This window comes from Alteromonas sp. W364, assembly GCF_031846205.1.
In the GTDB taxonomy this organism is placed as follows: Bacteria; Pseudomonadota; Gammaproteobacteria; order Enterobacterales; family Alteromonadaceae; genus Glaciecola; species Glaciecola blandensis.
In genome coordinates, this window is the sequence record NZ_JAVRID010000006.1 from 57672 (window position 1) to 173014 (window position 115343).

The window sequence follows — 115343 nt, forward strand, 5'->3', positions numbered from 1 at the left end:
AATCACCTTCTCCATGTATTCAAGCTGCAATATGCACAAAACCTTCATCAGATTCACTCACCTCATACAATACACTTCAAATACCACAAGCTAGGCCCAGTATTCATAAGCCATTATGGTCTGCACTACACGCATCGTAAGCGCTAGTGAAGAAAGGAGACTTCCCTTAGCGCGAAAGCGAACTGTGTTAGCCGATACAAAAAGCATCGTTAGTAGGGATTATGATTGCCGCTAAACAGATGCGATTAAATCGTCTTGCCGCGCATATTTCATCGCTTGACGAAGTGCCTAGTCCCAACGATGATTGATTAGCGCTGCTGTCGCTTACACGATTGATTTACTCACTCGGAACAGACGTTAAAAGGCTTGGATTAGCGGATTCAGTTAGTGGAAAGAATGACGATTGTTTTCAGTCAAAAAAAAGGTTTAGACTATTTGCCTAAACCTTTTTTGTCATATTGTTTGAATCAAGCGCGCTTAACAGCTCCAGCAATACTCATCGCTGTCGATGCTACCGTTATTGTTCTCATCCCAAGCTTTTCTGCCATCACTAAAGTAATATATAGCACCCGTACCGTCTGCAACACCACCTGAGGTAGGTGTCGCTTTCAACCGATACGTGAGTCCATTCGCTGACATTGTTTCAATAATCAAGTCGTACTTTTTGCTCGTGGCCGGTTCAGAGCTTGGACTGTGCTGGGCAAAAATAGTTGGTTTACCCGTATTCGCTCCGCCAGCAGCAGCCCCTTTATATGTGTAGCTCGATGCATTGTGCCGCTCCATCGCTGTTGCAAATGACATCAAATCAGCTTGAGCAGTACTTCGAGCCGAGCTCGCGATAATGCCTTGATAACTAGGATAAGCAATGGCGCTAATGATACCGATGATTGCGACTACAATCATCAGCTCAATTAGGGTAAAGCCTTTACTATTTTGACCTATTTGTTTCATTTACTGACGCTCCACTTCGGTTTTCCAAGTATTTTTCTGGACGCGCTCAAACTTACCATAGATGTTTCGTGCTAAACATTCAAAGTCAGAGCCACAAGATTTAATTTCGCCATCTTCATCAGTTTCAATAACGGCAGAAACACACTCTGCACCTAAACAAACCACCGGCTTAACAATATTCTCGATTAGAATCTTTGTATCGGGCGCGATGCCTGTTTGCTTTAACTGAGCATATCGATCTGACGCATCTTGTTCGTCATTATCATTCAAATCCTCTACTGCGTTACCGTCAACTAAGTTGACTAAGTAAGCACGACTATTTCCAGTTGGTGGTGCACACGCACTGGTGCTAGCACTGGCTGGCAAATAAGTAGTAAAGAAAACTTGATAGTCTAAGATCAATGGCGAAGCTAACACTTTTTCGCCACCACTCGTCAAGCGCACAAACCAGCCGCTTTTCGACGCAAAAATGGTGTTTTGCAATGCACGCTCTTCATCATCTTTACTAGTTAGCAGGTGATCAGTCGCATCATATAAACTGCTATTGCTGATAGCTGTCGTTGGGAAGGTGAATTTGTCAAACTCATCTCTAACGAATACTCCATTATCTTTGATCATGTAAAAATTATCTTGAATTTGTGTATTCAGAGGACCGGCTCTGAAGCCTGAACCAATGGCAACAGCATAATAATGCTCATCAACCGTTGAGATTTCTGACACATCAGGTGCGTAATAGAATCGTCTATTATTCTCAGCATCATCAGCACCGAGTTGAGCAAGCAATTGCCCAGACACTAAATCACTTCTCGCTTCACCATTATAAATGTCCAAACGGAAGATTTGACCACCCATATCTGCGACATACATGTGGTCAGCAAACCCATCGTTGTCACGATCGATAACTGATATACGGGCTGGGATACTGTACTTCATATCTGTTAACACTAGGTCGGCATTTTCTTTACCCGCTGACCATAGTAGATCGCCGTTTTCAGCATCGATGATATACACAGAGTTACCAACCACGTCGTCGCTGCGTTCAGCCTTTGAGTCTTGGTCTGGATCGTAACCCCCACCAATAATGACCACATTCTTGACGACATCGCCGATCCTAACTTTAGTAATCGTTGGACGTGACCATGATTGCCCCATATTAGCGAAGTCACCTTCACCACCATTTATTGTAAATACAATCTTCGGATCGTCTTTCGCGGTCACATCAACAACGTAGTAGTTATTTCCACCTCTACGCATGCCGATATAGATGTACTTTTTACCCTCTACTTCACGGTAAACCATGTCACCATCAAGACCATAGATATGATTAAAGCTACTGGCATTTCGATAAAATTCATTTAGGTTTTTGAGCAATTCTCGAGGAATAATCGAGAAATTCTCTTCACCCGTTTCAGCATTGAATGAGTGTAAGAAACCGTGGTTAGTTGCAACAAATACAGCACTTTCAGTTGCACTGTAGTTCACGATGACTGGCTGCGAATGGATAGGATCACCCATCTCCATTCTTACATCGATTACAGAACCATCGCCGTCATCATCTCTAACGTCAACACCCCGCGCCCACTTAAGCACAGTTTCTCTGGTGCCGATTGGATCAACGTCCGGATTAAGGTTCAAGTCGCTGTTGTCTATTTCCAAGTTGGTTTCAATCAACTGGTTCTTAGGAATCATGACTGAACCTGTATCATCAAAGAAATAGACTTTACGCACCAAATCCAAACGACTTGCAGCACCACCTGAACGCACATCGTTGCCGTCAGGACTGGCAGACCAGAATGAATGAGAGTTCTCGCTGAAGAAACCGGAACCACTGTCTACCGCATCGGTACCGTTCTTATCTAATACAGTATCACCACTGATTTTGTACTTCTTCAAATTACCAGGCCATTTTGAACCCTCAGATGGCTTAAACAAAGCGAAATAGAGCTCGTCCCTATGGGTTAAGCGATTCAATTGGTTTACGGCCACACCTGGCGAAACAAAGGTGGCATTCACATCTTTCACGTTTCTGAGAATCGTTTTAAACGCTTGCACCAAATCTTCGCTGTTGTCAGCTTGGTAGAAACCTCCGCCGCCTTGCAATGCAAGTTGATTAAGGAAAGTATTTGCGTTGTTGTTTGCAGCAAATCCGATCGTATGCGTAACAACTCTGGCATCGATAACGGACTCACTGGCGTCACTTAAGTTCTTCACAAGGTCCACGCCGCACTTCTCTCCACCGTTTCCTGAACAAGAGGTTCCGAGAAGTGACTGGATTTCGCTAACACTGTGATTGTTATTCGCTTCACCATCAGATAATAACACGACATGGTTGTTAACCTGACACTGTAAATCGACGACAGGTGAAATGTATTGTGCACCCTCTGGAATATATTCCTGAATACAGTTCCAACTATTTAAATTATCTTCCGTACAACCTGATGGTCGCACAGCATCATCACCAATGTATGATGCTCTATGACTGACTCTCGTGCTACGTCTAACATTATTGTTAACACCACTTTCACCACGCTTACGGCCCCAATAGACTTCATTGCCTCCGAAGTATTGGGCGGATTCATACAGCGTATCTACAATCGGTGTGTAACCATTGGCGTTCAATTCATCAACTTTACTCACCAAGTGTTGTCTTACAGTGGAAGACGTTCCTGGCGTCGCATTACCCTCAAACTCAACAACCAATCGAGCAGCGCCAGATGGTTTCCCGCTAACAGTATACCCTCCGCGTTTTGAATAAGAGAAATCGGATAGGATAAACATCATCTTATTACCCGTTCTCCATCCGCTGCGATTAACCGTCGTTTGCACGATGTTTTTTATCGAAGGGCTTTGGTAATCTCTATCTTCAACCCAAGTTGGAATATTTTCCCAGTTGACAGCAGCTGTCTTGCTTTTATTACGCTGCATGTAGCGATAATATGGACTGAAGTCGTTTGGATGATCTTCATTTACGCCTTGGATCGTCATTCTAGCGCCGCTAGAAGTGTAGGTATTGTAAGAAGTAAACTCGAGATATGCGTTGAGGATATTTGCGTTTTTGGGGACATTGACGCCAGAAAAACGCAGCCCAATATAAGCATTAGAGCTTCTATGGAAAGTCAGCTCGCTACCCGTTGATTGATAACCATTCCACTGCTCTTCGGCATTCTCACCATTGGTAGATAATTGATAGATTTGACGTTCACGCATACAGCCCGTTGCCGTGCTTTCATCATAGTTAACGACAAGTTGAGGTGTTCGACCAATACCTTCTTCAAAGCCACTGACTTTACGGTTACTGGAGCTAACCGAACTTGAACCTTCAATGATGATGTTAAGGTCGTTCCCCCCACACCAATCACCGCGATTCACTACTTCCTGAATAACCGCAGATAAATCGGGTGAGTTTATCCCTTCGTCTGATAGTGGAAAATCATTATCGGTGTCCCAAGTGACTTCAGCACCGGTGGTGCTTCTATTAGTAATATCTTTATCTTGGTTTTTGAACGCTTGCGCATCTCCCGTCGCCTCAGCTTTGAAAACCATGCTTGCTTGAGATGTATTGAGTCCTTTGGAAGTAAAACGAATATATGCATTCGTAATAACCGCACCACGAGGGATCATGAGCTCTTGATAACGCAAACCTGTATGCACTGTTTGGGTGCCTTTGGTAAGCTCTAGCTGATTCGTTGTCAGCTTAACATCTTCATCGACTTCATATGCGTCATCGCTACCATCAACAACAGGAATAATCAGTTCTGGCGCTACTGGACTATCGATGTCTCTTACCGGAAATAATATTGGTCCACCATAATCAGAAAAACGCATCAAACCGGCATTGATATTGGTTGCTGAACGCAAGGTTTCTTTCAATGCGTTTTGAACACGAAGCATTCGGGTTTGAGAAGTACCATCTTTACTGCCCATCGAGCCGGAGGTGTCCATAATGAATAATACATTAGGATTGTAGGTGCTGGATGTTCCTCCTGTACCTAGATATATTTCAAGATCGTCGCCAAGCGCGCTCATGCTTACCATAATCGTAAGGAAAAAAGCGCTCGCTGAACTGGTCCATCTTTTAAGTGACATGATTCTTACCTCACTGTGATGCTGGCGCAAAAACGGCTGCGCTCATCGTGTTAGCAACTGCATAATTGCTACCAGAGATTTGGCCGCAACCTCTGACTAAGAAAACGTGACAGCTAATATTACTGCCACCGATGACGTTACTAGAGCCCCTGCAGGCCTCTTCTCTAATGAAAGCACTTTTAGACCAACTGGTGGTCGTAGGGTGTGTTCGAAAATTACCTTGGTCGACGTGCATTTTGCCTCGCGTTAGACCGTCATTCGTTATGAAACGGTCTATACGATCATTATCAAAACAACTGAGTTCATCATTGGCTAAATCCAAGGCATTTATTTGTCGCGCTTCAGATAAAGGATCTGACTTAAGAGGATCAGCTAACAAAGACTCATCTTCTGATTCATAAACCACGCCTGCTAACGCGGCTTCTGCCGCGTCGAAAGCAAAGGATTTCCTTTCCATTGATGCCGCCATTTTAGTTTGCATCATACCGCTAGATACCGAGGCGACGCCGAGAATTGTCAATGACATTAGCACTAATAGTGCAAATACCATTACGAGACCGCGCTGCTGATTCATGCTCCACTCCTTACAAAATTTTTCATATTTCTTAGCGTTATTGTGGTTTCAAAAGCTTTATATAAGCCATTATCACTGACTGTAAAACTGTCTTCGTTTAATAATTTAAATGAGGCCTTTTGATCAACCGTTATTTCACTATCACCTTTAACAACGACAGCTAACCTAAGAGCGACAATAGATTGACCGTCATTAATTGAGTTTTGGATCCCATCAGCAGTAATAAATCGAATTGGAATTGCAGACCCTTGAGTACTTTCTAAATCAGTAATACCGTAGGTGACTTGAAAACTAACAACATCGTCGAGCAAGGTAACCGAATTATGAGCATTATGCCCCTCGGCTGCTTTTAAGCCTCTTAAGTAACGTCCATCAAAACCTGTACATTTCAATTTATTGTCGTCGACAAAGTACTCGTTTACTACGTAAAACTCTTCTTGGTCTGGATATCCTAAGGTGTAACCACGACAATCCTGAAAGCCTTGCAAACTGACAACCAGTTTGTCACTCGCACCATCAATGCCTTGCACTGAACCAAGCTGGTTACGAACCGCAAACTTGCCTGGCAGGATGATAGGGTTATTGCGGACGAAAACATTCTCGTTAACAATATCAACATCGTTATTGAGCTGTGGGCTCAATTGGTCATAAAGCCCTACCATGAGCATTTCGCTGCGCAAACGATTGATGATGTATCGACCACTTTCTTGGGTAGATGCAATACCTCTGTTTAGCTTCTCTGTGACTTGGTTACTAACCATCACCTGAACTACTGCGCCAGCAATTATTAAGCCGAGCGCCATGGATATCATGATTTCAACGAGAGTAAACCCTCGTTGCTGTTTAGAGCGTTTAATCACAGTGCAACCTCCACTACGACACAATCGTTATCGTCACCTGTAGAAGCGTTGCAAGCCGCATTTTTTACTTTATTGTTGTTCTGCCAATTTTTTGCAGGCCATGAAATAATCACTTCGTGAATAGACCCTGCAGTGCATAAGTCTGTATCTCCAAGGTCTTTGTCTTGTGAACACTGCAAACTGATTCTTGCGTTTGGATTTGTCATGACGGTTGCGCAAGACATTTGGTGAGCATCAAATTCAGCTAACTGGGACGCCGTGCAATCGCCTGTTTGACAGTTAGGTACCGACACCGGATGTGTTTTGCAATAGCAATCATAGGGTAAACCACCACCTACACACGACAAATTTTCAAAATTATAAATATCTTCATCAAAATAGGTGTTGTCTACCACAAAACCATCAGTGATATCTGATGGGATGGCGTTTGCGCTTAAGCGCTCCCCAAACTGTTGAGCGATGAAAACGGCTTGGGTACGATTTAAGGCATCGGCGTTAGAGAACGAGCCGATAAACTGCAAAGACGCCACACCTAGCAGACCTACGGACAGAATGAAAAGAGTGACGAGCACTTCAATCATGCCGATCCCGCGCTGTTGGCGTATCGCTTGAGCTGTGTTTCTGCCTTGTCTATTACTTGCCTTCATACTCATTCACATACTATTTTTCCATGGCATCACTTTAACGCAGCATTGGTATGAATTGGTTATTTTGTATGAGTCTAAGGTATTAAAAAGAAATAACTACTGAACTTAAGGATTGTTTACACGTGTATTAAAGCAAAGCCCTTATTGATAAAGGGCTTCAACGGGGTAGATTTTAGCTTCGTTGCTTAAAGTTGAACGACACGTAGCTCTTTTGGCACGGCGAATTCAATACTTTCTTCACGACCGGGTCTCTCGGTCGATTGAACAGCGCCCCAGGACATGAGTCTATCAACCACACCTTGCACTAAGACCTCTGGTGCTGAAGCGCCAGCGGTTACGCCAATCTCACTCACCGAATCCAACCATTCCTTTTGAATACAGTTGGCATCAGCAATCAAATATGCCTTCGCCCCCATTTTCTCCGCTAATTCTCGAAGACGGTTAGAGTTAGAGCTATTTTGAGCACCTACAACTAATAGCACGTCGCATTCTGAGGCAAGCTCTCTTACTGAGTCTTGACGGTTCTGAGTCGCATAGCAAATATCATCTTTGCGAGGACCATCGATTCGTGGGAATTTTTCCCGCAAAGCTGTGATTACGTCGGCAGTGTCGTCAACAGATAAGGTTGTTTGACTGCAATAATATAGATCATTTGGATTTTTGACCTCTAACTCAGCCACATCTTCGATAGATTCAACTAAATAGATGCCGCCTTCGGCACTGCTATATTGTCCCATCGTACCTTCAACTTCGGGATGGCCTTGATGACCAATCAATATGCACTCAGCGTCTCGCTTGCTTGCACGCATCACTTCCATATGGACTTTCGTTACCAATGGACATGTCGCATCAAACACCTTCAAACCTCTGGCATCAGCTTCGGTTCTGACCGCTTGTGAAACACCATGGGCAGAAAAAATCACAATGGTGTCATCAGGCACTTCCGCTAACTCATCCACAAATAACGCACCGCGCTCTTTTAAGCCGTCAACCACGAATTTGTTGTGCACAACTTCGTGACGCACGTAAATAGGAGGGCCAAACATTTCAAGCGCACGCTCGACAATAGTGATCGCGCGGTCAACACCGGCACAAAAGCCTCTTGGATTCGCTAAGTGGATATGCATATTAGTCAGCTCCAGCGTTCTTCACATCAATAATTTCAACATCGAATGTCACGTCTTGCCCTGCTAATGGGTGATTGAAATCGACCGTCACAGAATGGCCTGCAACGCTTCTGATCACGCCAGGTAGTTCGCTACCATCGGGTTGAGCAAATGCAATTATCATCCCTTCTTCTACAGGTGTATCTGCAGTGAACTTAGTTCTGTCTACATGATAAATGTTATCCGGATTTGGCATACCAAACGCATCATCAGCAGCAAGTTTAAAAGCCTTCTTATCGCCGATAGTCAGGCCTCTTAAGCAGTCCTCGAAGTTTTTTGTCAAGCTTCCGTCACCCATGACCATTTTGGCTGGTTTATTATTAACACGGGTACTATCAGCTGCTGAGCCGTCTTCTAGTTTTAGGTCAAAATGCAAAATAACTTCGCTATTGTCACCAATAATAAGTGCGCTATTTGTCAAGTTCGTTAGCCTCTTTGTTCTTAAACATATCTATGATCAGGAGCACCGCTCCGATGAAAATAGCTGAGTCAGCTATGTTGAATGCGGGCCAATGATAGGTCCCATAATACAAGTCAAGAAAGTCAATAACGTAGCCATGCACCATTCGGTCATATACATTTCCCAAAGCGCCGCCCAAAATGAATGAGAAAGCTACCGGCAGCAGCTTTTGCTGCTTTGTTGTTGCTTTCAACCACCATAGGATCAAAGCACTTACACCTAAGGCAATAGCGCTTAAAAAGTAACGTTGCCATCCACCAGCATCATATAGGATACTAAATGCAGCACCGTAGTTGTGGACATAAGTGAAATTGAAAAATGGCATTATCTCAATTGATTGATATAAGCTCATGCTATCTACAACGGCATACTTGCTCCACTGATCAAAAATAAAAATAATCAGTGATATCCATATAAAGCGCAAGCCCGTTTCTGTTAACAACTTAGGCATAATGGCGCACTTCCCCTTGTCCATCTACGTTATCAATACATCTGTTACACAGTTCAGGGTGTTTAGGATCGGAACCGACGTCTTCTTTGAAGTGCCAACATCTCGAACATTTTTCACCATCTGCTTTAAGCACGTCAACAAACACTTCGTTATCGCTCAAGGAAACAGCCGTGTCAGTTTTTTCAGATAATCCTTTTACTTCAGCCTCTGAAGTGATTAATACAAATCGTAACTCATCTTTTAGCTTTGCTAATGCCTCTGCTTTTTCTTCAGTGACATACAAAATCACTTTTGCTTCAAGAGAGCCGCCAATCACTTTTTCATTCCGCGCTTTTTCTAAAGCACTGTTCACTTCTGCTTTTATCGTCATTAATGATTGCCAAAACGTATTGTCGAAACCACTATTTTGTTGCTCGGTTTTTGGCATACCCTCATACCAAGTTCCGGTGAATACAAACTCTTCACGTTTACCCGGCAAGGCTTCCCAAACTTCTTGAGCGGTAAAGCTCATGACCGGCGCCATCCAACGAACCAAGGCTTCCACAATATGATAAAGCGCAGTTTGGCAAGAACGACGAGCCAAACCGTCGGTTTTAGCGGTGTATTGTCTATCCTTTATGATATCAAGGTAGAAACTACCCATCTCAATAGAGCAGAACTGCATTAAGGTTTGGCAAACAACCAAAGTATCGTATTGCTCATAACTACTCAAAATCTGTTTTTGAACTTCTGCAGCTTTGGAAACAGCCCATTGGTCTAAGGCAACCATATCTTCAAATGGCACCATGTCCGTTTCCGGATTGAAACCATTGAGATTTGCTAACAAGAAGCGACAAGTATTTCGAATGCGTCGATATGCATCTGCTGAGCGTTTTAAAATCTCATCAGACACCGTCATTTCACCTCGGTAGTCTGTTGAACCAGCCCATAGACGCAAAATATCTGCACCCAGCTTATTCGTGACCTCTTGAGGAGCAATCACGTTACCGACAGACTTCGACATCTTTTTACCTTGTGCATCTACGGTAAAACCATGAGTAAGCACTTCTTTATATGGCGCATGGCCATGAATTGCAGTAGATGTCATTAACGATGACATAAACCAGCCGCGATGTTGGTCAGAACCTTCTAAATACAAATCGGCTGATGCAGGTATATCGTCTCTTTTATCAACGACAAAGTAATGAGTCACACCCGAATCAAACCACACATCAAGAGTATCAGTGACTTTTACGTAATTGTCTGCATCATCACCAATAAGATCTTTTGCATCGATATCCCACCAAGCTTGAATACCTTTGGTTTCGACTTCTTGTGCTACTTTTTCGATAATGTCTGCAGTGTTTGGATGCAATTCACCAGTCTCTTCGTGAATGAATAAGGCAATTGGTACACCCCAAGTGCGTTGGCGAGAAATACACCAGTCGGGTCGCCCTTCAACCATACTCTCAATGCGGCTTTCACCCCAAGCTGGAATCCATTTCGTTTGATGAATTTGCTCGATTGACTGTTTACGCAGGCCGTTTTTATCCATACTGACAAACCATTGTGGTGTTGCGCGGAAAATAATAGGCGATTTGTGGCGCCAGCAATGCGGATAGCTGTGCTCATATTTCACATTCAGCGCCAACGCATTTTGCTCTTCTAAGGCAGCGATAATATTGTCGTTTGCTTTGAACACGTGCTGGCCAGCGAACAACGGTGTGTTATCTAAATAAACACCGTTGCTGCCAACGGGGTTATACACTTCAATGCCATACTGTTTACCAACATTGAAGTCATCTACACCATGAGCGGGTGCAGTGTGGACACAACCCGTACCGGACTCAGTCGTTACGTGCTCACCCAAAATTAACGGCACTGTTATTGGGTTGAGAGGATGACTAACTGTTAGGTTTTCTAGCGCAGCGCCAGTAAACGAGGCAAGAACGCGATAGTCTTCAATACCGTAGCGCTTCATTGACGCATCAACTAGGTCGGCGGCTAAAACATACTGCTCGCTACCGCTTTCAAGTTGTACCTCAACGAGTTCATAACTTAGTTCGGGATGAAGGCTAATTGCGCGGTTTGCAGGAATAGTCCAAGGCGTGGTTGTCCAAATAACAACAGATGTTTTTTTACTATCCAACACACTCTGTTCTACGCTCATTGCTTTTGCATAAGCAGCACTGTCGACTAAGCTAAACTTCACATCAATCGCTGGAGACACTTTATCTTTGTATTCTACTTCAGCTTCAGCGAGCGCTGAGCCACAGTCTGTGCACCAATGAACTGGCTTAAAACCTTTCTCCAAATGGCCTGATCCAACGATGTCGCCTAACGCACGGATGATGTTTGCTTCAGAACTGAAATCCATCGTTTTATACGGGTTTTGCCAATCACCTAGCACGCCAAGACGAATAAAGTCTTTGCGCTGACCATCAATTTGACGCTCAGCGTAAGCTCTGCACTTTTCTCTAAATTCGGCGACTGACACTTTCTTACCGGGTTTACCGACTTTTTTCTCTACCATTAATTCAATCGGTAGCCCATGGCAATCCCAACCAGGCACATAAGGAGAATCGAAGTCGGAAAGCGTCTTAGATTTGATGATAATATCTTTTAGAATTTTATTAACTGCATGGCCAATGTGGATATCACCATTCGCATATGGAGGACCATCATGCAGGATAAAAGGTGTTTTACCAGCTTTTGCTTTTCTGATTTGCTGATAAAGCTTTTTCTCAGTCCAGCTTTTCAGCATTTGAGGCTCTTTATTGGCCAAATTACCACGCATTGGAAAGGCCGTTTCAGGCAAATTTAGCGTTGGTTTATAATCAGTCATATCTGGTTTTCCACTTCTATTTTATTGTTGTACGACAGAATGAGCTTCTGTTTTGTCTGTTTCACTGAGCAAGCTTACAAACTCTTTGGCTGCTTCAGCATCTTTTGCTATTTGTTGTTTTAGAGCATCGAAATTATCAAAACGTTTTTCGCTTCGAATTTTCTTCAATACCGCTACCTCTATCAAAGTGCCATACAAATCTTCATGAAAATCGAAGATGTGCACCTCCAACTGAGATCGAGTGCCATTTACTGTGGGTCTGTTCCCAATGTTCGCAACGCCGTAATACGTCGAGCCTTGTATGAGGACCTTAACGGCGAATACACCTGCGACTGGTGATTTACAGCGTTTAAGTAGGACGTTAGCAGTAGGAAACCCTATCGTACGTCCTTTCTTATCGCCGTGATTTACTTTCCCTGCTATTGCAAAGTCGCGACCCAGCATCTGTTTTGCAAGTCCAAACTGATTACTCGCCAGTGCTTGACGAATTTCTGTGGAGCTTATACGACACTCAGCTAGTTTGAAGCTTGCCGTGCTAACAACCTCAAAATCGTGTTGCCGGCCTGCCGTTTCTAAAAAAGCGAAGTCGCCGATCCGTTGTCTACCAAATCGAAAATCATCACCTACAACCAAAAACTGAATACCAAGCTGCTTCACTAGTAAATCAAAAACAAATTCGTCTGCGCTCATACTAGCAAACTCAGTGTTAAATCTGACGCAAATTAAACGGTCAATCCCCAACGCCTTAAACATTTGATATTTATCGCGGAAACGCGAGAGTCGAGCAGGTGCATTATCTTTTGCGAAAACTTCTTCGGGCTGAGGTTCAAATATCATTACACTTGCAGGAAGGCCTAGTGCTCTTGCTTTTTCGACAAGGTTCACCAAAACCGCTTGATGGCCTTTATGCACGCCATCAAATTTTCCAATTGTAAGTACACAACCTCGATGATGATCGCGCACATTGTGCAAACCTCGAATTAACTCCAAACCGCCTCGCCTGAGCATACAATTTTAAAGCGCTCGATTATAGCCGACCCGCACCTGAATACCAATGCTTATAGGCGATCTAAGCTAAGTTTATTTTATTTTATTTTTTCAACGATTAACTGTGCTGGTCGAATACCAAACAGTAAAAGGGCAAGGACATACACTGCTATGCCACTGCCTATCAGTAAACCTAAATCACGTACTCTTGGCCCTAAGCCATTGCTTTGCCATTCAAAGTTTTGTTTAAGCACAAAAAGAACTGCTCCCATGAGTAGTGATGTGATAAGCACCTTACCCACAAAAAGTGCTGAAGAAGCAGAGACTCTGTAAACCCCTGTTTTATGTAAGTTGATGTAAAGTAGCAAGGCGTTGAGTGTCCCTGACAAGGCTGTTGCCATCGCCAGGCCGATATATCCGAAAGGAATCGCTAAAATCAGGTTAAACACCATATTGCAGACCATGGTGATAATCCCGTATTTTACTGGGGTTTTAGTGTCTTGTCGTGAGTAAAAGGCCGGTGCGAATATTTTCACCAACATGAAACTCAATAGTCCGCTGCCGTACGCCATCAAGCTATATGAAGCCATTGTGGCGTCATTCAGAGTAAACTCGCCTCGTTGAAATATTACCAGTAACAGAGGTTCAGCAATTAATACCAATGCCGTTGCAGCGGGGATCCCAAGTAAACAGATAATTTTAAAAGCCCAATCTAGGTTATTTTTGAATGCGGCAGGATCATTGCCAACGTGGTTGCGACTAAGCGTCGGTAAGATAACCGTTGCGATTGCGATCCCAAATAAGCCTAATGGGAATTCAAGGAGCCTGTCGCTGTAATAAAGCCAACTTATTGAGCCCACTTGGTCCAAAAAAGTAGCGATTAAGGTATCTAAGAGCAAGTTTATTTGGCTTACTGAGACACCGAATAGCGCGGGGATCATTAAGGTTCGGACCTTTACTACTTTGGGATCTTTCCAACCCCATCTTGGTCTTTTCAATAAACCGGCCCGATATAGAAATGGTAATTGGAAGCCAAGCTGAACAATGCCACCGATGAAGACTCCCCATGCTAGCGCAAACGCCGGCTCATCCAGCATAGGACCAAGAAAAATGGCACAGATAATAATACTAATATTCAATAAGACAGGCGTAAACGCAGCCACAGCGAATTGATTGAGCGTATTTAGCACCGCACCTACCAAACCCGCTAACGAAATAAAAAAGATATACGGAAAAGTAATTTTAAGCATCGCCGATGCCAAAACAAAGTTATCGGCTTTATCACCGTCATTGAGATAATCTAAAAACCAACCCCCACCAAAAATCGCGGCTAATACGGGTGAAAAAATAACGCCCACGATAGCGGTAATAAAAACAATGGCACCGAGCGTGCCAGAAACTCTTGCTACAAAGTCTTGCATCGCCTTTTCATCGTTCTCTGCCTTCACCTCGGTGAGCACTGGAACGAAAGCCTGTGCAAATGCGCCTTCGGCAAATAAGCGTCTCAAAAAATTAGGAATTTTGTTCGCGAAGAAAAAAACGTCAGCTGCCGCACCAGCACCAAGAAAATTAGCGACAACAACATCTCTGACTAAGCCGAGTATCCTCGACAAAAATGTCATAGCACTTACCACTATCCCTGATTTCAACATCTTAGAGCACTAACCTATTTGTTATTAAGAGTACGATTACTCTCAATGATTGAGCCTTGCCGAGTATTACGCTTGTTTTTCGAGCAATCGAATTGATAGTTTTACAAAATCAGATGAACTAATAATCCCAACCAACTTATTGTCTGCATCAATACAAGGTAAGCAACCATGTTTATTGTTCAGAAAAAAAGTAGCTACTTCTTGCACATCTTGCTCTGGGTAGACTGAGACAAATTCTGTATCTGCAATATCTATTGCCAACGTCTTCATCTCTTGTTCGTTTAGGGCATCGATACCATATTGCGTCAAAATACTGATTACCCGCGCAATCATTGCTTTCTGCGTTACCACTCCCATCAGCTCTTGGGTTTCATTATTCACGATTGGTAAGTGTCGAATCCCTTTTGCCTTGGACAGATCATGCGCGTTTTTCATCGTGTTTAATTGATTCAGCGTAACGACTTTGGTCGTCATAATATCCGCAACTGTAAGCATCACATTTAGCCTCGAGAAGTAATTGAACAAGCTGGAGAATGACTACATCTTCGCATTTTTTATTCTATGCTATCAATAATTCATTTATTTTATCATTTCGCATGCATTTTAATTGACAGTAAGCTTGAAAAACTGGATAATCCGCACCCTCAATTTTGACATGAATTTATTTAGGAGTTACACCTTGGCTAACATTAAGTCTGCTAAGAAACGTGCAATTCAAGCTGAGAAGCGTCGCCAGCATAATGCAAGCCGTCGCTCCATGACTCGTACGTGCATAAAGAAAGTTCTCGCTGCTATTGAAGCTGGCGATAAAGAAGCTGCTCAAGCAGCATTTACTGCAGCAGTGCCAGTGCTTGACCGCATGGCGACTAAAGGCCTTATTCATAAGAATAAAGCTGCTCGCCACAAGAGCCGTCTTAACGCACAAGTTAACGCTCTTTAATCTACCCCACTGCTGCTACTCGCAGTAAGAAGATAGATAGTAAAACATTATGAAAAACGCCTTATGGGCGTTTTTTTTTGCCTTGTATTCCAAAGTCATGGTTCACAAACACAGGCCACAAGCGCAGCACTTGTCACACTTGTTTCAAATAAACGTCACCCAAACGTCATAGAGCCAAACTACTCTCCCTATCATCTATACTCAATTCTTTTGCGATTTATGTTTTCTGTTGAGCACCTTATTGAAGAACACTATCCCGGTTTGCGTAAGCACACAGCTGTTTACAAACCTCTGAGCTCATTCCTACGATACCTTTTACATGAGAACGATGCCCAAGCTTTTGCCCGTCAATACGGTCATTTACAAGGGATCGATTTCGTAGAGCAAATACTCGATTATTTCACATTCCGTTTTTCGGTAAGCGATATAGAAAAAGAGAGGATCCCAAGTGAAGGTAAGCTTGTGATTGTTGCCAACCATCCCATTGGCTCACTTGACGCCCTAGCCTTAATAAAGCTGATTAGTGACGTTCGCAAAGACCTAAAAGTGGTGGCGAATGAGATGCTAATGGCATTGAACCCTCTACATTCTATTCTACTGCCTGTCAATAATATGCAAGGGAACACGGCTAAACAAAACCTAAGACTGATCAATAAGCACCTAGATTCTGATGGTGCGGTCTTGATATTTCCTGCAGGCGAAGTCTCTCGTTTAAGACCACAGGGAGTTCGCGATAGCAAATGGAAAAAAGGGTTTCTTCGCATGGCGAAACAAACACGCTCTCCAATCTTGCCAGTGTTTATTAACGCTAAGAACTCGCCGTTATTTTACGGCGTATCCATGTTATTCAAACCCGCCGCAACGAGTTTGTTAGTAAGGGAGATGTTTAAGAAAAAACATCAGCACATCAAACTACATGTCGGTGAGCTCATCCCAGTTGAAGCATACTTGCATAGCAATATCCAGGCTAAGGAACAAGTAAACCTGTTCAGAAAGCATGTATATCGCTTAGGTACTCAAAAACCAAGTCTGTTCAAGACACAATCGGCACTGGCACTACCTGAAGACAGACGCCACCTTAGAAAAGCGATTCTTAATGATTGTGAAAGCTTAGGGGAAACGCCAGATAATAAAAAGATTCTGCTTTACCGTCATACTGGTTCGAATCCTATTATGCGTGAAATTGGTCGACTGCGTGAAATTGCTTTTCGTGCTGTTGGAGAAGGCTCTAATAGTCGCCGAGACATTGATGCCTTTGATTATCACTACTTGCATCTCATTCTCTGGGACGACAATGACTTAGAAATAGCTGGCGCATATCGCCTTGGTGATGCAAGTGTATTAACACAAGAGAAACATCCTACTGGTCTCTATTCTGCAAGTTTGTTTGATTACCAAGCACCGATGCAATCTATCTTCAAAGAGGGATTAGAGCTAGGCAGAAGCTTTGTTCAACCAAAATATTGGGGAAAACGCAGCCTCGACTATTTATGGTTGGGTATAGGCGCTTTTATGACAAAGTATCCTAAATATAGATATTGTTTCGGACCTGTGAGTATATCAAATGCACTACCAGCTAGCGCATTAGCGCTGCTGGTTCAGTTCTATAGTAAATATTTTCCATCCAACGAGAACTTTGCGAACGCTAAATTACCCTTCATACCGAGTACTGACTCCCTATACGACTTCCATGGCAATGACTACATGGAGGAATTTAAAGTACTCAAAAGTGTTCTGGCTAATATGAATACGACGATACCTACGCTACTAAAGCAATATGCAGATATATGCGAAGATAAGGGGGTCTGTTTTGCCGCTTTTAACGTTGACCCCGACTTTAACTATTGCGTAGATGGTTTGATTATTATGGACTCCACTCGCCTTACTAAAAGTAAACGTAAACGCTATATGCCGTCGAAATTTGAAGGCGACATGCAGATTCAAGAATAAACGAACGGAATCTTTGCTCCATATACAACTCTTTTTCGTATAATATTCTAAGTAATAAAAAGTAGCCAAAACAGATTAATTTGAACGTCATCAAAGATGTTCAATAATGTTATGATAGATGCGCTTTAGGCTCTTATTAATCTTGGCTTAGTGTACATAAAGGAGTGAGTAAGCTTGTTTAAGTTTTTATTTTTAATTCCAATAGTGCTTTGTATTATCTGGATAGCTTACTTGCGGTCTAGGGGCTTTAGCCTTGGGCAAGGTAAGCAAGGTTTTATTTATATTATCGTTGTATCAGCAACAATACTGGCAGCATTCGCAACACTCATGTTTTTGTTGTGACTTTAACTCCATACGAGCAAAGTTCGACTCTAGTCACGCCTTAATGAGCCTATCTCAGCTCTTTGCGGCAAATAAAAAAATACCGCTTCAAATGAGCGGTATTTTTATATTCAGGGGCTATAGCCTAGTCATGCGACCTATTAACGCTGGATTTTTTCAATCTCTGCTTCGCTCAATAGAGCAGCAACGAAGTTATCGAATGACTGGCGACTAAAGTTATTGGCTAACCCATCAGAAGTTGCGGTCAACTCTTCAGCTTCCACGTCGTTAACAGGAGTCACAGACTCAAGTTCAACAATGCCGATATCGCCGTTATTTAGTGTCACAACAGAGATATTCTGCTGATCAACTGGTGCTAATGAGAATATCGCCTTTGACACTTCTTGAGGAACGTCGGCACCGAAACGAGCAATGTTTTCATTTACCTGCACATCGATAGACTTCTCGCTCAATTTCTCACTAATATCTTCACCTGCTAACAAAGAAACTTTTATTTCTTCAGCCCATGCTAACGCTGCTTCTTGGCTTTTCTCAGCACTCAAACGGCTCACTATTGTTGCTTTGACTTCTTCTAAGCTCAATGTGCGCTGGGGCTTGTGCTCTTTAACTCTAACGACCATGATTTTCTCGTCGTTTAGCGTCAGTAGTTCGCTATTCAAACCATCTTCAATCAATTCAGTACTGAATGCTACGTTTGCTACCTGTGGATAATCAACGGAAGCCGGGTAAGCATTTGAAGCAAAGAACGCTGTTTCAATAATAGGTCTATTTGCTACGTTTGAAACTCGCTCTAAGCTATCTGGAGATTCGAAAGCAGCACTTGCAATAGCTTCTTGCAAACCAAAATAAGTCTCGGTCGCTTTGTCTTTTAGCATAAATTCAGTGATTTCAGCTTCAACGTCCTCAAATGGCGTTGTAACCTGAGGTTTTAAGTCGGTTAATTTGATTATGTGATAACCGAACTCAGTCTTCACTAATGGGCTAATATCTCCGGTGTTTTCGATTGCAAATACGGCATCTTCAAAAGAAGCACTCCAATCCCCACGAACGATATAGTCCAAGTCACCACCAACTTCAGCACTCACAATATCAGCTGACTCTTGTTCTGCAATCGCAGCAAAGTCTGCATCATCAGCTTTCACGCTAGCCAATACTTCTTCTGCTTTCGCTTTTGCATCTGCTTCATCATCACCAAACTCAATCAGGATGTGTGACACTCTGCGTTCTTCATCTGTTTGATATGCACGGATATTTTCTTGGTAGTTGCTTAGTACTTCTTCAGGGGTGACTGATTCATTAGCAATTAGGTCGTCTACAGAAACACTCACATAGGCCAACTTCACTTGCTCTTGAGTATCGAAATCACTTAAATTTGCTTGGTAATATGTATCGATTTCTTCATCACTAATTTCGACGTCTGTCGCAAAATCAGCAGCCTTCACCACGATAGTTTTCGCAGAGCGCGTTTGTTGCTGAAGTTTCAAAATATTGGCAACTTCTTGCTCAAGGCTAAAGCTAGAAGAATTAAGAGTAGAACTTAGCTGCTCTGTTGTCATCTGCTTACGCATGTAGTCTCTAAAAGAAGCTGGTGTGAAGCCTTGGCGTTGAATCGTTGCTTTAAATGTTTCGTTGTCAAATTGGCCGGCAATTTTAAAAGCATCAATTGCAAAAATAGCGTTTTTGATCTGCTCATCACTCACTCTCAGGCCCATCTCTTCAGCTTTTTGCTCAACTAGCTTTTCAGAGATCAGCTGGTCAAGGACTTGTCCTTTGAAGTCAGCAAGGTAAGCTTCGTTAGCAAAAGCTGCAGCTACCTGCTCGCCAAATTGCTGCTCCATTCGAGCACGCTGGTTTTGATAGGCAACTTCGACATCTTGTACGGTGATTTCTTCGCCATTTACTGTTGCCGCTGCTTCGCTTGTTGAGCCACCGAGGTAACTACCTACACCGGTAACAGCAAAACTGATAATAATTAAGCCGACAATCGTCATGGCTAAAGGGCCTTGTGACCCTTCTCTGATTCTTTCTAGCATGAGTTAAAACAACCTTGTAAAACTAATGTGTAATACTGCTGAACGCGCTTTAATCTGTCGCGATGTTGACGTTCTGCGCGAGGCGGACATTATACCTTTAGATAAGGTGTTACGCGACTATTACAAGCTTTTTTACTTAATAAAAATAAAAAAGGCGATGGACTAGCCATCGCCTTTTTCTATGTAAAACTAATTTTTCTTAGTTAACAGCGTCTTTTAGTGCTTTACCAGCCTTAAATGAAGGTACTTTAGCAGCAGCAATCTGGATAGTCTCACCAGTTTGTGGGTTACGGCCGCTACGTGCAGCGCGCTCACGAACTGAGAATGTACCGAAACCGACAAGTGCTACTTGGTCGCCATCTTTAAGTGCAGAAGTAACTGCGTCAGTGAAAGCATCTAATGCACGACCTGCAGCAGCTTTAGAAATATCTGCGCTAGCAGCAATGTTATCGATTAGTTGAGACTTGTTCACAATATGATCCCCTTTGTTTTTTATTATATTGCTTAAATGCAAAATTATATTGTCTAAAAGTTATAACAATCTTGAAGTAGAACTTCAAGCAATGATTAACAATTTTTTAACTTCCTAGTAAATCGCTTGCTATCCCTTTCGTGACAAGGCCTTAAGCGAGTACAGATGTAAAGGTAGCATAACTGCAGAGCATGTGAAGCCCTAAAATTTAAAAAAAGTAAAAAAATCGCAATTTTTTTGCCATTTCTGGCGAAAATTCGGCCAGTTGCCAACTTTCAGCAACCGCCAAATATAAATTAGGATAAAACTTCTACGCTATCAATCGGCTCCTGAAGCGCTAAACTTAGCACTTCATCGATCCATTGCACTGGATGAATATCTAAATCACCAATGACGTTTGCTGGAATTTCCTCCAAGTCACGCTCGTTATCTTTTGGAATAACAACCGTTTTTATGCCACCGCGATGTGCAGCCAATAGTTTCTCTTTTAAACCACCGATTGCAAGCACTTCGCCACGAAGCGTAATCTCACCCGTCATGGCTACATCGCACTTAACCGGATTCCCCGTGAGCGATGATACAAGCGCAGTACACATACCAATACCCGCACTAGGACCATCTTTCGGAGTAGCCCCTTCAGGAACATGCACATGGATATCACGTTTTTCATGGAAGTCGCTATTAATTCGCAGCTTTTCAGCTCTCGAACGTACAACAGTCATGGCTGTTTTAATTGATTCTTGCATCACATCGCCTAAGCTACCGGTAAAGGTCGTTTTACCCTTACCAACGACAGATGTTGTTTCAATTGTTAGCAAATCGCCACCCACTTGAGTCCATGCTAAACCAGTCACCTGGCCAACCTGATTGCTCTTGTCTGCTTTACCATAGTCAAAACGTTGCACACCCAGGTAGTCTTTCAAGTTTTCTTGATTAACAACAACCTGCTTAGTCCCTTTGTTAAGAAGGATATGCTTCACCGCTTTTCGACAAATTTTAGAAATTTCTCGCTCTAAGCTACGCACACCGGCTTCACGGGTATAATAGCGGATAATTCCGATAATGGCTGACTCTTCAATTAACAACTCTTTTTCTTTCAGACCATTTCTTGAAATTTGCTTACCAATCAAATGACGAGTCGCAATATTCAGCTTCTCATCTTCGGTATAACCGGCAAGACGAATCACTTCCATTCTGTCTAATAGAGGACCGGGAATATTCATACTGTTTGAGGTCGCAACAAACATCACATCAGATAAGTCGTAGTCAACCTCCAAGTAGTGGTCACTAAAACTAGCATTCTGCTCTGGATCTAAGACTTCGAGTAATGCAGAAGATGGGTCACCGCGCATGTCAGACGACATCTTATCGATTTCATCTAGTAAGAATAGCGGGTTTTTAACACCTACTTTTGACATCTTCTGGATGAGCTTGCCTGGTAACGAACCGATATAAGTCCGTCGATGCCCACGAATTTCAGCTTCATCTCTAACGCCACCCAAAGCCATACGCACATACTTTCGGCCAGTTGCTTTGGCAATTGATTGACCTAAAGACGTTTTACCCACGCCAGGAGGACCAACTAAACAAAGAATAGGACCTTTTAATTTTTTAACTCGTTGTTGTACGGCAAGGTATTCAACAATGCGCTCTTTGACTTTCTCAAGACCATAATGGTCGTTGTCTAACACTGCTTCTGCTTTACCTAAGTCTTTTTTGACCGCACTGCGCTTGTGCCAAGGTACTGAAGATAACCAATCGATATAACTTCGGACAACGGTAGCCTCAGCAGACATCGGAGACATCATTTTCAATTTCTGCAATTCTGCATCCGCTTTCTTCTTCGCGTCTGCGGGCATTTTTGCTTCTTCTATCTTCTTAGCAAGCGCCTCGAATTCATCAGGTGCTTCATCTAACTCACCTAACTCTTTCTGAATCGCCTTCATTTGTTCGTTCAGGTAATACTCGCGTTGGCTTTTTTCCATCTGTTTTTTTACGCGGGTTCTAATTTTCTTCTCGACCTGAAGTAAATCAATCTCACCTTCCATCAGTGCCATAAGGTACTCAAGGCGCTCGACAATAGAATTCATTTCCAATACTTTTTGCTTTTCGACAAGCTTCAAAGGCATATGAGCAGCCATAGTGTCAGCAAGGCGAGCTGCGTCCTCAATGCCATTGAGAGAAGTTAATACTTCTGGTGGAATTTTCTTATTGAGCTTTACATAACCTTCAAATTGAGAGACCGAGGAGCGAATCAATACTTCTTGTTCGGCTTCATCAATGACTTCGGGTTCAAGCGCATTAATTTCACCGGTAAAGAACGGGGCCGTTTCGGTATATTTCTCAATATTACCTCGAATATTTCCTTCCACGAGGACTTTTACAGTGCCATCAGGCAATTTTAACAATTGAAGGATGGTAGCAATGGTGCCGACGGAGTAAATCTCTTCGGTTGTTGGTTCGTCAATGCTCGCATCTTTTTGAGCGACCAAAAATATTTGTTTATCGTTTTCCATTGCCGCTTCTAAACATTGGATAGACTTCTCTCTACCTACGAATAAAGGGATCACCATGTGTGGATAAACGACCACATCTCGTAAGGCCAATATAGGCATTACTCTGAGATTTGTTAGCTCAGTTGTCATATTTCTCTCTTGTGTTTACTCATGCTTGTTTATATGGGGCTTTACCAGCAAAGTTCAAACCAAAAAAACAAAAACATCAAAAAAAATCAAAAATGAATAAAAAAAGGCCGACTTGTGATTACAGAGTCGACCTTTTTATTATCTTCAAAGTATGCAACTTAACTATTCAGATGCTACTTTTTTGTCTTGTCCACTTTCATACATCAATAATGGCTTAGATTCGCCACGAATAACAGCTTCATCGATCACTACTTTGCTAACTTCCGGCATCGATGGTAAGTCATACATAGTATCTAGTAACACGGCTTCGACAATAGAACGGAGTCCACGAGCCCCCGTTTTACGCTGCATCGCTTTAGATGCGATAGCGTGTAAGGCATCATCTCTGAACTCCAGCTCTGCATTTTCAAGAGCAAACAATGCACCATATTGTTTGGTGATCGCATTCTTTGGCTCTTTCAAGATCTGAATTAAAGCGTCTTCATTTAACTCTTCTAAGCTTGTAACAACCGGTAATCGGCCAATAAACTCTGGAATCAAACCGTATTTAACTAAATCTTCGGGTTCGACTTCCTTAAATAGTTGGCTCACGGCCTTCTTCTCAGCTGTAGACTTAACTTCAGCGCCAAAACCAATACCCGCACCTTTCGCTGCACGTTGCTCAATAACCTTATCTAAACCGGCGAATGCTCCACCACAAATAAATAGGATTTTTGAAGTATCAACCTGCAAAAACTCTTGCTGCGGATGTTTTCTGCCGCCTTGAGGTGGTACTGACGCAATTGTTCCTTCGATAAGTTTCAATAACGCTTGCTGAACACCTTCACCTGACACGTCACGAGTAATGGATGGATTGTCTGACTTGCGAGAAATTTTATCAATTTCATCGATGTAGACAATTCCGCGCTGCGCTTTTTCAGGATCATAATCACACTTTTGCAGCAGCTTTTGAATAATATTCTCAACGTCTTCACCAACATACCCAGCTTCAGTTAGGGTTGTAGCATCTGCCATGGTGAATGGAACGTCCAATAGACGCGCAAGGGTTTCAGCAAGCAAAGTCTTACCGCTACCAGTTGGGCCTATTAATAAGATATTACTTTTACCCAATTCTACGCCTTCATGCGTATCATTATTGCGTAAACGCTTATAGTGATTATAAACCGCTACAGCTAACACCTTTTTTGCATGCTCTTGACCGATTACATAATCGTCAAGATGTTTGTGAATTTCACTTGGAGTCGGCAAGGCATCCGCTTTTTGCTTTGGAGAAATCTCTTTGATTTCTTCGCGGATAATATCGTTGCATAACTCAACGCATTCATCACAGATGAATACGCTTGGGCCCGCAATCAGTTTGCGAACTTCGTGCTGGCTTTTACCACAGAACGAGCAATAGAGTAATTTACTATCACTGTCTTTTTCATGGTCATCACTCATAAACTTTGCCTTTTCTTCATACCCTACTTGGGCTTTCAGTATAAGTAGCGCCATACAACTCCGCGCTACTCATCACAACTATATTCTATATGGCGCTTAATCCGAGCTTTTCAACACTTCGTTACGGTTTGCCATAATGGCGTCTACTAGCCCGTAATCAACTGACTCTTGAGCACTTAAGAAGTTATCACGATCAGTATCTTTAGCAACCTTTTCGTAAGGCTGCCCGGTGTTTTCTGACATTAAACGATTCATTTTCTCTTTAATAGACAGGATTTCACGTGCATGAATTTCAAAATCAGATGCCTGACCTTGGAAACCACCCAAAGGCTGATGAATCATTACGCGAGAGTTGGGCAAACAATAACGCTTACCTTTTGCTCCAGCAGTCAGCAGGAATGCTCCCATACTCGCAGCCTGTCCAATACACACGGTGCTCACGTCGGGTTTGATAAAATTCATTGTGTCGTATATTGCCATTCCAGCAGTGACTGAACCGCCCGGCGAGTTAATATACAAGAAGATATCTTTTTCAGGATTCTCGGCTTCCAAAAATAACATTTGCGCGACGATCAAATTCGCCATGTGGTCTTCAACCTGCCCGACCATAAAAATAACGTTCTCTTTCAAAAGACGAGAATAGATGTCATAGGAACGTTCGCCACGGGCTGTTTGCTCAACAACCATTGGCACTAAGGCGCTTTGCGGATCAGTTATTATATTTGTCATAGTTCTCTTAAATAAAAATCTTCATAAAAAAAATGCCCGGATAATCCGAGCATTTAATCAGTTCATTGCCTGTTAAGTCAATTGTTGAAGAACAATTTAGGCGTTTTTGTTCATGATTTCGTCAAAAGCTTTCTTCACTTCTTTCACTTTTGCTTTTTCAAGAATCGCTTCAATCGCTTGCTCTTCTAATGCAAGGTTCTGCATTTGCTGCTTTAACTCGGCATTCGTCTGGTAATACTCGATTACTTCTTGCGGGTCTTCATAAGCAGAAGCCGCTGATTCGATAAGTGCTGTTACCTTCGCTTCGTCTGCTTCTAATTTATTGTCTTTGATAACTTCACCCAGCAACAAACCAATGCTTACACGGCGTTTAGCATTGTCTTGGAACAAATCAGCCGGCAACTCAGGAACTTGACCGCCTTGGCCTTGCTGCTCGAAGCGCTGTTTCGCTTGTTCACGCAACGCGTCGATCTCTTGATCAACTAATGCTTGAGGTAAATCTAGTTCGTTATTCTCTAATAAACCAGCAATTACGTTTTCTTTTACGGCTGCTTTCAAAGTTTGGTCTAGTTCGCGCTGCATGTTTTTCTTAACTTCAGCTTTAAGTGCGTCAACACCGCCCTCTTCTACACCGAACAACTTAGCGAACTCGTCATCAACTTTTGGTAAGTCAAGACCTTCCACTTTAGTCACGGTAATCGCAAATGATGCATCTTTACCTTTCAGTGCTTCAGCGTGATAATCTTCAGGGAAAGTTACGTCAGAAACAACTTCGTCACCCTTCTTAACACCTACCAATGGCTTTTCAAAGCCTGGGATCATTCTGCCTTTACCCAATTCTAAAGGGAAATCTTCAGCTTTTCCGCCGTCAAACTCTTCGCCGTCAATAGTACCAACAAAGTTCATTGTTACTTTGTCGTCTTTCTTAGCTTTACGCTTAACTTCTTTCCAAGATGCGTGTTGCTTTTGCAGCGTTTCCATCATGGTATCTAAATCTTTATCAGTGATTTCTACAACTGGCTTTTCGACCTTAATTTTGTCTAAGCCATTCACCTTCACTTCTGGATAAACTTCAAACGTTGCTACGAATTCTAAATCTTCACCATCAACATCTTTCGTCAAATCGAAAGTCGGCATACCTGCCGGAGTGATTTTCTCTTTCATGATCGCTTCGTAGAATTGACGCTGCATAACATCGCCAGCAACTTCTTGACGAACCGCTTGACCAAAACGTTTTTTGATAACGCTTACTGGTACTTTACCTGGACGAAAACCGTTAATACGTTGTGTTTTTGCTAATTGTTGTAAACGTGCTTTAACAGCGGTATCTACAGAATCTGCAGAAACGGTAATAGTAAGACGGCGTTCTAAACCTTGAGTCGTCTCGACTGACACTTGCATTGTTCTACCTCAACTTGCGCTTCGATGCGCTTTACATGATTCAACACTCTTTTGGGTTTAACCAAAGTGTTGCCGAATGTAGGCTTAAAACAAAACCTACATGAGTTTAAAAAAGGACGCGGAATTATACAGAGAGCGGCTCATAGAGTCGAGCGATTAAACCCAATTAATGAAAATTAATTGAATTAAGCACAATAAACGACCAAAAAGCAGCTCAAGTACGGGGTTAAAAGCCCCAAGGCACTAACAGCCTGCAGGCTTTTTGTTAGTGCCTTAGGGCTTTTGGGCTTTTGAGGTCCCTTCATGAAATATAATAAAGTGAATAAATGTTTGGACTTTGAAAGTATCACTCGACATGGATGTCGAGTGTTAAGCGCCCCATGGATGGGCTTGCAGCGTCTTTCAAAGTGTAAACGTTTATTCGCTTATATTTATGAAGGGACCTTAAAAGCGCTAAGCTCTAGACAGATGTCGAGTGTCAAGCGTCCCATGGATGGGCTTGAAGCGTCTTTCAAAGTGTAAACGTTTATTCGCTTATATTTCATAAAGGGGCCTAAAAAGCTCTACACGCGACAAAGCTGTAGCGTTGAGACGGACTATCAGAATTATTTATGAGTGTGGTGTAAATATGAAAATCGTAAAAGTGGTCGGTGAGATAGGATTCGAACCTACGACCCCCTGGACCCAAACCAGGTGCGCTACCAAGCTGCGCCACTCACCGACATTATTACTTTTTTGTGCGTTAAAGCACTTAGATGGTGCGGAAGGAGAGACTTGAACTCTCACGCCGTGAAGCACTGGAACCTAAATCCAGCGTGTCTACCAATTCCACCACTCCCGCAAAACTGTTGCCCTAAGGCTTGCCGTTGGCTCGAGAGTCGCGTTGACCTGACACTCTCAAACTGGGCAGAAAAAGTGGGGTGGACGATGGGGTTCGAACCCACGACCGCCGGAATCACAATCCGGAGCTCTACCAACTGAGCTACGCCCACCACTGTTTCTTAAACTTACAATTGCCACATCTGCTTAGACTCGCATGGCGCGTCCGGCAGGATTCGAACCTGCGACCACCCGCTTAGAAGGCGGGTGCTCTATCCAGCTGAGCTACGGACGCTCATCGAATCATGAAGCAAATGGTCGGTGAGATAGGATTCGAACCTACGACCCCCTGGACCCAAACCAGGTGCGCTACCAAGCTGCGCCACTCACCGAACAAAGTAACAGTAGAACACTACCGCTACGGGGGGCGCATATTACCGACTTGCCCTGTTATCGTCAAACACTTTTTGCGAGTAAATTGAGATTTTTTTCACTTGTTTAAAAAGCAGTCAGCTTTTGAACATTAAGCTGACATGACAGTATATTTTCAGCGCTGTTTTTAATACAATCGACGTCCTCCAGTTAAGCCACGACAGATATGAACATGACCGCGCATTTAATAGACGGCAAGAAAATTGCCAAACATGTAAGAGACAACGTACACGCTTACGTTGACACCCTCAAAGAAGCAAATAAAAGGATGCCTGGTTTAGCGGTTGTGTTAGTCGGCAATAACGAGGCGTCTAAGGTTTACGTAAGCAACAAAACCAAAGCGTGCGAAGAAGTTGGTTTCGTTTCAAGATCATACGACTTACCTGCTGACACAGACGAAAGTTCACTGCTATCCTTGGTCGATGAATTAAATGCAGACAACGAAATAGATGGCATTTTGGTTCAATTGCCTTTACCTGCAGGTTTGAATGCAGAAAAAGTGCTTGAAAGAATTCATCCGCACAAAGATGTTGACGGATTTCATCCTTATAACATCGGCCGACTAGCGCAACGTATGCCTGCGCTAAGACCGTGCACGCCGAAGGGCATCATGACAATGATTGAGGCTACCAAGCGTCCTGTGAAAGGTTTAGATGCCGTTATTGTTGGGGCGTCGAACATTGTTGGACGTCCAATGGGCCTAGAGTTGCTATTGGCTGGTTGCACAGTGACAACCTGCCATAAGTTTACTAAATCTTTAAAAGAACATGTAAAGCGCGCTGACTTACTGGTCGTTGCAGTAGGAAAACCGAATTTTATTCCAGGCGATTGGGTAAAAGAAGGTGCCATAGTCATTGATGTTGGCATCAATCGCTTGGATAACGGGAAGCTTACTGGCGATGTCGACTTTGATGTGGCAAGAGAACGAGCCGATTGGATAACACCCGTACCTGGCGGTGTTGGCCCAATGACAGTAGCTAGCTTGATCGAAAACACGCTGGAAGCTTATGTGAAATATCACTCTGCCGCCGCTAAAGCAGCAAAAGGGATATCTGAATAAGATGCAAACTAATGATGATGCGCGCGTAATTCAAAATACCTTGCATTGGGTCGACAAAGTGATTATCGGCGAAAACCTTTGTCCATTTGCTAAAAAAGAGAGAGAGCAGAAATCTATTCGGACACTGTGTTGTCGAGAAGAAGAAACTGCGTACACTTTGCAAACCTTACTGGATGAGCTTGTGTTTTTAGATAATAACTCACAGGTAGAAACGACACTTTTCATTTTACCCGACACATATCATGACTTTTTTGACTATCTTGATTTGGTCGATACGGCGAATAAACTTCTGCAAAGAGAGGATTATGAAGGTATCTATCAACTAGCTACATTTCATCCATCGTATTTGTTTGCAGATGCTCCGGCCGAAGATACAAGTCATTACACAAATCGTTCACCCTACCCTATGCTGCATATTATTAGAGAAGAGAGCTTAGAGAAAGCGCTCGAACGTTACCCTAACCCAGAACAAATCCCAGAAAGAAACATCAGTCACGCTCAAAAACTAGGTGCCCAATTTTTTAAACAAATATTGGCTTATGACAGCAGCAAACACTGATTCCAAGCAAGCGCTCCACTCGGGTTTATTATGACAAACTTAGTCGTTCGACCTATTGGGTCAATCACCACACCTTTTAGTCAAAAATTTGGTATCCCTCGGCAATCACAAGCATTGAGTAAAGCCAAAGGCTATATACAATTCGAAGCACATATCAATCCACAAAATGCGTGTCGAGGTTTAGACCAGTTTTCACACCTTTGGCTCAGCTTTTTGTTTCACGAAAACATTGAAGCGGGTTTCAGTGATACTGTGCGGCCCCCTCGTTTAGGAGGCAATGAAAAAATAGGTGTTTTTGCGAGCCGCAGTACCTTCAGACCTAACCCCATTGGTTTGTCTCTGGTAAGAAACAGAGGATTGAACAATAAGAAACAATTGGTTGTGGAAGGCGTGGACTTACTCAATCAAACTCCGATTATCGATATTAAACCTTATATAACATATGCAGATAATCCTACGCATTTGACAAACCATAACACTGAGTGTGTCTCCTCTGGCTATGCTGAAACCACGCCTGAGCTCGCGCAAGTCGTTGTAAACGAAAGCCTCAAAAAGCAATTGTCTGAGATAGAATGCGACAAACCTGGCTTTTTAGATCTACTTATCAACGTGTTAGAACAGGATCCACGGCCAGCCTACAGGAAGCGTAAGACGGATAATAAAACATATACTATCCGCCTATATAATTACGATATTACGTGGCAAGCACTCAATGGCGCTATACACGTTACTGAGATTTGGAGTAGGTGAAATTACCCTACGACTGCTCTGAAAAGGTTCTTTTCATCCAATTGGTCAACATTGAGCGCTGTTCAATATATGGTTGTTCAGCTCTATTAGAGGCTTTCATTGAATCTATCTTTAAGTTCTTCTTACCTTGAACAACATTGTTACCGTCAGCATCGACAACAGCATATTCGAATTGTAAGCGATGAAGTCGCGATAACTTGCCTCCCGGAATATCTAAGTTTCGGCCGTTCGTACTGAAATTTTGTGAAATACCATCGTTTACAAGAGGCAAAGTTGTCGTTTTATGCTTTGGAGTTCGGTCAATATCATCAGGTATCTCAATATTGACTATATTAATTTCTATACTGTGCCCGTGGGGCAGGTATTCCGCTAATTCGTCCTTGTAACTAGACAAGTACTTAACGACGTCTTGACTTCCTTTCACGGAAGCAGCGTCACTTAATTTGATGTTTACTGCAGTGTCTGATGCAGCAACGTTAAAACAAGTCGCTAAAGCAAATCCTACTGCTACCAACTTTGTTTTGATAAATTTCATAAATAATTCCTTTTTGAATAAAATAACCTCAAGCATTCACACATCCACTGGGCCAATAACCCTAGCTCGTGTAGCAAACGCGACGAATTTACTGTTTGAAATTTAGACTAAACCTAGTTCATTGTCAAACCACTAGCTCAGCTGTAAGGAAGGAAAAGCCACATAAACTTTCAACGCTCATGCTATCAGGAAGTCACTTAGCCAAGAGAGCAAATAAACAGATAAGTTATCCAAAACCGCTTAATAAAGCCGGCACGCTTGTTTAATATTCCATTATTCGCATTTTCTGCTTTTTACCAAGCCATGGGGCTGATAAACTCCTCGACATTCATGAGCTTCGGGCTCAGGCATCATAATATCAAGGTAAAATTAGAAAATGCGTACTTCCCAATACTTACTCGCCACCCAAAAGGAAACCCCTGCTGAAGCTGAAGTGATTAGTCACCAGTTAATGTTACGAGCAGGAATGGTCAGAAAGCTGGCATCAGGTTTGTATAATTGGTTACCGACGGGGCTACGTGTAGTAAATAAAGTGGCTGCAATCGTGCGAGATGAAATGAATAAAGCCGGTGCAATTGAAGTCTCTATGCCAGTTGTTCAGCCTGCAGATTTGTGGGTTGAGTCGGGTAGATGGGAAGATTATGGCCCAGAACTATTAAGAGTTAAAGATCGTCATCAACGCGACTTTGTCCTCGGTCCGACGCATGAAGAAGTCATTACTAACTTAGTTAAAAATGAAGTCAGTAGCTACAAGCAACTGCCTCTTAACTTGTATCAAATACAAACCAAATTCAGAGATGAGGTTCGCCCTCGCTTCGGTATTATGCGCAGTCGCGAGTTTATTATGAAGGACGCTTATTCGTTCCATATAGACGCGCAAAGCTTGGATGATACATATCAAATTATGCATCAAGCTTACTGCAATATTTTTGAGCGTATTGGGCTTGCATATCGCCCAGTCATCGCTGATTCAGGCTCTATTGGTGGAGCGGTTTCTCACGAATTCCATGTGCTTGCCGACTCAGGTGAAGATGATATTGCGCATAGCGATAATTCTGACTACGCTGCAAACGTCGAACTTGCTGAGGCGCTAGCTGTTGGTGAGGAACAGACTCCATCAGAAACTTTAGAAGTCATTGATACGCCAAATTTAAAAACCATCAATGCCCTAGTTGAAGCACGCGGTTTAGACATTAAGAAATCTGTAAAAACACTCATCGTAAAAGCAGATGAGCATAGCGAGCACGAATTTATTGCTTTGATTTTACGTGGCGACCATTCACTTAATGAAATTAAGGCAGAAAAACTAGCCTTAGTTGCAAGCCCCTTACAAATGGCTGATGAAACAGCGGTCAAAGCAACGTTAGGTTGTGGCTTTGGCTCCTTAGGCCCAGTAAAACTTGATATGCCAATTATTGTCGACCGTAGCGCAGAACGAGTCGTCGATTTTGTGTGTGGCGCAAACACAGATGAACAACACTACACCGGCGCCAATTGGCAACGTGATGTAGGGGAGTACGAAGTGACAGACCTACGAAATGTGGTCGCTGGCGATCCATCACCCGATGGCAAAGGCTCGCTATCAATCAGCAAAGGCATTGAAGTTGGGCACATTTTTCAACTTGGTGACAAGTACTCCAAAGCAATGAACTGTGGCGTTCTTACCGAATCAGGCAAGCATGATGTCTTGCAAATGGGTTGTTACGGTATTGGCGTTACTCGTATTGTTGCGGCCGCAATTGAACAGAATAATGATAAGTTTGGGATTATTTGGCCTGAGAGTATTGCCCCTTTCTCTGTCGTTATTATCCCGATGAATATGCATAAATCTCATCGAATCATGGAAGCTGCCGAAAACCTATATAAGCAGCTACAAGACGCTGGAATAGAAGTCTTGTTCGATGATCGCAAGGAACGCCCAGGTGTGATGTTTAATGACATGGAATTGATTGGCATACCTAACAGCATTGTAATTGGTGAGCGTAATCTAGATAATCAGCAAGTAGAATTTAAAAATAGAAAATCTGGTGAAAAAACGCTTCTAACTATTAGTGAGGTGTTGAACCACATTCAAACCCTAGGCTAGATCAAATATGAAACTAACTTTTTGTGGAGTGCGCGGCTCCACGCCTGCACCAGGTGCTGAGTTTGTACGTTATGGTGGAAACACCGCATGCGTCCATGTTGAGCTCAGCGATGGTACAGACCTCGTACTAGACGCGGGCACAGGTATTCGTGATCTCGGCAAAAGGTTAGCAGCTAAATCAACGCCTGTTCATATCCTATTGAGTCATAACCATTGGGACCATATACAAGGCTTTCCTTTTTTTATTCCTATTTATCAACCCAATAGAGATATTTTAATTACTCCTGGTCTTACCGATTTGAACCAACCAGAAGCCGTGTTGGACCAAATGACGGGCTCATACTTTCCTGTTCATCGGAATGATTTAGGTGCCAATATCAGAGTAGAACCAAGGCCGGTCTTAGAAGACGATGAATGGTACATTTCTAATGCACTTATCGGTCGCATGAAAATGAATCACCCTGGCGGTGGTAGTTGCTACACCATCAAAGAAAATGGCCACAAAATCGCCTATATCACCGACAACGAGCTTTATCCTCCATATCAAAAACAAACCGACTTTTTGGATTTTGTTACATTCGCAAAAGGCGCTGACATTCTTATACATGACGCGCAGTACCTCGTTTCAGATATGCCAGCTAAATCCGGCTGGGGCCACAGTGTCGCAGAAGAAGCAGTGAAACTAGCTATGGCTTGCGGTGTAAAACAACTTGCTTTGTATAGCCACGATCCAGAACGAACCGACGATGATATTGATGAAATTATTGCTCATTGCAACGAAGTCATTGATACGGGTGGCATGGATTTGATTTGTTTTGGTGCCAGAGAGAATCAAACCATCGAGTTTTAAGCAATACTAGGGTAAAATTACGAATCCATTCCACTTATCAGTATTGATTGAAAGGATTCGTTTTGAAACACATCACATGTTCGTTCATGCTTTTCACCTGCATTTTGTTTAGCCCACTTTCCTTGGCTCACACTATTCATAATGAAGCGCTACAAGACAAGCTAGCTACTAGTGAAACGCCGCCTCCGCCGAGTAAACCTGAAGAGATAATGAATACGGTGAAGAAAGCTGTAGCCGATGCACGTGACGGAAAACAGACGACTGAGTCAATCCTAGACAAGCGTGTCGATAGAATGAAAGAGTCCAATAATAACCCGTTTTCAATCTCTCAATACCGTCAAAACTACCTATTGCCATTCAGTTATGCAAAAGCGCCCAACCCTATTAGTGTTGATGGGCTTACTGAGGAAAATGTAGACAAGTTCGAAGCGAAATATCAAATCAGTGTTAATTTGCCATTGTATTTGCAAGATGATGATGTAAGCGGTGTTTTTTTTGGTATGACCTTGATTTCATTTTGGCAAGTTTATAACGATGATGTGTCAAAGCCATTCAGGGAAACCAATTATGAACCCGAAGTATACTATCAATGGCAAACTGACTGGGACATTCTCGGCTACCGTTTTAATCAATTCAACGTAGGTATTAACCACCAATCCAATGGTCAAAGTGGTTTGAAATCAAGAAGCTGGAACCGTCTCTATGCGACGGCTATTTTTAGCGATGTTGATTCATTTTATTATTTGAAAACGTGGTACCGGTTACCGGAGGACGAAAAAGAGTTTGAACTGGATCCAAACGGTGATGACAATCCAGATATTACCGACTTTATTGGTCGAATGGAGCTGGGTTATGGCTTCCAGCTGGGTAATGTCAATGTATTATCTAAACTAACAAATAACCTTTCTTTCTCAAAAAACAGGGGGAGTGTTGAACTGAACTTCACCTACCCTATCAATGACCGCTACGATTGGCTGCTACAATATTTCAATGGTTATGGCGATTCATTAATAGATTATAATCGTCATCAACAGCGTATTAGTCTAGGTATCCAATTAAAACTATTATGAGCTACGAGCACACTATTAACTTGATTGAAGCTGAAACACAAAAAAATTATCTCGATAGGTTCGTGAGCATTGGTTTAGTGAATCCTAAGTCTGCGACTAACGTTGCGAGTATTTTGCGCGCCTGCAGTTGCTATGGGGCGAGTGCTGTTTTTTATACTGGGCAACGTTTTGGTTATGCTAAAGAGTTCAATGCAGATACAAAAAAGATGCGGCATATTATTCCCACTGTGGGGGTCGATGACTTATTAAAAATGAAACCCGAGGGTTCAAAGGTGGTAGTCATCGAACTGGTTGAAGGTGCAACTCCATTGCCCGAGTTCAAACACCCTGATAACGCTTTCTATATTTTTGGTCCAGAGGATGCATCCGTTCCTCCAGATATCGTCGAACTTGCTGATCATGTGGTTTATATTCCAACAAAGAATAGTATGAACCTGGCCGCTACAGCAAACGTGGTATTATATGACCGTTTAGCGAAAAGTGATTATGATCGCAGCGATGAGTTTATTAAGCTAAGCCGCGACAATAATAATAATTTATAAGTTGTTTGAAAGCCTATATTAGAATTCCTAGCTCTTGCGGCGAGCCGTTATTGCTGAAGCACCGCGTCATTCTAAAACACCCCGTCATGCTGAAACACCCCGTCATGCTCAAACACACCGTCATTCCTGCGAAGGCAGGAATCTAGGTCCCCGCCTACGCGGGGATGACGGCATAGCGCGGGGATGACGGCATAGCGCGGGGATGACGGCATAGCGCGGGGATGACGAGAATCGCCTATCAACAGTATTTAGAAGAAGCCCAGTGGATTGATGTCGTAGCTCACCAACATATTTTTGGTTTGTTGGTAATGTTCCAACGCCATCTTATGAGTTTCTCGCCCTACGCCTGATTTCTTATATCCACCAAAGGCAGCATGTGCTGGGTACATATGATAGCAATTTGTCCACACTCTTCCTGCCTGAATGCCTCTTCCCATTCGATAAGCAACGTTCATGTCGCGAGACCAAACGCCTGCTCCCAAGCCAAATTCAGTATCGTTGGCAATAGCGAGTGCTTCAGCCTCGTCTTTAAATGTACATACAGACACTACAGGCCCAAAGATTTCCTCTTGGAATACACGCATTGAATTGTCGCCTTTGAATAGCGTTGGCTTGATATAATAACCATCGGACAAATCGTCACTCAATTCTTCAATATCACCACCCATGAGCACTTCAGCACCTTCTTTTCTGCCTATTTCAAGGTAATCAACAATTTTATCAAACTGTTGTTTCGAAGCTTGTGCACCAACCATTGTCTCGTCGTCCAGTGGATTTCCACGCTTGATCGATTTACAGCGTTCTATCACCAAAGCGATAAACTCATCGTAGATACTTTCTTGAATAAGCAGTCGAGACGGACAAGTACAGACTTCACCTTGATTAAAGTAAGCTAAAACAGCACCTTCTATGCATTTACTTAAGTAATCATCTTCATGATTCATGATATCGGCAAAGTATACATTCGGAGATTTACCTCCCAACTCTACAGTCGATGGAATGATGTTCTCTGCAGCACATTTTAAAATATGCCCTCCAACAGGAGTCGAACCAGTAAACGCTATTTTGGCAATACGCTTACTGGTTGCGAGCGCTTCTCCAGCTTCCTTCCCGTAGCCGTTAACAATATTAAGAACTCCAGGTGGTAACAAATCGCCAACCAATTCCATAAGCACCAAAATTGATGCGGGAGTTTGTTCAGCCGGTTTCAATACGACACAATTTCCTGCTGCCAGAGCGGGGCCCAGCTTCCAAGCTGCCATTAATAACGGGAAGTTCCAAGGAATAATTTGTCCGACAACACCGAGTGGTTCATGGAAGTGATAAGCAACTGTATGTTCATCAATTTCTCCCATAGTCCCCTCTTGAGCACGCAAACAGCCCGCAAAATAGCGATAGTGATCAATACATAATGGGATATCTGCGTTTAAAGTCTCTCTTACCGCCTTACCATTATCCCAAGTCTCAGCGACAGCTAACTTTTCAAGGTTTTGTTCCATGACGTCCGCTATTTTTAACAATATATTTGAACGTTCCGCTACAGATGTTTTACCCCATGCCTCCCTTGCTGCATGAGCTGCATCAAGAGCTAGTTCTATATCCTCTGCGCTTGATCTTGGAATTTTACAGTATGGCTTACCATTCACTGGGCTTACGTTATCAAAGTACTCGCCTTTGACAGGTTTTACCCAATTCCCACCAATGTAATTTTCATATTGGCTTTTAAAATCGACGAGAGCACCCTGAGTACCTGGATTTGCATAAATCATATCAATCTTTTCCTATTGCTTGCTTAAGCGTTAAATGTAAAATTCATTCCAAAGATGTAAAGTAAGTGTTAATCCGAAAGTCTACTTGACTATGAGTGCTGATTATTTATCTTAGAGTACGCATTATGAAAATGTGCAAAACTGGCGTTATGACTTGGCTATCTTGAGGTGTTTTGCCGATAGACTACTCCTGACGCGATTAGCAAGTGAATCAAGGAAGTGCCTATGATAAACGAGAGTTTGTTGAACATTAGAAGTAAGCCACAAACAATGGTTGAGAATAAAATTAGCTTTGCATCTTCTAGCGCAGAGCTCAGTATTTACGATACTTTTGAATGTGCCAATCGAGTCAAACTGAAATCTGATCAACTGCTATATTGCGGCATGATATCGGGAAAGAAAATTATGCACCTTGAAAAGGATAATTATCATCGTGAGTTTTTACCCCACGAGTCTTTCATTCTAGCGCCAGATCAACTTGTAGAAATAGACTTCCCTGAGGCTCAACATCACTCACCCACAACATGCCTTGCGATTGAAATACCCGTCGAAAAAATTCAAAAGGTCTGTGATCACTTAAACTCTATATCGCCCTTGCCTAAGGAATTCGATGAATGGCACTATAACAGCCATATGGTTCATACTGCCCACAATCAAGAAACACAGGCGTTATTGAGCCGTATCGTGCATATTTTTACAGAGAATCATCCAGACAAGTCATTCTTGAGTGACCTAGCTGTCTCAGAGTTAACAGCACGTTTATTACGACATCAAACACGCGAAATCATTGTTAATTTTAGCCGTCAAAATCCAGAACAAAATGGCATTAATAAAGCGTTAGCGCACATGGAAGCAAACCTACACAAACCCTTATGTATTGATACTTTATGCAAATTAGCTTGCATGAGTCGAACTAAGTTCTTCCAAAAGTTTAAACAAATACTGGGATGCAGCCCATCTAACCTGCAGCAACAGCTACGAATAAAGAAAGCGCAAGCTTTGTTGCAACAGGGTTACTCGGTTACCTATGTAACCTTTGACTTGGGTTTTTCAAACGTGAGCCACTTTAGCCGTTGCTTCAAGCAAATGACCGGAATTGCGCCAAGCCATTATATGCGTGCGAAGGCGGTAGTAAACTGATTAAGGGATAGCGGATCCCCGCCTTCGCGGGGATGACAGATTGCGTGAGGATGACGAGCATCTAGGTCCCCGCCTTCGCGGGGATGACAGATTGTGCGGGGATGACAGATTGCGTGAGGATGACAGAGTGCGTTAGGATGACAGAGTGAGCGTCTACCCTTGGGTCATTCCTGCGTAGGCAGGAACCTAGCAGCGCAGTGGTTCTTTCGCGCGTGTAATGCTCATGATCCTACCGTCCATCGCGTACATGATATTAACAGATTCACCGCTCACCAATTCTAAGTCTATACGTTCAATCTCAGCTAACATGGAGAGAAGCTCATCACTCACTTTAACCAGTTCGTTTTCACAGGTTGCTAATTCCCAACCTTGCTCTGAAACCATCAACGTTGCTGACTTTTGATGGTGTACCGCTATCCGTCCTTGCCCCACCAAATATTCTCTATAGGCAATATCATATTTCACTCTTAAGACATCGCTAGCAAGTGGGTTTTCGCTTGATAGCATATGCTCATTAACCGTTTTGTATTGTGCACTTACATAGGCCTCAGGGCGCTTCTGCAAAAATGAATTAGACTGTCCTATCCAAACCACAATGACGAGAATGCCAAGCGCCGCGACACTGCTCAAACCCTTTGACCAACGCACCCATGTACCAAAGCCTTGTGCCAAACTGTTGTGCTGTCCTTCTGCTTTCGCTGCCGCTTGTAACAAATCTCGGCGAGTCTGATGTGGTGGAGCGACACCACGTTTGTGCGCTTGATACAGTGCTGACAGCTGCTCTTCAACTTCAGATTCTTCAGTGTTTGGTTTTTTTTTCATGATTCGTGTTTGCCTTTGGCGAGCATTTAAATCGTCATCTTGTTTATTATTCTTTCGGTTTATATCAGCCATCCTGAACCTCCAAGCTCTTTCGTAAGCTTGACTTCGCATAACGTAGGCGACTTTTTACAGTTTCAGTCTCTGAATAGGTAATTTGAGCAATATCACTCAGCGAAAAACCTTCTTGTTGTAAACAGAAAGCCTCCTTTTGAAGAAACGGTAAATTACCTAATGCTTGCTTGAATCGCTCTTCAAAAGCCGATTCTTGCTGCTCTTTAACTATAGATTGTTCAGGTGCTTTATCATCGATAGGAAGGTGTTGCTCTTGAAGTTCATCGAAACGCTGCAACTTTCGAAACTCATCTATTAAGGTTCTGCGCCCTAGCGTAAATAACCAACTTTTGAAGTTACCAGATGCTTGGTATAGATGACTTTTATCAATGACTTTTAGCCAAGTAAGCTGGGCAATGTCATTCGCTAAATCAGCGTCACTTAGGGTCAATAAAAAGTGGTATAGATCACGTGAACAATTGTCATACAACTGAGCTAGTATCTGCTTCTCTTTCTTTGCTGCGTAGCGGCTCATAAGTGACTCATTACTAGTGTCACCTATTGCCGCATAGCCAAATAGAGATTTGAGATTAAGGGAAATACTCATTGAGTGCCTTGTTAGCTGGTAAATCACATTATTCTGATAACTTAAATTCAAGCATAACACTCAAACCATGTTGTTCAATAGCTTTACCGTTGACTACTTTCGCCTGGTATTTCCAACGCTGCAAAGCTCTTCTTGCTGCTCTATCAAAAATCCGCTTTGGTTCTGAATTTGTAACTTCCACATTTGTCACCGCTCCACTAGTATCAATGCTAAAGCTCATTTCAACCCAGCCTTCAATACCTTCTCTAGAAGCAACTGGAGGATAGTCAGGTGGAAAACGAACTAGCGGTCTAGCTTCTCCCTGCATCGTGAAATTATTCAAATTAGTTTTGTACTCATCTGATGGAATATCCACTGTGATAGGATCACCAAAACCTGTATGTGGTTTAGCATCTGTAGGTATTGGATCGCGTTTTAACTCTGGTTGTTGTATTACTTTAGGCGGTTTGGGTAGCTTTTTTTCATTCTTAATTTCCGGCTCTTCTTTTTCGAAAACAATCGATTCCAAAGCAACTATTGGGCTTAGTATGGGGGGCTTAGCATCACTTTGGGTAAGGTTATGCATCAGCACAAAGAGGGCAAATGTTACAAGGCCACCAATTAAGATCGCAACGAATATTCTGAAGGCGCCACCGACCGCAGAAGTGCCGTCATTGATTGTAAAAGAAGCAAGTGTATTGGGTGTGAGTGTGTGTGGGTTCATGGCAATTCTCCTGTTTTTGATGCCTTTCAACACACTAACGCAGGAGAATTACCAAAGGGGTTAAATAAAATAAATTTTTATTTATTTTTTAAATCGTCAAGCCAAATAAGGCTTATTCCCACTCAATCGTAGCTGGTGGCTTACCAGAAATATCGTAGACCACACGGGAGATCCCATCGACTTCATTGATAATGCGATTTGATACGCGACCTAAGAAATCGTAAGGAAGGTGAGCCCAATGTGCCGTCATAAAGTCGATAGTTTCGACTGCTCGCAATGAAACCACCCAATCATATTTACGCATGTCACCCATAACGCCTACAGACTTAACAGGAAGGAATACTGTAAATGCCTGACTGACCTTTTGATACAAGTCTGCGGCAACCAGTTCTTCGATAAATATAGCATCTGCTCTGCGTAATAAGTCGCAGTATTCTTTCTTAATTTCACCCAAGACACGAACACCCAGACCTGGACCAGGGAAAGGATGGCGGAACAGCATGTCGTAGGGTAAACCAAGCTCTAAGCCAATCTTACGGACTTCATCTTTGAAGAGTTCTCGCAATGGCTCCACTAGACCCATATTCATATCATCAGGTAAACCGCCTACGTTGTGGTGCGATTTAATCACGTGAGCTTTACCTGTTGCGGAGCCTGCAGACTCGATAACATCAGGATAAATAGTGCCTTGACCCAGCCACTTTGCGTTAACTAGTTTATGCGATTCTTCGTCAAACACTTTAACAAATTCGCCGCCGATCACTTTGCGTTTTGCCTCAGGTTCATCTACCCCTTCCAAAGCAGCTAAGAAACGATCTTCAGCGTCAACTTTGATGATGTTGAGGCCGAATTTATCCCCAAACATATCCATTACCTGTGCGCCTTCATTCAATCGAAGTAAGCCGTTGTCAACAAATACGCAAGTCAGGTTTTTACCAATAGCACGATGTAATAACATAGCCGTCACTGATGAATCGACTCCACCAGACAGACCTAAGATAACCTCATCATTACCCACTTTTTCTTTGATCCGCTCAATAGCATCTTCGATGATCGAGGCTGGTGTCCATAGTGCTTCTAATTTACAAATATCAAAAGCAAAGCGACGTAAGAGTTCCAATCCCTGCTTAGTATGCGTAACTTCTGGGTGAAATTGCACCCCATAGAACTGTTTGTCCAAGTTAGCCATAGCCGCATGCGGACAATTTGGGGTTTGTGCGATTGTCGAGAAACCTTCCGGTACTTGACTAACCTTATCACCGTGACTCATCCAAACGTCAAGCATCGCATTGCCGTTGTGAGCCGTTTCATCCAACAACCCATCGAAGATCGTCGATGAACTCAAGACTTCTACTTGCGCATAGCCAAACTCTCTGAGATCAGAGCCCAGAACAGCGCCTCCCATTTGATGTGCCATGGTTTGCATGCCGTAACATATTCCTAATACTGGTACGCCAGCATTAAAAACAAACTGTGGAGCCCGCGGCGAGCCCATTTCAGTTACCGACTCCGGACCACCAGATAAGATAATACCATCAGGTTCAAAATTACGAATTTGATCTTCGGTGACATCCCATGCCCAAAGTTCACAGTAAACGCCGATTTCACGAACACGACGAGCAATGAGTTGGGTATATTGAGACCCAAAATCTAAGATCAGGATTTTTTGACTATGAATATTTGCGGACATTTTATTACCTAAATAAAAAAGCTGAGACACAGGTTTTGGTCCCAGCCTAATAGAAATACGAAGTTGCTTAACCTAGACGGTAGTTTGGTGCTTCTTTTGTGATGCTTACATCATGGACATGAGATTCACCCATTCCAGCAGCGGTCACTTTTACAAATTGAGGTTTAGTTCTAAGCTCTTCAATTGTCGCACAGCCAGTGAGACCCATTGCAGAACGCAATCCACCAAGTTGCTGATGAATAATCGTTGAGATTGGGCCTTTATAGGCAACACGACCTTCAATTCCCTCAGGAACGAGCTTTTCAGCATTGTTACTCTCTTGGAAATAACGATCAGAGCTACCATGACTTTGATTCATCGCGCCAATCGATCCCATACCACGATATGACTTGTAATAACGACCCTGATAAAGTTCTACTTCACCCGGTGCTTCTTCTGTACCTGCTAACATGCTACCGACCATCACTGAGCTAGCACCAGCCGCTAAGGCTTTTGCAATATCACCCGAGAAACGAATACCACCATCTGCAATAACAGGAATATCGCGATCCTTTAAGGCTTCTACTGCGTCAGACACTGCGGTAATTTGTGGCACTCCGCAACCAGTCACAATACGTGTCGTACAAATAGACCCAGGGCCAATACCGACTTTGACAGCATCGACTCCAGCGTCAGCAAGTGCCAGCGCACCTTCTGCTGTTGCTACATTACCAGCAATAATTTGGATATTTGGATAATCGTTACGCACTTTTTGAACTCGTTCAATCACCCCTGCAGAATGTCCGTGCGAAGTGTCTATTAGTAGCACATCAACACCTGCATTGACTAAAAGCTCTATCCGCTCATCTGTGCCTGGACCAACACTGACAGCGGCGCCCACACGTAAGCGGCCTTTTGCATCTTTGCACGCATTTGGCTTGCTTTTCGCTTTTTGGAAATCTTTAACCGTAATAAGGCCAGTCAACTTGAAAGCATCATCAACAACCAAGATTTTCTCTATACGGTGTTCATGCATCAAGTCCATAACAATGTCAGGGTTCGTATCTTCCTTGACTGTGACCAGCTTTTCTTTTGGCGTCATCACCTTGCTGATAGGCTGATCTAAGCGGTTCTCAAAACGCAAATCGCGCCCCGTCACCAGGCCGATAAGATTATTTTCTTTATCTACTACTGGGAAACCAGAGTAACCTAATCGTTTACTTAGCGCTTTCGTGCTACCAATCGTTTCATTCTGGCTTACAGTGACAGGATCAGATACCACACCACTTTCGTACTTTTTAACTTGTAGCACGTGTTCAGCTTGGCTTTCAGGTGTCATGTTTTTATGGATAAAACCGATTCCCCCTTCTTGCGCTAGCGCTATAGCTAAGCGCGCTTCAGTTACCGTGTCCATGGCAGCAGAAATCAAGGGCATATTCAGCGTAACACCGCGAGTTAATCGCGTTTTTAAGTCAGCTGTGTGCGGGAGTACGGTCGAGTGACCGGGTACGAGTAAAACGTCATCGAAAGTTAACGCTTCTTTAGCAATTCGTAACATGCAAATAACACCTTAGGGCAATGGTTAATTGCGGTGCAATTGTAGTGTTTTTTTAGATTTAGGTAAACTACAATTCGCAAACAATTTCACAAAAAATGAGTTTTATGTTTTCTAACGCGCCAAAACAGCCCAGTATTATTTCTGTTACCAAACTTAACCGCCTTGCTCGGCAGGTTCTAGAGTCAGAAATTGGACAAGTTTGGGTCAGCGGAGAACTCTCCAATTATGTTGCAGCAGCGTCTGGTCACTGGTACTTCACATTAAAAGACAGCAAGGCTCAAATAAAAACTGCAATGTTCAAGGGAGCGAATCGGAGCGTTAAGTTTACCCCCAAAGTGGGTGATAAAGTTTTAGTGCGAGGCAGCCTAAGTTTGTATGAGGCACGCGGCGATTATCAGCTTATTGCGGAACATATGGAACCAGAGGGCTTGGGTCAGTTAAAACAAGCGTTTGAGGCTTTAAAAGCTAAGCTATCCGCGGAAGGTCTGTTCGCGATGGAAAGCAAAAGACCGATTCCTGAGAATATACAACGCTTAGGTATTGTAACCTCGGCCACTGGTGCTGCCGTGCACGATATATTGCATGTGCTTCAACGCAGAAACCCAAGTATTGAAGTCATCATCTACCCTAGCCTTGTTCAAGGTGAAACTGCGGCCCTGAGTATCGCCAAACAAATACATGTGGCGAATCAACGTGATGAAGTTGATATACTCATTGTTGGACGTGGTGGCGGTTCATTAGAGGATTTATGGGCGTTCAATGAAGAGGCTGTCGCTTACGCTATTCACGCTTCACAGATCCCTGTCGTATCCGCTGTCGGCCATGAAATAGATATCACTATCTCAGACTATGTCGCTGATATGCGAGCACCTACGCCCTCAGCTGCTGCTGAGTTGGTAAGCACAGATAAAAGCCATGTGCTGAAGCAGATTGCTCAGTATGAATATAGTTTGCACTCTGCAATCGCCAGTTATCTTCGAAATGCTTCCTACACCACAAAGCTATTGGAATCTCGTTTATCCAATGTACACCCAGCCGTGCAAATTAAACAGGCAAGTCAACATAGTGATAAGCTCAGCATGCGTTTGGCTCAGTTGCTAGAACAATCACTAGCTACCGCAAATAGCAGAGCTGAACGTCTAGCCTTACGTTTGCAACATGCATCCCCCGAAAAAGCCATTCAAAATCAGCAAGGCAAGCTACAACAGCTGTCGCGCGACCTAATGTCGATGCAGGGTCACGCCCTGAAAAACAAGCGTCAACAATTGCAACGCATCGCAGATATTCTCAATTCTGTCAGTCCACTTTCTACACTTTCACGTGGTTACAGCATTTCGTTCAAAAATGAAGAAGTGGTGCGCTCTGTCGATGACTTGCAAAAAGACGACATAATTGAAACACGATTAGCAGATGGAAAAGTGATATCTAGGGTCGCGTTGCTAGAAAAGCGTTAGCCCAAACAAAAGCTGCGCGACATTTGCGACACAAAGACCGCTTTACGACCATGATTTTTAAGGCTTTTTTTATTAAATTTAATCTGCTAACCTAGGGGAAATAAGAGGTTCAAGATATAGGCCCACAAGCACTAACTACGCAAATTTTGTAGTATCGTGCTGGATAACAAGGATGCTACAGAAATAATGAGACATGCTCTTTTCAAGCTGAAAAAGTTAAAGCAGTGTAGCTTCTGCTTGCTCGCCTCACTATCCTTGTTCTTAATTGGAAATACAGAAGCACACGCTACCCCACCTCCTACTCAACCACTATTCAACATCTATTTGGCCGAAGCCAGTGATGAGAAAATCACCCAGTGTAGAAGTGGAGAATATCATTGTGACCTCGCCCCATTGGCAAACGAAGACTTAGACCAAGTGTTGTTGCAACTTCAGTCGAGTTCTGACGATTCAATAAAAGCGCTTTTGGCAAACTTAAGCGGTACCGATTACGACTTGCTGATATCTTCCACTCTAGTCAAAACCTCTAGTGAAAGAGCCTATCTAGCATTGGAATTTATGACGACCTGGAGAGGCGTTCCTATCGACTTCATTAAAATAGATACTCAACAAACAGAACCAAGCAAACAATTAAAGAGCTCTCTTTTAATTGGTATTAAAGAATGGCTTGTTCGTGTATCGCAAACCGACGCCTTTGAATCATATACCCTATACAAAGCCTTGGGCGCGAGTGACTACATAAATGAATTGAGTTTGCCTCGAAACATAGGCGACTTTGCACTAAGCAAGCAACACTTAAACGCAGACCCATTTGAAGGTATGTTGAGCCGCTATATTCATAAAGACTTTGATTTAGCCGTCTTAGATATCTATGTGTATCCCTTGCTGGAAATGCAAATTGAAGAACAACTCCGTATGAGCCTGTCTAAGGAACAAGCTGATATTAAATCAATCAGCATCGCATTAGGCGAAGACGCATTGGAAATGAGTGAAATAATACGGGTTGACGCATTGAGCAAGCAGTTTGGCGTAGACGTTTTCGCTTTTGAAGCGAAACTAGAAACAGCATTCGAACCGCTATTTGTTAGCCAGTATGCCTATGTTAAAGAGGACAAAATTGTGAGATTCAGTGCTAACGTCCCCATGTACGTCACTGATTCACTTATCCCTCAAGCAATAGGAGAAATAAGTGTACCTATGGTCTCGACATTCATGCAGCAGTTAAGAGAGCCACTAACAGCTCAACTTAACTGATGCTTTCGATACTAGCGTTTTTTGTGGAAAGACATTAAGCGCTTACGCTTCCGTTCCTGCGCTAAAGTTAGCTTATTCTTTTTACCTTCAAACGGGTTAGCACCCTCTTTAAACTCGATTCGTATGGGCGTACCCATCGTCTTAAGAGCTTTGCGGTAATAATTCATTAGGTAACGTTTATACGACTCTGGTAAGTCTTGAACTTGGTTACCGTGAATAACAATAACAGGCGGATTGTAGCCACCAGCGTGCGCGTATTTCATTTTCACACGACGACCGCGGATTAGCGGAGGCTGATGGTCGTCTTGCGCCATCTCCATTATTTGGGTCAACATAGACGTGTTAATACGTTGAGTCGCTGAAGAGTACGCCTCTTGAACAGATTCAAACAGATGACCAACACCAGTGCCATGCAAGGCAGAAATAAAATGTAGTCGAGCGAAATCGACAAAGCCCAAGCGGCGATCAAGTTCACGCTTTATTTCATCTTTAACGTGACTTTCAAGTCCATCCCACTTATTTACTGCTAATACCAGTGAACGTCCAGAATTAAGAACAAAACCAAGTAAAGACAGGTCTTGATCAGAAATACCTTCACGGGCATCAATAACTAATAAAACAACGTTAGACTCTTCAATTGCTTGTAAGGTTTTAACAATCGAAAATTTTTCGACCACTTCTGATACTTTCTTACGCTTTCGTACGCCAGCAGTATCAATCAGAATATACTCGCGCTCGTCTCGTTGCATTGGAATAAAAATACTATCTCGGGTGGTGCCTGGTTGATCATAAACCACGACTCTTTCTTCACCCAAAATTCGGTTTGTTAAGGTAGACTTACCGACATTCGGCTTACCGACAATCGCTAGTTTAATCGGGGAATTCTGTAAACGCGCAAGCTTTTCGTCAGCGTCTTCTTCTTCATCGTGTACCTCTTCCACAATTGCCATGTCAGGAAAAGACTTGGCTAATGGTGATAGAACGTGCGTCATCAATTGAGAGACACCACGCCCGTGGGCAGCAGCAATTTGAAGGACTTCAGCGAAACCTAGTTTGTAAAAGTCTGCACTTTCACTGTCACCATCGATACCGTCGACTTTATTCGCTACCAAGTACATTGCTTTGTTCTGTTTACGCAGATGCTCAGCGATGCCAATATCTGCAGGTGTTAAGCCCGCCCTTGCATCCACTAAGAATAAAACGACGTCAGCTTCATCAATTGCTAGTAAAGATTGCTCAGCCATAGCAGCGTCGATACCTTCCTCATCGCCAGTGATACCGCCAGTATCGACAACAATGAAATTGCGCTCTTCGAATTTCGCTGGACCGTATTTACGGTCACGAGTTAAACCAGGAAAGTCAGCAACCAAAGCATCTCTGGTATTCGTCAATCGGTTAAATAATGTAGATTTACCAACATTGGGTCGCCCTACTAAGGCCACAACAGGTAACATTTTTTGCCCCTAAATAAAAAACGCCAACGGCAATCCATTGGCGTATTAAAAACTAAGTACTAAGAAAGTAAACAGCGAGCCCTTAAGGCTGAGTAACCGCCGCTATTTTACCATCCCTAGTTTGCACATATAGTACACCGTCATCACTGACTGGCCCAGTAAAAATGCCTTCGTCTTCATCGTCTTCGCCAACCTCTAATCGAGCAACTAATTTGCCTTCATCTTGACTAAACCAATGCACAAAACCATATTCATCACCAACCACAATATAATCACCGTGCGGCGTGGCAGCTGTTATATTACGTGATTTTAACGCTACATTGGCCCATAGCTCAACGCCGCTGCGACGGTCAATAGCATAAACATGGCTATCTTTGTCGACGACAAATAGACGGTTACCATCCAATGTCACATTGCGATAAGAACTATACTCACGCGTCCAAACAACTTGACCCGTGCGCAATTCAACCGCACTTAACGCACCGTTATAGGAGATAACATAAACATTACCAGCAAACACCAATGGCTTAACGTCAATATCCACAATTCGCTCTAACTCAGTCGCACCTGATGGACTGGCGATTTGCGTCTCCCAAGCCACTAAGCCTGTTTCTATAATGCTAACCTGAAGTTTTCCTGCTGGCGTACCAATGAGTGCACCGCCACTGTCAGCTGCCGGTGCAGATACGCCTCGAAGACTCAAAGGTGGTACGTCGGTTTCGGTTATCCACTTTTCGTCACCCGTTTTAGGATCCAAGGCAATCAAATGGCCTGACGTAGTATTTACCAGCACGATACCAGCATCAACAGCAGGTGCAGCAATGACTTCACCTTGCACGCCCACTTTCCAGTTTAATTCACCCGTAGATTCATCTAATGAATAAACGTAACCGTCTTCGGTTCCAAAGTAGACACTCTGATACGCCACTACTAGACCACCAGAGATTTTAGCTGACACTGCGCGATTCGAATACCACAACAAGGCTTTCTTTAAACTGTAGTTGTCGTAGTTCGCAAAATCTTGTTCCCACACTGGCTTGCCCGTTTCAGGGTCTAGTGCGACAACATCACCATCTCGGCTGGCAACGAACACCTTTCCATACCCCACAGCAGGTGTTAGGCGAGAGAAATAGTCATACACACCGTCTCCTACCTGAGCATCCCATTTTATTGTGGGTTGAAACTGGGCTTCGATGGGTTTTAAACGTCTTATTTCGAGCTCATCGTCGTCTGCAAACCAATCAGAAATTGTTGCACAACCAGACAATGACAGCGCTAGAGCTGCAATAATTAACTTATTCTTCACTAGTACCACCAGCCACTTGTGTTGCTGCGAAATTTAGATTGCTAAGTTTCATTTCAACTAATCTATTTTGAGGCTGTTCACTTAGCACCGCATCATAAGCCGCCTTTGCATTGTCAAAATCTTTCAAGGCGACGTATATATCCCCTTTTATTTCTTGTACTTGGTCTGAATACGAATCACTTGCCACTGAATCAAGCGTGGCTAGAGCGGCTTGACTATCGCCCAATTGATGCTCAACACGAGCTAAACGCATTTTAGCAAGATCTGCTACCGCAGGGCTTGGCGCGTTACTAACTGCCATCGTCAAATGCACTTTTGCAGATTCAAAATTCTCAGCGCTTACCGCTTTTTGTGCCGCCATTAAGCTTGCAAGCACGGAATAGCCAGAGTCGCTATTTTCTTTCGCGAATGCTTCTACGGCATTGAGGCCATTTTCGCTATCAATTGATTCCAAGGTTTCTTGAAACGCGATTGATTGCGCTTCTTTGTCAGCAATGACTTTATTACCGTACCACTGCCAAGCACCTAGGCCACCTAAACCAAGTACAATACCAACGCCAATCGCGACGCCGTTTTCTTTCCAGAAATTCTTAATCGCTTCTACTTGTTGTTCTTCGGTTTCGTAACGTTCCATTTCAATCCTCTGCGCTTACTGCTTTTATCTTTTTATATTAATTAACTAGTGTAATCCAATACTCATCAAATCATGCTTGTTAGCGAGGCTAACGCCGAGATATCGAGACTAGATTGTGCTTTATCTTGTGTTAAAAACTTAAGTGTCATGGTGTTGTTTGCCAGCTCTTCGTCACCGACGATGATGGCAAGTGATGCACCAGACCCAAGGGCTTTTTTCATTTGTTTCTTAAAGTTACCGCCGCCACAGTGTTGTTGTACTTTCAATGTTGGCGCAGCATTTCTTATCTGTTCAGACAAACTGCTGGCTTTCGCTTCAGCCTGTTCGCCTATGGTCATTAAATAAACGTCAACCGGATTAATGGCCACATTTTGATTTTCTAAACTCTCTACCAACAGAACCAGCCTTTCTAATCCCATTGCAAAGCCTACGGCTGGACTCGCCTTGCCGCCTAATTGCTCAACCAAGCCATCGTAACGTCCGCCTGCACAAATAGTTCCTTGTGCGCCGAGCAGGTCTGTTACCCATTCGAAAACTGTGCGGTTGTAATAATCAAGGCCACGCACCAAACGTGTATTAACTGTGTATTGGATACCTAAATCGTCCAATCGTTCACATAAAAGTGAAAAATGCTGTTTTGACTCTTCGTCGAGATGATCAATCAACTTTGGCGCATCTTTTACAATTTCTTGAACCGCAGGGTTCTTGCTATCCAGAACACGCAAAGGGTTGCTTATCAATCGACGCTGACTGTCTTCGTCTAGACTGTCGTGATGTTGTTGCAAAAAGGCCACAAGAACCTCTTTGTAAGCGGCTCTTGCCTCAGCAGAACCCAAAGAGTTGATTTGTAACTCGACTTTGTCAGAAATACCGAACGCTTTCCACAAGCGAGCGCCAATTAATATCATTTCAACATCTATGTCTGGACCAACAAAACCATATGCTTCGGCACCAAATTGGTGAAATTGGCGATACCGTCCTTTTTGTGGACGCTCATGACGAAACATAGGCCCCATATACCAAAGGCGTTGCTGCTGATTGTATAACAAGCCATGTTCATTGCCGGCTCGGACGCAACACGCAGTCCCTTCTGGTCGCAGTGTTAAACTGTCCCCATTGCGGTCTTCAAAGGTATACATTTCTTTTTCAACAATATCGGTGACTTCACCAATAGAACGTTTAAATAAATCCGTACTTTCAACAATAGGCGTGCGGATTTCTTGATATCCGTAATTAGCCACTACTTGGCGTATATTAGCCTCGACAAATTGCCAAACTCCAGTTTGTGAAGGTAAGCAGTCATTCATACCTCTGATTGCTTGAATATTCTTTGCCACGCTCGTCTCTATTTTGTTGAAATCAGCGCGACATTATAAGGATTTTGTTGGGCGGGGTAAAACATACATAAGGGGTTTTTGCGTGTTTTCACCTTTTTTTTCGTGCAAACACGCATTGATTGAATATATTCGGACTATTTAGCGAGGTTTGTTACCTGAATTCGATTATTCTCATCCAACTGCGCCGCTTTTGCACGAATACGTTTTTCCAACTGATCGACTAAATCATCATTAGATAATCGCTCTCTTTGGCGTTTACCATCAAGATAAAAACCACTCATATTGCGAGCGCCAGTTAAACCTAGATCAGACACTTCGGCCTCACCGGGTCCATTCACCACACAACCGATAATCGATACGTCCATTGGAGTAAGAATATCTTCTACCCGTTCCTCGAGGGCATTCACTGTCGATATCACATCAAACTCTTGGCGCGAACAACTAGGACAAGCAATAAAATTGATGCCGCGCGAACGAATGCGTAAAGACTTGAGGATATCGAAACCAACTTTGATTTCTTCAACTGGATCAGCTGCCAAGGAAATACGGATGGTATCACCAATACCATCGGCTAAGAGCATGCCTAAACCTACTGCGCTTTTAACCGCTCCTGCACGGAAGCCACCAGCTTCGGTGATACCGAGATGGAGTGGTTGCTGAATCTGTTTGGCCAATAAGCGATAAGCGCCTACAGCAAGAAAGACATCAGATGCCTTAACACTCACTTTAAATTGGTCGAAATTGAGCTTATCCAGAATATCAACATGTCGCATAGCTGATTCAACAAGTGCTTCTGCTGTAGGTTCTTTATACTTTTCCTGAATTTCTTTCTCTAAAGACCCGCCATTTACGCCAATACGAATTGGAATATTCTTATCTTTTGCGCAGTCTACAACAGACTTCACTCTTTCCATGTTGCCGATATTGCCGGGGTTAATGCGCAAGCAGTCCACTCCATACTCTGCAACCTTTAGCGCAATACGGTAATCAAAATGAATGTCGGCCACTAATGGCACATTTACTTGTTCTCGTATTTTTTTGAAGGCTTCAGCTGCGTCCATCGTAGGTACGGATACACGCACAATTTCACCACCAACGGCCTGAATTCGCTTTATTTGCGCAACTGTTGCAGCAACGTCGGTTGTTTCGGTATTGGTCATAGACTGAACGGCGATAGGAGCGCCACCGCCAATAGGCACATTGCCTACATTGATTCGAGTAGATTTACGACGAACAATTGGAGAATCAGAAAACATTATTCACCTGTTACAGATAATTCAAACTTAACTGGGACACCACGTCTATATTCACTTAGATCGACGTCTTTACCAGCAAAATTAATTTTTACGGTTTCTGGCGGGCACATATTCACTGAAATAGGTGGTACGCCGCTGACTGGCATCACTCTGCCTTTTACTTTTACGCCTACAGCCATGACTTCGTCATTTGCATCAGTCACCTGTAACCAACAGTCTTCTGAGAAAGTAAAAACAAGGTCTACAGTGCCATCAGAGTTCACTTCGTAATCGCCATAATCGCTTGAGTCAAATACGGCGATATCACCACTATCTAGTACCGGATCATCATTACTGAAATCATCAGCCACTTTTTCAATTTGATCTTGCGCAGTTTCAACACCCTCGGTCACAAGGGCTGCTGCATCGTCTACTATTGGTTCTGCTATATCTTCAGCTTCAGAAATGAAATCTGACGTTGTTGGACTTGTGTCGGTACTTTGCTGCACAACTTCTTGCTCGGTGACTTCTAACTCATCTGGTAAATCGGCAGGAGGAAGCGCTGGCTCTTGCTCACGACTGAGGACATCCACTAATTCCCCCTCTTGCGCGCTAGCGTCTTCAGAGCTTGCAGACGTGAACCAAGAAAAGCGTTCTAAAAATGGTTTATCCGAGGTTTCAGATTGTTGGAACCACCAAATAACCAAAGATGCTAAAACAAGAAAGATAATCAGGTAGGTGACCATCATCCACCTATCGTCGTTAGCTTGCCTAGCGACACGTTGAGAAAAACTCTGCAGTTTAGCTGGTTGTTTTTCCCCTTGGTGAAGTATATCAAAGGCTTCTAGCAAGGGTTCTGATGGCATACCTAGTAATTTGGCATAAATACGCACGTAGCCTTTCGTAAAGGTGATTGATACGCCGGGTTTGTGAGTATCACTCTCGATATCTTGAATATTGTTTAGACGTAAATGAAGTCTATCGGCAACTTGCTGTTGTGATAGCCCCATGGCTTCTCTGCCTTGGCGCAGTTGCTGACCTGGTGTAGCTTTTGTCGACTCTGTCGCCGCTTCTTGTGTATTGCTATTTTCATCAGTCATTCGATTTTGGGTCCTTTACCCGCAGCTTCGTCCCTATTTGGATAGAAGATGCATCGTCTAGTTTGTTCCATTGCATAAGATACTTCATTTTAACGTTATATCTAAGTGAGATTTGATACAAGTTTTCCTTAGGTTTGACTATATGATAAACAGGTTTGTCTGCATCATCGCTATCACCCCTCTCTACAATTTGCGTACTTTCGCTTGCTGTCTCGTTTTGACTTTCAGCGACATCGGTAATCACCTGCTTTGGTTCACTTTTTTCAAGCTCAGCAAGAGGCTCACTTGGCACCACTTGCGCAGGCTCTTCAACTGCTTGCTCTGCATTATCAAATGCGGCTTCTAATTCGGCTTCACGTTTTGCTACTTCCTCAGCACTTAAGCTTGGCTTAGTCATGGCAGGAACAGTTGCGGCAGGAGTACTTGAAGTGCTTTCCACATTATTTTTAAGATCTTCCTTAGGGCTTTGCGTTGCTTGTGTAGCTACTTGCGCTGCCACTTCTTCTGACTCGGCAGTCTCTTCTGTCGTAATCGGCACCTCAACAACCGCGGTTGGTGCTAATATCATCGCTTTCTTTTTCGGTGGCTCTGGGTTCGACTTTTCTTCTACTTGCACTACTTCAGCGGCGCCATCCTCAGCTTGAGTCACTGCTGCACTTGGCTTATCTTCAACTTGCACTTGATTAGGTACAGGATCTGCCGTTCCTGCTGGGCCTGTTGGCTCAACGCTAACGCGTCTCTTTGACTTTACAGTAGCAACCGGCTGGAATTTACCCATTTGCTTCTTAAATAGTGCTGTATTGGGATGGTCAGGATACATACTCTTCATAATCTCACCGTAAGACAGTGCAGATTTTGTGTCACCTAGGCCTTGCGCAATCTCATAGGCTAACCATAAGGACTGAGGAGAGACTTGTGAAACACGTTCATATTTCCATAAGGTTTTCTTTGCATCACCAAAATTCCCTTCTTGAGCCTGTAATTGGGCTAGCAAATAAAGACTCTTTGAGCGTGTAGGTTGATGGTTTAAGGCAGACTGAAAATAAGTCAGAGCCTCATCAGACCGACCTTGATCTTGGGCGCATATTGCCAGATTCTCATAGGTTTCTGCCGTTGATACATAACTCTTATTATTTACCGCGCGAAGGAAGTAAGACTTGGCTCTTTCGTATTTCCCTTGCTCACATAAAAAAGCACCATAACTGTTAATAATATCAGCGTTCTCCGGGCCATATTTCAGTGCGCGATCGTAATATTCATTGGCCAAACCCAGTTCATCAACTTGCTGGTAGTAAAAAGCCATCGCAAAGTTAGCATTTGCCGATCTGGGAGAGAATTCCAGAGCCTTATCTAGGTTAGCTTTCGCTTGCGCAAAATTCCCGTTATTTAAATAAGTGAGTCCAAGACTGACGCGTGTCTTTGCCGCTTCGTCGTTATTAATTGCTTCGGCGCCCGCAAAGGCAGGGTCACGAGGTTCAGATACACAGCCCGCTAAGGTCGCGCATACAACAAACATTGCGATCAATTTTTTCAACATGTTAATCTCTTTGTTTTCTTATTCAGTCATTTTTACCGAAATTGGCAATCCATTCATCTGTTTTTTCAACAATCTTTTAGTCCGGTCTACAACATCACCCACCAACTGGCCACAAGCTGCATCGATATCATCTCCACGTGTTTTTCTGACTACAACAGTAAAACCATATTCCATGAGGACTTTAGCAAACCTATCCATTCTTGAATTACTTGAGCAAGTATAAGGTGATCCAGGGTAAGGATTAAACGGGATCAAATTAATCTTGCTTGGTGTATCTTTTAACACTTTGGCCAACTCGTGCGCTTGATCAGTACTATCATTAATATGACTCAACATCACATATTCTACTGTGACTTTGCCTTGGTTCGCTTTTGATTTCGCTAAGTAGCGACGAACACCCGCTAAAAACTCCTCAATTGGGTATTTTTTATTTACTGGCACTATTTCGTCACGCAAAGTGTTATCTGGTGCGTGCAAGGATATTGCTAGCGCTACGTCGATTTGGTCACCCAGCATATCTAAAGCAGGAACTACGCCAGAAGTACTTAAGGTCACACGACGTTTTGACAAGCCAAACCCAAAATCGTCCAACATAATACGCATAGCTGGAATAACATTTTTAAGATTGAGCAGCGGCTCTCCCATTCCCATCATAACGACATTCGTAATAGGGCGTTGAGAGGTGTCTTTGGACAAACCAATAAAGGTAGCAACTCGCCACACTTGGCCAATAATTTCCGCTACCGACAGGTTGCGATTAAACCCTTGTTGTGCAGTCGAACAAAAAGTACATTCGAGAGCACAGCCGACTTGTGAAGACACGCACAGTGTGGCGCGATCAGTTTCTGGGATCCAAACTGTTTCGACCTCTTGCCCACCGTCCAGTAGTAGAGCAAACTTGATTGTTCCGTCAGAGGCTTGTTGATGCTGAGAAATGACAGGCGCTTCAATATGGCAACGACTTTTTAATTTTGCGCGAAGGTCTTTATTAAGGTTCGTCATTTTATCGAAGTCAGATTCACCCGCTTGGTAAATCCACTTCATTAACTGATCGGCCCTGAATGGCTTTTCATTGATAGAAGCAAAAAAGTCACGCAATCCCTGACGATCAAAGTTCAATAAATTGACTTTTTTGTCTGTTGCTTCAATAACTTCATTTTGGGTGCTTGCGGACATTTTATTACCTTGAATTTAATTGCATCACTGTCGAGCTGTATGGCAAAACAAATCACTATGTTTCTACTATGAGCCCTTAATTACCATGATATACGTATTCGACAAAATTTCAGAGTTTAATCGACTATAATTAGCGATAAACTAAAAAAGGGAGCCGAAGCTCCCTTAGTATAACACTTCGTTTGCTTAGCGTGTGCGTGGGCAAATTTCTTCGTCAGAGAAGAAGTAAGCAATTTCGCGGGCTGCAGACTCTGGCGCATCAGAACCGTGACAAGCATTTTCGTCAATTGATTCTGCGTAATCAGCACGCAAAGTACCAGCAGCGGCTTCAGCTGGATTAGTTGCACCCATGATTTCTCTATTTTTTACAACTGCGTTGTCGCCTTCTAAAACTTGAACCATTACTGGACCAGAAGTCATGAAGCTTACTAAAGCGCCGAAGAAAGGACGTTCGCTATGTTCTGCATAGAAGCCTTCGGCTTGCTCTTTGCTCATATGAACCATTTTTGAAGCAACGATGCGCAAGCCCGCTGATTCGAAACGGTTGTAGATAGCGCCGATAACATTTTTTGCTACTGCGTCAGGTTTAATGATTGAAAAAGTGCGTTCTAAAGCCATGGTTAATTCTTCCAGTTTGCTATATTTTAAAAATTCGCGCGATTATAAAGAAGATAGACGTAAAAACCTACCCCTTCATTTAAATTTCATTTACTTGTTGTAAGCGATAGTGAGCACACTTGGTGACCAAAGCTTGGAAAAAGACAGCGAGAACAGTGTGATAAGACCATACAGTAGATACTGAAACTGAACTAAAATACTTAGCTCGAGTATAAAGTTTTTTAGGGACATTGGGCACTCACAGTGAAATTATTGTTTTTAATCATAATGGCCGGTGCGCTTGCGTTTGATAGCAATGCGAAGAACACTCGCGCAGAAAACACGTTGCAAGGGGAAACTTCGAGTATGGAAACATCTAAGACCACAAAAAGGGTGAGTCAGATATTGTTTCAGAGCGAAAACGACATTGCAGCGTGGCGCAGAGTCAATGACTCGGTGATGGGCGGTGTTTCGCGCTCAAGTATGACAAATGAAGGCCAATATGGGGTATTTTCTGGCACTCTTTCTTTGGATAACAATGGTGGCTTCGCCTCGGTGAGAAGATTATGGACGCCGACTGAAAAGATGCCTAACACTGAACTTGGAACGAAAGGCAAACTCACTTTAAAAGTGAAGGGTGATGGTCAGTACTATCAACTTCGTTTTAGAACCAACCGATACTTGGATGGCGTTTCATATGCTAGTGGCTTCCAAACTAAAGCTAATGAGGTAACCGAGCATAGCTTTGATTTAAACGATTTTGTGCCTGTATGGCGTGGGCGTCAGTTAAGAAATGTAGAAGCGCTAGCATGGGAGGATATTGTTCAAATTGGCATCATGATCACTCAAAAACAGGAAGGTCCTTTTAAGCTTAAGGTGGAGTCAATTGCTTTGGCTTCGATATGAGTGAAAAATTTGCGAATAGAACTTGTCTACCCGCAACATACCAGTTTAATGGTCTTCGCTTGCGTGATTAATAGTGTATTTCGGAATTTCAACCACTAGGTCTTCGTCTCGAATGATTGCTTGGCAACCTAAGCGAGAATCTGGCTCTAAGCCCCATGCTTTGTCGAGCAGATCATCTTCCAGTTCATCCGTTTCACCTAAAGAGTCAAATCCTTCACGAATGATTACGTGACAGGTTGTGCAGGCACATACTTTTTCGCAGGCATGCTCGATGCCAATACCATTCTTCAGTGCAACATCAAGAACAGATGTCCCTTTGTCACCCTCAAGTACTGCACCATCTGGGCATAATTCGGCATGAGGTAAAAATATAACTTGTGGCATGTTTTCTTATCCTAATCTAAATATCATCAACTGAGTGACCAGACAGCGCTTTTTGAATCGACTTGTCCATTCTTCTTGCAGCAAAATCTTGGCTAAGCTTGTCAACCTTGGTTATTGCTTGTTTAATCGCTTCAATGTCGCCAGCTTTGGCTATATCAACTAGCGCGAACAAAGATGCTTCAATCGCGCTTCGTTCTTCGTCATTGAGTAATTCGTCTCCGTCTTCGGCCAAAGCGCCTTGCATCGCTTCGAGCACTCTACTCGCTTCTACCTGTTGCTCTTTGAGCATACGCGCTTGCATGTCATGCTTGGCATTCTGCATGCTTGACTGAAGCATGCTCAAAATTTCTGACTCTTCCAACCCATAGGAAGGTTTAACTTGTATCTCTGCTTGTACACCGGTTGATTTTTCCATCGCTGTGACGTTAAGCAAACCATCCGCATCAACTTGAAAGGTAACTCGGATATGCGCTGCACCAGCAACCATCGGCGGAATACCAGTAAGCGTAAACTTGGCGAGGGAGCGACAATCTTCAACTAATTCTCGTTCACCTTGTAACACATGCACCATCATAGCCGTTTGGCCATCTTTAAACGTAGTAAATTCTTGTGCTTTTGCTACTGGGATTGTGGTATTTCTTGGAATAATTTTCTCAACTAAACCGCCCATAGTTTCAATACCTAAGGATAATGGCAAAACGTCCAGTAGCAACATGTCACTATCGGGTTTGTTTCCAACCAAGATATCGGCTTGTATACCAGCACCTATCGCAACGACCTTATCTGGGTCAATAGAAGTCAATGGAACTCTCCCGAAGAAGTCAGCAACCTGAGTTCTCACAAGAGGAACACGAGTAGAGCCACCCACCATGACCACATTATTAACGTCATCTATCGACACATCTGCGTCTTTCAAAGCACGTTTGCAGGTAGCGATCGTCTTTTTCACTAAGTCTGCAATGAGTTCGTTAAACGTTTCTAGGCTCACCGTGATATTACTCTGAACAGTTTCTCCTGACGCCTGAAGCAGCTGAAGCTCACCATTAAACGTAGTGTTATCGCTCAAGCATTCCTTGGCTTGTTTGGCTATATTCATCAAACGTCTGTGATTTAGCTTTTGGGAAGCGTCGTCTAAGTGCAAAGTATTGGAGACATAATCGGCTACGAGATGATCGAAATCATCCCCACCAAGAGCCGAATCACCGCCGGTTGCGAGTACCTCAAAGACGCCTTTGTTCAATCTTAGAATAGATACATCAAATGTACCGCCACCTAAATCGTAAACTGCAATAACGCCTTCTTCTTCGCTATCTAATCCGTAAGCGATGGCAGCCGCTGTAGGCTCATTCAATAGGCGTAACACGTTCAAGCCGGAAAGCTGCGCGGCATCCTTAGTCCCCTGACGCTGAGCGTCATCAAAATAGGCAGGAACGGTGATAACCGCACCCGTAATTTCCTCTCCCATACTCGCTTCAGCTCTCGTCTTAAGCGCACTTAGAATATGTGAAGATACTTGGATTGGATTGAACTCGCCTTTGGGAGTGATAAAACGAGGCGACGTCGTTTCTGACGAAAACTGATAAGGCAACTGGTGCCAATGCTGAGTCACATCAGCTAAGGTACGCCCCATGAATCGCTTAACAGACATAATGGTATTTTCAGGATCGGCGTTTGAATTGTCTCTGGCATGAAAACCGACATCAATAGAATCAGTTGCATAATGTACGACCGAAGGCAGAAGGTGGCGACCTTGTTCGTCAGCAAGCGTCACACACTGGCCACTTCTCACTGCGCTGACCAAGGAGTTTGTCGTTCCTAAATCAATACCAATGCCGATTTTTCGCTCGTGCGGAGCAGCACTTTGCCCGGGCTCCGCGATTTGTAATAAAGCCATGTAAATTAGTACCCTTTACGCTTCTAATGTGTCAATTTTTGCATCGATCTCTGATGCTAGTTTTAGCATGAATTTCATTTTACGCAATTCATCTGCTGCTTGTTTATCATCACTTTCAGTATTTTTTTCTAAGAGAGCGCGAATAGTCGCTTCTTGTGCGTCAACTTCACTCTTATTTTCAACGGCCAATTGATTTAGTGCATCAACGGAGTCAGCATCTTCAAGCGCTTCTCTCCATTCCATTTGTTGCATCAAAAAGTTTACATCACCAACGGTTTCTTGTTCATTCGCCAATTCAATGCCACGTAATCCCAACAAATGCTCACCACGACTAACAGGAGACCGAAGAACGGTATACGCGTCGTTGACCTGTGCGTTTTTGGTTAAATACATACGTTTTTGTTGCTCACTCGCACTAGCGAAGCGATCTGGATGAGTCAATTTTTGAAGAGTTTGATAGTGCTGTTTGAGCTTGCTTAAATCAATCTCAAACTGTGCTGGAAGATTGTATAACTCAAAGTAATTCATGCGAAAAAGACCTTGATGGTTGGCGTGTTATGTCTTGTTTTCCTGTTATCTGGTAGATACAGGAAAACAAGCCGGCGATGACGTTTTACTGGGAATGAGTATTCACGCCTTAAACGTTGAAACTTTCTCCACAACCACATTCACCGTTAGCATTCGGATTGTTGAATTGGAAACCTTCATTTAAGCCTTCTTTGGCAAAGTCTAACTCGGTACCGTCTAGGTAGACTAGACTTTTACCGTCAATAACAATTCTAACACCGTTATCTTCAAATACTTCGTCGTCCGGATTCAATTCATCAACAAACTCAAGAACATAGGCTAAGCCAGAACAACCAGTGGTTTTAACGCCCAAACGCAATCCTAGACCTGTTCCACGCCCGTCCATAAATGCTTTTGCTCTTGATGCTGCTGCATCAGTGACCTTAATACCCACTAAATTGCTCCTCGTGTTAACTTGTTCTTGTGCTTGCAGCATTGCAGCGAAGCCACAATGCTCAATGATATCAACTTACTTCGCGTGCTTCGTTTTATAGTCAGCTACAGCTGCTTTGATCGCATCTTCAGCGAGTATTGAACAGTGAATTTTCACTGGTGGCAAAGCTAGCTCTTCCGCAATGTCAGTGTTTTTAATTGATGTAGCTTCATCAATGCTTTTACCTTTTACCCACTCAGTCACTAATGAGCTAGAAGCGATAGCAGAACCACAACCGTAGGTTTTGAACTTCGCATCTTCAATAATGCCGTTTTCGCCCACTTTCAATTGCAGCTTCATCACATCGCCACACGCTGGTGCGCCAACCATGCCAGTTGCAATACTAGGGTCATTTTTGTCAAAACCGCCCACGTTACGTGGATTTTCATAATGGTCGATTACTTTTTCACTATAAGCCATAATAATTGCCTCTTCATCACTATCAACGTGTTACGTCGTAGTATTTTCGCTAAAGTATCTAATGATACCAATTCAACTTAGGTCGAATACAAGAGATTCAACCCTCAATTCCTAATTTAGTGCGCCGTCCACTCTACTGAGTCTAGGTCGATACCTTCTTTGTACATATCCCATAATGGCGACATCTCACGAAGCTTGTCGATTGCATTACGAATCACTTTAATCACGTAATCAATTTCTTCTTCCGTTGTGAAGCGACCAATACTAAAGCGGATTGAACTATGTGCTAACTCGTCATTTAAGCCAAGTGCACGCAGTACATAAGATGGCTCAAGGCTGGCAGAAGTACACGCAGAACCAGAAGAGACAGCCATGTCTTTTAAGGCCATAATCAAGGACTCGCCCTCAACGTAAGCAAAGCTCACATTTAAGTTGTGGGCAACGCGATGTTCTTCATCACCGTTTAAATAAACAGCTTCAATGTCTTTGACGCCATTGTACAATTTGTCACGTAGCATCTTCACACGTTCATTCTCAGTTGCCATTTCTTCTTTGGCAATTCTAAACGCTTCGCCCATACCTACAATTTGATGAGTTGCTAAGGTTCCAGAACGCATACCTCGCTCATGACCGCCACCGTGAATTTGCGCTTCGATACGTACTCGTGGTTTACGTGATACATACAATGCACCAATACCTTTCGGACCATAGGTTTTATGGGCAGAGAATGACATTAAATCCACCGGTAAAGCTTGCAAATCGATTGGCACTTTACCTGTACTCTGTGCAGCATCAACGTGAAAAACAATCTTACGTTCGCGACAAATATTACCAATCGCTTCAATATCTTGAATAACACCGATTTCATTGTTTACATGCATGATACTGACTAGCACTGTGTCATCGCGCATTTCAGCCTGAAGCTTGTCTAAATCTACCAGTCCATTCGGCTCAGGCATCATGTAGGTCACTTCGAATCCTTCACGCTCTAACTGACGCGTTGTATCTAATACAGCTTTGTGCTCAGTTTTTAAGGTAATGATGTGTTTACCGCGTTTCTGATAAAACGTTGCTGCACCTTTAATCGCCAAGTTGTTTGACTCTGTGGCACCTGAGGTAAATACAATTTCTCTCGGGTCCGCATTGACTAAGTCTGCGATTTGATTTCTTGCAATGTCCACCGCTTCTTCTGCAACCCAACCAAATTGGTGAGAACGTGATGCAGGGTTACCGAAATTACCTTCATTAGTCAGGCATTCTTTCATTTTTTCGGCGACACGAGGATCAACAGGGGTCGTTGATGAATAGTCTAGGTAAATGGGTAATTTGATATTGCTCATTATCGCTCCGCTTACAGTTGCATACTGATTTCTATGTCGCTAACTAAATTTTTAGCTGCCGTTTTGCTTGAATCTTGACGGCCAGCTACTTCTTTTACTTCATTCTTTGTCATCAATTCACCAATGGTTATGCCATTCAAAAATTGACTAATTCGATCGCTTAAGTCTTGCCATAAGGTGTGAGTTAAGCAGCGCTCGCCGCCTTGACAGTCTGACTGTCCTTGACACCGTGTTGCGTCGACCGACTCATCTACTGCCCGAATAACGTCGCCAATTGCAATTTCACTTGGTGCTTTACCTAACTGATAACCACCGCCTGGACCTCGAACACTAGATACTAAGTTCTCTTTACGTAAACGAGAAAATAATTGCTCTAGATAAGACAAAGAAATTTCCTGCCTTTCCGAAATATCTGCCAATGGAACCGGGCCTTTTCTCGAGTGCAAAGCAACATCTAACATTGCTGTTACTGCATAACGCCCTTTAGATGTTAGCTTCATAATGTACCCGCTCCGCTTAAGTGTTCGCGTGTGTCTGAACACTACTGATGGCAATTGATATTTGCTATTGATGATGCGGAGAATTGTATATACCTGAGTAATTTTGTCAAGTATATACCTGAGTAAATTAGTAGGTTATTTATTCCTACCTTATAATCTCAGCTAATATCACCTAAATGTGTGGGTCAAAGGCTTCAACTGCAGCCTTCTTTAACACAGGCGATATGCCGGTTTCAGCAAAATCTTCTATATCCAGTCTAGGAATTGAATCAGTGCAAACGTCACCACCTAACGATTGAATGACTTTACACATTTCTTCGACTTTCGTGTCCATTTGATGCACATGTTCAAGCATAATGCCCATCGCATTTGCTACCGGATCGGGGTTGTCTTCACTCACCGCGTAAGCATCAAAACCATATTTCTTTGCAATTGCTTGTCGTTTTTCACTCACATGTTCGCGTTTATCACTTGATTCTTCTGCGCGTTGTAAGATGATTCGTCCGGGAATACCAACACAGGTTGCGTTTGCAGGTACATCTTTAACGACAACGCTGTTAGAACCGACTCTCGCGTTCTTGCCGATCGTAATAGGACCTAGTACCTGTGCACCAGCACCTACTACTGAATTATCTTCTAGCGTTGGATGACGTTTGCCTGCTTGCCAACTCGTTCCGCCCAGCGTTACACCGTGATACAAAGTAACATCATTGCCTACGATAGCCGTTTCACCAATCACAACGCCCATACCGTGATCAATAAATACACGACGACCGAGTTGAGCTCCTGGGTGAATCTCAATGCCTGTTAAAAATCTGGAAATATTGGATAGAAAACGGGCCAACCAATTCAACCGCCAAGTCCATAGCTTATGACTAAAGCGATGGATCCACACAGCGTGCAGACCAGGATAATTGAAAATGACCTCAAGGGAGTTTCTCGCCGCAGGATCACGGTGAAAAACACTTTTTATATCTTCGCGAATTCTACTAAACATTCGTTTGCTTTCTCGTTTACTTAACTGTATCTGAACTGTCTGTTGAGCTCTTATCAGTGTCATCGGTGAGCTTTGTATCTCTACCGGTCACTTTATCAATAGAAGATAAAATACCTCTTAGTATGTTCAGCTCTTGCTTTTCAGGCCTGGCTCGATTGAATAGTCGCCTTAACTTCGTCATAACGATGCCTGGGTGATTCGCCACTATAAACTGAGTTTCTTTCAGCGTGGCCTCTAAATGTGTATAAAACCGCTCTAAATCTTCATTGCGAGGGTAATCTGCTTCTTCCGACGGAGGGAATTTTGCCGCCTCAATATCAAGGTGATTCACACGAATTTCGTAGCACAGTGTTTGTACTGCTGCCGCGATATTCAACGAACTATAATCAGGGTTAGCGGGAATACAAACATGAAAATGGCATTGCTGAAGTTCTTCATTAGTTAGGCCATTATTTTCGCGTCCAAACACTAAGGCCACAGAATATTTTTCAGATTCTACAACCAGTTTTTCACCGCACTCTCTGGGCGTTAGCATCGGCCATGGTAAAGTGCGTGAACGAGCTGAAGTTCCAACGACTAAACCGCAATCACTCACCGCTTCTTCCAAGGTTTTTACCGTTGTCGCATTCGCTAAAACATCGCCAGCGCCAGCAGCCAACGCACTCGATTTTCCGTCTGGAGGCGATACCGGGTCAACTAAATACAAAGAGCTTAGGCCCATTGTTTTCATTGCTCTGGCAGCCGAACCAATATTACCTGAATGGCTGGTATTAACGAGGACGATTCGAATGTCAGAAAGCATGCGTTATTAACCTTGATATAAAAAATGTACAGAGTGTCTATTTGCCTTTACTACCCACGGATTCGGATTGTTTATTCCGCTATGTGAGGTGCAAATTTATGGGGCGAGAGTATATCACCATCGAAGTTGCGTGTCTGTTGAAACTAGTTCAAGTTTTCTAGGTGAGTAGCATCGCTTTCGTTTACTTGAGTTGACCTTTCTGTTAGTATGCGCACGTTTTTTAGCCAGTCCATGTATATTCATGGCAACAGGCTTTCCGTTCTTTTTACAAATTGGTGGTTTTAATATGCATCCTATGCTCAATATTGCTGTGCGTGCTGCGCGCTCGGCTGGAAATGTGATTGCTCGTGGTTTCGAAAACGGCGACGATCTTCAGATAGAACAGAAAGGCGAGAACGATTTTGTGACTAAAATCGACAAAGAAGCAGAGCAAGCGATTATCGCGAAAATTCAACAGTCTTACCCAGATCATACCTTTGTGGGTGAAGAAGGCGGTTTAATTGAAGGCGATGCTGATTTTAAATGGATCATCGATCCATTGGACGGAACCACTAATTTCATCAAAGGCATTCCTCATTTTGCCATTTCAATTGCTCTACAATATAAAGGTCGACTCGACCAAGCTGTTGTATTTGACCCTTTACGTGGCGAATTATTTACTGCAAGCCGAGGCAATGGCGCACAATTAAATGGGCACCGCATACGTGCCAGCCAAGCGCGCGAGCTTGGTAGCACAATCCTAGCAACCGCATTTCCGTTTAAAGCAAAAGAATCGTATGACGAATACATGAAAAGCTTCACAGCGATATTCGCCAAAAGTGGTGATATCCGTCGTGGTGGTTCTGCAGCCCTAGATATGGCCTATGTTGCTGCTGGACGTTTTGATGGTTATTGGGAGCGTGGCATTAAACCTTGGGATATTGCTGCTGGTGAATTATTGGTGCGTGAATCTGGCGGTTTGGTCACTGACTTTGCTGGCGGAAATGATCCATTACTTAGCGGCGAAATTGTTGCTGGTAGCCCTAGAGTTGTGCAAGCCCTAGTAAAACATCTTAAGTAAACTCAATAAAGTTAAAAAGGGCGGTCAATATGCATTGACCGCCCTTTTTTGTTTCAGATATCTAACGCCTTTATCAGCTTACAAAGGATCTAAATCTTCACCTTCTTTTTCTACTTCTGTCGGCATTAGATCTTCTTTACTAATACCTAAAGCTAAGCCAACGGCACTCGCGATATAAACAGAAGAGTAAGTACCAATAACGACACCAAATAGTAATGCAGTCGCAAAACCATGGATCAACGCACCACCTTTATAGAACAAGGCAACCAATACCAAAATCGTCGTTAAAGACGTAATAATCGTACGATTAAGTGTTTGCGTCAGTGAGATATTGATAATTTCCTCAGGTTCAGCGTTGCGAATCTTTCGGAAGTTTTCGCGAATACGGTCCGACACAACGATAGTATCGTTGAGTGAATAACCGATTACCGCAAGCACAGCCGCGAGTACTGTTAAATCGAACTCTAGTTGCAGAATTGAAAACAAACCCAGCGTCAGAATCACATCGTGCCCTAAAGCAGCAACTGAACCCAAAGCAAAACGATATTCAAAACGCATCGCAACGTAAATCAATATGCAGATCAACGCGACTAACATCGCCAAACCACCTTGCTCGGTGAGCTCTTCACCCACGTTAGGTCCAACAAACTCTATTCTGCGCATATCGACTTCAGTACCATCTTCACGAAGTGTTTTCATGACCTCGTCACCAATCTCAACAGCTTTAACGCCATCTCGTGGTGCTAAACGGATAAGCACATCTTGACTGCTACCAAAGTTTTGTACGACAGCGTCAGAGTAGCCGCCAGCATCCATTTGTGCTCGAATCGCTTCTAAGTCGGCGGCTTCTTTATAGCCCACTTCTATCAGCGTACCACCAGTGAAATCTAAGCCCCAATTTAATTGGTTAATGGCTAATGATGTTATTGAACCGATAATCAATAAAGTAGAGAGTACCATTGCTGGCACTCTGAGCTTCATGAATTGAACAGTACTTTTTAATTTTAATAATTGAAATCCCATGTGACTCTCCTATATCGCTAACTTAGTCACACGTCTACCGCCCCACACGCTATTTACTAGCACACGTGTTACGATAATCGCTGTAAACATTGATGTTGCGATACCAATCATCAACGTAATAGAGAAACCTTTGATAGGTCCGGTACCCACTGCAAACAGGATCATACCGGCAAGGAAGGTCGTTATGTTGGCATCTAAGATGGTCGAGAACGCGCTGTCATAGCCAAAGTGAATTGATTGCTGTGGACTTCGTCCATCTCGCAGCTCCTCTCGGATACGCTCAAATATTAGTACGTTCGCATCAACCGCCATACCGACCGTTAGTACAATACCAGCCATACCTGGCAAGGTAAGTGTTGCCCCCGGTATCATCGACATGATACCGACAATCATCACCAAGTTAAGTACTAGGGCAATGTTTGCGACGACACCAAATGCTCTGTAGTAAATCAGCATGAAAACGAGCACTGCGGCCAAGCCCCAAATAATCGCCGTCATACCGAGTTCGATGTTTTCTTTACCCAGACTCGGTCCCACCGTTCTCTCTTCAACTATTTGAATCGGCGCAATAAGTGCACCGGCTCTCAGTAGCAAAGACAGTTCACGCGCTTCGCTAGGTGAATCCAAACCAGTAATTTGGAACGACGCACCTAATTGACCGCGAATAGTCGCAACACTGATAATTTCTTCTTTCTTCTCAAAGATCAATTTGTCATTCGCATCACGCTCACCCGTCGCCTTGTATTCGATGAATACAGTCGCCATCGGTTTACCCACGTTTGCTTTAGTTGCTCGTGACCATTTCGCGCCACCCTTAGAGTCAAGGTCGATGCTGACGTTTGGCACACCATATTCATCAACACCACTATTAGCATCAATAATATGAGAGCCCGTTAACATGACCTGCTTCTTCAGCAAATAAGGACGACCATCTTTGTGTAACAACAATTCCGAGCCTGCTGGCGCTCGGCCGCGCTGGGCATCTCGAACGTCATTTTTATCGTCGACCATTCTAAATTCGAGTGTTGCTGTCGCGTTTAAGATTTCTTTTGCTTTTGCAGTATCTTGAATACCCGGCAACTGCACTACGATTCGTTCTGCACCCTGCTTTTGCACCAAAGGCTCAGCCACACCCAGTTGGTTAATACGGCTACGAATGATAGTAATGTTCTGTTTCACTGCGGCGTCGCGTATCTCAAGCAATCGAGCTTCAGAAAACGTTGCTCTGAGCATCAAATTATCGCGTTCAGTAATACTAAGGTTACCGAATTGGTTGCGTAAGAAGAATTGCGCTTTATCCAGGGTGTCAGCATCTCTGAAGAAGATATCAACAGAATCTGTATTTTTTGTTATTGAGCGGTAGCGAATGTCTTCTTCACGCAAACGCGTTTTGAAGTCACCTTCAACGTCTTCGTATGCTTTGGTGGTTGCGCTATTCATGTCAACTTCCATCAAGAAGTGAACACCGCCACGCAAATCTAAACCTAATTTGATGGGTTCAGCGTTAAAGGCTTTGAGCCAATCCGGAGTATCTGGTGCAAGGTTCATTGCCACCACATATTCGTCATCTAATTTTCTATCGATAAGCTCTTGCGCGATTAACTGAGCGTCTGAATCCAAAAGACGCACCAGAAGTTGGTCGTTTTCCATATCGATACGCTTAATTTCGATATTCTCGGCCAGTAATGCGTTTTCAATTCGTAAAGACAACTCTTGATCAATCGGCGCATTCTTGCTAGCGGAAATCTGTATTGCGTGATCTTCGCCGTAAAGGTTCGGGGCTGCATAAAGCGTTGTCAAACCGACAACAAACAGCACTAGTATATATTTCCAAAATGGAGTTTGATTTAACACAACGTTATCCTACAAAATAAAATAGCACCGGAGTGCTATTTTATTTTTTGTTGATGGTTCAAATTGATTTCATTGTGCCTTTTGGCAAAACAGCACTGACCGCTGTTTTTTGTACCACAATGTTATTCCCTTCGTTCAAAGCAACTTCGATGAAATCTTTGTCATCGCTTACTTTCGTGATTTTACCCACTAAGCCGCCTTGAGTTAGCACTTCATCACCTTTTGATAAAGAAGATACCAATGTTTTATGTTCTTTTACGCGCTTCGCCTGTGGGCGATACAGTAAGAAATAGAAAATCAAACCGAACACCGCTAGCATGATCAACATACCAAATTCGCCACCAGGTTGAGCGGCAGCTGCGTCTTGTGCATGTGCACTTGAAATTAAAAAGCTCATATACGTCCTCGTTTACTTTTATATTGTTATTGTTGTTTTAAAACTTTATCTCAGAACTGCTGACTGACGTGGTCAATCGGCCTACTCTTCAAGAGCAGGTACTGGCATTCCTTTTTTCTCATAGAAATCAGCGACAAAAACCTCTAATTCCCCCGCAGCTATCGCGCTACGCAAACCGTCCATCACACTTTGATAGTATCGAAGGTTATGAATCGTATTTAACCTTGAGCCAAGTATCTCATTGCACTTGTCTAAATGATGTAGATATGACCGAGAATAATTTTTACAAGTGTAACAGTCACAATTTTCGTCCAAAGGCCCTGTATCTGTTTTGTGCACTGCGTTGCGAATTTTGACAATGCCTTCGGTCACGAACAGATGTCCATTTCTCGCATTACGTGTTGGCATGACACAATCAAACATGTCGATGCCTCGACGAACTGCTTCAACAATATCTTCCGGTTTACCCACACCCATCAGGTAGCGTGGCTTATTTTCTGGAATTTTCGGAGCCGTATGATTGATGATGCGAATCATGTCTTCTTTTGGTTCACCTACCGACAAGCCACCAATGGCATACCCGTCAAAGCCAATATCTTCCAAACCCTGCAGTGAAATATCCCGCAGATCTTCGTACATGCCACCTTGGATAATACCGAATAATGCAGATGGATTATCGCCATGCGCATCTTTACTGCGTTGTGCCCATCTTAAAGACATTTCCATGGAATCAGCCGCTTCTTTCTCGGTCGCTGGGTAAGGCGTACATTCGTCAAAAATCATGACGATGTCCGAACCAAGGTCGCGCTGAACTTCCATTGACTTTTCAGGTGTAAGAAGAATTTTTTCACCGTTGATCGGAGAGCGGAAAGTAACGCCATTTTCGGTAATTTTGCGCAAATCACCCAAGGAGAAAACTTGAAAGCCGCCTGAATCAGTTAAAATGGGTTTGTCCCAATGCATGAAATCATGCAGGTCACCATGCTGTTTAATAATGCTGGTACCAGGACGAAGCATCAAGTGAAAGGTGTTGCCTAAGCAGATATGAGCACCGGAGTCAGAAAGTTCTTCAGGTGTCATCCCCTTCACTGTTCCGTAGGTTCCCACTGGCATGAATGCGGGTGTTTCTACTACCCCTCTATCAAATACAAGTTGGCCGCGACGAGCTTTGCCGTCAGTTGCCATGAGATTAAATTTCATTTAATAACCCAATTTCTTGACCCACGCTTGTTGCCATGCCAATCAGCGGTGGAGTCTACAACGCATTGTTACAGAGGCCTAGTATTCGACCTCGTTTCACTCGCGGAAGTTTGAATTCGCGTAGCGGCTAAACATGCGGGCTAGTCGCTACGAATTTTGGCGCGCAGTATAACAAAGTTTATAGCTTGGCTCATAGGTTTTTCGCCTTAGCTAGCGAATATTTAATCGCCTTTAGCCCGCTCAATTAGCATGGCATCGCCATAGCTGAAAAAGCGATACTTTTCGTCAATGGCTTGCTGATATGCCGACATGACATTATCCCTGCCAGCAAATGCGCTAATCAGCATCATTAATGTAGATTCTGGCAAGTGGAAATTGGTTAACATCGCGTCAATGACTTTAAAGTTGTAACCTGGGTAGATAAAGATGTTGGTGTCAGACATAAACTCTTGTATTAACGCATCTTTAGCCGATTGAGCCGCAGACTCAATTGAGCGGACAGAGGTAGTTCCTACTGCAATCACGCGCTTTCCCGCAGCTTTTGTCGCAATCACTTTATCTACGACCTCTTGCGGCACCTCAGCATATTCAGCATGCATTTGATGTTCCTCAATATTGTCCACCCTAACTGGCTGAAATGTCCCCGCACCGACATGCAAAGTAACAAAGGCAAAATCAACACCTTTGGCTTTGATTTTATTAAGAATTTCATCATCAAAATGTAAGCCTGCCGTGGGTGCAGCAACGGCACCTGGCTTTGCATTGTATACTGTTTGATACCGTTCCTTATCGGCTTCGTCATCTGGCCTGTCGATATATGGAGGGAGCGGCATATGCCCAAATTCCTCTAATAATTCAAAGACATTACGCTCATTTAAAAATTTAATATGAAAAAGCGCGTTCTCACGACCCAGCATTTCAACTTCAAGTCCGCCCTCCATAATCATGATCGCACCTGACTTTGGTGACTTACTGGAGCGAATATGTGCCATTGCACTGCCATCAATTAAAATCCGCTCAATTAAAATTTCGACTTTTCCGCCAGAACTCTTTTGACCGTGCAATCTGGCAGGTATCACCCTGGTATTATTAAAAATAACTAAGTCACCAGACTCAAAGAAATCCAAAATATCAACAAAGCTTTTATGCTCTACGCTACCCGTAGCGCCATTTAGGTGCAGCAGCCGACTTTGTGTTCTTTGTTCAGCGGGATGTTTAGCAATTAATGCCTCTGGTAACTCAAAATAAAAATCTGATAACTTCATACAATCTCAATAATAATAACAAGTCAATAATGATAAGGCTTAACAAGGAGGCCATACCAGTCATCGTATATTTCACGATACGATCAAGTAGGCTTTAATACTTTATTGTGCAAAAAATGGCGTAATCTTAACTCAAGTTAAAGATTAAGTGACGTTCTCCCAAACTTGCTTGTTGCCCGGTTCAGCCGGGTATTTTTTTGCCTAAAATTCGTTAAATAACCCACGTTGATACTGAATCAATTCGATTCTATATCACTTAACATCTCAGAAATGTCTTCATGACGAATCTGCTTGATGTTCAACACAAACATAATTTGTAAGAGCAAATCAGCCCCTAAAATCCCTTTATTTATTTTATTTCGCAAATTGTCAGCACTTTGCTCTACGCCAACTGCCTTTAGTTTATCACTTAAGTCTTGATATTTGACGCCTTTCTTTGACAATTCCGTTTTTAATACACGCTGTACTAAGTTGCGCCAATCACTTGCTTTGGGTTGCATAAACACACCTACTCATGAGTTACTTTCGTAAATTATAATTCACATTTAAACATTATTTGAAACAAATGTGAAAATATTATTTGACTTATTTTATTGCCTATGACTATACTAATCTCAAATAGCAGGTCAGCCAAGTTGTTCATATTATAGTAAGGGTCTATTATAGATGACGACATGGTAAAACACACTTTTAGGAGAAGATGAATGACGTGGGAGCTATCACAATTAGCAGAAATCGTTTCTACCCAAGATGGATATGTAGTTACACACGAAAAGGATTGTTTATTAATCGCGAACGAAGACGGCATTGACGCTTGGCTCGCAATTAGCGGAGAACAGATTTTAGTTGAATCATTATTGTTTTCTATTGATGAAGTGAAAGATCCAAGCGCCTTAAATGAAGAGATTTTGCGTACACACATGGTTTTCCCACTAACAACTATCGGGATTTCTAATGTAGCAGGCTCGCAATATTACACGGCATTTGGCTCACTGAGCTCACAGTCAAAAGAAGAAAGTGTGTTGATAGAGATTTCAACATTATTTCAAAACGTAGAAGCATTTTTAGATGCTTACCAAGATTTTTTAAAAACCAATTAGTTTAGATTGTTAATAACCGGAGATTACCATGTCAGTTTGGAAAAAATTATTTACTGCCGTTAAAGGTACCGCTACAGAAGCAGCGCAAGCGGTTGTTGATACTCAAGCAATTAAGATTCTTGAGCAAGAGATCCGTGAAGCGAAAGATGAATTGAGAAAATCAGATCATGCTCGCACACAAATTTTAGCAAAGTGTAAACTGTCTCAGCAGAAAGTTGACGGCTTTAATAAATCAATTGCAGAGTACGAAGACCACGCTAGAAAAGCGGCTGATACTGACCGACAACTAGCCCTTGATTGTGCACATAGAGTAGCAGAGTTAAAAGGTCAGCTTGAAACTGAACAAACGTACTTAGATCAGTTCACAAAATCGGAAAAGCAGCTTGCTGGTAACATAACTACAGCAAAGAACAACTTACGCCGTTTGGAGCAACAAGTGGACATGATTAAAGCAACTGAGTCAGTGCAACGTGCCCAAGTTGCGGTTTCGTCAAGCCACTTAGGTGCTAACAGTAAAATGAAAACAGCAACTGAGTCTTTGTCTCGCATCCAAGAGAAGCAAAATCTGCGTAACGCAGAATTGGAAGCAGCTGAAGAGTTAGCTCAAAGCGAATCGACTGATGATTTGGAGAAACGCTTGGCTGGTGCAGGAATTAAAGGCGGCGCAAGCTCAGCTGATGATGAACTAGCTAGAATCTTAGGTAAATAAAACACAAAAAACGGCAATCTTTGATTGCCGTTTTTTTCTGCCTTGAATATTATCAACGATACAACAATCAAAAAGGGAAATTTTCATACATGTTAAATTGGGTCAAGCTCAAAAAACTATGCATGAAATACTTTTCCGAGATGCGCTGGTATACCCTATTACTGGCACTCTTATTCTATACCGTCACCAGTTGGGTATTTTTGTTTCTTGCCGAAGAACATGCTTTGCTAGAAGCGAATGACTATTTTTACTGGCTGATTGTAACGGGATCTACTGTTGGCTACGGTGATATGTCGCCTTCAACAAGCGCCGGTAAATTAATTGTCGCGCTTTACGTTATCCCAGTTGGATTGAGTATATTTGCATTGGTCATTGGCCGAATCGCATCTTGGGTAAGTGATCAATGGAAAAGAGGAGCAAGAGGTTTGAAACCGTTAAATGTCTCTAATCATATTTTAATCATCGGTTGGAACGAGAAGCGTACTGACCAACTATTAAAGTTATTAATTAAGGAAAAGCAAAATACGCCGGAAAACCCGGATATCGTGCTTTGTGTTCGCGCTGAAATTGAAAACCCTCGCCCAAGTGAAATTGAGTTTGTGCGTGTTGCCTCTTTCAATCAAGACGAAGATATGGACAGAGCTTGTATCGAAACAGCATCAACCATTTTGATTGATAATCCTTATGACGACGTCACCATGACGACAGCGCTTTACTGCTCGAAACGCAACCCCTCGGCTCATAAAGTTGCTTACTTTGAAGATGAAAGCCTCGTTGGCTTGCTCCAAAAGCACTGCCCTGAAGTAGAGTGTACACCAAGCGTCGCTGTTGAAATGCTAGCAAAATCAGCTTTCGATCCAGGTTCAAGTCTATTGCATCACGATTTACTTGATGTTGAAGAAGGCCAAGCCCAGTTCTCAGTCGACTTACCCTTAATGGTAAATCCAGTTAGCGTTGAAGCCTTATTTTTAGGCTTGAAAAAACAATACAACGCAACATTTATAGGTTATGCAGCAGCGGAAGATGCAAACCAAATTACCGTCAATCCTGACTTTTCAGCGGTCGTTACGCCGGGTGATAAAATTTTCTATATCGCCGACCAACGCATTAACGACGTGGATTGGAATTCACTCCACGCCTAAACTACGTACCAAGGAGTCAACTATGTTTGGAAAGCTATTTGGCAAAAAAGACGACGACACCTCGCACAAACCCGATGCACCAGAAATCATGGGGCTATACTTAGGTGGTTCATTCGAACTTGATGCCTTGAAGTTACGACTTTTACAACCACACCTAAAAATTGACGGTGCTGCAAGTAAACACTTAATACAAGCGGTTGGAAAAGTCGCTTTAGATTCGGGTGGTAATGTTTTCCGATTCTATACTGATGATGATGCGTTTCTGCAAGTCATTACCGACGGTGGTGACACAGAAAATCACATTACCGATGTTAAACTATGGTACTTCTACGATACCATGACCGTTGGCTCGGATAGTCAGTGGCAAGATTTACTCAACAATGGCATTTCACAACCCGTTTATGAACTTGATGGTGATGTTTATGAGCGTGTTTGGGATGCTGTCGGTGAAATCTCTCCGCCTGTGGCGATGACTGAAACCACTTTCGAGGAAGATGGTGACGTTAGCACAACCGATCAATTCATCATGCTTTATGAAAAATCAATTTCAGAAGATGATGTTGAAGCAGTTTTAGTTTCCGGCGAAGAAAAAATCGTCGGTAATAATCATGATAGATGCCTTGTTATCAGCACAGGCTTCAATCTAAGTCCCTCAGATATAACAATAAACGGTTAAGGAACACACATGGAAGCAGCACTCGACTCTATTGCGGGATTACAAAATTTCGCACTCTATTTTGCAATCTCTATCGCCCTATTTTTCGTTTTCAAAATCGTCTACGCGTTCGTGACGCCACATGACGAATGGAAACTCGTAAAAGAAGAAAAAAGTACTGCTGCTGCAATTGGTTTCGGTGGTGCGATGATCGGTTTTAGCATTGCTTTGGCTGGCGCGGTATCAAATAGCGAGTTTTTACTCGACTATGCAATTTGGGGAATAGTAGCACTGATTGCACAATTAGTTGCCTTCGCCCTACTGCGCTTTACTTTTATGCCGAAAATTGCAGAACGTATCCAAAATAATGAAGTATCTGCAGGAATCATGCTGGGCGCGATGTCTGTGGCAGTAGGTATGTTAAACGCTGCATGCATGAGTTACTAAGGAGTCGAATATTATGACGACGAGTAAACCCAACAACCTGACGCAAAAACGGACGAGTTATATTAATTTGTCGAAGATGCGTAAATCCTTCTCAATCAAACCATTAGCCGTTGGTATTGCGGGTATTCTAGTGAGTGCTTGCTCTGGTGGAAAAGAAGAGGCCTTGGTCTTCAAGAATGTAGAAGACTGCGTCAATCAATTGCCTGACATGGCACAAAAATGTCAAACGGCATATCAAGGTGCACTTGAAGAGGCTGCGCGCACTGCCCCTAAGTATAATACTAAAAATGATTGCGAGTATGAATTCGGTACCAATCAATGTGTTGTTTATAAAGAGTCTGGTAGCTCTATATTTATGCCACTCATGGCAGGATATATGATTGGCAATATGCTTTCGCCAAGGCCTTATTACCAACCTATGTTTACGTCATATTCGCGCTATTCTCCTTATCGTTACAATTGGATAAGTGCAGATGGTTACGATTTCGGCGACAGCAGAAAACGTAAACTAAGAGTCAAACCCAGTGCGTTTGAAAAGAAACCTGCGGTCACCCGCACAATTAAACGAGGTGGCTTTGGCAGCTCAGTTCGTGCCAAATCATCTTGGGGTAGTAAAAGTAGTGGTAAGGGTTGGGGCGGTTAAATGCTTCGATTTCCTATTGAACCGCGCCAACACTGGCAACAAATGGCGCGGGATTATGGATTTCATTTCCATACGATGTATGGACAAGCTTACTGGGATGAGAGTGCTTATTATCAATTTACTTTAGAACAAATCGAGCGTGACTTAGAGGCACCTACTGAAGAAATTCATCAGATGTGCTTGCACGTTGTCGACAAGGTCGTAAAAAGTGATGAGCTGATGACAATGTTCGCCATTCCCGAGCACTACTGGCAAGCTATTAGCGATTCATGGCAAGCACAAGAACCCTCTCTATACTCTAGATTAGATTTTGTATATGACGGAAAGTCTCCCGCAAAACTGCTAGAAAACAACGCAGACACTCCCACTAGTTTGTATGAGTCTGGCTTTTGGCAATGGCTTTGGCTAGAAAACAATGTCGATAACCATAAGCTCAGCCAACGCGCTGACCAGTTTAATTCTTTACAAGAAAAGCTGGTGAACCAATTTAAAGTGATTGCGCAATATTATGGCTTACAACATATGCACTTTGCCTGTTGTAAAGACACAGATGAAGATAGAGGTACGGTTCAATATCTTCAAGACTGCGCCAAAGAAGCGGGTATCGACGATTATTTCGTCTTCATTGAAGATATTGGTTTAGGTGAAGGCGGTGATCTCACTGATCGACAAAACCAAATTATTTCCCACTGTTTTAAGCTCTACCCATGGGAATTTATGCAACGAGAAGAATTCGGGCCTCATGCATTGTCATCAAATGTGGGGTGGCTTGAGCCAATTTGGAAGTCACTCATATCAAACAAAGCTCTACTACCCGCGCTTTGGAAAGAATTTGAAGGCCACCCGAACTTGCTACCTGCATTTTTTGAGCATGATAAACATAGAATGAATGATGTCGACACGCATCAAAAGTGGGTTAGAAAGCCTATTTTTTCTCGCGAAGGTGCCAATATAGATATAGTTGAAAATGGTAAAATGCATCTTTCTTCTGATGGGCCGTATGGTGAGGAAGGCTTTATTTATCAAGCGTTCACACCATTGCCTAAATTTGGCAATAGCTATACCTTAATCGGTTCTTGGTTGGTCAATGATCAAGCTGCTGGCATTTCCATTAGAGAAGATGAATCCCCCATCACACAAGATATGTCACGTTATTTACCACATATTATTTTGTGATCTTTGTTTTATTCACTCACTTATTTACTGTACATATTTAGCAAGGTAATGAATTCATGACGAAGTCCCCTACAACGCTCAGACAACAACTTATGTGGGTTAGCTACATTATGGGTGTATTGTTAGTCATTGAAGCGGTGAACATGCTCACCGGCCGCTTTTTCAATCAATATAGTATTTACCCTCGTGAACTCGAATATTTAGGCTTTATCTTTACCGCACCATTCTTACACGCTAATTTTTCTCATTTTTTTTCAAACGCAGTCACACTGTCTATCTTCTCTGTTCTGTTGCTGCAATTTGGCGGAAAGCGATTTATTGAAGTCACCCTCTGGTTAATGGTTGCAACGGGCCTGCTCGTTTGGGTATTTGGACGCCCCTCATTCCACTTGGGGGCAAGTGGTATCATCTATGGGTATTTTGGTTACCTTTTATTAGCGGGCTTTCTCAGCAAGCGCATATTCTTGATGACTATTTCTGTTGTTGTCGTCTTCTTCTATGGCGGAATGGTATGGGGCGTGTTGCCTAGTCACCCCTATATTAGTTGGGAATCGCATTTATTTGGCTTCCTAGCCGGGCTGGTGCTTGCGTATCTATTACGCAGCAAAGCCTAATTGCTTTAAAGAACCGTTGATTTATATACGCTTTGGTTTATTCATCACAATTAGATACAAATACAAGGTGACATTCTTGGCGTTTTTTTCGTACAATCACCGGCCTTATTGTTAATAGGCAAGCAGCGTTTAATGTCAACAACCGAAGTAGAAAAACCACCACAAACAGGCTTTTTTGGCAATCTAATCTTTAACATTGCCGTACCAGTGTTAGTGATGACCTACCTGAGTTCTGACGAATACTTGGGCCCCATGTGGAGCATAGCGTTTGCCCTATCCTTCCCACTAGCATTTGGATTTTATGATCTAAAACTGACAAAGAAAATTAATCCATTTTCTGTTTTAGGCATTGTAAGTGTCATACTGACTGGTGGCATTAGCCTGTTAAAATTACCCGCTGAATACATCGCTATAAAGGAAGCCGCGATTCCAGGGCTTATTGGCCTTGCTGTATTGATTACGCAATTTAGTAAAAAGCCCCTAGTCAAAGCGCTTATTCTGAATGACCAGTTGGTGAATTGGCCAAAGCTCAATAACACTCTGGAAGAAAAAAAGCTGACAGAGACCTTTAATAACAAAGTTGCTGTCAGCTCCTATATCGTTGCTAGTTCATTCTTCTTGTCGTCGGTGCTCAACTACCTGTTAGCAAAATGGATATTAGTTTCTGAGCCGGGCACAACGGCTTATACCGAGGAACTAGGCCGAATGACTGCGCTCAGTTATCCGGTCATAGTCATACCGAGTATGATCTTGTTGATAATTGCCTTGATGTACCTGTTCAAACAGATATCAGCAGTCACGGGTGAGCCAGTCGAGAGCTTTCTTCAGCAGTAAATCCGAGAGGTATGTGCTGCAAATGATAAACATAGAAAATATTTCAAAAAGCTATACTGACGCAGGTGAAAAACGCCTTATTCTAGACAAGCTGAGTTTGTCCTTTGAACGCGGCGAATCCTTGAGTATTCAAGGCGCTTCAGGGTCTGGAAAGTCCACATTACTTCATCTATTGGCTGCATTAGACAAACCTGATAGTGGCAAGATAACGCTTTCTACGAGTTCCGGCTTTGAAGATCTTGTTTCTTTTACTGAAGCTCAAGCAGATGAGTATCGAAAGCGTCAGGTCGGTCTTATTTTCCAAAAGTTCAATTTGATTGACTGCATTTCAGTCTGGGAAAATGTGAAGCTACCCATTCAAATTAGTGCTCTGAAACGAGCATCACAAAATAGTCTCGACAATACTGACCATATTATTAAAGAGTTGCTGATATCTCTTGATGTATATAAACACCGAGACAAGTTACCCCATCAACTTTCCGGTGGCGAGCAACAACGCGTTGCGATCGCTAGAGGCCTTGCTCACAAACCGCCCCTTTTACTAGCAGATGAACCAACGGGTAACCTAGATAGCAAAAACTCGGATATCGTGAGCCAACTGTTAGTTGAGACCTGCAAAGCACAAAATACGGCTCTGTTGATGGTGACTCACAGCGAGAAAGTCGCGCAGCTTACAGAACAACAATGGTACTTAGAAAACGCAGTACTAAGGTCGATATAAGCGCATGCCTTGGCCCTTTATAGGAGTTCTATTCGCAAGTTACCGTCACAGCAAATTTAGCTTAGCAATGCTAATGAGCTCCCTATTGATTGCGGCTGCAGGACTGAGTGCCGTGCTCATTATCAATGACAGCGCTAAGCAAAGCTACCAATCCAATGAGCAGTTCCTCATTGGAAATGTGCGAAATCAAATAGTGAGTGTTGATAATACGAAAGCACTCAGTCGCACCGACTATGCAAGTTTACGGCGGGCTGGGTTTACAGAGTTGGTCGCGGTGGCTCAAACGAGACGACATATTTATGCTGATGGCAAGCGACTCACTCGGCGCAGTATCGATCATACAGGTATTGATACTTTTGCCCTTTATAATCAGCTCTCTAGACCTGTCGCCCTGTCCGCTTCAAAAGAACACCGGCTGGCTTATGAAAAACAAGATGAAAACGCGGTTCTTTTAGCACTGGATTTTGGAAACGTAGGGTCTCAAAACCAAGCTATTATTCACCCTACGCTCTTAGATTCATTAAGCGCTGAAGCTGAAGAGCTAAGCGGCCCTCGCCCCATATTCACAAGTACTGACGGACGTTTACTGCCAAAGCTATATGCACATAAAAATGCCTCTTTAGGTAATGACATTATTATGAGCATGGCAGCCTTATACGGCCTCTATCCAGAAACTGAACTATCTGCTTTACTGTTGATTGGCGATGCTCCTGCCAATCGACTAGATGCGTTAAAAGCAGCCTTGCCTTCGCACCTTAATCTGCAGTCTTTGAATAATAGTGAGCAAGATAGTGAACTCACTTCTAGTTTTCACCTGAACTTAATGGCCATGGCCCTACTGATGTTCGTGGTCTGTTTATTTATCGTGGTAAATGCGATTAATTTATTGATGCATACACGTATGCCTTGGTTGAAAATATGTCGGCAACTGGGGATTGGACGAAAGCAATTAATGTTGGTGCAATTAGCTGAAGTTGGTTTTCTTACCTTAATTGCCTGTTTAATAGGCATTGTATTGGGATTAGAGCTGGCGAAACTGGCTTCGCCGACTGTGCAGGCAACCTTAGAAAACTTATATCAAGTTGAAGTAGGTTACGGTCAGATATCTCTTATCACTTTGTTTTTACAGGTGTTTGGTATCAGCCTTGTCGGTTGCATAACAGCCAGCTTATTACCCTTGCAAAAATTGAATCAAAACTTAAGTTCAACCAAGGCAGTTGATGAAGCCAAAAGCCAAGCCTTCTGGCACAAAATGACGTGGGCATGCTTCGTAGTATTCGCGGTAATTGGCATCATACTGTTGAACTTTGTTCAAGCGCTCTGGCTATTACTCATTGCAACTGCCTGCGTGATACTTGCAGGGTGCTGCATCTTGCTAATTAATTACCCATTAGCACTGCGACAGATTGTGAAGCTTATTCCAAAATCTCTGCCTTTACTGCGAGTAAGCACGAAACAAAGTGTCTCACTCTCTGGTAAAACTAAGATCGCTTGCTGTGCATTCTTCATTGCTGCCACCAGCAATATTGGTATGAACCTGATGGTCGATAGTTTTCGGGGGGCTACTTTTAGTTGGCTAGAGCAGCGGCTTGCAGCTGATTATTATATTTATTCAAACACAGCTCTAGAACTCGACGATATTGCAAAAGCATCAGATCTTGTCATTCATCAACGGTTTGAAAACTACACTCAATTTGGCAAACGAGAAATACAACAGTTCAGTTACCCATCTACCCAGCGATTTCAAAAAGCCATGTCTTTCTATGAACTTGCTCCACAGTATTCACAAGAAAATATCAGTGAGCTATGGCATGCGTTTGAAAATGCGAACGGTATTTTGGTTAATCAGCAATTTGCTTTTGGTATGGGTTACGAGGTAAATGATAAGGTCAGTATTCCTCACCCCAGCACTGGTAAGCTCAGCGAATATAATATACTGGGTATCATCTATGATTTTGGAAATCCCTCAGCGCAAGTTTTAATGCCAATAAGGCTATTTGATCCTTCTACCACCTCTTATTTTATTTACTCAATTCAAGGTAGCGAAGCGTCTATTGACCGCTTTACTCAATCCTTGTTGCAAAATGATATTGATATCGAAAAACAAATAATAGAAACCAGTGAGCTTCTGCGTCTTTCGATGCAAGCATTCGACGATACCTTTGTTATTACCGATGGCTTAAATATTGTTACCTTGTTAGTCGCTGCTCTTTCACTTGCTTGCGCTATTGTAGTAATAATGAATGATGTTCGCCCACAGAATATGTTGATTCGTAGCTTGGGAGTATCTGCTTTTAAAACACAATTCCTAGCACTGTTTCAATATGTATTGCTATGTTTAGTCGCCCTTATTTTTGCGACACCATTCGGCATTTTATTAGCGTGGGTATTGATCACTGATATTAATTATCAAGCATTCTCTTGGACGTACCCCTTACTTATTAGCTTAGCGAAAATTGCGAAAGTGTATGCATTAAGCTTGTGCGTAGTTATCTTGGTCATCATTGTTCCTCTGATACGAGCAGGTAAACGTCCTTTGATTAACGACATAAGACAGGTAAATTAGGCCCACTATGACTGAGAATCACAATCCTAGAAGGACAACAAAAAACGCGGAAAAGTCAGCCCGCTTTATTATTCCTATCGCAATTTTTGTTTCAGTTTTGATTATCGGTTCAGCGCTCAATTTTACCTATCCATCTGCATTAGAGAGGGATGACACCAAGCTAGCAGAGCCTGTTTATAAGGCAGCGCAAACCCCTCTTTTTGGACGAGCAGTGCAAACAGAAATTCCCTCACAATCACTAGGGAAGAAAGCTAATCCTGACTACAAGATAGCGTTTCCTCAAGATCACGGCTCACACAATGACTTTGACATTGAATGGTGGTATTTGACTGCGAATTTAGACGGTGACAATGGTCTTGAATATGATATTCAATGGACATTGTTCCGCTTCAGAATCCCCTCGGAAGAAGGCAAAGTTTGGGGAAATGAACACACTTTTATGGCTCATGCCTCTGTCCACTCTGGTGAGCAGCACTGGTTTACTGAAAAGTTTGCACGAGGTGGCTTAGGCATCGCAGGAGTCACCAAACAAAGCCCTTTTGCATTGTACATAGATGACTGGCTTTGGCAGAATAACCTTGGGCAGCGTGGTTTACTTCCAGCGGATTTAGACTTCTCCCTTAAACTAATAGACCCAGATAAAATAAATCAGAACGTTAGCCCATCAGACAGCAGCACTTTGTCGCTTTCTCTTCAACTGAAAAACAAAGGGCCCTACATTCTCCAAGGAGATCAGGGCTACAGCATAAAATCAGGTTCAGCTTCACATGCATCACATTATTATAGTGCGCCTTTTATAGATGTTGAAGGCTATGTACAAATGAGCGGTATTGACACAGTAGCAGTCCGCGTGAAAGGTCAAGCTTGGTTTGATCAGGAGTGGACCTCACAACTACTAGACCAGAACACCTTAGGTTGGGATTGGATGTCTTTGCATTTGGATGATGGCAGTAAAATAATGGCGTTTCAGATGCGTTTGGCAAATCAGAATGACTACATCACTGGCACCTTTATAGAAGCAGATGGGTCGTCGCAAACATTGAAAGGAAGTGATATTTCACTAGTAGCACTCAACAACACACGCGTCGGCAATAAAACGTTTCCACTTTCTTGGCACCTTCGTATACCACATAGAGAAATCGACATTACTGTAGAAAGTAAAAAGCAGGACCAATGGAATCCTGCTTTATTCCCTTATTATGAAGGCGCCGTAAACATTTCTGGCTCTCATAGCGGCGAGGGTTTTTTAGAACTAACTGGCTACTGAAACATTGGCTAGTTCATCCGCCTCGATAATACGAAATGAAGTGTCTTCATCACCTTCAAATAGCACGCTGCATCGGCCCCAACTCTCTGGAATTGACCAAAACGTATCACTGGCAACAGTGTATTTTGTGCGTTTGTTGTCGCAGCGAATGTCCAATATATCAAGCTCACCTTTGATATCTGCAACCGCAAAACTATTTTTATATAGCTTATGCTTCTTGATACCTCGTTCATTTATGCGAGCGTCTTGAATCAAAGGCTCATCACTATTTAACAGTGAATCGAGGCGGTCAAAATATATTTGTAAACGTGCAATACTTTCACTCGCATTGTCTTGTTCTTGTAGTGTAGTGAATGTGTCGTAAGCTGCAATGAACTTCTGACTTTGCAATTCTAGTATGAATATTCGCTCCAGATTAAAGGTGTAGTTTCTCTCCCCCAAAAACCGTTTACTTGACGTGCCGCTATTCGCACGATAAAGATTCGACAGTTCTTCCTCCGCATTTTCTTCTAAGCCGCTTAGACGACTCTTTAGCATCCAAAACCAAGCGTTCTCATACAGATTCCAAACCTTCCTATTCTCCATAGTTGTAACCAACTCATTGGCACTTTCTAAGTCGTTGTCTACCATGGCTTGATTTGCTTTTTTATATAAGCTTGCAAATCTAGGGCGAACGCCATTAGCTACACCATCAAGTTTAAAGTCAAATTGCACCGATTGTTCACATTGCTGGATAGGCTTTCCATCCTGGGTGGCTGGCGTGAACTTCCACTTTTTGATCGCTCGCAATGCCTCTTTCTCAAACAAACGCTCCCCTGATGAATCGGTGACCACTGGATCAATCACTTTCCCTTCTTCAGTAATAACATAGGTAAAGCGAACCCAGCCCTCCTGCTTTCTCAACGCGGCTTTAGTTGGAAAGGTAGGATGAACACGTTCAATGGGTTCGGCGTTACGCACTTCAAAAAGTAATTTTGAGCCTTCGCTTTCTAAGCTATCGGCATATGCTGTTTGCGCATGTAATGTAGGGATGATAAGCGCGGTGATTAGGACGCCAGCGTATTTGTTCATATTCATTTCCTTTTGAATTAACGTGTTTTGATACTAGCAAATGATCTTGCCGTGCACACCTAATTTGTACTTGTTATCAAACTCGGTTAATGTTGTTCTAGGCAAAAAATGTGGCTGGCCCTATTTGTCAAAGCCCTAAATAATTAAAATCAAAAATAATTAAAAACAAGGTCCGCTAAGTGAGTTGTCTAGTTGACTAAACAAATCAAGGTATTGGTTATGTTTAAGATCATGCGTCAAATAGCGATCTCTGTATTGCTTGTATCACTGTTTCACTCCCTAGCTTTTGCAGCTAAAACTAAAAGCGACGAAAATAAACCTGCGTTTTCCGAGAGCACGTTCTCGAACATGGCATTTAGGAATATTGGTCCAGGCTTTATGTCCGGCCGCATCGCAGATGTTGCCATTCATCCGACAAATAAGAACCTATGGTATGTTGCTGTAGGCTCAGGTGGTGTTTGGAAAACTGAAAATGCGGGTACAACATGGACGCCAATATTCGACCAGGAAGCGGTATATTCGATAGGCGCTATTACCATAGACCCAAACAATCCAAGCACTATCTGGGTAGGTAGCGGTGAAAATGTGGGTGGTCGACACGTTGGTTTTGGCGATGGTGTCTATAAAAGCACCGATGCTGGGAAATCTTGGAAAAACATGGGGCTGTTAAAGTCCCAACATATATCAGAAGTTGTGGTTCACCCAGAGAATTCAAATATTGTTTGGGTAGCAGCTCAAGGCCCCTTATGGTCGAGCGGTGGTGAACGTGGTTTATATATGTCAGAAAACGGTGGCGAAACGTGGACCTTAACTCTCAGTGGCAATAAATGGACTGGCGTCACTGATATTGCCATAGATCCAAGAAATCCAGACCGCTTATACGCGGCCACCTGGCAAAGACACCGCAGCGTAGCTGCTTATATCGGTGGAGGCCCCGATACCGGCTTACACCGCTCTGAGGATGGTGGAAAAACCTGGACCAAACTCAGTAGCGGCCTACCGAAAGCGAATATGGGAAAAATAGGCTTAGCGATTTCACCACAAAACCCAGATGTACTCTACGCAGCTATCGAGCTTGAGCGAAGAAAAGGTGGCGTTTACCGTTCAAGCGACCGTGGCAGTCATTGGGAACTGATGTCCGATACCGTCTCAGGTGGAACCGGCCCTCACTATTACCAAGAACTGTATGCTAGCCCACATAAGTTTGACCTTATATATTTAGCCGACGTGCGCATGCAAGTCTCGCATGATGGCGGCAAGACCTTTGTTCGGATGAAGGAAGACAATAAGCATTCAGATAATCACGCCTTGGCATTTCGAGAAGACGACCCAAATTATTTGCTAGTTGGTACCGACGGCGGCTTATACGAAAGCTTTGATCAGTCGAATAATTGGAAGTATATCTCAAACCTACCTATCACTCAGTATTACAAACTTGCTTTAGACGATGCTGAACCCTTTTATAATATTTATGGCGGCACCCAAGACAATAACACTCAGGGTGGGCCTTCACGGACTGACAACAGACATGGTATCGACAACGGAGACTGGTTTATTACGGTATTTGGCGACGGTCATCAACCCGCCACCGAACCAGGTAACCCAGATATTCTCTATTCGCAATGGCAGCAAGGCAACTTAATGCGAGTAGACAGAACCACAGGGGAAGTTGTTTACGTCCAACCACAACCGGAAGCAGGCGAAGATAGTGAGCGCTGGAATTGGGATGCGCCTATATTGGTTAGCCCACATTCACCGACGCGTTTGTATTTTGCTTCACAACATGTATGGCGCTCGGACGATCGAGGGGATAGCTGGCAGCGTATTTCTGGCGACTTAACCAAAGACGAAAACCGGTTGACCTTGCCAATCATGGGCGACACCCAAAGTTGGGATAACGCGTGGGATATTTTTGCAATGTCCAACTACAACACCATTACTTCTCTTGCAGAATCACCAGTTAAAGAAGGCGTGATCTATGCTGGTACTGACGATGGCCTAATTCAAGTGACGCTTAACGGTGGGCAATCTTGGCGAAAAGTGCCGGTCAGTAAATTGCCTGATGTGCCAAAAACAGCCTTCGTTAACGATATCAAAGCCGACCTTTTTGATGCTGATACAGTGTACATTACTTTAGATAATCATAAGTATGGAGACTTCACGCCATACGTACTAAAAAGTACGAATGCCGGTAAAAGTTGGAAAAATATGAGCGGTGATTTACCTGATAAACATCTAGCTTGGCGCATAGTCCAAGATCATGTAAATAAGGAGCTCTTCTTTCTTGCAACAGAGTTTGGTGTCTTTTTTAGTGTCAACAGCGGCGAGCAATGGCTAAAATTAACAGGCGGTACACCAACAATTTCTTTCCGAGATCTTGCAATCCAACGTCGGGAGAACGATCTCGTCGGCGCCTCTTTTGGTAGAGGCTTTTTTGTTCTTGATGATTACTCTCCTTTAAGAAGTGTATCTAAAAAACAAATGGAAAAAGATGCGATTCTTTTTGATACACGCCCTGCATGGTGGTACGTAGAAAGGCCTAAATTGGACTTCAACAATACGAAAGGCTCTCAAGGTGAAGCTTACTACACAGCACCCAATCCGGATTTTGGCGCTGTATTTACCTATTATTTGAAGGATGATTTAAAAACCCTAAAAGATCTACGTCAAGACAAGGAAAAGAAATTAGTTAAAGCTAAGAAATCGCTCACTTTCCCTGATTGGGAAGATTTACAGAAAGAGGTAACACAAGATCCCCCCAAAGTATGGCTAACAGTCAAAGATAGCGATGGCAACGTGGTTCGTCGACTTGAAGCACCTAGTAAAAAAGGTATGCACCGTGTGAGTTGGGACTTAACCTTCCCTGCAACAACAGCAATTGGTGGTGGTAGCGGCTTCTACTTTAGTGATGAACCTATTGGTATGCTCGCCTTGCCTGGTCAGTACGAAGTGAGCTTAAGTAAACAGGAAGGTAGTAAAGTCACCCAACTTTCCGAGCCCAAGACCTTTGATGTGCGCCGTTTACGTTCTGGTGCCTTAGCAGGCAAAGAGCCAGCAGAAATTGGAGAGTTTTGGCAACGAATCGCTGCGATGCAACGCTCTATCTCTGCATTCAATAATAGTATTGCAAATTTAGAGATGAAGCTCACCAATATGGAAACCGCATTGTCTCGCTCATTGAGCTCACCGGGCGATCTCGATGCACAATTACACCAGATTCGTCAAAAGCTGCATGCGATCAATAAAACGGTTTCTGGCAATGCTGCGAAGAACCAAATCGGAGAAAAAAACCCACCTTCAATCAATAGTCGCTTGTTTGTGGCTATATTTGGGACAAGCTTCTCTACTTATGGGCCTACGCCGACACACATAAGAAGCATGGAAATTGCGGAGGAGGAATATGCAGTGCTGAAAGGAGAGTTTGAGAGTTTATTAACGAATGACGTGAGAAAGTTTGAGGCCGCATTGCAGGCATCAGGCGCTCCTTGGGTTGAGGGAATGCCGATACCATAAGAGGACGGCTATAATTTTTAGCGACTAGTAAAACGAAGCTTCATCCTCAAAGGGTATGTTAAGTACCATTTTTTGAAGCTTCGTTGATTGCGTTCAAGTGGAATCGTTTTTATTGAGCCACTTTCTTATGTCGTCAAGTGGTAGCGGTCTACAAGTCAAAAAGCCTTGATAAGTATCACAATTGTATTCTTTCAAGTATTCTCTAGTTTCCTCATCCTCGACCCCTTCTGCAACAATTGCATAACCGAGTGCTTGTGCCATATTGATAGAAGCTTTCACAATAATGGCTGCGCTGTCAGAAGACCGAATTTCTCCGATTAGTGAGCGATCTAGTTTAACTTCTTTCGCCGGTAGTCTCTGCAGATATGACAATGAAGAATAGCCTGTACCAAAGTCATCTACGGAAATATTTACTCCCATTTCCGCTAAAGCGGTCAAGCTAGCTATACTTACTTTTGGATCTTCCATAGCCGCGGTTTCAGTCAGTTCGAGGTAAATGGATTCAGCGGCTACCGAGTGTCTGTTGAGTATTTTTTTAACGTCTTCAACGAAACTCATTTTTGATATATCTCTTGCCGAGACATTGATTGACACTGTACCAGAGTATGCTGCTTGTTTAATCGAGTTCATATCGACAATCGCCCTATCAATTGCCCACAAGGTTAACTGATTGATGAGTCCAGATTCCTCTGCCAGTGGAATAAACTCATCAGGAGGAATAAGCCCTCTAGTAGGATGAATCCAGCGAACCAGTGCTTCCATACCAACGACCTGATTGCTGTTCACATTTAGCTTTGGTTGGTAATACAGTACCAGTTGTTCTTGATCTAGCGCTTCTCTAAGGTGAGTCAGTAATGTGAGACGATCCTCATCATAAATGTCTAGCTCTTCATGAAAAACGCCCATCATCTCTTTTGAATTTGGCGCTTCCCCCAAAGCAATAAGAGCATTTCTGATCAGTTGAGCAGGATTGTCACCATGTTGCGGGTAGAGAGCACTTCCGTAGATAGGTGCTAAATCAATAAGTAAGCCTTGTACCTCCATCGGTTCTGCTGTTCGACGTAGTACCTCATAGAAGGCCTTGGGATTTTTTTCGAAAGCATCTTGGTACATTAACGAACCAAATAGGTCACGAGAAAGTTGGTAAACACACTCTTTTTGGCCTTTGTCATTAATAAAAGACACCACTCCTTCCAATTCAGCATGTTGTGTATTTAGTGACTCAGCGATGCTACAAATAATGCGCTCTGTACTAGATAAGCCCAGGGTTCTTGTAATGTCATCCAAACGAGTGATTTGTGCTACCGCGAGTATGTAACGCTCATCGGGATTGGCATCAATGCTTTTTTGGACCAACCATTCAAAGCGATTACGATTGGAAAGCTTACTTATGGGATCTTTAGATAAGGTTTCAGTCAGCAAGGTTTGTGCAATATTACGCTGCTTTTCTTGCTCTATACTTTCAGCCTGTGCTTTAATTTTTTGTGAGCGTTCTATAAATAAGCGGCTGGCGAGAGCAAGAGTCAAGATGACCGCCTCAATAACTGAGCCTATTTGCATTGCATATTCAGTAAAGAATGTATTAGGCAGAAAGCCCGATGTACGGCCAGAGGTAGCAAAGAAACCGATGGTCAAAGAGGACCAAGCGATTGTAAAAAATATACCAGGTCCCTTTCGTACCATACTAGTGATGGGGCCCGCCAGTAAGAGCACACTAAATAAAAAGACAGCGCCGACAGCGGATACTCTTACAACGAGATCGTAAGGAGCAAAAAACGCAACTAGTAGATTAAAGATTTCAAAGGCCCTCATGCTCCTCAGAGCGATATCAAGCTTAGGACTGTACTTCGCAGATTGAAGAAACTCTCTAGCAAAAAGAACTGAAAACAATGCTAATAATGGCATTGAAATTAAAAATAATCGGCTATTTAACTCAGGCCAATCACTCAGTAAAAGTTGTCGAATATGACCGCTGCTTGTAGCGAAAAAAAGTAAATAGCCGGAAATAGCAAGGGTATAATAAAAATACAACCTTTCTCTCAGCGTGACGAACACGGCAAAGTTAATCAAAATAATGAAAACCATTGCACCAAAATAAAAGAAATGAAAATTCTGAGCTGCGGCGGCAGCTTCAAAGAAGTATTGTTCCTCCCATACTTTAACAGGAATGATCAATGAGCCTTGTGTCTGAACACGCGCAAAAATTTGCAAACTCTCGCCTGGGACAAGTTGGAATTTGAAAAGATTACTTGGGTGATCAATATCTCGCGGATAGAAAGGCAGCATATCGCCAGTAGATAATTGTGCCACGAGCTTACTGTCTTTGAGAGCATAGAAATTGACGGAATCAAGCTGAGAGTAGTCTATCTCAAAAATGAAGTTTTTAACGCTTTGGGACTGATTCAACACTGAACTTCTAATCCAATAAGCGGATGAATTAAAACCGAAACTAGCTTGCTTTGATGAAGTTCCCTGCCACTCAGTATTTTCTAAGATTAGAATATCATCCAATGCCTTCGTGTTCTGAATATCTTCATAATACTCAAAGTAAACTTCAATTGGATAAACTGACGCCTCATCTACTTGGGTCGTTTTAAAATCGGCAGAAGAAGCTAGCAAGTTCAATGAGAAAAAGCATAAGAATAAAAAAAGAAATATGCGCTTACTTGTCAAAAATATCTTATTGAACATAAAACGGATTTAAACCATACACTAACCCTTTTGACAGCGTCCTTACTGAACTGGTAGCTCCTTAAAAAGAAAATACGCGTTGTTTTCTTACACTAATAATCGACGACGAATCAAGCTGACTTTGAGCAGTAAAGTGCTGTGTTGCCAAGATTTCATTCGAGTAGTAGCGCCTATTCAGGCGCTTTTCCGAGAAATTCAAAGATACGCTCTGCAATATCTGTATTGTTTAAATTGCCTTCGAAAGCGTCGGCGCCTGCGCCAAATGCATAAATCTCTACATCAACGCCAGTATGGCCTGACGTTGTCCAACCGGTATTAGTACGATTGTCTAAGATTGTTTTTAATACGCCTTCACGAGCTCGTTGATCTAAGGCGGAGGTTATTACACTAACCGCATTCTTTTCCTCGTCATTTAACTCAAAACCAAATTGTTCAGATACATACATTGCCATGTCTTCTTTGTCTAATATGACTCTCGCAATGGCTTCAACAGATGACTTCATGTTTTGAATGAATTCTGGACTCCAACGATATTCACCTTTGGCACCAATAGTTAAACCGCCAGTGCTGTGGTCAGCGGTTAACACAACTAAGGTGTCAGGATTAGCCAATACATACTGTTTTAGAAGCATAATCGTGTGTTCTAAGTCCTGCATTTCACCCATCGCAGAAGCGATATCATTAGCGTGACCCGCCCAGTCAACTTGGCTAGCTTCTACTAGTAAAAAATAACCGTTTACATTTTCCAAGTGCGCAATCGCAGCCTCTGTCATTACCGACAAACGCTGTCTGTTGGTATCGTCCAAGGCCTTTGGCAAGCCTACATCAGCAAACAGACCTAAGGTTGGTTTGCCTTTTGGCAAAGCAAGTAAATCGGTATAGGAATCCGCATATTGATAGCCTAAGGCTTTGAATTCATCGACTAAATTGCGGTCATCACGAATGAAGTAACGCCAGCCACCGCCAAGCATCACGTCGGTAACTAATTCATTGCCGATGCGGTCGTCGAGAAAAGAATCGGCGATTTGATCATAGTTTCGTCTCGATTCATTGTGCGCAATATAAGATGCTGGCGTTGCATGAACGATTTGTGATGTTACTGCTACGCCCGTTTTCATTCCTAGTTTTTTAGCACGATGAAGGACGGTTTCTAAAGGTTTTTTATCGAGGTCAACCGCAATTGCACCGTTGTAGGTTTTTTGCCCAGTCGACAGTGCTGTTGCACTCGCAGCTGAATCAGTCACATAACCTGAAATCTGTGCGGGGTATGTTCGAGCAGTTCCAACAAGAAACTCATCAAGAGCTGTCGGTTCTATTTCAGCAGTATCAGGGTTGTCTTTATATAAACGATATGCGGTTGTGTACGCGGGACCCATGCCATCGGCAACCACCATAATAATATTTCTCGGTGTTTGAACCTGACTTGAAGCATCAGACACACTGCTTGTAGAAGTGCATGCTGCAGAGAAAAGTGCTGCACTTAACACTATTGTTAATAAGGGAAACTTGAAACTCGTCATTATATCTCTTCAAACCTTGTAAAGCTGAAGTGCTAGCTCACATAGCACCTTGATTAAAAGAAGCGTCATTCACCACTTTGCAGAGAAAAGCGCCACATCGGGCCGGTATGCCCAGAGTATTACTCAAAATTATACACATTATATGCAAGAGTAAATACAAAGATTAAGCATCTAAGCTTAATGATGGGTCTATTTTTCAAATAACTCATTTATTCAACAACTTAGAGAAAATTATCAAGCGCTTGATATTTCAATGCCAAGCCACATTCACAAAATAAATACCGAGAATCATTTTCATACTGTTTTTTTATTCACAATTGCAGCATAGGATGAATGCGTCGCTAGCAAAAATGCAAACAACCATTTTTGCCAAATAATTAGAAATGAATGACAGCGTTCGCAATAAGCAGCGAAACTAACATTAAATATCTGCTCACTCGCAACAACGCAGGTAGCACAACAAGAGGAATACAAGATGTCACAGTATCAACAAGACTTAGCAGCAATGACTGAATTGAAAAATGCACAAGGGACACCTTGGAATGCCATCAGCCCTGAATATGCGGCGCGCATGAAAGCACAAAATCGATTCAAAACGGGTTTGGACATAGCCAAATATACTGCTGGCATTATGCGCGCTGACATGGCGGAATACGATGCTGACAGCTCGAAGTACACTCAATCACTCGGTTGCTGGCACGGCTTCATCGGTCAACAAAAAATGTTGGCTGTGAAAAAGCACCAAGGCACAACGAGCAAGAGCTATTTATATTTGTCTGGCTGGATGGTTGCTGCGCTTCGTTCTGAATTCGGTCCTCTTCCAGACCAATCAATGCATGAAAAAACAACAGTACCCGCCTTGATTGAGGAACTCTATACGTTCTTAAGACAGGCTGATGCCCGAGAGCTTGGTAAGTTATTTGATGCGTTGGATGATGCTCGCGAAAAAGGACTCAATACCAAGGACATTCAATCTCAAATTGATAACTTTGAAACGCATGTTGTGCCTATCATTGCTGATATCGACGCCGGTTTCGGTAACGAAGAAGCAACCTATTTACTTGCTAAGAAAATGATTGAAGCTGGCGCATGCTGCATTCAAATTGAAAACCAAGTTTCTGACGCTAAGCAATGTGGCCACCAGGACGGAAAAGTAACTGTGCCACATGAAGATTTTCTAGCTAAAATTAATGCTGTGCGTTACGCCTTCCTTGAGCTCGGCGTAGATGACGGAGTCATTGTAGCTCGTACAGACTCATTGGGTGCAGGCCTGACACAAAAAATTCCAGTATCACAGTCTGAGGGTGATCTAGCAGATCAGTATAATGCCTTCCTTGAAACAACACCTGTTAATTCAATCGATGATTTAAGTAACGGCGATTCAGTGATGAAACTTAATGGTGAGTTGGTGAAACCAGTACGCTTACCGAACGGTTTATACAAATTTAAAGACGACACTGGCTTCGATCGTGTAGTGCTTGACTGTGTAACCTCCTTACAAAACGGTGCTGACTTGCTATGGATAGAGACCGAGAAGCCTCATGTTGGTCAAATTGGTGACATGGTTAGAGCCATTCGAGAGCAAGCGCCAAACGCTAAATTAGTCTACAACAACAGCCCTTCATTCAACTGGACCTTGAACTTCCGCCAGCAAGTATTTGATACTTGGGCTGAAGAAGGGAAAGACTTAAGTAATTACGACCGCTCAGCATTAATGTCAGCAAGCTATGACCAGTCAGAACTTGCACTTGAAGCGGATGAGAAGGTACGTACCTTCCAAGCAGATGCAGCTCGTGAAGCCGGTATTTTCCACCATTTGATTACATTACCAACCTACCACACAGCGGCATTGTCTACGGACAATCTAGCCAAAGGTTACTTTGGTGAAGAAGGAATGTTGGCATATGTTAAAGGCGTGCAACGTCAGGAGCTGCGCCAAGGCTTAGCTTGTGTTAAACACCAAGCGATGGCAGGTTCAGACTTGGGTGACACTCACAAAGAATACTTCTCCGGCGAACAAGCTTTAAAAGCTTCTGGTGAAGACAACACAATGAACCAGTTTGATGTTGTAACTTAATATCAAAAACAACAATCAAGATTATCTTGATGATCCAACTCTTGTTCAGGCGCCCTTCGGGGCGTTTTTTTCATTTCGACTTAATTCTATGATGTAAATCAAGTGATTAGCTTCTTACCCTACCAAGGTATTATCAATTTTCTCCGCGCTATGGTTATATACTAGCCAAAGTAAATTGTGTTTACCTCCTCTGAGTTTTGTTAAACTCTCATGCAGTGGAGCGCAAGCGCGCTGATCACATCTCATATCGGAAATGGAAGAGTATTTTGAATATCGCAAAAGTTGATTTAAACCTATTAGTATATTTGGATGTGTTGTTACGAGAAGGCAGTGTCACGAAAGCGGCAAATCAACTGAGTATCACCCAACCAGCAATGAGTAATGGCTTAAAAAGGCTACGAGATCTTTTTAAAGATCCTCTTTTGGTACGAACAAGTGATGGTATGACCCCAACCAAACGTGCGCTTGAATTACAGCCAGTGATCAGAGATGTTCTCAGTAAATTAGAGTCTTCTATTCAACCAGAAGTTGAATTCAGTCCAGAAACTAGCGTACGTACCTTTCGTATTATGACCAGTGATTATGCCGAATCGACTTTACTTCTAGAGCTAATTGGTCGTCTAGCAACCTTGGCGCCAAATATTACCCTTGATCTCATCACGCCAAGCGACGTGACTTTCCACGATGTAGAGCAAGGTAAAGTGGATATGGCTATTAACCGCTTCGATGAGTTGCCATTGTCATTTCACCAGAAAGTTATTTGGTATGACTCATTTTCATGCGTCATCGGTAGTGACCACCCAATGAAGCACAACTTTGATTTAAACGCTTATTTGAAAGGCCAGCATATTTGGGTCAGTAAAACCGGTTTTGGTGTGGGCGTGGGCATCGACCCAAATGAGGTTCAAAAACTGGGTTGGGTTGACGCTGAATTAACTAAGATAGGTAAACAACGAGATATTCGAGTATTTACTCGCCACTACCATGCTGCGTTACAGTTAGCTAAGACGCAAAATTTGATAGCAACACTCCCCAGTAAAGCAGCAAAAATATTTAAAGACGACCCAACTATTACGGTTGTGGAGCCTCCTTTTGATATTCCACCTATTGCATTAAAAATGGCCTGGAGTGCACTCCTGCACCATGATGCTGGGCATATTTGGTTACGCCGTCTTATCACCGATGTCGCCAATGGAATGAATAATGAAGTTGAGCCAACATAAGCAACATTCATTATATTTATAGCAAACATATATTACATAAACTAAAAGTTACTCTTTTCTTTCCTTACACTGGTAAAAAGAAAGGAGAACGACGCCGTCGACATCATCTCCAGCCACCCAACTAAAGAAGGCTGTCACAATGACTTTATCAACTAAAGAAGCAACGCAACTCAATGACTATGTGACAAAAGGGCAATTATCCATCGCCAGGGTGCTGCTTGACTTCGTGGAAAGTAGCGCACTGCCAAACTCACAAACATCGTCCGAAGCATTCTGGAATGGCTTTGAGTCTGTTTTAGGCGATCTCATGCCATTGAATAAGGCTTTGCTCGCTGAAAGAGAGGAACTTCAACGACAAATTGATAAGTTTCATACCAGCAACAGCGATGCTAGTCCCACAGAATATAAAGCATTTCTAACAGAAATCGGTTATTTGAAAGCAGCGCCGAAAGCAGAGGCAATAAAAACAGTTAATGTGGACCCTGAAATTGCAACAATGGCAGGTCCACAGCTGGTTGTACCGATAAACAACGCGCGTTATGCCCTGAACGCTGTGAATTCGCGTTGGGGAAGTTTATACGATGCACTCTATGGTACAGATGTAATTAGTAACGACGACGGTGCTGAAGCAGGGAAAACTTACAATCCCGTGCGCGGATCAAAAGTTATCCAAAAAGCACGTGAATATTTAGACACGATCTTGCCTCTAAAAGTCGGCTCACATAGTGGTTCTACACAGTATTCTTTCAGTGATGATGCCCTGTGCGTCACCTTAGCCAGCGGCGAACAGAGCCAACTAGCTGAGCCCGAGCAACTCATTGGGTTCACTGGCAGTAAATTAAACCCAGACAGCATCTTAGTTTGCCACAATGGTTTACATGCTGAATTACAATTTGATAACCAGCATCCAATTGGTAAAACAGATCCTAGCGGCCTAAAAGACGTGCTATTAGAGTCTGCGTTAACCACCATAATGGATTGCGAGGATAGCGTTGCGGCAGTAGATGCTGAAGATAAAACCTTGGTATATCAGAATTGGCTGGGATTAATGCAAGGAAACCTCAGCGTTGATGTTAATAAAGGTGAGCAAACATTCACACGTAAGATGAATAACAATCGCACCTATCGCTCACTCAACAATGAAAAAGTCACATTGTCTGGTCGCAGCTTAATGTTCGTTAGAAACGTAGGGCACTTAATGACTAACGATGCGATTTTGTTCAATGGTGAGGAAATCCCTGAAGGCATCATGGACGCAATGATTACCTGCTTAGTCGCGAAGCATGACATTCTAGGAAATAGTCCATTCAAAAATTCACAACATGGCAGCATATATATTGTAAAACCGAAAATGCACGGTGCCGATGAAGTGGCGTTTACTAACACTTTGTTTGGTCGCGTAGAGCAAGTGCTAAACCTCCCGAAAAATACGATTAAAATGGGGATCATGGACGAAGAGCGTCGAACAAGTTTGAATTTAGCTGCCTGTATTCATGCCGCAAACGAACGTGTTGTGTTCATTAATACTGGTTTTTTAGACCGCACTGGCGACGAAATTCACACATCCATGCTGAAAGGTTGTTTTGCGCCGAAAGCAGAGCTTAAAGCTCGTCCATGGATTGCCGCATATGAGTTAGCCAACGTAGCTACAGGGTTAAATTTTGGACTATCAGGAAGAGCACAGATTGGTAAAGGCATGTGGCCGATTCCAGATCAAATGGCAAATATGATGGAAGCAAAAACTGTCCACCCTGAAGCCGGAGCAAATACGGCATGGGTACCTTCGCCCACCGCAGCAACATTGCATGCACTGCACTATCATCAAATTAATGTATTTGAAGTTCAGAAAGGTATTCAATCAGATACGAAAAATACGCATTTGGAGTACATTGATACCATACTCGATATTCCTTTAATGGCAACAGATGCACAATTAAGTTCACAACAAGTCACACGTGAACTCGACAACAATGTACAGGGTATTTTGGGATACGTTGTACGTTGGGTCCATCAAGGTATCGGTTGCTCAAAAGTTCCTGACATTAACAATGTGGGCTTAATGGAAGATCGCGCCACTTTACGCATTAGCAGTCAGCATATTGCGAATTGGTTACACCATGGGATCGTAACTACTGAGCAAGTGAATGAGTCACTCGAAAGAATGGCGGTTTTGGTAGATGAGCAAAACCAAAATGACCCGGAATACATTCCCATGATGCCAGATTTAGGTAAGTCTATTGGATTCCAAGCCGCAAAAGATTTGATATTTTTAGGTAAAGAGCAACCTTCAGGCTATACCGAACCGCTATTGCATCAGCGTCGTAAAGAAATGAAAGGTAGCCTTAAAGCGCATTAACCGCCGGTCATCCCCGCATTAATCCCTGGTCATCCCCGCGCAGGCGGGGACCTAGTTTTTAACTTCGCCGATAATTGGCTCAGAACCTGGTCATCCCCGCGCAGGCGGGGACCTAGATTCCTGCCTTCGCAGGAATGACGTAGCTTTAGGAGTGACGTAGCTTTAGGAGTGACGTAGTTTTAGGTGGACGTAGTTTTAGGTGGACGTAGTTTAAGGACTGACGCAGTTTTAGGAATGACATAGTTATAGGAATGGCAGGATCTGTTATAAGACACACCTTTTTCTTATATTTAAATCGAAGTTTTCTTTAGAATTCTCGCTTTGAGCTGTTGACCCCGTTGCTTTGGCGAAGTACAGTGACGATATCGAAATAAAAACTACCAAAAAGGCGCAGATATGAAAATTTTATCATCAAAAAATGCATTTTCACTCATTTCTATTCTGCTGCTATCACTACTGGCGAAGATAGTGCACGGGTAAATAAGTTTAAGAAATTAAAAAAACCCGTGCAAAGCACGGGTTTTTTGTATCTCTAAAGAAAACATCGGCAAGTAACGCCAAATGAAAGGGCAAGAATAATGAGCAGTGTTAACAAGCAAGTCAAAATCTTTGACACAACATTACGCGATGGTGAGCAAGCATTACCAGCAAGCCTTAATAAAAGAGATAAACTACAGATTGCGCTGATGCTCGAAAAACTTGGGGTGGATATTATAGAGGCAGGCTTTCCTGTCTCTTCTCCTGGTGATTTCGAATCTGTTCGTATGATTGCTAAAGAAGTAAAAAATGCAACAGTTTGTGGCTTATCGCGAGCACTTGAAAAAGATATCGACGCTTGCGGCCAAGCACTGAATATAGCTGACCAGTTTCGTATTCACACCTTTATTGCTACCTCCGACATTCATGTAGATACCAAACTACGCAAGTCACAAGATGAAGTTGTTGAAATGGCTGTAAAAGCAATAAAACATGCTAGAAGCTACACTGATGATGTCGAGTTCAGCTGTGAGGATGCTGGGCGAACTCATATCGATTATCTTTGCCGTATGGTAGAAGCTGCCATTGCTGCAGGTGCTACCACGGTAAATATCCCAGACACGGTCGGGTACACCACGCCTAGTGAGTTCGGTGGCATTATCCACAACTTATTTAACCGTGTACCCAATATCGACAAAGCTATCATATCAGTACATTGCCACAATGACCTTGGCCTTGCTGTTGCTAACTCTTTAGCTGCCGTAGAGCAAGGCGCCCGTCAAGTAGAATGCACCGTCAATGGTATCGGTGAACGCGCTGGCAACTGTTCCCTTGAAGAAATTGCTATGATCTTACAAACACGCTACGCGATGCTAGGCCTTGAAACCAACATACAATCACAGGAAATATCAAAGGCGTCAAAGCTTGTAAGCAACCTTTGCAACATGCCTGTACAATCTAATAAAGCGATTGTTGGGGCTAATGCCTTTTCTCATTCCTCTGGTATTCATCAAGATGGTGTGTTGAAAGGACAAAATACTTACGAAATAATGACTCCTGAAAGCGTTGGTATAAACAAGAACAATTTAAACCTGACCTCTCGCTCAGGTCGACATGTCATAAAGCATCGTCTAGGCGAACTCGGTTATCAAGCAGATGAATATGACTTAGACGCTATTTACGATGCATTTTTGCGCCTTGCAGACAAAAAAGGGCAAGTGTTTGACTACGATCTTGAAGCTCTTCTATTTTTCGACCAGCAGAAACATGACCACGCTCACTATCAATTGGAATATTTACAAGCAAACTCGGGAAGAAACATTATTCCTAGCGCGACAGTGAAGTTGTCAGTAGGCGACCAAAGTATTACTGAATCTGCTACAGGAAACGGTCCTGTTGATGCTGCTTATAATGCTATTATGCGCGTAGTAAAAGATAGAATAATTAACATCGTCGATTTCAAACTTGATTCGAAAGGTGAAGGTGCCGATGCCCTGGCCCAAGTAAGTGTGGTCGCGGAGTATAATGGCCGTCGTTTTAATGGTATTGGACTTGCAACTGATATTGTTGAATCTGGAGTTAGAGCCCTAATTTTTGTGCTTAACAACACCCACCTTGCCGATCAAATTGACGAACAAAAACAACAAATATCAGGAGTTTAGAATGGCCAAATACCAAATTGCAGTGTTACCCGGGGACGGTATTGGCCCAGAAGTAATGGATCAAGCAAATAGAGTGCTCGATGCAGTCTGTAGTAAATTTGATATTCAATTAGAACGCACCGTCTACCCTGTCGGCGGTTACGCTATTGATCATCATGGAGAGGCATTACCGGAATCTACCTTAAAAGGTTGTGAGCAAGCTGATGCTATCTTATTCGGCTCTATCGGGGGGCCTAAGTGGGATTCATTACCACTCGACAAGCGTCCAGAACGAGCAGCTCTGTTAACGCTTAGGAGCCATTTCGACCTATTCAGTAATTTAAGACCCGCTAAAATCTACGAGGGTTTAGCTCACTTGTCGCCATTGCGCGTAGACATTGCACAATCTGGCGTTGACGTATTGGTTGTTAGAGAATTAACCTCCGGTATTTACTTTGGACAACCCAAAGGCTTAGAGGGTGAAGGCGAAGAGCAATATGCTTTTGATACCATGCGTTATTCAAAACGTGAAATTCGCCGTATCGCTATTAGTGCCTTTGAAGCCGCGATGAAGCGCGGTAAAAAAGTCACTTCAGTTGATAAAGCTAATGTTTTGGTTTGCAGTCGACTGTGGCGCGAAGTTGTTGAGGAGGTTGCTAAAGACTATACAGAGGTCACTTTAGAGCATATATACATCGACAATGCCACCATGCAATTACTGTGCGACCCCGCTCAATTCGATGTGATGCTTTGTTCTAACCTATTTGGTGACATTATTAGTGACGAATGCGCTATGCTGACTGGATCAATGGGACTGCTTCCGTCAGCCAGTATCAACGGTGACGGTTTTGGCATGTATGAACCCGCAGGCGGTTCAGCGCCAGACATTGCAGGGAAAGGTATAGCCAATCCTATTGCTCAAATTTTAAGTGCTTCCATGATGTTACGCTATAGCTTAGGAGAAGAGGCTGCAGCCGATGCTATTGATGCAGCTGTGATGAAAACTCTCAGCGACGGTGTGCTAACTGGCGAACTGATGCCAAAAGAGCAACGCGATAAAGCTTGCACAACTGAGCAAGTTGGCACTTACCTTATTCAACAAATTTCTTAAGAGGGGACTTATTATCATGGCTCAAACCCTTTATGACAAAATAGTGAATGATCATGTTGTTGAACAGCTTGGTGAAGATACTTTGTTGTATATCGACCGACACCTAATTCACGAAGTGACTTCGCCACAGGCTTTTGCTGGCCTAAACGAAAAAGACCGTAAAGTGCGTCGTCCAGACCTTACTTTCGGTACTATGGATCACAGTATTTCTACGCGCTCACTCGCCCTAGACGCGTGTGGTCCACAAAACAAACTTCAATTACAAACATTAGCTATCAATTGCGAACAACACAATATACAACTCTATCCTGTGGGTCATAAGAATCAAGGGATAGTGCATGTCATTGGGCCGCAACTCGGTTTGATACAACCAGGGATGACTGTTGTTTGCGGAGACAGCCATACTGCAACTCATGGTGCGTTTGGCGCCTTAGCTTTTGGTATTGGTACATCTCAAGTTGAGCATGTTCTTGCCACACAAACTCTCAAGCAAAGTAAAGCAAGGAGCATGAAAGTGGATGTCGTTGGCAAACTTCCTCTTGGTGTCACAGCTAAAGATATTATTCTTGCGATTATTGGCGAAATTGGCCATGCAGGGGCAACGGGACATGTCATCGAATATACAGGTCAAGCGATCAGTGACTTATCGATGGAAGAAAGAATGACTATCTGTAACATGAGCATTGAAGCGGGCGCAAAAGCCGGTTTGATTGCTCCAGATGAGAAAACGATTGCTTATTTGAAAGGCAAAGAGTTCGCACCGAAGGGGGAGCTATTTGACGCAGCTGTTGATTACTGGAATACCTTGTATTCTGACGACGGCGCTATTTTCGATACGGTAGTCACTTTACAAGCAAAAGACATTCAACCACAAATCACTTGGGGAACTAATCCAGGGCAAGTTGTTGGTGTCAATCAAGCCATTCCATCACCGGATGATTTTAGCGACCCGATTGAAAAAGAATCAGCTATTAAAGCACTCAAATATATGGGGCTTGCACCAGGTCAAACATGGGATCAAGTGGCAGTATCACATGTATTCATTGGCTCTTGTACTAACAGCCGCATAGAAGACTTAAGGGCAGCAGCAAAGCTCGCAGCTAAAGGCAAAGTCAAAAGCGATATTACTGCCATTGTGGTGCCTGGTTCAGTAGAAGTTAAAAAACAGGCGGAAGAGGAAGCCTTAGATAAAATATTCATTGATGCTGGTTTCGAGTGGCGTCTACCTGGTTGTTCCATGTGTTTGGGCATGAACGACGACATTCTGCAGCCAGGCGATCGTTGCGCATCGACCAGTAATCGCAACTTTGAAGGGCGACAAGGTCGCGGTGCAAGAACGCACTTGGTCAGTCCAGAAATGGCAGTCACTGCTGCAATCACTGGTTGTTTCGCTGATGCGCGACAATTTGAAGGATAACTTGGGAGGCTTCGGAGAAATACTATGACAGGATTAACAACATTGAGCGGCACTGCTGCTCCACTTGACCAAGCCAATATTGACACAGACCAAATAATTCCAAAGCAGTTTTTAACTGGCGTGACTCGTGCCGGCTATGGCAAACACTTGTTTCATGATTGGCGTTATTTAGATTTACACGAACAAGACCCCAACCCTGAGTTCGCCTTAAATAAAGCTGAGTATCAAGGTGCAAGTGTGCTTCTTTCACGAGAAAATTTCGGTTGTGGTTCAAGCCGTGAACACGCTCCCTGGGCACTCGCTGACTTTGGCTTTAAATGTATTATAGCGACCAGCTTCGCAGATATTTTTTATGGAAACTGCATAAATAACCAATTGCTGCCGATAACGTTATCAAGTGAACAAATGGATAGCTTGTTTAACCTGGTTCACGAAGACGCTACTATTGAGTTTCATATTGATTTGCCGGCACAAAAAGTTATGGCTGGTAGTGAGGAGTTCCACTTTGATATTGCTGAGCACCATAAACAAAACATGATCAAAGGCTTAGATGCAATTGGTCAAACTTTGGAGTTTGACGCCTCGATAAAGGCTTTTGAAAACAAAAGAAGCGCTTGGTTATAAAACATTATTTATACTCATATATAAATGTGAATACCTTAAATTATCTGCATGTTTTGCGATAGTTCAGTCATATGATGTGTATACTACGGACTAATTTTTTGGATTACTTTACTATTTGTCACCATTGTCGAGCTAACTAGTATTTTATGATTAAGTCTATCCCCATTACTGAACTTACCATTGGCATGTACGTCGAAAACGTCGTCAAGCAAAAAGGTAACGTTCGGATAAAAAGCAGAGGCCTGATAAAGACTCAGGCCATTGTTGATGCCCTCACCAAAAAAGGGATATTAGAGCTCGAAATAAACATAGATAAGTCAAAAATAGAAATCCCTATAGCGTCAGAGGAAAAGGTTCCAGAACCTGCGCCTCAAATTCAGCCCTCATCTAACGTAATTGAGGATGCTGCGCACAGTGAAAACATTAATGCGCCCGCTGATATCTCAAATGACAACCCCACACTAGTACATGACAACGAAGCACATATAACAGAAAAAGCCATCGCTGCAGAGGCTCATCAAGCTGCCTTGGCTAAAGCAGACAAGCTATATGGCCAGGCAAAGAACGTTCAACAAGAATTTGTAAATAAACTTCGCAGCGGGGCAGCGCCAAATGTGCAGGAACTCAATAATCTGTCCCAAGATATTATTGATTCGGTGTTCGATAATGTAGACGCCCTATCCTGCTTAATTATGCTGAAAGATTCTGATGACTATCTGGTTGAACATGCAATTAATTGTTCAATTCTGTTAGCTGTTTTTGCAAAGTACAAAGGTTTGTCACAGGCCGAAGTTGAAGACCTTACCATGGCTGGTTTATTGATGGACATTGGTATGGCAACCCTGCCCCGTGAATTACTGGGCAAAACAGACGACTTCAGTGAAGCAGATTGGACCGTAATCCGCAGTCATGTAGATATTGGCATCGAACTGGTGGAGCGTTTAGATGACGTCGCTCCGATCGTCCTAGACGTAATTGCTAATCATCATGAGCGTGTCAACGGCAGTGGTTACCCGAAAGCGAAAACAGCCTCCGATATCAGTTTATATGCCCAAATGGCGTCTATTGTAGATAGTTATGATGCAATGATCTCAAATCGAGGTTACAAGCGCTCTGATAATGCATCCATTGCCTTACTGAAGCTTGAAAAAGATGAAACACTTGACCGCGACTTGGTCATGGAATTTATCAATGCGATTGGCCTACACCCCGTTGGTTCACTCGTTCAACTTGAAAGTCAGAAGCTAGCCATTGTTAGTCAACGACAGGTCGCGCATCCACTTGAACCTGTAGTAATGGTATTCTATAGCTTACAAACGCAATTACATACAGAAATCGTGCGCTTAGATTTGAGTAGAGCGGACGATGCCATCGTTGCAGGAGTGAGGCCCGAAGAATTCAGTATGAAGCTAAGTAAATTCTTTAAAAAAGCGTTTATGCCAGAAGCTTCGTAATTCCTGATTTAACTACCGTTCGTTTTACCAATCAGTCATTGCATTCATCGTAAACACCTCATCCTTGAATGACAAGATAACTGTTTGTGGTTCAATGTTGATTATCTGCAATTCTTCTGCGATAAAGTCGCCTTCAACAAGCTTACGACCATTGACTCTTACCCAACGGTTTACTCTTTGTGAAGAATAAAAGTGCGCACTAAATTGCATCGAAGGTATTTCTGTTTGCATTGCAATGGATAATTGGTCAATGCGAGGAAGATCGGAATAATCCGGCAACTCACTGCTCACATCGTTATCGTCAGGCGCTTTGTCTATTTCCACAATAGCTGAGTTTACCCTCTTCAATAAATCAGAGGATACTTCAACAGGTCTGTCGGCACTTGGTTGGGCTAGTATTTCACCTGCATCACTGGAGGCTAGGTCTTGTAAGTCATTACTGTCTAAGTCTTGTTCCGGACGATAGCCAAGTATCATTGGCGGAGGCTCTTCAGCCATGGCTGCGCTAGCAAGCTCATCAGCATTATCTTGCATGTTTGCTTTGTTTGCAGCTGTTTGAACATCACTTGGCTCAATGTCGGATTGCGCCTTGCCCTTGGATTCTCGTTCTTTAGCCGCAATAGGTGTAAAGGGTATATTTGGTACATCCACCCGAACATAGTCTTTCGTTTGCGCAAGCGAGATCCATTGCCCGATATGCGCAATATTCCAGCCTAAACAAATTCCACCAACAATTAGCAACATGAGAATCGAAACATTCTTACCATATAAACGCCACGGGCTCGGCAATGTTTCGACCGATGGCATGAACAATGAGCGATGATAATGCTGACTTGAATCTGGATTGGCTTGAGCTGTTTGTCGTTCATCTCGCAGTAATTGTTGCGTCGGCGTAATTGTCGGCTTTTCGTCTTCTGCAATGTCAGGATTATCTATACCGATACTTTGCTCTAAGTCGACTTCAAGCTCAGAGACCCCCATTTCTTTAAGCCCTTTAATCATTTCAGGGGAACGGATCATACCCACTTTTCGAATTTTCACTGGGCCATTTTGCGTGACAACCTTGCTTACCATCATTCCTGGCTGCAATTCTGAAATGGAATACACCTTATGCATAAAGACCTCCCACCACAGCACCTAAGACAATAGAGGCGACAAAACCTGTGACGAAGATGCGCTTCCACATTTCTTTCTGGCCTTGTTCTACAATATCTTCACCCAATACTTGATGACTTGCCGCGATCACTAACTGATGATTAATAATGGGTTTCTGTAGTGTGTAAGCCAGACTCATAGCCCTATCGCACAATAAGTTGATTACACGAGGGATGCCACCGCTAATAGCAAACAGGGTATTTAAGGAAGTCGATGTGAAAATACTTGGGTTGCCATTGGCCACTTGCAACCTGTGAGCTACATATAGTGCGACCTCAGCCTTTGTTAGTGGCAATAGGTGATAACGAGCGGTGACACGCTGTGCCAATTGACGCAATTCATTTCTTCGTAAGAGTTGCTGTAATTCTGGTTGGCCTATAAGTACCACTTTGAGGAGCTTTTCACGAGTCGTTTCAAGATTAGTCAACAAACGTAATTGCTCTAATACTTCCGGCATTAAATGCTGAGCTTCATCAATGATCAGAACCGTATTCACGCCTTTGTTATGATTATCAGCTAATTTTTGCAGTATTTTATCAGTGAACGTCTTCAAACTTGTCGTTTGTTCAGTATAGCTGATACCAAGTTCGTCGCAGACTGTGGCCAACAGCTCCAAAGCGGACAATGTTGGGTTAAGAATGACCGCCGTTTGCGTATCATCAGATAGATCTTGTAATAGCTTTCGAGACACCGTCGTTTTACCGGTACCAACTTCCCCAGTCAGCATCACAAAACCACCCGACTCTTTCAAGCCGAACGTCAGGTGTGCGAGAGCCTCCCGATGCCTCGGGCTCATAAATAAATATTTGGGATTTGGAGCAATTGAAAAAGGGTTGTCCGATAACCCGAAGTAGCTTAAATACACGTTTTCTGCGCTTTGATAATTATCCTGCAGATAAACTAACGAGCTTTGGTTTTTAAGTCAACGACTAGCCGCATATTGTGTCTCCATTTACATCCTCAAACTCACAAATAATGGCACTTGAGAGGAATTTATAAACAAACATACTCCAAAGCACGCATTTAAGGTAGAATGCGCCCAATTAACACCATATTTAAGTTACTCATGTTTGACCAATTAGATTTAGACGACGAACTCTGCAAAGCCGTCGCCGATATGGGCTACGAAAGCCCCACAAGCATCCAAACTCTGGTTATTCCGCATGCAATGGATGGCAAAGATATTTTAGCAGAAGCACCAACAGGCACAGGAAAAACCGCGGCGTTTTTACTACCAGCTTGTCAGTTTCTACTTGATTACCCTCGTCGCGAGCCAGGTTCGTCTCGCGTGTTGGTGTTAGTCCCTACGCGCGAATTGGCAAATCAAGTGTTTGAGCAGGCCAAAGCAATTACTAAGTACACTCACCTCACTTGTGGTGTCATCACGGGTGGTATCAATTACGGAACGGATCGTGAAACCCTCGATGGACATTGTGATATTTTGGTCGCTACGCCGGGCCGCTTGTTCGAACATATTGAACAAGAAAGCTTTGACTGCAGAGATATCGAATCGCTGATTTTAGATGAAGCAGACCGAATGTTGGATATGGGCTTTTCTTCTATCGTGCATCAAATTGCCGGCGAGGCAAGGTGGCGAAAGCAAAGCATGCTCTTCTCCGCCACATTAGAAGGTAGGGGCGTCAGACAGTTTGCAGAAGAACTGCTGAAAGAACCTGAGACTATTTCAGCTAATCCTTCACGCAAAGAAAAGAACAAAATCATTCAGTGGTATCACTTAGCAGACGACGCAACTCACAAAAATGCGATCCTAATGCACCACCTGAACAACACTATCGAATCTTGTGTGGTGTTTGTGAAAACACGTGAGCGCTTGCAAAACTTAAAGGACTACTTAGCCAGTCAGGGTTTAAAAGCTAGCTATCTGCAGGGCGAAATGCCGCAAGACAAGCGTAACGCGGCAATGGAAAGTTTCAAGTCGGGAGATACTAATATCCTGATTGCCACCGACGTAGCCGCCAGAGGTATCGATGTGCAGAATATCAGTCACGTGATCAATTATGACATGCCGCGTACAGCCGATGTGTATGTTCATAGAATAGGTCGTACGGGTCGTGCCGGCGCTAAAGGTACTGCCATTTCAATCGTAGAAGCACATGACTTTGAAATGGTTGGAAAAGTGGAACGCTATACAAAAGAAGTTTTTAAAGCAAGATTTTTAGAAGGCTTACGGCCTAAGAATAAAGCGCCTACGATCACCAAAAAGAAAAAGGTGAAAACCAACAAAAAAGTGAAAACCAAAGCTAAAGTGAAAACGCGAGCCAAGAAAAAATGAAGATAGATCAAATCGTCTTAGCCACCGGTAATAAAGGCAAAGTCGCTGAGTTTGCAAGCTTGTTCGAAGGTTTCTCGATTTCAGTGAAACCGCAATCACATTTTAATGTAGAAGACGTTCCTGAAACCGGCACAACCTTTGTTGAAAATGCAATTATTAAAGCGCGCCATGCGGCTGAGGTGACTGGCTTGCCAGCGATTGCAGATGATAGTGGCTTGGCGGTTAACGCGCTAGGCGGTGCACCTGGCATCTATTCCTCACGCTATGCAGGTCCAGACGCAACGGATGCGAGCAATATTGATAAACTGCTTGATGCATTAAAGAGTGAACCACAGCAAAACCGAGACGCTCGTTTTCTGTGTGTATTGGTTTTCATGCGTCATCACCTAGATCCAACTCCGATTATTTGTCAGGGCGAATGGCTGGGTGAAATTAGCACAGAACGCCACGGTGACGGTGGCTTCGGATATGATCCTGTCTTCTGGTTACCCGAGCAACAATGCAGTGCCGCTCAACTCAACAAAACAACGAAAAACGCACAAAGTCATCGTGGTAAAGCCCTCGCTTCACTAATGAAAGAAATGCGAGAGTTACTCGCACAGTCATGAGTGTAACTCCAACACCTGAAGCACCACTGGGCATGTATGTACATATTCCATGGTGCGTCCAAAAGTGCCCCTATTGCGATTTTAATTCGCACAACTTAAAAGGTGGTTTGCCAGAGACCGAATACGTCAGCCATCTACTAGACGATTTAGTAGCGGACCTCCCATTTGTTACGAATCCCGATGGTTCACTACGCGAAGTGACTAGCATCTTCATTGGTGGCGGCACGCCTAGCTTGCTGTCAATCAGTGCAATGGCGCGTTTACTAGAAGGAATAAAAGATCGCATTCCCTTGGCAAGTAATGCAGAAATCACCATGGAAGCCAACCCAGGAACTGTGGAAAGCGATAAATTTGTTGGGTTTCAAAAAGCGGGGATTACTCGTATTTCGGTTGGCGTGCAAAGCTTTCACACTGAACATTTGCAATCTTTAGGTAGGATCCACGACGCTCAACAAGCAATTGACGCAATAAAGCTTGCTTCTATTCTTAAGCTTAAAAGCTTTAACTTAGACCTTATGCATGGTTTGCCGGGGCAATCTGTTGAAGATGCAATGCAAGACCTAAAAACAGCGATAGCGCTCAACCCTCCTCATTTGTCTTGGTACCAACTAACCATTGAACCAAATACAGCGTTTCACTCCAAACCACCAACGCTTCCAGATGACGATGTTCTTTGGGAAATCCAAGAACAAGGCCATGCCCTGCTAAGCGCTGCGGGCTATGAACAATATGAAATTAGTGCTTATGCCAAACCCGGTCATCAATGCCAACACAACCTTAACTACTGGCGATTCGGCGATTATCTCGGTATCGGTTGCGGAGCTCATGGCAAAATCACCAAAGCTCATCCGAATATAAACAGTTTAGATAAGCAAACTTGCGAATTACATCGCACAGTCAAGGTAAAGCATCCGAAAGGTTATATGGACTTGACCCGCTCTTATCTGGATCAAAAAAATCCAGTTGATGACGACGACTTAGCGTTTGAATTTTTTATGAATCGTTTTAGAATTTTTGAGATGTGTCCAAAAACAGAATTTCAACGCACAACTGGGCGCTCATTGACACAGTACGAGCGTGCAAAACTCAACAAAGCGCTGTCTTTAGGACTCATACAAGAAACACCAACTAGTTGGCAATTAACAGCCTTAGGCAAACGTTACTTGAATAGTTTGCTTGACCTGTTTGTATAGCGCTGATTATTCAGTTTCTATTTCTAGCGCTGTTGGCGTTCGAACTAAGCGAACAAACACTGCGCGATTTTTTTCTTTGATTGAATTACTACTGTTGAAAAACGCCACAACCCATGCCCTTTCCGGATCGGTCATTGAGGGCGTTGAGGTCCAAAAATCATCAGGTCGAGTGTTTGGAAATAGCTCTTCGTTTATCGAAGGCCGTGTGCACGAGCGTTCAGTAATTGAGCTGAGCTCTTTGATGTTTGGCAAACGCCAATTGCTTGAGCCATTAAATTCATAACTCACACTATTATCCAAAGCTTCTTTCCACGTATACGGATTGGCTTCTCCTAAGCAGGTCTCGCCGTCCCAAGTTTGACCGAGAGCACAACGCATCCACATTAAATTCGTACTAAGATGCAATACTTGCCCGCTTTCAAAGGCTCTAAACTGTTCCGTCGATGCACTCATAGGAGCTGTAGACAAACAAAATTGTTCTTCCTGTGCTTGCGTGAATGAGCTCAACACCATCAACGAAACTAAACTGGCTATTTTAGACACCCGTGTACTTAAACTCATCGCCCTGCCCTCACTAACTTAATTCGAACTTCACTCGATTTTAGAATGAAATTATCTACGCCAGAGTTAAAATCAATTGCCCATGCACTTTGTGAACCTATTTCACTCACACCATCAACATTCGGTAGTAATGTCCAATACCAAAGTGGGTCAAGACTGATTGAACCCATGTCAGGAAAATATTCACTATCAACCAAAGGACCTTGTGACTGGCCAAAGTGAACGAGAGATAGAAGCTCTGTATGAGATGGCAAACGCCAGTCGAAAAAACCACACAAGCCTTGGGCATTTACTTGGTCTATATATGCTTGTGTATTGCAGGTACCTAAAGTGAGGTTGCAAGACAACGAATTCAAATTTTGGAAACCCGCAAAACCGCCATTATCAGCTTCAATAAACCAAGTAAACAGATTGTCTTGATAATGAAGGTCCGTAGGATCACTATTTTTGTTTTCCCATATCAGGCCGGTAGTATTGTCGCGTACACATCGCCAATTCGTGGTTTCTTGGTCAATTTCATCGCCATTTTGGTTCAGGCGAGTAAAGTCAAAACCAACTTCGCCGCGCCCGGCTTTGTCCAACACACCACTTTGTTCCATTCTATCGCGCCCTAGATGCGCATCTTGGCCAGCAAATTCGCCTTGATATGCGTCGCTCAGCTCAATATTTGTTGCATTGACCGTGACACCTGTATCATTTAATTTCGATTGAACAGGTGGCTTCACACGCATTGTTTGCGTTTCGACTTGCTGATTGCCATAACTATCAGTTACTTGGAACTGATAAATAATCTCTGTTTCCTGGCTGACTAAAGGAGCCACACTGTAGGTGTTAAAGCTGTTAAAATCAGCAATCAAGGGAGCAAGCGATGAATCACTACTCCAAATCACTGAGTATGGAGCAGCCCCTCTTGCAGCGCTTGTTGCGCTTCCCGATAACGCTATGTAGTCGCCAGACGTATGAGTTTGTTGACCTACAATAGTGAGTTCTGGAATGGTTTGCGATTCGCTGAGTAAGAGGATGCTTTTTTCTTGCTGGCCAATAGCACCCTCCTGATCTGTCACGGTCAAAACGATGGTCGCTGTCTCATTAGATGCCAAAATGGGTGTTCGTACAGTTAAGCTAGAAGCTGTCACAATTTTGCCAGTGAGCAGGTCGGGGCCGGCAGTTTGTTGCCACAAATATTCAGTAATTTCTGCGTCATCTGTTTGAGGATCGGCATCAGAACTCTGCGACGCGTCAAAAACTACATCACTATTAATGGGAAAAGTGTCCACTTCATAGATATCGTTTTGCGAAACAACGATGTTAGCAATCGGGGAAATATTTACCGGATTAACGCTTAAAGTAATCGAGTCACTTCCCTGCACACCATTCTCATTGCTGACAGTTAGAGTAAGTATATACTCACTGACTTCGATTGTTACGGGAGTCGTTAGAGTAGCAACTGAGGAAGCGATATCCTCTTGAGTTATCGTCAAACTTGGAGTAGCCGACCAAGTATAAGTAAGCGTTGCTGCAGCATTTCCCGACTCTCTAGCGTCGCCAAGAAGGCTCACAGTGCTCTGTTCATTGGCAACAATATCCGGCCCGGCGTTAACTAGAACCGCGGTGGGTTCGGGTCTATCAGCATCACCTCCACCGCATGCTGAAACCGCAAGAAGGAGGAACGCGACGAGTATTAATAGACGAATGTGAGAAAGACGATTCATTTTTACGAACTGACCATAAAATCCTGCCAATAAAATAACGCTGGCGTAGTTAATTAACTGTTATGGTCTTCATTTAGCAATTATTACACCAAAGTAGATAGGAATAGCGAATTCGTCTATTTGTTCTTATGCGTTGTGCTTTCTTGTTCGCTTTGTTTTACTTGTAAGGCTAATAGCTGTTTCTTGGCTGAAGCCGCATCGGTCATGTCATACACCATCATACAAATATGATCGACACTCCCCGTTGCTGATACTAGGGCCGAGAGAGCAATATTCTGGTACATAAAAGGCTCACTGCCAGTGATTGGCCTAAAATTTCTAAACTTAAATAAATAAGGTCTTTGTTCCCAAGTAACAAACGCACGAGTTCGCAACTCAAATACCGCTTTCGCTTTACGTTCAAACCATGCTTCAGAAATATCTGGAAATAGTGAAAACAAACTTTTGTCTCTAGTGTCGCTAGGCAACAGGCCGCTGTGAGCCTCCATAAAACCGTTCCACACTTTTACTTCGAACTTCCTGTTTAAAACGACAATCCCAACATCCACTGTTTGTAACATATCCATCATCCAGTGGAATTCTAAAATTTCGTCTAATGCGTTGTCTGACATTTTTAGTCCTCCAAAAGGTGAGCAAGTTTTGAATTCAGCATATCCAATGAATCTTCAGTGAATAATAGTAAGAGGTCGCACTGTACGTTATAGCCTTCCAGGCCATAACTGAGTTCAATAGCTAAGGTTTTTCGCCAGTGACTTTTATTGGCTTTGATAAGTTCTTCTACGCTTTGATGCTGGCCTAATACCATTGGATGGCCTTGTCTAAACTGCATGTCTAACTGCTTTGCTAGACCAGATAGACAGGTCCCTATCAAGATACTCGCCACATCCATCAAGATTTCAAGTTGCATTTCATCATCAACGTTTTCGTGTATGTTCATGATTTTCGCGACATCACCAAAGCTAGAATCACTCAAAACACACAGTGCTTCACCACTAATACCGTCGCCTAAGAAGCCTTGACATACGCCAGATGTTTGCTCATGTTGCTCGATATCAGAAAGCATCATATGCAACTCTGACACCTCGATTAAATTGACGTTTGGAATAGGTAATTTCACGAAGACATTCATGATGCGCGCTAAATGATCTCCGGCTTGCCCCATTGCAACATTGGTAACCTCTTGATAGCAGTCGCGCAAATGCTCATCTAAGCCTTCTGGCTCATGGGGCATATCTTCAGCAAGAGCCAGAACGTTGTGTTTTCGAAGCACAGCAGTCAGTTCTTCAGAGTTAACAGGCTTTTGGATAAAGTCGACCGCGCCTAAAGCGAGTACTCTCGCTCTCGCTTCAGGCTGAATATCGCCTGATACCACAATCGTTTTTGTCAGTAGTTGCTGAGCCTGCATGGCTTTTAGTGTTTCGTAACCGTCCATCACTGGCATATTGAGGTCGAGCAGAAGCACTTGGCCTTTGCCTTCGCACAGTGCCTCAATGGCTTCTTCGCCGTGTTTTGCAAAATGCACGTTTACTTCCCAGTCTTGGGGAAGACATTTCGCTACTTGTTTTCGAGCTACTAGTGAGTCGTCACATATTAATACTGAAATCATCGGTCAACCAAAAAAAGAAGTTTAAAGCGGTACTTTATTTTCTTACAAGCATCGGAGCTAGTTAAACATAAGTCTATTGACTGATAACGGCAACATCGCCGCTTTCTTGAGCGCTATTAAGCAAATAGTAAAGGCAAAACAATGGCTGTCGCAATACCATTTATACACAAGCCTAAGGTTGCAAAAGCACCACAGGTTTCGCTAATGCTTAACGCCTTGGTGGTTCCGACAACATGCGCGACTGAGCCCAGCGCAAGACCCATTGCATATTCAGAGCGCGTATTTGTGAGCATGATTAGCCAAGGTGCGAACGTTGCTCCGACAATACCGGTTAAAATAACAAACACAGCTGCTAACTCGGGTAAACCGCCAATTAACGCAGTTGTTTCCATCGCCAGAGGTGTCGTTATCGATTTAACGAGCATCGTCATTTGGAGTGTTTCGCTTGTATCAAGAAGATACATTGTGCCCCAACCTAGTATAGGAGCAATGGTACCCGCAATAATTATTGGCGCCAACACTCTGACACCTAAGCGCTGGATCACAGGGATTTGATTATATAGCGGAACAGCTAAGGCCACGGTTGCAGGGCCTAACAACAAATCCAACAAGCTCAGAGATGAAGTGAATTGTGTTACATCAAAGTCTAGCAGATATAAAGCGCTACAAATAATTACTGTGCACGTGACCAACGGATTCAGTAAGGCATTTTGCTTACTAAATGCATAAAGCCTCCTGGCCAGAATATACACTAATAATGTAATACAAAGTACACCGAGTGTTTGCAACAACGGTTCTGCCCATAGTGCGATAAACAATTGATTGATGTTGTCTAAGCCGCTATTCATCGGGATCAGGTACCTGCTTTAATTTCAACTCAACACGTTTGAGTATTTTCTGGCTAAGAAAAAATGCGCAGACCAAGCTAAGCACGGTGCTACCAACGATTGCTAATAACAATACTACGGCGTGTTGATTAAAAACATCCAAGAATAATAGCACTGAGATCATGGGAGGAAGCAGAAATAAGCCCATGTGTGCGAGCAAGGGCCGCGCAGCAGTGGTAACCGATAGAGGCACTTTTTTTAATACTAATAACAAAAGGAACAAAATGAGAATGCCAATAAGTGCAGGCGGCACTGGCAATGATAAAGCGTGAAAAAGAAAAACTGCGAAGAGATAAATGAACGTAAGAACTAAGAATCCAAAAGCCCCACGAAGCATCGTCGTCGTCATGGGAGTGAGAACTTAAAAAGTACTGTCTTGGTGTACTGTAATAAAGAAATCGGTGCCCGCTTTACTGTAGTCGATTTTATACTCTTTGTTGTTTAATGTTTGAATAAACAACATGGGACGATAATCACCGAAATTGTCACCGGAGGCAATATCTACCTTTGCCATATCCATGC

Annotated in this window: 100 protein-coding genes and 5 tRNA genes (1 of these 105 only partly in view); 39 read left to right on the forward strand and 66 right to left on the reverse strand. The window is 43.1% G+C overall.

What is annotated here, in order from left to right; all coding sequences use genetic code 11:
* Positions 1–477: 477 nt before the first annotated feature.
* The 12 genes from RM556_RS10940 to RM556_RS10995 all read right to left on the reverse strand — a co-directional run bounded on the left by RM556_RS10940 (position 478) and on the right by RM556_RS10995 (position 15153).
* Entirely contained in the window at positions 478–951 is a 474-nt protein-coding gene (locus RM556_RS10940) for a type IV pilin protein (RefSeq protein WP_311362723.1), read from the reverse strand.
* Positions 952–5037 (reverse strand): PilC/PilY family type IV pilus protein, encoded by a 4086-nt coding sequence (locus tag RM556_RS10945; RefSeq protein WP_311362724.1) that lies wholly within the window; start codon positions 5035–5037, stop codon positions 952–954.
* Positions 5038–5047: 10 nt separating this feature from the next.
* The gene (locus RM556_RS10950) at positions 5048–5611 is read right to left on the reverse strand and encodes a pilus assembly PilX N-terminal domain-containing protein (RefSeq protein ID WP_311362725.1); all 564 of its coding nucleotides are present in this window, start codon (positions 5609–5611) and stop codon (positions 5048–5050) included.
* A complete protein-coding gene (locus tag RM556_RS10955) occupies positions 5608–6468 on the reverse strand; it encodes a PilW family protein (RefSeq protein ID WP_349254662.1) in 861 nt (286 codons plus the stop codon). Before RM556_RS10955 ends, RM556_RS10950 begins: the two co-directional genes overlap by 4 nt.
* Entirely contained in the window at positions 6468–7118 is a 651-nt protein-coding gene (locus tag RM556_RS10960) for a prepilin-type N-terminal cleavage/methylation domain-containing protein (RefSeq protein ID WP_311374593.1), read from the reverse strand. Before RM556_RS10960 ends, RM556_RS10955 begins: the two co-directional genes overlap by 1 nt.
* A 185-nt stretch (positions 7119–7303) precedes the next feature.
* Positions 7304–8245 carry a 4-hydroxy-3-methylbut-2-enyl diphosphate reductase gene (gene ispH, locus RM556_RS10965; protein WP_311362727.1) on the reverse strand — a complete coding sequence of 314 codons (942 nt, stop codon included), beginning with the start codon at positions 8243–8245 and terminating at the stop codon, positions 7304–7306.
* Position 8246: 1 nt separating this feature from the next.
* Complete coding sequence (gene fkpB, locus RM556_RS10970) at positions 8247–8705, reverse strand: FKBP-type peptidyl-prolyl cis-trans isomerase (protein WP_311362728.1); 459 nt, start codon at positions 8703–8705, stop codon at positions 8247–8249.
* The gene (gene lspA / locus RM556_RS10975) at positions 8695–9195 is read right to left on the reverse strand and encodes a signal peptidase II (protein WP_311362729.1); all 501 of its coding nucleotides are present in this window, start codon (positions 9193–9195) and stop codon (positions 8695–8697) included. Before lspA ends, fkpB begins: the two co-directional genes overlap by 11 nt.
* Entirely contained in the window at positions 9188–12019 is a 2832-nt protein-coding gene (ileS, locus tag RM556_RS10980; protein WP_311362730.1) for an isoleucine--tRNA ligase, read from the reverse strand. Before ileS ends, lspA begins: the two co-directional genes overlap by 8 nt.
* 21 nt (positions 12020–12040) lie before the next feature.
* A complete protein-coding gene (gene ribF, locus RM556_RS10985; protein ID WP_311362731.1) occupies positions 12041–13009 on the reverse strand; it encodes a bifunctional riboflavin kinase/FAD synthetase in 969 nt (322 codons plus the stop codon).
* Between the two features lie 95 nt (positions 13010–13104).
* Complete coding sequence (gene murJ / locus RM556_RS10990) at positions 13105–14658, reverse strand: murein biosynthesis integral membrane protein MurJ (protein ID WP_311374594.1); 1554 nt, start codon at positions 14656–14658, stop codon at positions 13105–13107.
* Positions 14659–14724: 66 nt separating this feature from the next.
* Positions 14725–15153 (reverse strand): CBS domain-containing protein, encoded by a 429-nt coding sequence (locus tag RM556_RS10995; RefSeq protein ID WP_311374595.1) that lies wholly within the window; start codon positions 15151–15153, stop codon positions 14725–14727.
* Positions 15154–15337: 184 nt separating this feature from the next.
* Here RM556_RS10995 and rpsT point away from each other — a divergent pair, with 184 nt between their 5' ends.
* The gene (gene rpsT / locus RM556_RS11000) at positions 15338–15598 is read left to right on the forward strand and encodes a 30S ribosomal protein S20 (protein ID WP_311362734.1); all 261 of its coding nucleotides are present in this window, start codon (positions 15338–15340) and stop codon (positions 15596–15598) included.
* A gap of 219 nt (positions 15599–15817) precedes the next feature.
* Positions 15818–17548: a lysophospholipid acyltransferase family protein gene (locus RM556_RS11005; RefSeq protein ID WP_311374690.1), complete on the forward strand. Its 1731-nt coding sequence runs from the start codon at positions 15818–15820 to the stop codon at positions 17546–17548.
* Between the two features lie 482 nt (positions 17549–18030).
* On the opposite strand, the gene RM556_RS11010 is transcribed toward RM556_RS11005, so the two are convergent.
* The 6 genes from RM556_RS11010 to tig all read right to left on the reverse strand — a co-directional run bounded on the left by RM556_RS11010 (position 18031) and on the right by tig (position 26610).
* Positions 18031–19923, reverse strand: a complete 1893-nt coding sequence (locus RM556_RS11010; protein WP_311362735.1) for a SurA N-terminal domain-containing protein — start codon at positions 19921–19923, stop codon at positions 18031–18033.
* A 199-nt stretch (positions 19924–20122) separates the two neighbouring features.
* The gene (gene hupB, locus RM556_RS11015) at positions 20123–20395 is read right to left on the reverse strand and encodes a nucleoid-associated protein HU-beta (RefSeq protein WP_311362736.1); all 273 of its coding nucleotides are present in this window, start codon (positions 20393–20395) and stop codon (positions 20123–20125) included.
* A gap of 296 nt (positions 20396–20691) precedes the next feature.
* Positions 20692–23040, reverse strand: a complete 2349-nt coding sequence (gene lon, locus RM556_RS11020) for an endopeptidase La (protein WP_311362737.1) — start codon at positions 23038–23040, stop codon at positions 20692–20694.
* Between the two features lie 162 nt (positions 23041–23202).
* Positions 23203–24480, reverse strand: a complete 1278-nt coding sequence (clpX, locus tag RM556_RS11025; protein WP_311362924.1) for an ATP-dependent protease ATP-binding subunit ClpX — start codon at positions 24478–24480, stop codon at positions 23203–23205.
* 96 nt (positions 24481–24576) lie between these two features.
* Entirely contained in the window at positions 24577–25209 is a 633-nt protein-coding gene (clpP, locus tag RM556_RS11030) for an ATP-dependent Clp endopeptidase proteolytic subunit ClpP (RefSeq protein WP_311362738.1), read from the reverse strand.
* A 96-nt stretch (positions 25210–25305) separates the two neighbouring features.
* On the reverse strand, positions 25306–26610 hold the full coding sequence (tig, locus tag RM556_RS11035) for a trigger factor (RefSeq protein WP_311362739.1): 1305 nt from the start codon (positions 26608–26610) through the stop codon (positions 25306–25308).
* Between the two features lie 303 nt (positions 26611–26913).
* Between tig and RM556_RS11040 the strand changes: the two genes are divergently transcribed.
* A complete protein-coding gene (locus RM556_RS11040; protein ID WP_311362740.1) occupies positions 26914–27132 on the forward strand; it encodes a hypothetical protein in 219 nt (72 codons plus the stop codon).
* 122 nt (positions 27133–27254) lie between these two features.
* Here RM556_RS11040 and RM556_RS11045 read toward each other — a convergent pair.
* The 5 genes from RM556_RS11045 to RM556_RS11065 all read right to left on the reverse strand — a co-directional run bounded on the left by RM556_RS11045 (position 27255) and on the right by RM556_RS11065 (position 27821).
* Positions 27255–27331, reverse strand: a tRNA-Pro gene (locus tag RM556_RS11045).
* A gap of 35 nt (positions 27332–27366) precedes the next feature.
* Positions 27367–27451: transfer RNA gene (locus RM556_RS11050), tRNA-Leu, on the reverse strand.
* 75 nt (positions 27452–27526) lie between these two features.
* Positions 27527–27602: transfer RNA gene (locus RM556_RS11055), tRNA-His, on the reverse strand.
* 45 nt (positions 27603–27647) lie between these two features.
* A tRNA-Arg gene (locus RM556_RS11060) sits at positions 27648–27724 on the reverse strand.
* Between the two features lie 20 nt (positions 27725–27744).
* Positions 27745–27821 (reverse strand) — tRNA-Pro (locus RM556_RS11065).
* A gap of 212 nt (positions 27822–28033) precedes the next feature.
* On the opposite strand from RM556_RS11065, the gene folD reads away from it, so the two are divergent.
* The 3 genes from folD to tsaA are packed head-to-tail and all read left to right on the forward strand — an operon-like array spanning position 28034 to position 30230.
* On the forward strand, positions 28034–28921 hold the full coding sequence (folD, locus tag RM556_RS11070) for a bifunctional methylenetetrahydrofolate dehydrogenase/methenyltetrahydrofolate cyclohydrolase FolD (protein WP_311362741.1): 888 nt from the start codon (positions 28034–28036) through the stop codon (positions 28919–28921).
* Position 28922: 1 nt separating this feature from the next.
* Entirely contained in the window at positions 28923–29480 is a 558-nt protein-coding gene (locus tag RM556_RS11075) for a DUF1415 domain-containing protein (RefSeq protein WP_311362742.1), read from the forward strand.
* A 30-nt stretch (positions 29481–29510) separates the two neighbouring features.
* Entirely contained in the window at positions 29511–30230 is a 720-nt protein-coding gene (gene tsaA, locus RM556_RS11080) for a tRNA (N6-threonylcarbamoyladenosine(37)-N6)-methyltransferase TrmO (RefSeq protein WP_311374596.1), read from the forward strand.
* Positions 30231–30237: 7 nt separating this feature from the next.
* Here the strand turns inward: tsaA and RM556_RS11085 are convergent, their stop codons facing one another.
* The gene (locus RM556_RS11085) at positions 30238–30765 is read right to left on the reverse strand and encodes a hypothetical protein (RefSeq protein WP_311374597.1); all 528 of its coding nucleotides are present in this window, start codon (positions 30763–30765) and stop codon (positions 30238–30240) included.
* Between the two features lie 376 nt (positions 30766–31141).
* Between RM556_RS11085 and RM556_RS11090 the strand changes: the two genes are divergently transcribed.
* From RM556_RS11090 to RM556_RS11105, 4 genes are all read left to right on the forward strand, one after another.
* The gene (locus RM556_RS11090; RefSeq protein ID WP_311374598.1) at positions 31142–32851 is read left to right on the forward strand and encodes a proline--tRNA ligase; all 1710 of its coding nucleotides are present in this window, start codon (positions 31142–31144) and stop codon (positions 32849–32851) included.
* Positions 32852–32858: 7 nt separating this feature from the next.
* Positions 32859–33701, forward strand: coding sequence for an MBL fold metallo-hydrolase (locus tag RM556_RS11095; RefSeq protein ID WP_311362746.1), 843 nt, complete (start codon positions 32859–32861; stop codon positions 33699–33701).
* Positions 33702–33763: 62 nt separating this feature from the next.
* On the forward strand, positions 33764–34771 hold the full coding sequence (locus RM556_RS11100; RefSeq protein WP_311362747.1) for a phospholipase A: 1008 nt from the start codon (positions 33764–33766) through the stop codon (positions 34769–34771).
* Positions 34768–35313: an RNA methyltransferase gene (locus tag RM556_RS11105; protein WP_311362748.1), complete on the forward strand. Its 546-nt coding sequence runs from the start codon at positions 34768–34770 to the stop codon at positions 35311–35313. Before RM556_RS11100 ends, RM556_RS11105 begins: the two co-directional genes overlap by 4 nt.
* Positions 35314–35561: 248 nt before the next feature.
* On the opposite strand, the gene RM556_RS11110 is transcribed toward RM556_RS11105, so the two are convergent.
* Complete coding sequence (locus RM556_RS11110) at positions 35562–37082, reverse strand: aldehyde dehydrogenase family protein (RefSeq protein WP_311362749.1); 1521 nt, start codon at positions 37080–37082, stop codon at positions 35562–35564.
* Positions 37083–37307: 225 nt separating this feature from the next.
* Here RM556_RS11110 and RM556_RS11115 point away from each other — a divergent pair, with 225 nt between their 5' ends.
* Entirely contained in the window at positions 37308–38222 is a 915-nt protein-coding gene (locus RM556_RS11115) for a helix-turn-helix domain-containing protein (RefSeq protein WP_311374599.1), read from the forward strand.
* A 186-nt stretch (positions 38223–38408) separates the two neighbouring features.
* Here RM556_RS11115 and RM556_RS11120 read toward each other — a convergent pair whose 3' ends face one another.
* The 5 genes from RM556_RS11120 to guaB form a co-directional block, all read right to left on the reverse strand.
* Entirely contained in the window at positions 38409–39116 is a 708-nt protein-coding gene (locus tag RM556_RS11120) for a hypothetical protein (RefSeq protein WP_311362751.1), read from the reverse strand.
* Positions 39109–39702, reverse strand: a complete 594-nt coding sequence (locus tag RM556_RS11125; RefSeq protein ID WP_311362752.1) for a sigma-70 family RNA polymerase sigma factor — start codon at positions 39700–39702, stop codon at positions 39109–39111. Before RM556_RS11125 ends, RM556_RS11120 begins: the two co-directional genes overlap by 8 nt.
* A gap of 28 nt (positions 39703–39730) precedes the next feature.
* Positions 39731–40405 carry an energy transducer TonB gene (locus RM556_RS11130; protein WP_311362753.1) on the reverse strand — a complete coding sequence of 225 codons (675 nt, stop codon included), beginning with the start codon at positions 40403–40405 and terminating at the stop codon, positions 39731–39733.
* Positions 40406–40517: 112 nt separating this feature from the next.
* Entirely contained in the window at positions 40518–42095 is a 1578-nt protein-coding gene (gene guaA, locus RM556_RS11135; protein WP_311362754.1) for a glutamine-hydrolyzing GMP synthase, read from the reverse strand.
* Between the two features lie 67 nt (positions 42096–42162).
* Positions 42163–43632 (reverse strand): IMP dehydrogenase, encoded by a 1470-nt coding sequence (gene guaB / locus RM556_RS11140; protein ID WP_311362755.1) that lies wholly within the window; start codon positions 43630–43632, stop codon positions 42163–42165.
* 104 nt (positions 43633–43736) lie between these two features.
* On the opposite strand from guaB, the gene xseA reads away from it, so the two are divergent.
* Both xseA and RM556_RS11150 read left to right on the forward strand, forming a co-directional pair.
* The gene (xseA, locus tag RM556_RS11145; protein ID WP_311374600.1) at positions 43737–45086 is read left to right on the forward strand and encodes an exodeoxyribonuclease VII large subunit; all 1350 of its coding nucleotides are present in this window, start codon (positions 43737–43739) and stop codon (positions 45084–45086) included.
* Positions 45087–45272: 186 nt separating this feature from the next.
* A complete protein-coding gene (locus RM556_RS11150) occupies positions 45273–46340 on the forward strand; it encodes a hypothetical protein (protein ID WP_311374601.1) in 1068 nt (355 codons plus the stop codon).
* Positions 46341–46351: 11 nt separating this feature from the next.
* Here the strand turns inward: RM556_RS11150 and der are convergent, their stop codons facing one another.
* The 9 genes from der to ndk form a co-directional block, all read right to left on the reverse strand.
* Positions 46352–47794, reverse strand: coding sequence for a ribosome biogenesis GTPase Der (der, locus tag RM556_RS11155; protein ID WP_311374602.1), 1443 nt, complete (start codon positions 47792–47794; stop codon positions 46352–46354).
* Between the two features lie 82 nt (positions 47795–47876).
* Positions 47877–49100 carry an outer membrane protein assembly factor BamB gene (bamB, locus tag RM556_RS11160; protein ID WP_311374603.1) on the reverse strand — a complete coding sequence of 408 codons (1224 nt, stop codon included), beginning with the start codon at positions 49098–49100 and terminating at the stop codon, positions 47877–47879.
* Positions 49090–49734 carry a tetratricopeptide repeat protein gene (locus tag RM556_RS11165; RefSeq protein WP_311362760.1) on the reverse strand — a complete coding sequence of 215 codons (645 nt, stop codon included), beginning with the start codon at positions 49732–49734 and terminating at the stop codon, positions 49090–49092. Before RM556_RS11165 ends, bamB begins: the two co-directional genes overlap by 11 nt.
* A 65-nt stretch (positions 49735–49799) precedes the next feature.
* Positions 49800–51071 (reverse strand): histidine--tRNA ligase, encoded by a 1272-nt coding sequence (gene hisS, locus RM556_RS11170; protein WP_311362761.1) that lies wholly within the window; start codon positions 51069–51071, stop codon positions 49800–49802.
* Positions 51072–51205: 134 nt separating this feature from the next.
* A complete protein-coding gene (gene ispG, locus RM556_RS11175; RefSeq protein WP_311374604.1) occupies positions 51206–52327 on the reverse strand; it encodes a flavodoxin-dependent (E)-4-hydroxy-3-methylbut-2-enyl-diphosphate synthase in 1122 nt (373 codons plus the stop codon).
* A complete protein-coding gene (locus RM556_RS11180; protein ID WP_311362763.1) occupies positions 52327–53406 on the reverse strand; it encodes a RodZ domain-containing protein in 1080 nt (359 codons plus the stop codon). The genes ispG and RM556_RS11180 overlap by 1 nt, the downstream gene beginning before the upstream one ends.
* Entirely contained in the window at positions 53399–54943 is a 1545-nt protein-coding gene (gene pilW / locus RM556_RS11185) for a type IV pilus biogenesis/stability protein PilW (RefSeq protein WP_311374605.1), read from the reverse strand. The genes RM556_RS11180 and pilW overlap by 8 nt, the downstream gene beginning before the upstream one ends.
* Before the next feature lie 18 nt (positions 54944–54961).
* Positions 54962–56119, reverse strand: coding sequence for a bifunctional tRNA (adenosine(37)-C2)-methyltransferase TrmG/ribosomal RNA large subunit methyltransferase RlmN (locus RM556_RS11190; protein WP_311362765.1), 1158 nt, complete (start codon positions 56117–56119; stop codon positions 54962–54964).
* A gap of 186 nt (positions 56120–56305) precedes the next feature.
* A complete protein-coding gene (gene ndk, locus RM556_RS11195; RefSeq protein WP_195734533.1) occupies positions 56306–56737 on the reverse strand; it encodes a nucleoside-diphosphate kinase in 432 nt (143 codons plus the stop codon).
* A gap of 243 nt (positions 56738–56980) precedes the next feature.
* Here ndk and RM556_RS11200 point away from each other — a divergent pair, with 243 nt between their 5' ends.
* Positions 56981–57622, forward strand: a complete 642-nt coding sequence (locus tag RM556_RS11200; RefSeq protein WP_311374606.1) for a CIA30 family protein — start codon at positions 56981–56983, stop codon at positions 57620–57622.
* 45 nt (positions 57623–57667) lie between these two features.
* Here the strand turns inward: RM556_RS11200 and fdx are convergent, their stop codons facing one another.
* From fdx to trmJ, 9 genes are all read right to left on the reverse strand, one after another.
* Positions 57668–58006, reverse strand: coding sequence for an ISC system 2Fe-2S type ferredoxin (fdx, locus tag RM556_RS11205; protein ID WP_311362769.1), 339 nt, complete (start codon positions 58004–58006; stop codon positions 57668–57670).
* 16 nt (positions 58007–58022) lie between these two features.
* Entirely contained in the window at positions 58023–59900 is a 1878-nt protein-coding gene (gene hscA / locus RM556_RS11210) for a Fe-S protein assembly chaperone HscA (RefSeq protein WP_311374607.1), read from the reverse strand.
* A 15-nt stretch (positions 59901–59915) separates the two neighbouring features.
* Positions 59916–60428 (reverse strand): Fe-S protein assembly co-chaperone HscB, encoded by a 513-nt coding sequence (gene hscB / locus RM556_RS11215; protein ID WP_311374608.1) that lies wholly within the window; start codon positions 60426–60428, stop codon positions 59916–59918.
* 109 nt (positions 60429–60537) lie between these two features.
* On the reverse strand, positions 60538–60861 hold the full coding sequence (gene iscA / locus RM556_RS11220) for an iron-sulfur cluster assembly protein IscA (RefSeq protein ID WP_311374609.1): 324 nt from the start codon (positions 60859–60861) through the stop codon (positions 60538–60540).
* A 75-nt stretch (positions 60862–60936) separates the two neighbouring features.
* Complete coding sequence (gene iscU / locus RM556_RS11225) at positions 60937–61320, reverse strand: Fe-S cluster assembly scaffold IscU (protein ID WP_311362772.1); 384 nt, start codon at positions 61318–61320, stop codon at positions 60937–60939.
* 116 nt (positions 61321–61436) lie between these two features.
* Positions 61437–62660, reverse strand: coding sequence for an IscS subfamily cysteine desulfurase (locus tag RM556_RS11230; RefSeq protein WP_311374610.1), 1224 nt, complete (start codon positions 62658–62660; stop codon positions 61437–61439).
* A gap of 11 nt (positions 62661–62671) precedes the next feature.
* The gene (iscR, locus tag RM556_RS11235) at positions 62672–63160 is read right to left on the reverse strand and encodes a Fe-S cluster assembly transcriptional regulator IscR (RefSeq protein WP_311362774.1); all 489 of its coding nucleotides are present in this window, start codon (positions 63158–63160) and stop codon (positions 62672–62674) included.
* Positions 63161–63332: 172 nt separating this feature from the next.
* Positions 63333–64220, reverse strand: a complete 888-nt coding sequence (cysE, locus tag RM556_RS11240) for a serine O-acetyltransferase (RefSeq protein ID WP_311374611.1) — start codon at positions 64218–64220, stop codon at positions 63333–63335.
* Positions 64174–64959, reverse strand: coding sequence for a tRNA (cytosine(32)/uridine(32)-2'-O)-methyltransferase TrmJ (gene trmJ / locus RM556_RS11245; RefSeq protein ID WP_311374612.1), 786 nt, complete (start codon positions 64957–64959; stop codon positions 64174–64176). Before trmJ ends, cysE begins: the two co-directional genes overlap by 47 nt.
* Before the next feature lie 286 nt (positions 64960–65245).
* Here trmJ and suhB point away from each other — a divergent pair, with 286 nt between their 5' ends.
* A complete protein-coding gene (suhB, locus tag RM556_RS11250) occupies positions 65246–66019 on the forward strand; it encodes an inositol-1-monophosphatase (RefSeq protein WP_311374691.1) in 774 nt (257 codons plus the stop codon).
* A 78-nt stretch (positions 66020–66097) separates the two neighbouring features.
* Here suhB and secF read toward each other — a convergent pair whose 3' ends face one another.
* The 6 genes from secF to RM556_RS11280 all read right to left on the reverse strand — a co-directional run bounded on the left by secF (position 66098) and on the right by RM556_RS11280 (position 72258).
* Positions 66098–67042 carry a protein translocase subunit SecF gene (gene secF / locus RM556_RS11255; RefSeq protein WP_311362777.1) on the reverse strand — a complete coding sequence of 315 codons (945 nt, stop codon included), beginning with the start codon at positions 67040–67042 and terminating at the stop codon, positions 66098–66100.
* Positions 67043–67051: 9 nt separating this feature from the next.
* Positions 67052–68896, reverse strand: a complete 1845-nt coding sequence (secD, locus tag RM556_RS11260; RefSeq protein WP_311374613.1) for a protein translocase subunit SecD — start codon at positions 68894–68896, stop codon at positions 67052–67054.
* Positions 68897–68954: 58 nt separating this feature from the next.
* Entirely contained in the window at positions 68955–69293 is a 339-nt protein-coding gene (yajC, locus tag RM556_RS11265) for a preprotein translocase subunit YajC (RefSeq protein WP_311362779.1), read from the reverse strand.
* Between the two features lie 81 nt (positions 69294–69374).
* Positions 69375–70493, reverse strand: a complete 1119-nt coding sequence (tgt, locus tag RM556_RS11270; protein WP_311362780.1) for a tRNA guanosine(34) transglycosylase Tgt — start codon at positions 70491–70493, stop codon at positions 69375–69377.
* A 221-nt stretch (positions 70494–70714) separates the two neighbouring features.
* Positions 70715–71758 carry a tRNA preQ1(34) S-adenosylmethionine ribosyltransferase-isomerase QueA gene (gene queA, locus RM556_RS11275; RefSeq protein WP_311362781.1) on the reverse strand — a complete coding sequence of 348 codons (1044 nt, stop codon included), beginning with the start codon at positions 71756–71758 and terminating at the stop codon, positions 70715–70717.
* A 236-nt stretch (positions 71759–71994) separates the two neighbouring features.
* Positions 71995–72258, reverse strand: a complete 264-nt coding sequence (locus RM556_RS11280) for a DUF6471 domain-containing protein (RefSeq protein ID WP_311362782.1) — start codon at positions 72256–72258, stop codon at positions 71995–71997.
* 204 nt (positions 72259–72462) lie between these two features.
* Here RM556_RS11280 and RM556_RS11285 point away from each other — a divergent pair, with 204 nt between their 5' ends.
* The 12 genes from RM556_RS11285 to RM556_RS11340 all read left to right on the forward strand — a co-directional run bounded on the left by RM556_RS11285 (position 72463) and on the right by RM556_RS11340 (position 83632).
* Entirely contained in the window at positions 72463–72858 is a 396-nt protein-coding gene (locus RM556_RS11285) for a DUF2170 family protein (RefSeq protein ID WP_311374614.1), read from the forward strand.
* Between the two features lie 28 nt (positions 72859–72886).
* Positions 72887–73567 (forward strand): PspA/IM30 family protein, encoded by a 681-nt coding sequence (locus RM556_RS11290; RefSeq protein WP_311362784.1) that lies wholly within the window; start codon positions 72887–72889, stop codon positions 73565–73567.
* An 89-nt stretch (positions 73568–73656) separates the two neighbouring features.
* Entirely contained in the window at positions 73657–74709 is a 1053-nt protein-coding gene (locus RM556_RS11295; protein ID WP_311374615.1) for a potassium channel family protein, read from the forward strand.
* A 22-nt stretch (positions 74710–74731) separates the two neighbouring features.
* Positions 74732–75385, forward strand: a complete 654-nt coding sequence (locus tag RM556_RS11300; protein ID WP_311374616.1) for a YjfK family protein — start codon at positions 74732–74734, stop codon at positions 75383–75385.
* Between the two features lie 9 nt (positions 75386–75394).
* The gene (locus RM556_RS11305; protein WP_311374617.1) at positions 75395–75811 is read left to right on the forward strand and encodes a DUF350 domain-containing protein; all 417 of its coding nucleotides are present in this window, start codon (positions 75395–75397) and stop codon (positions 75809–75811) included.
* Between the two features lie 13 nt (positions 75812–75824).
* Complete coding sequence (locus tag RM556_RS11310; protein WP_311362788.1) at positions 75825–76454, forward strand: DUF1190 domain-containing protein; 630 nt, start codon at positions 75825–75827, stop codon at positions 76452–76454.
* Positions 76455–77630, forward strand: a complete 1176-nt coding sequence (locus RM556_RS11315) for a glutathionylspermidine synthase family protein (RefSeq protein WP_311374618.1) — start codon at positions 76455–76457, stop codon at positions 77628–77630. It abuts the gene before it with no gap.
* Positions 77631–77686: 56 nt separating this feature from the next.
* Positions 77687–78244: a rhomboid family intramembrane serine protease gene (locus tag RM556_RS11320; RefSeq protein WP_311374619.1), complete on the forward strand. Its 558-nt coding sequence runs from the start codon at positions 77687–77689 to the stop codon at positions 78242–78244.
* Between the two features lie 132 nt (positions 78245–78376).
* The gene (locus tag RM556_RS11325; protein WP_311362791.1) at positions 78377–79078 is read left to right on the forward strand and encodes a VC0807 family protein; all 702 of its coding nucleotides are present in this window, start codon (positions 78377–78379) and stop codon (positions 79076–79078) included.
* Between the two features lie 22 nt (positions 79079–79100).
* Entirely contained in the window at positions 79101–79799 is a 699-nt protein-coding gene (locus RM556_RS11330) for an ABC transporter ATP-binding protein (protein WP_311374620.1), read from the forward strand.
* Between the two features lie 73 nt (positions 79800–79872).
* Positions 79873–82365 (forward strand): FtsX-like permease family protein, encoded by a 2493-nt coding sequence (locus RM556_RS11335; protein ID WP_311374621.1) that lies wholly within the window; start codon positions 79873–79875, stop codon positions 82363–82365.
* A gap of 7 nt (positions 82366–82372) precedes the next feature.
* Positions 82373–83632 carry a lipocalin-like domain-containing protein gene (locus tag RM556_RS11340; protein ID WP_311374622.1) on the forward strand — a complete coding sequence of 420 codons (1260 nt, stop codon included), beginning with the start codon at positions 82373–82375 and terminating at the stop codon, positions 83630–83632.
* Here RM556_RS11340 and RM556_RS11345 read toward each other — a convergent pair.
* A complete protein-coding gene (locus RM556_RS11345; protein ID WP_311374623.1) occupies positions 83618–84703 on the reverse strand; it encodes an energy transducer TonB in 1086 nt (361 codons plus the stop codon). The two genes, RM556_RS11340 and RM556_RS11345, sit on opposite strands and share 15 nt — an antisense overlap.
* Positions 84704–84922: 219 nt before the next feature.
* Here RM556_RS11345 and RM556_RS11350 point away from each other — a divergent pair, with 219 nt between their 5' ends.
* Positions 84923–88216, forward strand: coding sequence for a VPS10 domain-containing protein (locus RM556_RS11350; RefSeq protein WP_311374624.1), 3294 nt, complete (start codon positions 84923–84925; stop codon positions 88214–88216).
* Positions 88217–88309: 93 nt separating this feature from the next.
* On the opposite strand, the gene RM556_RS11355 is transcribed toward RM556_RS11350, so the two are convergent.
* Positions 88310–90841 (reverse strand): EAL domain-containing protein, encoded by a 2532-nt coding sequence (locus tag RM556_RS11355; protein WP_311374625.1) that lies wholly within the window; start codon positions 90839–90841, stop codon positions 88310–88312.
* Between the two features lie 236 nt (positions 90842–91077).
* Positions 91078–92427: an alkaline phosphatase gene (locus RM556_RS11360; protein WP_311374626.1), complete on the reverse strand. Its 1350-nt coding sequence runs from the start codon at positions 92425–92427 to the stop codon at positions 91078–91080.
* Positions 92428–92902: 475 nt separating this feature from the next.
* Here RM556_RS11360 and RM556_RS11365 point away from each other — a divergent pair, with 475 nt between their 5' ends.
* The 8 genes from RM556_RS11365 to RM556_RS11400 all read left to right on the forward strand — a co-directional run bounded on the left by RM556_RS11365 (position 92903) and on the right by RM556_RS11400 (position 104806).
* Positions 92903–94504 (forward strand): isocitrate lyase, encoded by a 1602-nt coding sequence (locus RM556_RS11365; RefSeq protein ID WP_311362797.1) that lies wholly within the window; start codon positions 92903–92905, stop codon positions 94502–94504.
* A 266-nt stretch (positions 94505–94770) separates the two neighbouring features.
* Complete coding sequence (locus RM556_RS11370; RefSeq protein WP_311362798.1) at positions 94771–95727, forward strand: LysR family transcriptional regulator; 957 nt, start codon at positions 94771–94773, stop codon at positions 95725–95727.
* Between the two features lie 139 nt (positions 95728–95866).
* Complete coding sequence (locus tag RM556_RS11375; RefSeq protein WP_311374627.1) at positions 95867–98083, forward strand: malate synthase G; 2217 nt, start codon at positions 95867–95869, stop codon at positions 98081–98083.
* Positions 98084–98661: 578 nt separating this feature from the next.
* Positions 98662–100221, forward strand: coding sequence for a 2-isopropylmalate synthase (gene leuA, locus RM556_RS11380; RefSeq protein WP_311362800.1), 1560 nt, complete (start codon positions 98662–98664; stop codon positions 100219–100221).
* A 1-nt stretch (position 100222) separates the two neighbouring features.
* Positions 100223–101311: a 3-isopropylmalate dehydrogenase gene (gene leuB, locus RM556_RS11385; RefSeq protein ID WP_311374628.1), complete on the forward strand. Its 1089-nt coding sequence runs from the start codon at positions 100223–100225 to the stop codon at positions 101309–101311.
* 16 nt (positions 101312–101327) lie between these two features.
* Positions 101328–102728: a 3-isopropylmalate dehydratase large subunit gene (leuC, locus tag RM556_RS11390; RefSeq protein WP_311362802.1), complete on the forward strand. Its 1401-nt coding sequence runs from the start codon at positions 101328–101330 to the stop codon at positions 102726–102728.
* A gap of 24 nt (positions 102729–102752) precedes the next feature.
* On the forward strand, positions 102753–103352 hold the full coding sequence (gene leuD, locus RM556_RS11395; RefSeq protein ID WP_311362803.1) for a 3-isopropylmalate dehydratase small subunit: 600 nt from the start codon (positions 102753–102755) through the stop codon (positions 103350–103352).
* A 146-nt stretch (positions 103353–103498) separates the two neighbouring features.
* Positions 103499–104806, forward strand: a complete 1308-nt coding sequence (locus RM556_RS11400; RefSeq protein ID WP_311362804.1) for an HD domain-containing phosphohydrolase — start codon at positions 103499–103501, stop codon at positions 104804–104806.
* A 24-nt stretch (positions 104807–104830) separates the two neighbouring features.
* Here RM556_RS11400 and RM556_RS11405 read toward each other — a convergent pair whose 3' ends face one another.
* Positions 104831–105922 (reverse strand): general secretion pathway protein GspB, encoded by a 1092-nt coding sequence (locus RM556_RS11405; RefSeq protein ID WP_311362805.1) that lies wholly within the window; start codon positions 105920–105922, stop codon positions 104831–104833.
* The gene (locus tag RM556_RS11410) at positions 105915–106826 is read right to left on the reverse strand and encodes an AAA family ATPase (RefSeq protein ID WP_311362806.1); all 912 of its coding nucleotides are present in this window, start codon (positions 106824–106826) and stop codon (positions 105915–105917) included. The genes RM556_RS11405 and RM556_RS11410 overlap by 8 nt, the downstream gene beginning before the upstream one ends.
* A gap of 201 nt (positions 106827–107027) precedes the next feature.
* Here RM556_RS11410 and srmB point away from each other — a divergent pair, with 201 nt between their 5' ends.
* Genes srmB through hemW form a run of 3 tightly spaced genes read left to right on the forward strand, consistent with a single transcriptional unit; the run spans position 107028 to position 110055 of the window.
* Positions 107028–108254, forward strand: coding sequence for an ATP-dependent RNA helicase SrmB (srmB, locus tag RM556_RS11415; protein ID WP_311362927.1), 1227 nt, complete (start codon positions 107028–107030; stop codon positions 108252–108254).
* Complete coding sequence (gene rdgB / locus RM556_RS11420) at positions 108251–108862, forward strand: RdgB/HAM1 family non-canonical purine NTP pyrophosphatase (RefSeq protein ID WP_311374629.1); 612 nt, start codon at positions 108251–108253, stop codon at positions 108860–108862. Before srmB ends, rdgB begins: the two co-directional genes overlap by 4 nt.
* Entirely contained in the window at positions 108859–110055 is a 1197-nt protein-coding gene (gene hemW / locus RM556_RS11425; protein ID WP_311374630.1) for a radical SAM family heme chaperone HemW, read from the forward strand. The genes rdgB and hemW overlap by 4 nt, the downstream gene beginning before the upstream one ends.
* A gap of 6 nt (positions 110056–110061) precedes the next feature.
* Here the strand turns inward: hemW and RM556_RS11430 are convergent, their stop codons facing one another.
* From RM556_RS11430 to RM556_RS11460, 7 genes are all read right to left on the reverse strand, one after another.
* Positions 110062–110616, reverse strand: a complete 555-nt coding sequence (locus RM556_RS11430; protein ID WP_311374631.1) for a DUF1566 domain-containing protein — start codon at positions 110614–110616, stop codon at positions 110062–110064.
* Positions 110613–112358 carry a DUF1566 domain-containing protein gene (locus tag RM556_RS11435; RefSeq protein WP_311374632.1) on the reverse strand — a complete coding sequence of 582 codons (1746 nt, stop codon included), beginning with the start codon at positions 112356–112358 and terminating at the stop codon, positions 110613–110615. The genes RM556_RS11430 and RM556_RS11435 overlap by 4 nt, the downstream gene beginning before the upstream one ends.
* A gap of 86 nt (positions 112359–112444) precedes the next feature.
* Complete coding sequence (locus RM556_RS11440; RefSeq protein ID WP_311362811.1) at positions 112445–112939, reverse strand: hypothetical protein; 495 nt, start codon at positions 112937–112939, stop codon at positions 112445–112447.
* Between the two features lie 2 nt (positions 112940–112941).
* On the reverse strand, positions 112942–113934 hold the full coding sequence (locus tag RM556_RS11445) for a response regulator (protein WP_311374633.1): 993 nt from the start codon (positions 113932–113934) through the stop codon (positions 112942–112944).
* Between the two features lie 116 nt (positions 113935–114050).
* Positions 114051–114782, reverse strand: a complete 732-nt coding sequence (locus tag RM556_RS11450; protein ID WP_311362813.1) for an LrgB family protein — start codon at positions 114780–114782, stop codon at positions 114051–114053.
* Positions 114775–115170 carry a CidA/LrgA family protein gene (locus RM556_RS11455; RefSeq protein WP_311374634.1) on the reverse strand — a complete coding sequence of 132 codons (396 nt, stop codon included), beginning with the start codon at positions 115168–115170 and terminating at the stop codon, positions 114775–114777. The genes RM556_RS11450 and RM556_RS11455 overlap by 8 nt, the downstream gene beginning before the upstream one ends.
* A 12-nt stretch (positions 115171–115182) precedes the next feature.
* Positions 115183–115343 carry the 3' portion of a hypothetical protein gene (locus RM556_RS11460; RefSeq protein ID WP_311362815.1) on the reverse strand. 169 nt of this gene lie beyond the right edge of the window, so the window shows 161 of its 330 coding nt (coding positions 170–330); its start codon lies beyond the right edge, outside the window; the stop codon is at positions 115183–115185.

Bases quoted from the DNA above. Each gene is read 5' to 3' on its own strand.
- clpP (WP_311362738.1), bottom strand. From the start codon at position 25,209: ATGACAAATATAATAACTGATCCGCAAAGCGCCTTAGTGCCAATGGTT.
- lspA (WP_311362729.1), bottom strand. From the start codon at position 9,195: ATGCCTAAGTTGTTAACAGAAACGGGCTTGCGCTTTATATGGATATCA.
- folD (WP_311362741.1), top strand. From the start codon at position 28,034: ATGACCGCGCATTTAATAGACGGCAAGAAAATTGCCAAACATGTAAGA.
- RM556_RS11360 (WP_311374626.1), bottom strand. From the start codon at position 92,427: ATGACGAGTTTCAAGTTTCCCTTATTAACAATAGTGTTAAGTGCAGCA.
- iscU (WP_311362772.1), bottom strand. From the start codon at position 61,320: ATGGCTTATAGTGAAAAAGTAATCGACCATTATGAAAATCCACGTAAC.
- RM556_RS11075 (WP_311362742.1), top strand. From the start codon at position 28,923: ATGCAAACTAATGATGATGCGCGCGTAATTCAAAATACCTTGCATTGG.
- murJ (WP_311374594.1), bottom strand. From the start codon at position 14,658: ATGTTGAAATCAGGGATAGTGGTAAGTGCTATGACATTTTTGTCGAGG.
- RM556_RS11120 (WP_311362751.1), bottom strand. From the start codon at position 39,116: ATGGCTGATATAAACCGAAAGAATAATAAACAAGATGACGATTTAAAT.
- suhB (WP_311374691.1), top strand. From the start codon at position 65,246: ATGCATCCTATGCTCAATATTGCTGTGCGTGCTGCGCGCTCGGCTGGA.
- trmJ (WP_311374612.1), bottom strand. From the start codon at position 64,959: ATGCTTTCTGACATTCGAATCGTCCTCGTTAATACCAGCCATTCAGGT.
- RM556_RS11345 (WP_311374623.1), bottom strand. From the start codon at position 84,703: ATGAACAAATACGCTGGCGTCCTAATCACCGCGCTTATCATCCCTACA.
- RM556_RS11365 (WP_311362797.1), top strand. From the start codon at position 92,903: ATGTCACAGTATCAACAAGACTTAGCAGCAATGACTGAATTGAAAAAT.
- RM556_RS11335 (WP_311374621.1), top strand. From the start codon at position 79,873: ATGAGCTCCCTATTGATTGCGGCTGCAGGACTGAGTGCCGTGCTCATT.
- lon (WP_311362737.1), bottom strand. From the start codon at position 23,040: ATGACAACTGAGCTAACAAATCTCAGAGTAATGCCTATATTGGCCTTA.
- ispH (WP_311362727.1), bottom strand. From the start codon at position 8,245: ATGCATATCCACTTAGCGAATCCAAGAGGCTTTTGTGCCGGTGTTGAC.
- leuC (WP_311362802.1), top strand. From the start codon at position 101,328: ATGGCTCAAACCCTTTATGACAAAATAGTGAATGATCATGTTGTTGAA.
- RM556_RS11095 (WP_311362746.1), top strand. From the start codon at position 32,859: ATGAAACTAACTTTTTGTGGAGTGCGCGGCTCCACGCCTGCACCAGGT.
- RM556_RS11325 (WP_311362791.1), top strand. From the start codon at position 78,377: ATGTCAACAACCGAAGTAGAAAAACCACCACAAACAGGCTTTTTTGGC.
- RM556_RS11180 (WP_311362763.1), bottom strand. From the start codon at position 53,406: ATGACTGATGAAAATAGCAATACACAAGAAGCGGCGACAGAGTCGACA.
- ndk (WP_195734533.1), bottom strand. From the start codon at position 56,737: ATGGCTTTAGAACGCACTTTTTCAATCATTAAACCTGACGCAGTAGCA.
- clpX (WP_311362924.1), bottom strand. From the start codon at position 24,480: ATGAGTGATGACCATGAAAAAGACAGTGATAGTAAATTACTCTATTGC.
- cysE (WP_311374611.1), bottom strand. From the start codon at position 64,220: ATGACACTGATAAGAGCTCAACAGACAGTTCAGATACAGTTAAGTAAA.
- RM556_RS11295 (WP_311374615.1), top strand. From the start codon at position 73,657: ATGTTAAATTGGGTCAAGCTCAAAAAACTATGCATGAAATACTTTTCC.
- RM556_RS11230 (WP_311374610.1), bottom strand. From the start codon at position 62,660: ATGAGCAATATCAAATTACCCATTTACCTAGACTATTCATCAACGACC.
- leuD (WP_311362803.1), top strand. From the start codon at position 102,753: ATGACAGGATTAACAACATTGAGCGGCACTGCTGCTCCACTTGACCAA.
- RM556_RS11010 (WP_311362735.1), bottom strand. From the start codon at position 19,923: ATGCTAGAAAGAATCAGAGAAGGGTCACAAGGCCCTTTAGCCATGACG.
- guaB (WP_311362755.1), bottom strand. From the start codon at position 43,632: ATGTTACGAATTGCTAAAGAAGCGTTAACTTTCGATGACGTTTTACTC.
- tig (WP_311362739.1), bottom strand. From the start codon at position 26,610: ATGCAAGTGTCAGTCGAGACGACTCAAGGTTTAGAACGCCGTCTTACT.
- pilW (WP_311374605.1), bottom strand. From the start codon at position 54,943: ATGTTGAAAAAATTGATCGCAATGTTTGTTGTATGCGCGACCTTAGCG.
- yajC (WP_311362779.1), bottom strand. From the start codon at position 69,293: ATGAGCTTTTTAATTTCAAGTGCACATGCACAAGACGCAGCTGCCGCT.
- srmB (WP_311362927.1), top strand. From the start codon at position 107,028: ATGTTTGACCAATTAGATTTAGACGACGAACTCTGCAAAGCCGTCGCC.
- RM556_RS11445 (WP_311374633.1), bottom strand. From the start codon at position 113,934: ATGATTTCAGTATTAATATGTGACGACTCACTAGTAGCTCGAAAACAA.
- RM556_RS11005 (WP_311374690.1), top strand. From the start codon at position 15,818: ATGTTTTCTGTTGAGCACCTTATTGAAGAACACTATCCCGGTTTGCGT.
- tsaA (WP_311374596.1), top strand. From the start codon at position 29,511: ATGACAAACTTAGTCGTTCGACCTATTGGGTCAATCACCACACCTTTT.
- RM556_RS10950 (WP_311362725.1), bottom strand. From the start codon at position 5,611: ATGAATCAGCAGCGCGGTCTCGTAATGGTATTTGCACTATTAGTGCTA.
- leuA (WP_311362800.1), top strand. From the start codon at position 98,662: ATGAGCAGTGTTAACAAGCAAGTCAAAATCTTTGACACAACATTACGC.
- RM556_RS11450 (WP_311362813.1), bottom strand. From the start codon at position 114,782: ATGAATAGCGGCTTAGACAACATCAATCAATTGTTTATCGCACTATGG.
- ispG (WP_311374604.1), bottom strand. From the start codon at position 52,327: ATGTTTTCTGATTCTCCAATTGTTCGTCGTAAATCTACTCGAATCAAT.
- RM556_RS11305 (WP_311374617.1), top strand. From the start codon at position 75,395: ATGGAAGCAGCACTCGACTCTATTGCGGGATTACAAAATTTCGCACTC.
- RM556_RS11090 (WP_311374598.1), top strand. From the start codon at position 31,142: ATGCGTACTTCCCAATACTTACTCGCCACCCAAAAGGAAACCCCTGCT.
- RM556_RS11285 (WP_311374614.1), top strand. From the start codon at position 72,463: ATGACGTGGGAGCTATCACAATTAGCAGAAATCGTTTCTACCCAAGAT.
- ileS (WP_311362730.1), bottom strand. From the start codon at position 12,019: ATGACTGATTATAAACCAACGCTAAATTTGCCTGAAACGGCCTTTCCA.
- RM556_RS11085 (WP_311374597.1), bottom strand. From the start codon at position 30,765: ATGAAATTTATCAAAACAAAGTTGGTAGCAGTAGGATTTGCTTTAGCG.
- RM556_RS10995 (WP_311374595.1), bottom strand. From the start codon at position 15,153: ATGCTTACAGTTGCGGATATTATGACGACCAAAGTCGTTACGCTGAAT.
- RM556_RS11430 (WP_311374631.1), bottom strand. From the start codon at position 110,616: ATGAGTTTAAGTACACGGGTGTCTAAAATAGCCAGTTTAGTTTCGTTG.
- leuB (WP_311374628.1), top strand. From the start codon at position 100,223: ATGGCCAAATACCAAATTGCAGTGTTACCCGGGGACGGTATTGGCCCA.
- RM556_RS11150 (WP_311374601.1), top strand. From the start codon at position 45,273: ATGAGACATGCTCTTTTCAAGCTGAAAAAGTTAAAGCAGTGTAGCTTC.
- RM556_RS11375 (WP_311374627.1), top strand. From the start codon at position 95,867: ATGACTTTATCAACTAAAGAAGCAACGCAACTCAATGACTATGTGACA.
- RM556_RS10940 (WP_311362723.1), bottom strand. From the start codon at position 951: ATGAAACAAATAGGTCAAAATAGTAAAGGCTTTACCCTAATTGAGCTG.
- xseA (WP_311374600.1), top strand. From the start codon at position 43,737: ATGTTTTCTAACGCGCCAAAACAGCCCAGTATTATTTCTGTTACCAAA.
- secF (WP_311362777.1), bottom strand. From the start codon at position 67,042: ATGGGATTTCAATTATTAAAATTAAAAAGTACTGTTCAATTCATGAAG.
- RM556_RS11455 (WP_311374634.1), bottom strand. From the start codon at position 115,170: ATGACGACGACGATGCTTCGTGGGGCTTTTGGATTCTTAGTTCTTACG.
- RM556_RS11350 (WP_311374624.1), top strand. From the start codon at position 84,923: ATGTTTAAGATCATGCGTCAAATAGCGATCTCTGTATTGCTTGTATCA.
- queA (WP_311362781.1), bottom strand. From the start codon at position 71,758: ATGAAGTTATCAGATTTTTATTTTGAGTTACCAGAGGCATTAATTGCT.
- RM556_RS11340 (WP_311374622.1), top strand. From the start codon at position 82,373: ATGACTGAGAATCACAATCCTAGAAGGACAACAAAAAACGCGGAAAAG.
- RM556_RS11125 (WP_311362752.1), bottom strand. From the start codon at position 39,702: ATGAGTATTTCCCTTAATCTCAAATCTCTATTTGGCTATGCGGCAATA.
- hscB (WP_311374608.1), bottom strand. From the start codon at position 60,428: ATGAATTACTTTGAGTTATACAATCTTCCAGCACAGTTTGAGATTGAT.
- RM556_RS10960 (WP_311374593.1), bottom strand. From the start codon at position 7,118: ATGAAGGCAAGTAATAGACAAGGCAGAAACACAGCTCAAGCGATACGC.
- RM556_RS11290 (WP_311362784.1), top strand. From the start codon at position 72,887: ATGTCAGTTTGGAAAAAATTATTTACTGCCGTTAAAGGTACCGCTACA.
- RM556_RS11320 (WP_311374619.1), top strand. From the start codon at position 77,687: ATGACGAAGTCCCCTACAACGCTCAGACAACAACTTATGTGGGTTAGC.
- RM556_RS11315 (WP_311374618.1), top strand. From the start codon at position 76,455: ATGCTTCGATTTCCTATTGAACCGCGCCAACACTGGCAACAAATGGCG.
- RM556_RS11190 (WP_311362765.1), bottom strand. From the start codon at position 56,119: ATGTCCGCAAGCACCCAAAATGAAGTTATTGAAGCAACAGACAAAAAA.
- der (WP_311374602.1), bottom strand. From the start codon at position 47,794: ATGTTACCTGTTGTGGCCTTAGTAGGGCGACCCAATGTTGGTAAATCT.
- RM556_RS11130 (WP_311362753.1), bottom strand. From the start codon at position 40,405: ATGAACCCACACACACTCACACCCAATACACTTGCTTCTTTTACAATC.
- RM556_RS11110 (WP_311362749.1), bottom strand. From the start codon at position 37,082: ATGATTTATGCAAATCCAGGTACTCAGGGTGCTCTCGTCGATTTTAAA.
- RM556_RS11440 (WP_311362811.1), bottom strand. From the start codon at position 112,939: ATGTCAGACAACGCATTAGACGAAATTTTAGAATTCCACTGGATGATG.
- iscR (WP_311362774.1), bottom strand. From the start codon at position 63,160: ATGAAGCTAACATCTAAAGGGCGTTATGCAGTAACAGCAATGTTAGAT.
- rdgB (WP_311374629.1), top strand. From the start codon at position 108,251: ATGAAGATAGATCAAATCGTCTTAGCCACCGGTAATAAAGGCAAAGTC.
- RM556_RS11405 (WP_311362805.1), bottom strand. From the start codon at position 105,922: ATGCATAAGGTGTATTCCATTTCAGAATTGCAGCCAGGAATGATGGTA.
- RM556_RS11115 (WP_311374599.1), top strand. From the start codon at position 37,308: ATGATAAACGAGAGTTTGTTGAACATTAGAAGTAAGCCACAAACAATG.
- guaA (WP_311362754.1), bottom strand. From the start codon at position 42,095: ATGTCCGCAAATATTCATAGTCAAAAAATCCTGATCTTAGATTTTGGG.
- RM556_RS11040 (WP_311362740.1), top strand. From the start codon at position 26,914: ATGAAATATAATAAAGTGAATAAATGTTTGGACTTTGAAAGTATCACT.
- RM556_RS11400 (WP_311362804.1), top strand. From the start codon at position 103,499: ATGATTAAGTCTATCCCCATTACTGAACTTACCATTGGCATGTACGTC.
- tgt (WP_311362780.1), bottom strand. From the start codon at position 70,493: ATGAAATTTAATCTCATGGCAACTGACGGCAAAGCTCGTCGCGGCCAA.
- RM556_RS11105 (WP_311362748.1), top strand. From the start codon at position 34,768: ATGAGCTACGAGCACACTATTAACTTGATTGAAGCTGAAACACAAAAA.
- RM556_RS11330 (WP_311374620.1), top strand. From the start codon at position 79,101: ATGATAAACATAGAAAATATTTCAAAAAGCTATACTGACGCAGGTGAA.
- RM556_RS10945 (WP_311362724.1), bottom strand. From the start codon at position 5,037: ATGTCACTTAAAAGATGGACCAGTTCAGCGAGCGCTTTTTTCCTTACG.
- fdx (WP_311362769.1), bottom strand. From the start codon at position 58,006: ATGCCACAAGTTATATTTTTACCTCATGCCGAATTATGCCCAGATGGT.
- RM556_RS11300 (WP_311374616.1), top strand. From the start codon at position 74,732: ATGTTTGGAAAGCTATTTGGCAAAAAAGACGACGACACCTCGCACAAA.
- RM556_RS11310 (WP_311362788.1), top strand. From the start codon at position 75,825: ATGACGACGAGTAAACCCAACAACCTGACGCAAAAACGGACGAGTTAT.
- hemW (WP_311374630.1), top strand. From the start codon at position 108,859: ATGAGTGTAACTCCAACACCTGAAGCACCACTGGGCATGTATGTACAT.
- RM556_RS11280 (WP_311362782.1), bottom strand. From the start codon at position 72,258: ATGCAACCCAAAGCAAGTGATTGGCGCAACTTAGTACAGCGTGTATTA.
- hscA (WP_311374607.1), bottom strand. From the start codon at position 59,900: ATGGCTTTATTACAAATCGCGGAGCCCGGGCAAAGTGCTGCTCCGCAC.
- RM556_RS11165 (WP_311362760.1), bottom strand. From the start codon at position 49,734: ATGGAACGTTACGAAACCGAAGAACAACAAGTAGAAGCGATTAAGAAT.